The sequence below is a fragment of the Polyangium fumosum genome, from assembly GCF_005144585.1.
Lineage (GTDB): Bacteria > Myxococcota_A > Polyangia > Polyangiales > Polyangiaceae > Polyangium > Polyangium fumosum.
Map to the genome: position 1 here is coordinate 1 of NZ_SSMQ01000015.1, position 115,343 is coordinate 115,343.

General features: G+C 69.1%; 88 protein-coding genes and 2 tRNA genes (1 of these 90 running past the window's edge). 48 read left to right on the forward strand and 42 right to left on the reverse strand.

Annotated features, from left to right (window positions below; genetic code table 11):
* Positions 1 to 147: 147 nt before the first annotated feature.
* Positions 148 to 801, reverse strand: a complete 654-nt coding sequence (locus tag E8A74_RS16230; RefSeq protein WP_136929927.1) for a hypothetical protein — start codon at positions 799 to 801, stop codon at positions 148 to 150.
* A gap of 45 nt (positions 802 to 846) precedes the next feature.
* Positions 847 to 2,409: a proline--tRNA ligase gene (proS, locus tag E8A74_RS16235; RefSeq protein ID WP_136929928.1), complete on the reverse strand. Its 1,563-nt coding sequence runs from the start codon at positions 2,407 to 2,409 to the stop codon at positions 847 to 849.
* 117 nt (positions 2,410 to 2,526) lie between these two features.
* Here proS and E8A74_RS16240 point away from each other — a divergent pair, with 117 nt between their 5' ends.
* The 7 genes from E8A74_RS16240 (at position 2,527) to E8A74_RS52305 (ending at position 11,889) form a co-directional block, all read left to right on the forward strand.
* Positions 2,527 to 3,402 carry a cyanophycinase gene (locus tag E8A74_RS16240; protein ID WP_136929929.1) on the forward strand — a complete coding sequence of 292 codons (876 nt, stop codon included), beginning with the start codon at positions 2,527 to 2,529 and terminating at the stop codon, positions 3,400 to 3,402.
* Entirely contained in the window at positions 3,399 to 6,068 is a 2,670-nt protein-coding gene (cphA, locus tag E8A74_RS16245; protein ID WP_136929930.1) for a cyanophycin synthetase, read from the forward strand. Before E8A74_RS16240 ends, cphA begins: the two co-directional genes overlap by 4 nt.
* Before the next feature lie 2 nt (positions 6,069 to 6,070).
* Positions 6,071 to 6,964 carry an isoaspartyl peptidase/L-asparaginase gene (locus tag E8A74_RS16250; protein WP_136929931.1) on the forward strand — a complete coding sequence of 298 codons (894 nt, stop codon included), beginning with the start codon at positions 6,071 to 6,073 and terminating at the stop codon, positions 6,962 to 6,964.
* Positions 6,965 to 7,125: 161 nt separating this feature from the next.
* Positions 7,126 to 7,899 (forward strand): hypothetical protein, encoded by a 774-nt coding sequence (locus E8A74_RS16255; RefSeq protein ID WP_136929932.1) that lies wholly within the window; start codon positions 7,126 to 7,128, stop codon positions 7,897 to 7,899.
* Positions 7,896 to 8,567, forward strand: coding sequence for a hypothetical protein (locus E8A74_RS16260; RefSeq protein WP_136929933.1), 672 nt, complete (start codon positions 7,896 to 7,898; stop codon positions 8,565 to 8,567). The genes E8A74_RS16255 and E8A74_RS16260 overlap by 4 nt, the downstream gene beginning before the upstream one ends.
* Positions 8,564 to 10,735: a hypothetical protein gene (locus E8A74_RS54760; RefSeq protein ID WP_232379587.1), complete on the forward strand. Its 2,172-nt coding sequence runs from the start codon at positions 8,564 to 8,566 to the stop codon at positions 10,733 to 10,735. The genes E8A74_RS16260 and E8A74_RS54760 overlap by 4 nt, the downstream gene beginning before the upstream one ends.
* Positions 10,736 to 10,992: 257 nt before the next feature.
* Complete coding sequence (locus tag E8A74_RS52305) at positions 10,993 to 11,889, forward strand: hypothetical protein (protein WP_170229163.1); 897 nt, start codon at positions 10,993 to 10,995, stop codon at positions 11,887 to 11,889.
* Between the two features lie 298 nt (positions 11,890 to 12,187).
* Here E8A74_RS52305 and E8A74_RS16275 read toward each other — a convergent pair whose 3' ends face one another.
* Complete coding sequence (locus tag E8A74_RS16275; protein ID WP_136929934.1) at positions 12,188 to 13,345, reverse strand: ferritin-like domain-containing protein; 1,158 nt, start codon at positions 13,343 to 13,345, stop codon at positions 12,188 to 12,190.
* Positions 13,346 to 13,483: 138 nt separating this feature from the next.
* Positions 13,484 to 14,791, reverse strand: a complete 1,308-nt coding sequence (locus tag E8A74_RS16280) for a hypothetical protein (protein ID WP_136929935.1) — start codon at positions 14,789 to 14,791, stop codon at positions 13,484 to 13,486.
* Positions 14,792 to 14,953: 162 nt separating this feature from the next.
* Between E8A74_RS16280 and E8A74_RS16285 the strand changes: the two genes are divergently transcribed.
* Complete coding sequence (locus E8A74_RS16285; protein ID WP_136929936.1) at positions 14,954 to 16,429, forward strand: vWA domain-containing protein; 1,476 nt, start codon at positions 14,954 to 14,956, stop codon at positions 16,427 to 16,429.
* Complete coding sequence (locus tag E8A74_RS16290; protein WP_136929937.1) at positions 16,426 to 16,689, forward strand: hypothetical protein; 264 nt, start codon at positions 16,426 to 16,428, stop codon at positions 16,687 to 16,689. The genes E8A74_RS16285 and E8A74_RS16290 overlap by 4 nt, the downstream gene beginning before the upstream one ends.
* A 1-nt stretch (position 16,690) precedes the next feature.
* Here E8A74_RS16290 and E8A74_RS16295 read toward each other — a convergent pair whose 3' ends face one another.
* A complete protein-coding gene (locus E8A74_RS16295; protein WP_136929938.1) occupies positions 16,691 to 18,001 on the reverse strand; it encodes an MFS transporter in 1,311 nt (436 codons plus the stop codon).
* Between the two features lie 92 nt (positions 18,002 to 18,093).
* On the opposite strand from E8A74_RS16295, the gene E8A74_RS16300 reads away from it, so the two are divergent.
* The gene (locus E8A74_RS16300) at positions 18,094 to 19,602 is read left to right on the forward strand and encodes a phytoene desaturase family protein (RefSeq protein ID WP_136929939.1); all 1,509 of its coding nucleotides are present in this window, start codon (positions 18,094 to 18,096) and stop codon (positions 19,600 to 19,602) included.
* Between the two features lie 337 nt (positions 19,603 to 19,939).
* On the opposite strand, the gene E8A74_RS16305 is transcribed toward E8A74_RS16300, so the two are convergent.
* The 4 genes from E8A74_RS16305 to E8A74_RS16320 all read right to left on the reverse strand — a co-directional run bounded on the left by E8A74_RS16305 (position 19,940) and on the right by E8A74_RS16320 (position 27,496).
* Positions 19,940 to 20,992: a hypothetical protein gene (locus tag E8A74_RS16305; RefSeq protein ID WP_136929940.1), complete on the reverse strand. Its 1,053-nt coding sequence runs from the start codon at positions 20,990 to 20,992 to the stop codon at positions 19,940 to 19,942.
* Entirely contained in the window at positions 20,961 to 22,262 is a 1,302-nt protein-coding gene (locus tag E8A74_RS16310) for a PP2C family protein-serine/threonine phosphatase (RefSeq protein ID WP_232379588.1), read from the reverse strand. Before E8A74_RS16310 ends, E8A74_RS16305 begins: the two co-directional genes overlap by 32 nt.
* Positions 22,263 to 22,490: 228 nt before the next feature.
* Positions 22,491 to 26,564 (reverse strand): serine/threonine-protein kinase, encoded by a 4,074-nt coding sequence (locus E8A74_RS16315; RefSeq protein ID WP_232379589.1) that lies wholly within the window; start codon positions 26,562 to 26,564, stop codon positions 22,491 to 22,493.
* A gap of 89 nt (positions 26,565 to 26,653) precedes the next feature.
* Entirely contained in the window at positions 26,654 to 27,496 is an 843-nt protein-coding gene (locus E8A74_RS16320; protein ID WP_136929942.1) for a hypothetical protein, read from the reverse strand.
* Between the two features lie 351 nt (positions 27,497 to 27,847).
* Between E8A74_RS16320 and E8A74_RS16325 the strand changes: the two genes are divergently transcribed.
* Positions 27,848 to 29,245 carry a serine/threonine-protein kinase gene (locus E8A74_RS16325; protein WP_232379590.1) on the forward strand — a complete coding sequence of 466 codons (1,398 nt, stop codon included), beginning with the start codon at positions 27,848 to 27,850 and terminating at the stop codon, positions 29,243 to 29,245.
* A 670-nt stretch (positions 29,246 to 29,915) separates the two neighbouring features.
* Positions 29,916 to 34,838 carry a metallophosphoesterase gene (locus tag E8A74_RS16330; protein WP_136929944.1) on the forward strand — a complete coding sequence of 1,641 codons (4,923 nt, stop codon included), beginning with the start codon at positions 29,916 to 29,918 and terminating at the stop codon, positions 34,836 to 34,838.
* On the opposite strand, the gene E8A74_RS16335 is transcribed toward E8A74_RS16330, so the two are convergent.
* Complete coding sequence (locus E8A74_RS16335) at positions 34,839 to 36,443, reverse strand: DUF1565 domain-containing protein (RefSeq protein ID WP_136929945.1); 1,605 nt, start codon at positions 36,441 to 36,443, stop codon at positions 34,839 to 34,841.
* Between the two features lie 133 nt (positions 36,444 to 36,576).
* Here E8A74_RS16335 and E8A74_RS16340 point away from each other — a divergent pair, with 133 nt between their 5' ends.
* A complete protein-coding gene (locus E8A74_RS16340) occupies positions 36,577 to 37,842 on the forward strand; it encodes a cytochrome P450 (protein ID WP_136929946.1) in 1,266 nt (421 codons plus the stop codon).
* Between the two features lie 9 nt (positions 37,843 to 37,851).
* Here the strand turns inward: E8A74_RS16340 and E8A74_RS16345 are convergent, their stop codons facing one another.
* The gene (locus tag E8A74_RS16345) at positions 37,852 to 38,754 is read right to left on the reverse strand and encodes a class D beta-lactamase (RefSeq protein ID WP_170229165.1); all 903 of its coding nucleotides are present in this window, start codon (positions 38,752 to 38,754) and stop codon (positions 37,852 to 37,854) included.
* A gap of 105 nt (positions 38,755 to 38,859) precedes the next feature.
* On the opposite strand from E8A74_RS16345, the gene E8A74_RS16350 reads away from it, so the two are divergent.
* The 5 genes from E8A74_RS16350 to E8A74_RS16370 are packed head-to-tail and all read left to right on the forward strand — an operon-like array spanning position 38,860 to position 41,948.
* Complete coding sequence (locus E8A74_RS16350) at positions 38,860 to 39,891, forward strand: FAD-dependent oxidoreductase (protein ID WP_136929948.1); 1,032 nt, start codon at positions 38,860 to 38,862, stop codon at positions 39,889 to 39,891.
* A complete protein-coding gene (gene thiS, locus E8A74_RS16355) occupies positions 39,869 to 40,066 on the forward strand; it encodes a sulfur carrier protein ThiS (protein WP_136929949.1) in 198 nt (65 codons plus the stop codon). Before E8A74_RS16350 ends, thiS begins: the two co-directional genes overlap by 23 nt.
* Positions 40,067 to 40,068: 2 nt before the next feature.
* Positions 40,069 to 40,854 (forward strand): thiazole synthase, encoded by a 786-nt coding sequence (locus E8A74_RS16360; protein ID WP_136929950.1) that lies wholly within the window; start codon positions 40,069 to 40,071, stop codon positions 40,852 to 40,854.
* Positions 40,855 to 40,869: 15 nt separating this feature from the next.
* Entirely contained in the window at positions 40,870 to 41,508 is a 639-nt protein-coding gene (locus E8A74_RS16365; protein ID WP_136929951.1) for a thiamine phosphate synthase, read from the forward strand.
* Complete coding sequence (locus E8A74_RS16370) at positions 41,505 to 41,948, forward strand: AtaL-like protein (RefSeq protein WP_170229166.1); 444 nt, start codon at positions 41,505 to 41,507, stop codon at positions 41,946 to 41,948. The genes E8A74_RS16365 and E8A74_RS16370 overlap by 4 nt, the downstream gene beginning before the upstream one ends.
* 3 nt (positions 41,949 to 41,951) lie before the next feature.
* Here E8A74_RS16370 and E8A74_RS16375 read toward each other — a convergent pair whose 3' ends face one another.
* Positions 41,952 to 42,881, reverse strand: coding sequence for an MBL fold metallo-hydrolase (locus tag E8A74_RS16375; RefSeq protein WP_136969586.1), 930 nt, complete (start codon positions 42,879 to 42,881; stop codon positions 41,952 to 41,954).
* Between the two features lie 504 nt (positions 42,882 to 43,385).
* Between E8A74_RS16375 and E8A74_RS16380 the strand changes: the two genes are divergently transcribed.
* Complete coding sequence (locus tag E8A74_RS16380; RefSeq protein ID WP_232379591.1) at positions 43,386 to 44,177, forward strand: VOC family protein; 792 nt, start codon at positions 43,386 to 43,388, stop codon at positions 44,175 to 44,177.
* 353 nt (positions 44,178 to 44,530) lie between these two features.
* Here E8A74_RS16380 and E8A74_RS16385 read toward each other — a convergent pair whose 3' ends face one another.
* Positions 44,531 to 45,985 (reverse strand): serine/threonine-protein kinase, encoded by a 1,455-nt coding sequence (locus tag E8A74_RS16385; protein ID WP_170229167.1) that lies wholly within the window; start codon positions 45,983 to 45,985, stop codon positions 44,531 to 44,533.
* A 182-nt stretch (positions 45,986 to 46,167) separates the two neighbouring features.
* On the opposite strand from E8A74_RS16385, the gene E8A74_RS16390 reads away from it, so the two are divergent.
* Together E8A74_RS16390 and E8A74_RS16395 are read left to right on the forward strand one after the other, a co-directional pair.
* Positions 46,168 to 46,992, forward strand: a complete 825-nt coding sequence (locus E8A74_RS16390; protein ID WP_136929955.1) for a hypothetical protein — start codon at positions 46,168 to 46,170, stop codon at positions 46,990 to 46,992.
* Positions 46,993 to 47,084: 92 nt separating this feature from the next.
* Positions 47,085 to 47,876, forward strand: coding sequence for a class I SAM-dependent methyltransferase (locus E8A74_RS16395; protein WP_136929956.1), 792 nt, complete (start codon positions 47,085 to 47,087; stop codon positions 47,874 to 47,876).
* A 314-nt stretch (positions 47,877 to 48,190) separates the two neighbouring features.
* Here the strand turns inward: E8A74_RS16395 and E8A74_RS16400 are convergent, their stop codons facing one another.
* From E8A74_RS16400 to E8A74_RS16435, 7 genes are all read right to left on the reverse strand, one after another.
* Positions 48,191 to 50,371, reverse strand: a complete 2,181-nt coding sequence (locus tag E8A74_RS16400) for a molybdopterin-dependent oxidoreductase (protein WP_136929957.1) — start codon at positions 50,369 to 50,371, stop codon at positions 48,191 to 48,193.
* A 66-nt stretch (positions 50,372 to 50,437) separates the two neighbouring features.
* Positions 50,438 to 51,226: a hypothetical protein gene (locus tag E8A74_RS16405; RefSeq protein WP_136929958.1), complete on the reverse strand. Its 789-nt coding sequence runs from the start codon at positions 51,224 to 51,226 to the stop codon at positions 50,438 to 50,440.
* Between the two features lie 77 nt (positions 51,227 to 51,303).
* Positions 51,304 to 52,368, reverse strand: a complete 1,065-nt coding sequence (locus tag E8A74_RS16410) for a HEPN domain-containing protein (RefSeq protein WP_136929959.1) — start codon at positions 52,366 to 52,368, stop codon at positions 51,304 to 51,306.
* A gap of 9 nt (positions 52,369 to 52,377) precedes the next feature.
* The gene (locus E8A74_RS16415; RefSeq protein WP_136929960.1) at positions 52,378 to 53,664 is read right to left on the reverse strand and encodes a DUF262 domain-containing protein; all 1,287 of its coding nucleotides are present in this window, start codon (positions 53,662 to 53,664) and stop codon (positions 52,378 to 52,380) included.
* Positions 53,665 to 55,185: 1,521 nt separating this feature from the next.
* Positions 55,186 to 57,186 (reverse strand): transketolase, encoded by a 2,001-nt coding sequence (gene tkt / locus E8A74_RS16425; protein ID WP_136929962.1) that lies wholly within the window; start codon positions 57,184 to 57,186, stop codon positions 55,186 to 55,188.
* Positions 57,187 to 57,584: 398 nt separating this feature from the next.
* The gene (locus E8A74_RS16430; protein ID WP_232379592.1) at positions 57,585 to 58,532 is read right to left on the reverse strand and encodes a type 1 glutamine amidotransferase family protein; all 948 of its coding nucleotides are present in this window, start codon (positions 58,530 to 58,532) and stop codon (positions 57,585 to 57,587) included.
* Positions 58,533 to 58,654: 122 nt separating this feature from the next.
* Positions 58,655 to 60,322 (reverse strand): zinc metalloprotease, encoded by a 1,668-nt coding sequence (locus tag E8A74_RS16435; RefSeq protein WP_136929963.1) that lies wholly within the window; start codon positions 60,320 to 60,322, stop codon positions 58,655 to 58,657.
* 117 nt (positions 60,323 to 60,439) lie between these two features.
* Between E8A74_RS16435 and murJ the strand changes: the two genes are divergently transcribed.
* From murJ to E8A74_RS16455, 4 genes are all read left to right on the forward strand, one after another.
* Positions 60,440 to 62,095, forward strand: a complete 1,656-nt coding sequence (murJ, locus tag E8A74_RS16440; RefSeq protein WP_136929964.1) for a murein biosynthesis integral membrane protein MurJ — start codon at positions 60,440 to 60,442, stop codon at positions 62,093 to 62,095.
* 56 nt (positions 62,096 to 62,151) lie between these two features.
* Entirely contained in the window at positions 62,152 to 62,718 is a 567-nt protein-coding gene (locus E8A74_RS16445) for a protein-tyrosine phosphatase family protein (protein WP_170229168.1), read from the forward strand.
* A 126-nt stretch (positions 62,719 to 62,844) separates the two neighbouring features.
* The gene (locus E8A74_RS16450; RefSeq protein WP_136929966.1) at positions 62,845 to 63,267 is read left to right on the forward strand and encodes a DUF2231 domain-containing protein; all 423 of its coding nucleotides are present in this window, start codon (positions 62,845 to 62,847) and stop codon (positions 63,265 to 63,267) included.
* 418 nt (positions 63,268 to 63,685) lie between these two features.
* Positions 63,686 to 65,242 carry a L,D-transpeptidase gene (locus tag E8A74_RS16455; protein WP_232379593.1) on the forward strand — a complete coding sequence of 519 codons (1,557 nt, stop codon included), beginning with the start codon at positions 63,686 to 63,688 and terminating at the stop codon, positions 65,240 to 65,242.
* 31 nt (positions 65,243 to 65,273) lie between these two features.
* Here the strand turns inward: E8A74_RS16455 and E8A74_RS16460 are convergent, their stop codons facing one another.
* The 11 genes from E8A74_RS16460 to E8A74_RS16510 all read right to left on the reverse strand — a co-directional run bounded on the left by E8A74_RS16460 (position 65,274) and on the right by E8A74_RS16510 (position 75,873).
* Positions 65,274 to 66,014 carry a hypothetical protein gene (locus tag E8A74_RS16460; RefSeq protein ID WP_136929968.1) on the reverse strand — a complete coding sequence of 247 codons (741 nt, stop codon included), beginning with the start codon at positions 66,012 to 66,014 and terminating at the stop codon, positions 65,274 to 65,276.
* A gap of 118 nt (positions 66,015 to 66,132) precedes the next feature.
* Positions 66,133 to 66,209, reverse strand: a tRNA-Met gene (locus E8A74_RS16465).
* A gap of 195 nt (positions 66,210 to 66,404) precedes the next feature.
* Entirely contained in the window at positions 66,405 to 67,730 is a 1,326-nt protein-coding gene (locus E8A74_RS16470; RefSeq protein ID WP_136929969.1) for an energy transducer TonB, read from the reverse strand.
* 39 nt (positions 67,731 to 67,769) lie between these two features.
* A complete protein-coding gene (locus E8A74_RS16475) occupies positions 67,770 to 68,543 on the reverse strand; it encodes a TatD family hydrolase (protein ID WP_136929970.1) in 774 nt (257 codons plus the stop codon).
* Positions 68,544 to 68,568: 25 nt separating this feature from the next.
* Positions 68,569 to 70,848, reverse strand: a complete 2,280-nt coding sequence (locus E8A74_RS16480) for a PrkA family serine protein kinase (protein ID WP_136929971.1) — start codon at positions 70,846 to 70,848, stop codon at positions 68,569 to 68,571.
* A 96-nt stretch (positions 70,849 to 70,944) separates the two neighbouring features.
* On the reverse strand, positions 70,945 to 71,460 hold the full coding sequence (locus E8A74_RS16485) for a hypothetical protein (RefSeq protein ID WP_136929972.1): 516 nt from the start codon (positions 71,458 to 71,460) through the stop codon (positions 70,945 to 70,947).
* A 116-nt stretch (positions 71,461 to 71,576) separates the two neighbouring features.
* Positions 71,577 to 72,815, reverse strand: a complete 1,239-nt coding sequence (locus E8A74_RS16490; RefSeq protein ID WP_136929973.1) for a serine/threonine protein kinase — start codon at positions 72,813 to 72,815, stop codon at positions 71,577 to 71,579.
* 18 nt (positions 72,816 to 72,833) lie between these two features.
* Positions 72,834 to 73,601 (reverse strand): zinc ribbon domain-containing protein, encoded by a 768-nt coding sequence (locus tag E8A74_RS16495; RefSeq protein WP_136929974.1) that lies wholly within the window; start codon positions 73,599 to 73,601, stop codon positions 72,834 to 72,836.
* Positions 73,602 to 73,630: 29 nt separating this feature from the next.
* A tRNA-Ile gene (locus tag E8A74_RS16500) sits at positions 73,631 to 73,704 on the reverse strand.
* Between the two features lie 166 nt (positions 73,705 to 73,870).
* The gene (locus tag E8A74_RS16505) at positions 73,871 to 74,878 is read right to left on the reverse strand and encodes a formylglycine-generating enzyme family protein (protein ID WP_136929975.1); all 1,008 of its coding nucleotides are present in this window, start codon (positions 74,876 to 74,878) and stop codon (positions 73,871 to 73,873) included.
* Positions 74,875 to 75,873: a formylglycine-generating enzyme family protein gene (locus E8A74_RS16510; RefSeq protein WP_136929976.1), complete on the reverse strand. Its 999-nt coding sequence runs from the start codon at positions 75,871 to 75,873 to the stop codon at positions 74,875 to 74,877. Before E8A74_RS16510 ends, E8A74_RS16505 begins: the two co-directional genes overlap by 4 nt.
* Positions 75,874 to 76,097: 224 nt before the next feature.
* Between E8A74_RS16510 and uvrA the strand changes: the two genes are divergently transcribed.
* On the forward strand, positions 76,098 to 78,986 hold the full coding sequence (gene uvrA / locus E8A74_RS16515; RefSeq protein ID WP_136929977.1) for an excinuclease ABC subunit UvrA: 2,889 nt from the start codon (positions 76,098 to 76,100) through the stop codon (positions 78,984 to 78,986).
* A gap of 130 nt (positions 78,987 to 79,116) precedes the next feature.
* On the opposite strand, the gene E8A74_RS16520 is transcribed toward uvrA, so the two are convergent.
* Positions 79,117 to 79,479 (reverse strand): TraR/DksA family transcriptional regulator, encoded by a 363-nt coding sequence (locus E8A74_RS16520; RefSeq protein ID WP_136929978.1) that lies wholly within the window; start codon positions 79,477 to 79,479, stop codon positions 79,117 to 79,119.
* Positions 79,480 to 79,706: 227 nt separating this feature from the next.
* Here E8A74_RS16520 and E8A74_RS16525 point away from each other — a divergent pair, with 227 nt between their 5' ends.
* Together E8A74_RS16525 and E8A74_RS16530 are read left to right on the forward strand one after the other, a co-directional pair.
* Complete coding sequence (locus tag E8A74_RS16525) at positions 79,707 to 80,660, forward strand: NUDIX hydrolase (protein ID WP_136929979.1); 954 nt, start codon at positions 79,707 to 79,709, stop codon at positions 80,658 to 80,660.
* 58 nt (positions 80,661 to 80,718) lie between these two features.
* The gene (locus E8A74_RS16530) at positions 80,719 to 81,330 is read left to right on the forward strand and encodes a response regulator (RefSeq protein WP_136929980.1); all 612 of its coding nucleotides are present in this window, start codon (positions 80,719 to 80,721) and stop codon (positions 81,328 to 81,330) included.
* A gap of 10 nt (positions 81,331 to 81,340) precedes the next feature.
* Here the strand turns inward: E8A74_RS16530 and E8A74_RS16535 are convergent, their stop codons facing one another.
* Positions 81,341 to 83,281 (reverse strand): N-acetylmuramoyl-L-alanine amidase, encoded by a 1,941-nt coding sequence (locus E8A74_RS16535; protein ID WP_232379594.1) that lies wholly within the window; start codon positions 83,279 to 83,281, stop codon positions 81,341 to 81,343.
* Between E8A74_RS16535 and E8A74_RS16540 the strand changes: the two genes are divergently transcribed.
* From E8A74_RS16540 to E8A74_RS16550, 3 genes are all read left to right on the forward strand, one after another.
* On the forward strand, positions 83,268 to 83,783 hold the full coding sequence (locus E8A74_RS16540; RefSeq protein ID WP_232379595.1) for a YbjN domain-containing protein: 516 nt from the start codon (positions 83,268 to 83,270) through the stop codon (positions 83,781 to 83,783). The genes E8A74_RS16535 and E8A74_RS16540 overlap by 14 nt on opposite strands.
* A gap of 78 nt (positions 83,784 to 83,861) precedes the next feature.
* Positions 83,862 to 85,094: a hypothetical protein gene (locus E8A74_RS16545; RefSeq protein ID WP_136929981.1), complete on the forward strand. Its 1,233-nt coding sequence runs from the start codon at positions 83,862 to 83,864 to the stop codon at positions 85,092 to 85,094.
* 95 nt (positions 85,095 to 85,189) lie between these two features.
* Positions 85,190 to 86,515, forward strand: coding sequence for a PEGA domain-containing protein (locus E8A74_RS16550; protein ID WP_170229169.1), 1,326 nt, complete (start codon positions 85,190 to 85,192; stop codon positions 86,513 to 86,515).
* On the opposite strand, the gene E8A74_RS16555 is transcribed toward E8A74_RS16550, so the two are convergent.
* Together E8A74_RS16555 and E8A74_RS16560 are read right to left on the reverse strand one after the other, a co-directional pair.
* On the reverse strand, positions 86,485 to 87,789 hold the full coding sequence (locus E8A74_RS16555) for a sigma 54-interacting transcriptional regulator (protein WP_232379596.1): 1,305 nt from the start codon (positions 87,787 to 87,789) through the stop codon (positions 86,485 to 86,487). The two genes, E8A74_RS16550 and E8A74_RS16555, sit on opposite strands and share 31 nt — an antisense overlap.
* A 55-nt stretch (positions 87,790 to 87,844) precedes the next feature.
* The gene (locus E8A74_RS16560; RefSeq protein WP_136929984.1) at positions 87,845 to 88,597 is read right to left on the reverse strand and encodes a hypothetical protein; all 753 of its coding nucleotides are present in this window, start codon (positions 88,595 to 88,597) and stop codon (positions 87,845 to 87,847) included.
* 187 nt (positions 88,598 to 88,784) lie between these two features.
* Here E8A74_RS16560 and E8A74_RS16565 point away from each other — a divergent pair, with 187 nt between their 5' ends.
* Together E8A74_RS16565 and E8A74_RS16570 are read left to right on the forward strand one after the other, a co-directional pair.
* Positions 88,785 to 89,939, forward strand: a complete 1,155-nt coding sequence (locus E8A74_RS16565; protein WP_232379597.1) for a Stp1/IreP family PP2C-type Ser/Thr phosphatase — start codon at positions 88,785 to 88,787, stop codon at positions 89,937 to 89,939.
* Positions 89,939 to 91,081 (forward strand): S8 family serine peptidase, encoded by a 1,143-nt coding sequence (locus E8A74_RS16570; protein WP_136929985.1) that lies wholly within the window; start codon positions 89,939 to 89,941, stop codon positions 91,079 to 91,081. The genes E8A74_RS16565 and E8A74_RS16570 overlap by 1 nt, the downstream gene beginning before the upstream one ends.
* 6 nt (positions 91,082 to 91,087) lie before the next feature.
* Here E8A74_RS16570 and E8A74_RS16575 read toward each other — a convergent pair whose 3' ends face one another.
* Positions 91,088 to 92,317 carry a M48 family metalloprotease gene (locus E8A74_RS16575; RefSeq protein WP_136930065.1) on the reverse strand — a complete coding sequence of 410 codons (1,230 nt, stop codon included), beginning with the start codon at positions 92,315 to 92,317 and terminating at the stop codon, positions 91,088 to 91,090.
* A gap of 300 nt (positions 92,318 to 92,617) precedes the next feature.
* On the opposite strand from E8A74_RS16575, the gene E8A74_RS53940 reads away from it, so the two are divergent.
* Entirely contained in the window at positions 92,618 to 93,412 is a 795-nt protein-coding gene (locus E8A74_RS53940) for a hypothetical protein (RefSeq protein ID WP_211365382.1), read from the forward strand.
* Between the two features lie 81 nt (positions 93,413 to 93,493).
* On the opposite strand, the gene E8A74_RS16585 is transcribed toward E8A74_RS53940, so the two are convergent.
* Entirely contained in the window at positions 93,494 to 94,429 is a 936-nt protein-coding gene (locus E8A74_RS16585) for a M15 family metallopeptidase (RefSeq protein WP_170229170.1), read from the reverse strand.
* Between the two features lie 250 nt (positions 94,430 to 94,679).
* Here E8A74_RS16585 and E8A74_RS16590 point away from each other — a divergent pair, with 250 nt between their 5' ends.
* Positions 94,680 to 95,351, forward strand: coding sequence for a phosphoribosylanthranilate isomerase (locus E8A74_RS16590; RefSeq protein ID WP_136929987.1), 672 nt, complete (start codon positions 94,680 to 94,682; stop codon positions 95,349 to 95,351).
* 3 nt (positions 95,352 to 95,354) lie between these two features.
* Here E8A74_RS16590 and E8A74_RS16595 read toward each other — a convergent pair whose 3' ends face one another.
* Together E8A74_RS16595 and E8A74_RS16600 are read right to left on the reverse strand one after the other, a co-directional pair.
* A complete protein-coding gene (locus E8A74_RS16595; RefSeq protein ID WP_136929988.1) occupies positions 95,355 to 96,833 on the reverse strand; it encodes a hypothetical protein in 1,479 nt (492 codons plus the stop codon).
* A gap of 166 nt (positions 96,834 to 96,999) precedes the next feature.
* Positions 97,000 to 97,698, reverse strand: a complete 699-nt coding sequence (locus E8A74_RS16600) for a glutathione S-transferase N-terminal domain-containing protein (protein WP_136929989.1) — start codon at positions 97,696 to 97,698, stop codon at positions 97,000 to 97,002.
* A gap of 74 nt (positions 97,699 to 97,772) precedes the next feature.
* Here E8A74_RS16600 and E8A74_RS16605 point away from each other — a divergent pair, with 74 nt between their 5' ends.
* The 3 genes from E8A74_RS16605 to E8A74_RS16615 all read left to right on the forward strand — a co-directional run bounded on the left by E8A74_RS16605 (position 97,773) and on the right by E8A74_RS16615 (position 103,296).
* Positions 97,773 to 100,016 (forward strand): prolyl oligopeptidase family serine peptidase, encoded by a 2,244-nt coding sequence (locus tag E8A74_RS16605; protein WP_211365374.1) that lies wholly within the window; start codon positions 97,773 to 97,775, stop codon positions 100,014 to 100,016.
* Positions 100,017 to 100,360: 344 nt separating this feature from the next.
* On the forward strand, positions 100,361 to 102,400 hold the full coding sequence (locus tag E8A74_RS16610; protein WP_136929990.1) for a DUF4365 domain-containing protein: 2,040 nt from the start codon (positions 100,361 to 100,363) through the stop codon (positions 102,398 to 102,400).
* Positions 102,397 to 103,296, forward strand: coding sequence for a nucleotidyl transferase AbiEii/AbiGii toxin family protein (locus E8A74_RS16615; RefSeq protein ID WP_136929991.1), 900 nt, complete (start codon positions 102,397 to 102,399; stop codon positions 103,294 to 103,296). The genes E8A74_RS16610 and E8A74_RS16615 overlap by 4 nt, the downstream gene beginning before the upstream one ends.
* Before the next feature lie 7 nt (positions 103,297 to 103,303).
* Here E8A74_RS16615 and E8A74_RS16620 read toward each other — a convergent pair whose 3' ends face one another.
* A complete protein-coding gene (locus E8A74_RS16620) occupies positions 103,304 to 104,176 on the reverse strand; it encodes a hypothetical protein (protein ID WP_136929992.1) in 873 nt (290 codons plus the stop codon).
* Positions 104,177 to 104,244: 68 nt separating this feature from the next.
* On the opposite strand from E8A74_RS16620, the gene E8A74_RS16625 reads away from it, so the two are divergent.
* Both E8A74_RS16625 and E8A74_RS16630 read left to right on the forward strand, forming a co-directional pair.
* Positions 104,245 to 104,982 (forward strand): hypothetical protein, encoded by a 738-nt coding sequence (locus E8A74_RS16625; protein WP_136929993.1) that lies wholly within the window; start codon positions 104,245 to 104,247, stop codon positions 104,980 to 104,982.
* Positions 104,983 to 105,070: 88 nt separating this feature from the next.
* Complete coding sequence (locus E8A74_RS16630) at positions 105,071 to 105,661, forward strand: hypothetical protein (protein ID WP_136929994.1); 591 nt, start codon at positions 105,071 to 105,073, stop codon at positions 105,659 to 105,661.
* Positions 105,662 to 106,027: 366 nt separating this feature from the next.
* Here E8A74_RS16630 and E8A74_RS16635 read toward each other — a convergent pair whose 3' ends face one another.
* On the reverse strand, positions 106,028 to 107,425 hold the full coding sequence (locus E8A74_RS16635; RefSeq protein WP_136929995.1) for a serine/threonine-protein kinase: 1,398 nt from the start codon (positions 107,423 to 107,425) through the stop codon (positions 106,028 to 106,030).
* A 331-nt stretch (positions 107,426 to 107,756) separates the two neighbouring features.
* Here E8A74_RS16635 and E8A74_RS16640 point away from each other — a divergent pair, with 331 nt between their 5' ends.
* The 5 genes from E8A74_RS16640 (at position 107,757) to E8A74_RS16660 (ending at position 111,756) form a co-directional block, all read left to right on the forward strand.
* Positions 107,757 to 107,957: a hypothetical protein gene (locus tag E8A74_RS16640; protein ID WP_136929996.1), complete on the forward strand. Its 201-nt coding sequence runs from the start codon at positions 107,757 to 107,759 to the stop codon at positions 107,955 to 107,957.
* Between the two features lie 18 nt (positions 107,958 to 107,975).
* On the forward strand, positions 107,976 to 109,055 hold the full coding sequence (locus E8A74_RS16645) for a hypothetical protein (protein WP_136929997.1): 1,080 nt from the start codon (positions 107,976 to 107,978) through the stop codon (positions 109,053 to 109,055).
* A 5-nt stretch (positions 109,056 to 109,060) separates the two neighbouring features.
* Complete coding sequence (locus tag E8A74_RS16650; protein ID WP_136929998.1) at positions 109,061 to 109,456, forward strand: hypothetical protein; 396 nt, start codon at positions 109,061 to 109,063, stop codon at positions 109,454 to 109,456.
* 126 nt (positions 109,457 to 109,582) lie between these two features.
* Positions 109,583 to 111,001 (forward strand): AAA family ATPase, encoded by a 1,419-nt coding sequence (locus tag E8A74_RS16655; RefSeq protein ID WP_170229171.1) that lies wholly within the window; start codon positions 109,583 to 109,585, stop codon positions 110,999 to 111,001.
* Positions 110,998 to 111,756, forward strand: coding sequence for an HNH endonuclease family protein (locus E8A74_RS16660; RefSeq protein WP_136930000.1), 759 nt, complete (start codon positions 110,998 to 111,000; stop codon positions 111,754 to 111,756). Before E8A74_RS16655 ends, E8A74_RS16660 begins: the two co-directional genes overlap by 4 nt.
* Here the strand turns inward: E8A74_RS16660 and E8A74_RS16665 are convergent.
* Positions 111,734 to 112,471 carry a prolipoprotein diacylglyceryl transferase family protein gene (locus E8A74_RS16665; protein ID WP_136930001.1) on the reverse strand — a complete coding sequence of 246 codons (738 nt, stop codon included), beginning with the start codon at positions 112,469 to 112,471 and terminating at the stop codon, positions 111,734 to 111,736. The two genes, E8A74_RS16660 and E8A74_RS16665, sit on opposite strands and share 23 nt — an antisense overlap.
* A gap of 24 nt (positions 112,472 to 112,495) precedes the next feature.
* Between E8A74_RS16665 and E8A74_RS52310 the strand changes: the two genes are divergently transcribed.
* The 3 genes in view from E8A74_RS52310 to E8A74_RS54770 are tightly spaced (at most 13 nt apart) and all read left to right on the forward strand, a layout consistent with a single transcriptional unit that may run on beyond the window.
* Entirely contained in the window at positions 112,496 to 113,230 is a 735-nt protein-coding gene (locus E8A74_RS52310) for a CPBP family intramembrane glutamic endopeptidase (RefSeq protein WP_170229172.1), read from the forward strand.
* Positions 113,231 to 113,243: 13 nt separating this feature from the next.
* Complete coding sequence (locus E8A74_RS16680; protein ID WP_232379598.1) at positions 113,244 to 114,665, forward strand: serine/threonine-protein kinase; 1,422 nt, start codon at positions 113,244 to 113,246, stop codon at positions 114,663 to 114,665.
* Positions 114,666 to 114,677: 12 nt separating this feature from the next.
* A protein-coding gene (locus E8A74_RS54770) for a putative metal-binding motif-containing protein (RefSeq protein ID WP_136930004.1) crosses the window boundary here: on the forward strand, positions 114,678 to 115,343 show its 5' portion. 621 nt of this gene lie beyond the right edge of the window; 666 of the gene's 1,287 nt are visible here — the first part of the coding sequence; the start codon lies at positions 114,678 to 114,680; its stop codon lies beyond the right edge, outside the window.

Genomic DNA, 115,343 nt, shown 5'->3' on the forward strand with positions numbered 1-115,343 from the left:
TGTCGACCTGGCTTCTTCGTCGGCCTGTTTGAAAAACTGCGCGGAGCGCAGTTTTTCAACCCTGGGTCCAGCCCCTGGCTGGTCCGGGGTCGAGGGGGCGGACAGCCCCCCGCGGGGTCCGGGGCAGCGCCCCGGCGCCACGGCCCCTTAGGCCTTCGGCTTGCGCTGCGGCTTCGCGGGTGCGGACGCCGGCTCCGGCGGTGGCGTGGGCGAGCTGCTCCTGTAGGGCAGCGTCGTCCGCAGCACCTCGCGTGGGATGTGCGGCGTCGGCACGTGTGGGCCGGACTGAATTTCCTTCTCGATCGCGTTCAGCGTCTCGGATCCGAGCCTGCGTGCGGGCTCGACGCTGATGTCTGGTGACGTGTCCCGGCCGCGCCGTGACTTGCGGCTCGACGTGACCTGCGTCGCCTCGCCGCTTCGCGCGACCTTCTCGGCTGCGCGGTTGATCATCGGCTCGATTGCGCGGAGGCCGATTCGTAGCGCGTTCGTCACCCGCCGCGCCTCCGTCCCGCCGCGGACGACCAGACAAAGCACGGCTCGGTTTGCTGCGACGCCGACGTGGCAGTCGAGCGAGAGCGTCCCGGCGCGCGACACGAGCTCTCCGTGCGCGAGCTTGACCAGCACGACCCGATCGGTCCCTGCGACGACGTCTGCGGCCGCGGAGAGCGTCTTTCGCGCCCCCTCGGGGATCTCCCGCGGCCCTCCCTTCGTGACGAGATCGCCACGACGGGAGAGCACGAACGCATAGATCGCGTCCGCGTCGACCCGGACACGCTCCACGACGTCATCGAGTTGGGACATGGCCCCCGAGTCTACCAGGGGCCAGCACGCCCGCGTCGGACAACCTCAGTACGACTTTGCGAACACCACCCGCTGCCGGCTCGGCTTGCCGGAGACGATGCAGCGCCCCTCTTCCTGCAGATCCTTCGCGTCGGCCACGCCGTCGATGCCCGAGAGCGGGATGCAGCGGATCGTCACCTTGAACTTGTCCTTGAGATGCGCCTCGACCTCGGGCTCGCCCGACCAGTGCGCGAGCGCGAACCCGCCGTGGATCTCGGGTTTGTCCTCGTTCTTCGCCGTGAAGAACTTCTCGAAGTCCTTCATGTCGTCGATGCGCTTCGTGTTCGCGGCGCGGTGCTGCTTCGCCTTCGCGAGCAGGCCGCTCTGGATGTCGGCGAGGATCTCGGGGATCTTCGTGACGAGCTCGGCGCGCCCGAGCGTCGCCTTGTCCTTCGTCCCGCGATCGCGGCGCGCCACCATCACCACGTTGCCGTCGACGTCGCGCGGGCCGATCTCGATGCGGATCGGCGCGCCCTTCTTGATCCACTCCCACTGCTTGTCGCCGCCGCGGATGTCGCGCTTGTCGACCTCGACCTCGATCGGCCGCCCGCCGTAGCTCGTGCTCCGCAGCTCCGCTGCGACCGCGTCGACGTACTCCATCACCTTCGCCTTCGTGTCGTCGCCGCGCAGCACGGGCAGGATCACCACGTGTGCAGGCGCGAGCCGCGGCGGCAGGATGAGCCCGTCGTCATCCGCGTGCGTCATGAGCAGACCGCCGATGAGCCGCGTCGACACGCCCCACGACGTCGTCCACGCGTACTCCTCCGTCTCCTTCGCCGTCTGGAACTTGATCCCGCTCGCCTTGGCGAAGTTCTGCCCCAGGAAGTGCGACGTCCCGGCCTGCAGCGCCTTGCGGTCCTGCATCATCGCCTCGATCGCGAAGGTATCGACCGCGCCCGGGAACCGCTCGCTCGCCGTCTTCGGCCCCTTGATCACGGGCATCGCCATAAACTCTTCGGCGAACGTCGTGTACACGTCGAGCATCTGCATCGTCTCGGCGCGCGCCTCCTCCTCGGTCGCGTGCGCCGTGTGCCCCTCTTGCCAGAGGAACTCCGTCGTCCGCAAAAAGAGCCGCGTCCGCAGCTCCCAGCGCACCACGTTCGCCCACTGGTTGATGAGCAGCGGCAGATCCCGGTAGCTCTGCACCCAGCTCGCGAACGCCGCGCCGATGATCGTCTCCGACGTCGGCCGCACGATGAGCGGCTCCTCGAGCTTCGCCTCGGGATCCGGCACGAGCCCGCCCTCGGGCCCGGCGACGAGGCGGTGGTGCGTCACGATCGCGCACTCCTTGGCGAACCCCTCGACGTGCTCGGCCTCTTTTTCGAGGAACGACTTCGGGATGAAGAGCGGGAAGTACGCGTTCTTGTGGCCCGTGGCCTTGAACATCCGGTCGAGCTCGCGCTGGATGTTCTCCCACAGCGCGTAGCCCCACGGCTTGATCACCATGCAGCCGCGTACCGGCGAGCTCTCGGCGAGATCGGCGGCACGCACGACCTGCTGGTACCACTCGGCGTAGTCCTCGGCGCGGGTCGGGGTGATGGCAGTCTTCGGGGCGTCATTCTTGGCCACAGCGCGTTCCTCCGCGGCCGCCTCTATCACTTTTCCGGCGAGAGGGCGAACAAGCGAACACGCGCCGCCCCCAAACCCCTCTCCGAAAAACGGGAACCGTGATAACCGTGGCGCGCCTTGGCCCACGACAAGCCCGAAGCGAGCGCGCCTGACGCGCACGGAAAAGACGGCCATCTCCAGCGCGGACCCCTCATCGCCATCGGCGGCGCGGAGGACAAAGTCGGCGCGCGGAATGTCCTGCGTGAAGTCGTCCGTCACGCCGGCGGCCCGAAACAAGCCCGGATCGCCGTCTTCCCCACGGCCTCCAGCATCCCCACCGAGCTCGCGGGGACGTACGAGGCGATCTTCCGCGAACTCGGCGCCGACGTGCACGTCGTGCGCATCGAGTCGCGCAGTGACGGCGAGGATCCGCGGATCCTCGCCCTCGTCAAAGAGATGACCGCGGTCTTCTTCACGGGCGGCGATCAAGGGCGCATCGTGACGATGCTCGGCGGCACCGAGCTCGCTCGCACGATCCGCCGCGCGCACCGGAGCGGCTGCGTGGTCGCCGGCACGTCGGCGGGCGCGAGCGTCCTCTGCGACCACATGATCGCGCAGGGCAAGAAGGGCTACGCGCCGCGCCGCGAGCTCGTCATGCTCGCGCCGGGCCTCGGCCTCACGCGCAAGCTCGTCATCGACCAGCACTTCGCGCAGCGCCACCGCATCGGCCGGCTCTTCTCCGCGGTCGCGATGAACCCCTTCCTGATCGGCGTCGGCATCGACGAGGACACGGCGATCGTCCTGCGCTCCGACAAGAAGATGGACGTCATCGGCCGTGGCACGGTCACGATCATCGACGGCTCCAAGATCCAGCACACCGACATCCACGAGGTCCCGCGAAACTCGTCCGCGGCGCTGCTCGGGTTGTCTGTCCACGTCCTCACGCAGGGTTGCGGCTACGACATCGATGGCCGTCAGCCCTCGTGGCCATCCCGCAGCAAGGAGGCAACGTGAAACTGCTCGAAACACGCGTCTACCGCGGCCCCAACCTCTACGGCTATCGCCCCGTCATTCGCCTGACCCTCGACCTCGAGGAGCTCGAGCAGTACCCGAGCAACAAGATCCCCGGCTTCGTGGATCGGCTGCTCGCCGACGTCCCCACGCTGCACGAGCACGGCTGCTCCTACGGCGAGCCCGGCGGCTTCATCCGCAGGCTGCAGGACGGCACGTGGTTCGGGCACATCACCGAGCACATCGCGCTCGAGCTCCAGTGCCTCGCGGGCACGCCCGTCACGTACGGCAAGACGCGCACCGCGCACCGCGAGGGCGTCTACCACGTCGTCTACAGTTTTGAGGAGGAGTCGGTCGGGCGAAAGGCCGGCGAGCTCGCGCTCCGTTACTTGCAAGGGCTCTTGCCCGCGCACTTCCCCGATCACCTCCCGGCGCTCGCCGACCTGAACGCCGAGATCGAGAACCTCGCGCGGCTCGCGGAGCGCATGGCGCTTGGCCCGTCGACGCGCAGCCTCGTCGACGAGGCGAAGCGCCGCGGCATCCCGACGATGCGCCTCAACAAGCACAGCCTCGTGCAGTTCGGCTGGGGCACGCACCAGAAGCGCATCCAGGCCACGGTCACGAGCGAGACGCGGCACATCGCCGTGGAGATCGCGCAGGACAAGGAGCTCACGAACTCGCTGCTCGAACGCGCGGGCCTGCCCGCGCCGCAGCAGGAGCGCGTCTACTCCGAAGACGAAGCCGTCGAGGCGGCCGAGCGCATCGGCTACCCCGTCGTCGTCAAGCCCATGGATCTCTCGCACGGCCGCGGCGTCGCGTTGAACCTCACGACGCCCGAGGCCGTACGCGACGCGTACGCCAAGGCGTACGACCTTTCGAGCTACGTCCTCGTCGAGACCTTCCAGCCCGGCAAGGATCACCGCGTGCTCGTGGTGAACGGCGAGGTCGTCGCCGTCTCCGAGCGCGTGCCGGGCCATGTCGTCGGCGACGGCAAGAGCACGATCAAGGAGCTCGTCGACGTCGTGAACACCGACCCGCGCCGCGGCGTCGGCCACGAAAAAGTCCTCACGCGGATCGAGATCGACGATCAGGCCAATCGCCTCATGGGCCTGGCCGGCGTCACGCTGGAGACCGTGCTCCCCGCGGGCCAGGTTTTCGCGCTGCGCTCGACGGGCAACCTCTCCACGGGCGGCACCGCGATCGATCGCACCGACGTGATCCATCCGGACAACATCGACATCAGCGTGCGCGCCGCGAAGGTCGTGGGCCTCGACGTCGCGGGCATCGATCTCATCTGCCCGGACATCTCGAAGAGCGTGCGCGAGCACGGCGGCGTCATCGTCGAGATCAACGCCGCGCCCGGCTTCCGCATGCACGTCTCGCCGACCGTGGGCACGCCGCGCAACGTCGCTTCGCCCGTGCTCGAGATGCTCTTCCCGAATGGCGCGCCTGCGCGCATCCCGCTCGCGGCGATCACGGGCACGAACGGCAAGACCACGACGAGCCGCATGGTCGCGCACATCCTCAAGATGAGCGGCAAGCGCACGGGCCTCACCACGACGGACGGCATCTACATCGACGGCGAGCGCATCCTGAAGGGCGACATGACGGGCCCGTGGAGCGCGCGCGTCGTGCTCACGGATCCGACCGTGGAGGCCGCGGTCCTGGAGACGGCGCGCGGCGGCGTTCTTCGCGAAGGGCTCGGCTGGGATCGCTGCGACGTCGGCGCGGTGCTCAACGTCTCGGCCGATCACCTCGGCCTCGCGGGCATCGACACGGTCGAGGACCTCGCCTTCGTGAAGCGGCTCGTCGTGGAGGTCGTGCGCGACGGCGGCACGAGCGTGCTCAACGCGGACGACGAGCTCGTGCGCGAGATGGCGGACAAGGCAGGCGGCCGCGTCATGTGGTTCTCGCGCTCGCCTTCGAACGAGACCGTCCGCAAGCATGTGCGCGCGGGTGGCCGCGCAGCGGTGCTCGAACAAGGCGTCAACGGCGACATGATCACGATCTACGACGGCGACCGGCACGTCCCGGTCACGTGGACACACCTCGTCCCGGCCACGTTCGAGGGCAAGGCGAAGTTCAACGTCGAGAACGCGCTCGCGGCGGCGGCCATCGCCTTCTCGATGGGCATCTCGCTCGAGCACATCCGCCAGGGTTTGCGCACCTTCACGACCTCGTTCTTCCAGGCGCCCGGCCGCTGCAACGTCTTCGACGAGCACCCGTTCCGCGTGATCGTCGACTACGGCCACAACGCGGCGGCGATGTCGAAGATGGCCGAGCTCGTCCTCGGCCTGCGCCGCGAGCGCTCGATCGGCGTGCTCATGGCCGCGGGCGATCGACGTGACGACGACATCCGCGCGATCGGCCGCGAAGCGGCGCGCGCGTTCGACGTGGTCATCGCGAAGGAGGACGCGTCGCGCAGGGGCCGCAAGCCCGGCGAGATCGCGTCGCTGCTCGCGGAGGGCGCGCGCGAGGCGGGCAAGAGCGAGGAGCAGATCCTGAAGAAGCTCGACGAGAAGGAGGCCGTGGACACGGCGCTCTCGATGGCGCGGCCCGGCGACCTCGTGGTGGTGTTCGCGGACGACGTCACGGCCTGCTGGAAGCAGGTCATTTACTGGGGCAAGGAGCGCACGTCGCACCTGCCTGCCCTGCCGGACGAGGCCTGAACGTGAAATACGCCATTCTGACGCACGGAGGCGCGGCCTCGCCGCACGTCCATTCGGACGGCTGCGTGAAGGCCGCGGAGTCGGCGCGTTCGGTGCTGGAGCGCGGCGGCGACGCGCTCGAAGCGGCGCTCGCGGCGACGGTGATGCTGGAGGACGACCCGCGCTTCAATGCGGGGACGGGCTCGAACCTGCGCTTCGATGGGAAAACCATCGAAATGGACGCGTCCGTGATGACGAGCGACGCGAGGTTTGGCGCGGTCGCCTGCATTCAGCGGGTGAAGAACCCGATCCTCGTGGCGGCGAAGGTGATGGAGACGCCGCATTTGCTGGTCGTGGGGGACGGCGCCACGCAATTCGCGCGGGCGCATCGATTCCCGGAGTACGATCCGCTCACGGAGAAGGCGCAGGCCAAGCACGCGCGGGCGATGGCGGAGCTCCGGGGCCAAGGCGACGGCGATTATGCGGCGGACGCGGCGCCGTGGCTCACGATCGATTGGAAGTCGCTCTGGAACTTCGGCGGCGAGGCGCCCTTCCAGGACACGGTGGGCGCGGTCGTGCGAGACAGCCAGGGAAGGTTCGCGGCGACGGCGTCGACGGGCGGGACGGTGTACATGCTGAAGGGCCGCGTGGGCGACTCGCCGCTCATGGGCTGCGGCGTGTACGCGGGCCCGGCGGGCGCAGTGGCGGCGACGGGCGTGGGCGAGGAGATCGTGCGGCGATTCCTCTCGAAGACGGTCTACGACTGGCTCGAAGAAGGCATTCCTGCGGCGCGCGCGGCGCAACGGGGGATTGCGAAGTTCCCCGAGATCGTGGACGTGGGCTTGCTCGTGGCCTCACGCGACGGGCAGGCGATTGCTTCCAATCGCAACATGGCGAGCGCGCTGCTCGTGGGATAGGCCGGCGCCGCCCCGGACCCCCACGGGGCCCGGCGCGGCGAGGGTCGGCGAAGGGATCCGAGCCCGGACAGACAAGGTCCGAGCAGTTCGTGTTTTGTCTTGCCGGACCCGTTCGTCCTCCTGCTAGATAGGCCACAGCTCATCGCAGGAGGGGTTTCCAGATGAGACGAGGGGATCTTCTCGTCGCGGCGCTCGTCGTCGCGGCGCCGGGCGTCGTGTTGCCTGGGTGCTTGGGGTCGTTCGGGGAGGACAAAGGGCAGGGTCGCATTTGCGCGTCGCCAGCGGAAGGCGGCGAGTTTTGCGTCTCGTCGCGTGAGGGGCCCGCGAGCGCGTGGAGCCAAGCGGCGGCGCGCGGGTCGCTCCCTCTTCAGATGTGGGCCGAGCGGCCGGAGGGGATGACACTCGACGCGCTGGTGGCGAGCCCTGGCGATATGGAGCGGTGGATCGGGGATATCGATCGCTCTCTTGGGTATGTGCGCGATGAGCGGCGGAGCGCAGAGTCCTACAAGGCGAGCATGGATGGCCGGCTCCGGAACTTGCTTGGATCGGCCCGTATCCAGCAAACGGAGCGGCTGGAACAAGCGCCTATCGACGCCGTGGGAGGCTTCGAGGCGGCGCTCGTGGCGAAGGCGAACAGCGAAAAGGACCCGCTCGTCGCGGAGATCGCCGCGGAGAAGCTGGCCATGGGCGCCGTGCAGGGGGTCCTCGACAAGGTGACGCTCGATGTCGGGCCGCTCGCGGCGGACTATGCGGATCTCGTGGCGGACTTCGGGGCGTATCGGGAGACGGAGTCCGGGGAGGTGGATACGTATACAAAGCTCGCGGGAAGGCGTCGATGGCGACCGCGACTGAGCTCGACCCGATCGAGGCGAGCATCCTTCAAGTGGCGCACGATGCAAGCGCGACGCCCCAAGAGATGGTGCTGCGGGCGATGAAGCTCTCGGCGAAGATCACCCAATTCGAGATCACGTCGCAAGAGGCGCTCGCTCCGCACGCGGATTTCATGACGACGCATGGCACGGCCAATCCAGACATGGCCTCCAGCGCGCAGCGATCGATCCACGCGATGCTTGGGTATGTCGATCGGCGTATTGCCCGGAGCGACCGGGCGGCGATGTCGCTTCTCTTCGGAATCACGATGCGAAGGCAAGCGCTGTCATTGCTCGACGAGAGCCAAGACGTGCGGGCGCAGGTCGCGGAAGCGAAGATCGCGAAGGCGGAGGCGACGTTCCAGGAGAGCGCGGAGGCGCAGGTGCTCGCGTTCGAGAAGGTGACGCCTCAAAATGGGAACCTCTCGCTCCCGTATCTCGCGAAGCGGTACGACGACGTCACGGCCTTCTTGCAGATGCGCCCGCTCTGCGAGTTGCCTTCGTCGTCCTGGCGCGAGGCCGGCTGCGCGGCGATGCGCCCGCATTTCAAGGCGGCGGCGACGTACCGCGCGACGACGTTGCCGGGGCTCGTGCAGACCGGGCTTTCGACGATGAAGGCGCAAGGGGTAGGAGGCGCGCTCCTCGATGCGGCGGCGGCGAAGCTCGCGGCGGGGGATGTGAAGGGGGCTGCCGTTTTGCACGATGCCGCATTGCGTGGCGCGGAGGGGACATGAATCGATTGCTTGTTTGCTGGATCGTGGCGTTCGTCCTTCTCGTGCCTGCGCATGCGCGGGCAGGCACACCGTACAGCGTGCACTGGGAGATGCTCCAGGAGAGCAACTCTTGCGAGGATGCCCGGCTGAACATGCCCGGCGGTGCGTATTTCCACGCGAACCGGATGCCGCTCGCGACGTTCGAGGTTCCGGGGGCCTACACTTCGATCCCCAATGGCCCGAAGAGCAACGTGGCGGAGGCGCCGTTCGACTCCGTGCTCCTCCGCATGGGGACGAACGAATTCACCTTCGGCATCCAGAACGCCAAGGGCAACGATACCTGCGTCCACCAGCAGAACTTCGTGACGCTCGTCTCGATCCCGCTCGGGATCCAAAAGCCTCTCTTCAACGTTCGACGTGATGGGACCGCCTTTCGCGGCAGCACGCAGGTCGGGCTCGCGCTTTCGGAGATCAATCCGCCGCTCGCGCGGGACATCGCGGTCCTGGAGGTCGAGATCGCGGCGGAGCGGAAATGGCTTATCGAGAATGCATCGAAGGCCGCGAACCTCGCCGAGAGGCTCGATTTGCTCCAGCAGCTCGACACGGAATTGCACGATCTCGTGTCCCGGCCGCTCGACGAGATCAGCGAGGCGGATCTCGATGCGATCCTGGAGCGGTATGGGGACGTGGTCGATGAGGCCACGCGGGCCGCGCTTTCGCAGCTTCTTTCCGACCTGAAGAAGAGCGTTCAGGATTTGAAGGACGAGCTTGCGAGCTTGCTCGAACATTTCGGCGCGCAGGCGGACGCGGTGGCGGATCTGGTGACGGGCGAGGCGCGGGCGGCCGGGTTTTCGCCGGATGATCCTTGGGAGTATTCGCTGACGTCGTCCGAGGTGCCGTGGGTGGAGGTGCCCGACGTCTCGGGCACTGCGGGGGCGTTCGAGCCGGGGCAGGATCCTTATGCGGCGTATGCGGATGCGGTGATCGAGGCGCTTTCGCAGGACGTCGAGGGCGGCAAGGTGGTCCTGCGCGGGGACTTCGTGACGAATGTGCGGGCGTGGCGGTCGAATACGGCGGCGATCGAGAAGGCGCTGGCCGCGCGGGTGAGTGTTTCGCAGGTGGAGACGAGCGCGTTCTTGCAGGCGCAGATTCGCGTCACGGAGTACGTGCGGCAGTACATGGATGCGTCGGATTGGTTCCTGGATTCGCCGATCCCGCCGGATGTCCGGGCGCAGGTGGATGGCGTTCTGAAGAATGCTTTCGCCGAGATGGCGGAGCAGATGAAGGAGAGCCTCAATGGTTGGGAGGCGATCGCGCTCGGGCCGGAGAAGGGCTCCTTCATGGAGACGGTACGGGCATTTGCCGGGGCGATGTCGACGGTCGGGGAGGGGGCGGCTGCGTATGCGGAGGTCATGCAGACGCTGGTGCATGCGTCGTCGCGGATTGCGATCGGGTTCGTGCCGTATGCGGGGCCGGCGCTCGATCTCTGCGAGGCGGTGACGGGCAAGTTGTTCTGTTTGCCCGGAGGAACGGATCTGTCCACGGAGGAGCGGGTCGGCTCGGCGGTGGGCTTCGGGTTCGGGCAGATCACGAAGGCCTGGGCGGGGATCAAGGCGGCCGGGGTCAAGCCGGGGGCCAAGATCGTCGCGGCGGGGGTGCTGAACCTGGGGGAGGAGTTTGCCCAGGCGTTGCGGGGGAGTAGGATCGAGCAGTGGAAGGGTCTACGTCATGCGGTAACGAACGAGTCGATGAACGAGTTCGAGAAGAAGGCCGGTCTCTTCTTGATGAAGGACAAGGGGCACGGCATGCTCGGAGTCGGGGACGGTGGGGTTAGGAAGGTGCTGAAGATCCCCAAGCATTCGGATCCACACAAGAACAATGGCATGGCCGCAGACTTCCTTTCTCTCACGAGCGACGGAAAGCTGGTCCTCAGCGAGGCCAAGGGAATTGTATCCGATACCGGAGCCGTCGACGTGAACAGGGCGGCGGACCAGTTGAGCAACGCAATGGAGCACGCAGCCAAGCTCAACCTCGCCAATGACGTGGAACGCGTGCAGATCATCATTCCAAAGGGGGCAAAAGTCAAGGGCGACTGGAGCGTGAAGGATGGTTACCTGCGAACAGGCAAAGGGGAACCGGTAACCGTGCCGGGCAAGCCAAACTTCTTCGTTCGGGTGGTGGAGATATGAGTGGCGTGACGTTTCACGCGTGGTGCGACGCGTCGGTGAAAGTGGATGCATTCACAGCGGCGATTCGACGGCTCCTAGGGGATGATGCTCGCTGCACACCGCGGCCGCCGACACCGGGCGATGGCCGTTGGACGGGGTGGACCGACGCGCCCGTGACGGAGGTCGTCGAGCTCCTTAGAACGAAGTTCACTGCCAAATCAGGAGCCGTGCTATCGGGTACGGGGCACGGTTCATCGGGCGAGAAGTTTTGGCTGCGCATGGAGTGCTACGGTGCCGACTACAGCAGCGGAACGTGGAGACCCGAGGTATTGCTCGGCGGAGACTTGCCAGGATTTCCGGACCTCGAAGGGGAAGACAGGGATCACTACGAGGTCGTCTTCCCCGGCGGAGAGCGCTCATGGCCCGGCGAGGCTGCATACGCCGCCTTGTATCAGCAAGCCATCTGCGAGCACGCCTTGCTCTGCATCTGCGCGCCGGACGAAAGCAAGCGAGTGACGGCAGGGGGCATGTCCTCCGGACGCTGGTATGCCCCCCTCGAGATCGCTGGGACGTACCACCTCGATGGCAACGTCGCGCGGGATCTCGTTCTCTCGTGGATGTACATCCATGAAGGGGAACGGATCGAGCACGTCGCGGGTCTGCCCATGGATACGCTCGCGGCGCGCATCGAGGCGGCGCCCAAGGGAACGCGCATCGGCGTCGCGACGAACGCCAAGCACCGCACCGAGCACATCATTATCGACAGGGAGGCGACGAGCACGAAGCTCGGTTGGCCCCTGCATCCGGGGGCGCTTCGTCGGGGCCCGCGGAAGAGGCTGCCGACGGACGTGGAGTTGAGCCGCGAAGACGTCCTCGCGGCACTCCAGACGCCGCCGGCCGTGCTTCTTGAAGCGCTGGAGGCTTCGGCGGTCCCCGACCAGGACTGGCTCGACGCAGAGGCCATTGCGCGCGCGATGATCGACGCCGAAAAAAAAGGCGAGGCTACGAGCGAGATTTATTGGCCCGACGGGACGCACGTGCAGTTCCTCAAGCACCACGCCCCCTACCACGTCCGCCGCCTCCCGAACGGCGGCGTCCTCCTCGCCACGCACCCCTACCGCACCCTCTGGCAGCTCTGGGCGGATGCCCTTCTCCTCCTGGGAATCCGGACCTGACGCAGGCAGCCAGTCCATCGACCCCAAGCCCGGTCCGTCGACCCCCAAGCCCGGTCCGTCGACCCCCAAGCCCGGTCCGTCGACTCCCAAGCCCGGTCCGTCGACCCCCAAGCCCGGTCCGTCGACCCCCAAGCCCGGTCCGTCGACTCCCAAGCCCGGTCCGTCGACTCCCAAGCCCGGTCCGTCGACTCCCAAGCCCGGTCCGTCGACTCCCAAGCCCGGTCGGTACGGTCAGGCAAATCACGCGCTGCCCCAAAAACGCGGGGGATCAACGGCGAACCAGGGGGGCACGTTTCCATCACGCGGGAAGTGGCGCTCGCCAAGGCCCCCTCGACCCCGGCGCTGCGCTCCGGAGCAACACCCCCGCCGCGGGCCCCACCACCTCCTCCATCGCCCGCGCCGTCGCCTCCACGAGCGCCGCGCCTGCGAGCCGCCCGTGCCGCGCGAGCCGCGGATCCCCCGCGCCGTCCGCATCCACCACGCCCGCGTGCCCGAGGCCCGCAAAAACCTCCTCCACCGCCGCCCGCACCCGCTCGCCGCCCACGCGAATCGCCCACGCCACCGTGCGCCACGCGAGCTCCGCGTGCCGCGCCTCGTCCGCTGCGATGCCGGCGAGCACCTCGGCGACCGCGGGATCCTCGGCCTTCATGCATTGCTCTGCCGCGAGCACCGCGGCGATCGTCTCGCCGATGCACCCCTCTTTTGCGGTGCGCGCCGCGATCGACGCGAGATCCGCCACGACCTCCGCCGCGCCTCCAAAGGGGAACGCCCCTGGCGCCACGGGCTCGCCTGCATACGCGCTCGCCAATGCAAAGCAGAGACGCGCGTGCCGCACCTCGTCGAGCGCCGCGTGGTGCGCCTCTTCCAGAAGCTCCGCCGGCGCGCCCACGGCGAGCAGTTCCAGCGCGAAGCGCCCGAATGAGGCCACGGACGCGTGCTCGAAGAGCGCGTCGCGCGTCCATTCCGCCGCGAGCGCCGCGCGAAGGTCGGGCTCGATGCCCGAAACGTCCGGTCCGATCGGTTTCTTCGCGCCCCACCCGCCGTCCCCGCGGCCCCGGAGCGCGAGCGCCGTGCGGGCCACGTCGTCGACGAGGTACGGCCGCCCCTCACAATAGGGAATGAACTCGGTGGCGTAGCAGCATTGGCCGTTCTTCAGCGTCCCGTCGCTTTTCACCGTGTGGTTCGCGAAGAACGCTGCATCGAGCCGCGTCTTCGCGTCGTCCCGCGACGGGCACACGAGCGGATCGACGCTCCCGCCGCCACCACCGCCACTGCCGCCTGCGCCTGCGTCCTCCGGCGGCCAGTCGAGGCATCGCTCGGCGACCACGGGCTCGGAGTTGTCAGGGCAACTCGTGCTGAAGAAGCATCCAGAGACGGCGGCGCCCGCGGCCGGGAGCGCGAGCAGGGCAAAAAGACGATGGGCGAGCGAGCGGCGGAAGACATGCGCAGGATTCATCGAGGCCTCCGTAGGGGGGTTCCCATGCGTGCCGGGGCCGAATGCACGGCACGTGCCCTCCGCATGCGCGCCCGAATTCGAGGCGCCGCCGCCCGCCGCCCCCTGACAATCACGTCACGGCCGTGGCCCAGCCGCCCGTTATCCGCGGGCCGATAGGAAGGCCTGCGCCGTCTTCCGTGCCAAACCCAGGTTCTGCTCCCACGAGGCGTTGATGTCCTGCGGCCCGATCCTTCCATAACCCCGCCACGCGGCCGGCTCCGCCTCCGGCGACGCTTCCCGCGCCGGCCCCTCCGGCGACGCCGCCACGGCCTCGCCCAGCGCCTCGCGCACCGGCCTTCCTCCCTCGGAGAGACACCATTGCACGACCCGCCACCCGAGCTCCGCGTGCCGCGCCTCGTCCGCCGCAATCACGCCGAGCGCCGCGCCGATGCCCGGCGCCTTCGCTCCCCTCGCCTGCCTCCGCGCCCGCTCGGCCGCGGCGCCCTCGCCGAGGCAGCCGTCTTCCCAGGACTCGACGCATAGACGCTGAAGCTCCCGCGCTCGATCGAGCCCCGACCGCCGCGGCGGCGGGAGCAACTCGGGCGCGAGCGTCCTCGATGCGAGATCCCCTGCGATCGAAGCACAAAGCTCCGTGTGCCGGACCTCGTCGGCCGCCGCGGCGAGCGCCCGGTCCACGAGGTCCCGCGGCGCGCCCACGGCCGCGAGATCCCGCGCCAATGCGAGGAACGCCGGGATCGAGGCGCATTCCCCCCGCGCGTCGTCCTGCCAGGCCGAGACGAGCGCGGACCGCGTCGGCTCGTCGATCCGCCCGCCGCGCTCGCGCCCGCGGCGCGGGGCTCCGGCGACGCCCGGCAAAACGTAGCGACCGTCCACGCGCAAAGGCCGCCCGATGATACACAGGCCGGGCTCGCCGTACATGGGCGGGAAGTGGGCTCCCGCGGTGATCGTGAATTCCGGTTTTCTCTCGTCGCCCGGCCAGGGAATCGTGCCGCGGAAGCCGAGGTCGACGATCCCGCCGCCGATGGCGCCGAGGCCCACGTGGATCCCGTGGCCGCCCGGGTGCAGGTCGGAGAGCGCCGTGCGATACGTCCAGCCCACCTCGGCGTTCGCGCCGATCCCGGGATTCCGAAGGTCCGCTCCGCCGTGGAGGCCCGCGGCGAACCGGCCCGCGGACGAGAAGTTGAGCCAGGAGGCCTGCGCGAACGCGCCGACGGCGCCGCGGGGCCCGGAGAAGCAGCTCACGTTGCCGGCGAAGACGAGCGAATACCGGACGTCGAGGCCGAGGCCGAAGTTGAGCTTGTCGCCGAAGCTCAGGGACAACATGAGCCCGGGCGAAACCCAGTGGATGTTATCGTCGGCGCGCGCCTCGCCGGGGGCCAAGAGGATGGCGGCAGCGCCGAGCGCGCAAAGCGTGGGACCAAGACGAGAAGAAGACAAGGAACCCATGAGGACCTCCAGGGCTCATGGTAACGGAAGTCGCTCACCTTTCCCAGTGGGCCGGACGTTTGCACCCTTGACGCAGCCGGGGACGCGCGATTCCATGGAAGGCCTCGACGCCGGGGAATCTCCCCCTGCGCCGAAAAACCCTTGCCTTGGATTGGAATCACCATGCAACGACGACGAATGTCTTCCACGGACACGATCCCTCGCTCGCTTTGTCCCCTCGCCTTCGTGCTCGCGCTCATGCCTGTCGGGTGCGGTAGTTCTTCGACCGGGGCTGAGTTCCTCGGGGCCACGCCGGGGGGTGCCCAGGACATGGGGCTCGCGCGCAGCATCATCGCGTCCGGCGGCGTGCCGACGCTCGACGATTTCACCCCCGAGGGCCTCTACTCCGAACACGACCTCGCCCTCGCGGCCCCCGCGCCCTGCGCAAAACCGCTCTGCATCAACACGGCCGCGGGCCTCGATGTCGGCCTCGACGACGACAAGCGCGACCTCTTCGTCCAGCTCGGCATGCAATCGAACATCCGCGAGGACGAATTCGTCCGCAAGCCGTTGAACCTCGGCATCGTGATCGACACGAGCGGCTCGATGGACGGAAACCTCTCGCACGTGCGCGAGGCGCTGCACACGCTCGTCGACAACCTCCGGCCCGACGATCGCGTGGCGATCGTGGAGTTCGCTGCGAGCGCGAACACGATCCAGGCATCGACGCCCGTCTCCGACAAGGAATCGCTGCACGAGGCGATCGACGAGCTCACGACCGGCGGCTCGACCTCGATGGAGGAGGGCATGATGCTCGGGTATGCCGTGATCGACGAGCACGTGCAGCCCGGCACGCTCTCGCGGCTGATGGTGTTCACCGACGCGATGCCGAACGTCGGCGCGACCGACGCCACGAGCTTCCAGTCGATGGTCAAGGCGGCCTCGGCCCTCGACATCGGCTTCACGTTCTTCGGCTTCGGCGCGAACTTCGACGCCTCGTTCGTCGACCAGATCGGCCACCTGCGCGGCGGAAATTATCGATTCGTGGGCGCCGAGGACGTGAAGCCGATCTTCGAGGAGGAGCTCGATTTCCTGGTGACGCCCATTGCGTACGATCTCCGCGTCTCCACGGCGGCGGCTGAGGGGACCGAGGTCTCCACGGTCTACGGCGTGCCGCAGCTCGGCGAGCACGGCAGCGGCGAGCTCTTCGACGTGACCACGGTGTTCCTGAGCAAACGCAAAGGGGGCATCGTGCTGCGGCTCGACGGGACGAACCTGGAGCCGCTCGTCTCGGGCGAGGCGATCGAGGCCGGCACGGTGGCGATCGAATACACGACGCCCGAAGGCGCCGTCGAAAAGGACACGCTGCAAATGCGCTTGCCCTTCCAGACGCTCCCGGGGCCGGCGGACGCGCTCTTGCCGACCCCGCACATCGCGCGGACGCTCGCCGTGACGAACGAATACCTCGTGATGAAGCGGCTCTGCGGGGATTTCCACGCCAATAGCCTCGACCCCGTGGACGGGGCCGCGCGGCTCGAACAGGCGATCACGCGGCTCACGAGCGCCGACGCGGCCCTCGCCGACGAGAACCTGAAGCGGGAGATCACCCTGCTCCAGAAGCTCGGGCAAAACCTCGGCCTCGCCGCGGGGACGCCATGAACACGCGCATGGGAAAACGGCTCTTCGGCGCGCTCGTGCTCGCGTGTCTGGCCATGGCCGGCTGCTCCGACGAGGGGCAAAGGTCCTGCCCGAGCGATTTTACGTGCGCGGATCTCGTGACGAACACGTGCGGCGAGGACGGCGCTTGCGGGAGCTCGCAGAGCTGCGCGTCCGCGAAGAAGCTCGAACAGGCGGGTGATCGGGGCGCGTGCGAGGCCGCGTGGTGCTCGCTCGGCGAGTCGTACAAGGAATGCGACTGATTCAAGCCTTCCGCGGGCGGAACGTCGGGAACAGGCACACCGCCGAGAACACCGCGAGGGCGACGAAGACGTAAAACAGTTTGTCCCACCCGTAGCGCTCGCTCACGCCACGCGTGACGTGCTCCTGAAGGATCGCCCCGATCGATCCGATTCCATTCACCACGCCCGCCGCGGTCGCCGCCGCGTACTTCCCGCCTGCGTCCTGCGCCGCGGCGCCGCTGATGAGCGAGTCCGGCCCGAAGAGCATCGCGCCGACGAACGCCATCACGACGAAATTGGTGGCGGTGCCCGTGGAGCCGAGCCGCGCATACAAGAAGAGCGCGACGGCGAGGAGCACGAGCCACGCCGCGGCGAACCAGGAGCGCGGAATGCGGCGATATCGATCGGAGAGCGCCCCCATCCCGATCGTGCCGAGCACGCCGCCGACCTCGAACGAAATGGACATGTACCCGGCGCCCGTCTTCGAATAATGCAGCGCCGTCGTGAGGTAAAACGGCAGCCAGAACAGGATGCTGTACCGGATGAGCTTCATCCCGAAGTACGAGGCGCCATACGACCAGACCGTGAGGCTTCGGAGCACGCGGCTCCGCTCCGCCCGCTCCGTCTCCGCCACCACAGCCGCCTCCGCCATCGCCGCGGCGCCGGCGCCCGCGACCGGGACCACGACCGCGTCCGGACCCGGCTTCAGGAACAGGAGCACGAGCACGCCGACGAGCGCGACGAGGACAGCCGGGCCCCAAAAGCTCGCGCGCCAGCCATAGAGGCTCAACATGAACGTGGCAAACCAGGTCGCGACGATCCCGCCGACCTGATAACACGTCGCCCACACGCCCATCACGCGGCCGCGATTCTCGGGCGTCGTCCACTCGGCCATCGCCTTCGCATTGCCCGGCCAGCCCGACGATTGCGCGAAGCCGTTCACCAGGAACGCGACGAGGAACGCGAGCCCCACGCTCGACGCGCTGAACGCGAAACACGCGGCCGCCGAGACGAGCATGCCCACGCCCACGAGCCGCCGCGCCCCCACACGATCGCCGAGCAAGCCGTTCACGGTCTGGCCAACCATGTACGCCGCGAGGTACGCCGTCTCGACGTTGCGCAGGACGTCCTTGCCGAGGCTCTCCATGATGGGCGCCTTCGCGACGCTGATCCCTTTGCGCCCCAAGTAATACGTCGCGTAAGACACCCACGTGAGGACCCACGCGGTCCACCGTCCTCGACGCGTCGCTGCGTCCTCGGCGCGCTCGCCGGACGGCGGGACTCGCTCGATCACGACCGGCGGCGCGTAGGGGTCGAGAGGGCCTTGGCTCATCGTTTGCCGAGGGTACGCGCGGCGGCGCCTCGGCCGCTACCAGATCACGACCGGACAACCTCGTCCTGACTCACCGTGCTACACAAAACTCCATGATCACCCCCGACGCGATCGTGATCGGCGCAGGTCCCAACGGGCTCGTGGCCGCCAACTACCTCGCCCAGGCCGGGTGGTCCGTGCTCGTGCTGGAAGCCCAAAAGCGGCCCGGCGGCGCCGTCTGGACCGAGGAGAGCACCCTGCCCGGGTTCCTGCACGACGTGGGCGCCGCGTTCTTCCCGTTCGGCCCGACGAGCCCCGCCCTGCTCCCGCTCGATCTGCCCGACGCCGGGCTCGTCTGGCGCCACGCGCCCCTCGACAGCGCCCACCCCGCCAAGGACGGGACGTGCGCGGCCATCGGGCGCGACCTCGAAGCGAGCAAGCGGAGCCTCGGCGAGGACGGTGCCGCCTGGGAAAAACTCGCGCGCTGGCACGCGCGGACCCAGGACAGGCTGCTCGACGCGTTGCTCTCCACCCTGCCCGCCGTGGGGCCGATGCTGCGCTTCGGGCCGGCAAACCTGCTCAAGCTCGCGGCCGTGGCCGCGTCGAGTGGTCGCGGGTACGCGGAAGGGACGTTCCGGACCGAACCCGCGCGCCGCATCCTGCCCGCGCTCGCGCTGCACACGGACGTCGGCCCGGACGATCCCTTCGGCGCGATCGTGGGCTTCATGCTGGGCATGCTCGCGTCGAGTGGAGGCTTCGCCATCCCCGAAGGCGGCGCGGCTTCGATCACGCGGGCCTTGCTGAAGCGGCTCGCGGAGCTCGGCGGCGTCGTGCGGACGGGCACACGCGTGAAGCGGATCGTGGTGCGCGAGGGGCGCGCCGCTGCCGTGATCACGGAGCAAGGCGAGGAGTTCGAGGCCGATCGCGCGATCATCGCCGACACCTCGGCGCCGGCGCTGTACCTGCGCCTGCTCGATCCGGCCCTCGTGCCCACGCCGCTCGCCGAGTCGATGCGCAACTTCAAGTACGGCTTCGGCACGTTCAAGATGGACTGGGCGCTCTCGGGCCCGGTGCCATGGTCGAGCGAGGACGCCGCGCGCGCAGCCGTGGTGCACACAGGCGACAGCCTCGACGATCTCGCGCGCTTCACGGCCGAGGTGCGCCGCGGCGAGCTGCCGCGGGATCCCTACCTCGTCATCGGCCAGCAGACGCTCGCCGATCCCACACGCGCGCCCGCAGGCAAGCACACGCTGTGGGCTTACTCGCGTGTCCCTTCGACGTTGCCGGGCGGCTGGAAGGCGGCAGCGCCCTCGTTCGCCGATCGCATCGAGGCACGGATCGAGGAGCTCGCACCAGGCTTCAAGCAGCGCATCCTCGCGCGAGTCATCATGACGCCACCCGATCTCGAAGCGATGGACGAGAACCTCGTCGGCGGGGATCTCGGCGGCGGCTCGGCGCAGATCCAGCACCAGCTCTTCTTCCGCCCCGTCTTCCCCTACTTCCGGTATCGCACGCCCATCCGCGCGCTCTACCTCGGCTCCTCGTACACGCACCCAGGCGCCGGCGTGCACGGCGCCTGCGGCAAGAATGCGGCAGAGGCGGCGCTCCGAGACGAGGGGTAACGTCGCGCCGGGGCGCTGCCCCGGACCCCGCGGGGGGCTGTCCGCCCCCTCGACCCCGGACCAGGCACGGCCTGGACCGAGGGTGGAAGAACTGCGCGATGCGCAGTTCTTCCAACGGGCCGGTGGCAAGACCACGGAGGTGGGTCTCAAGCTGGCGACGGGCACGTTGCCGGTTGAACCGTCGCCGGTCTTGCCACTGGCTGTTCGATGAACTGCGCGATGCGCAGTTCATCGACCCCGGGTCCAGCGCCTCGCTGGTCCGGGTCCAGGGGTGGACAACCCCTGGTGGGGCCTGGGGCAACGCCCCAGCTCCGCGCCCTCGCGAAAAGACCCATGCTCAGTCCTGCCGGGAGCTGCGCTTCCAGTACGCGACGAGCGCTGGGAGCACGGTCGACGACATCTGCGCGAGGTGCGCGATGTGATCGTCCTCCTTGAACCCGCGATAGCCTGCGATGTGCAGGTCCCCCCGCTGCGCCTCGCTGCGTTGTTCGAGCCAGCGCTCGGTCGACATGACGGCGCGCCCGAGGGGAAACGCTGGGCGATCGGGCCAGCCGATCGTACGGGATCGTTCGATCCCGAGGGCGCGGAGGATCGCGTCCGAGGTCTCGGTCGTGGTTGCGTACCGGAACTCGCCGATCTCCGAGTGCGTCATGACGAAGAGCTTCTCGCCGGCCGCCGCCTTGTCCGCGAAACGCACGAACGGCGCGATCCGCTCCATGTCGACCTCGCGGCTGCCCTTGTTCACGAAGTTCGAGTGGAGCGCGTCGCAGAGCAGCACGGCCGACACGCGGGAGAACGCCTCGTCTCGCGCGAGGATCCGGCCGATCGCCCCGTATCCGGCGCTCCACGCGGCGAGCGCGAGCCGCCCGAGGCGCGCCCCGCGGAGCCCGCGCGCGGAGGCCGTCTCGACGACCCGCGCCACGTCGAAATCGAGCATCCCGGGCGGCCCGTACCGCGTGTCGTAGGCGCCCGAGCCCACGCCGACGTTCACCACGAGCACGAGCGCGGAGAGCCCCGCTGCGGCCACGCTCTCCGCGACGAGCTCGGCGTTGCCGTGGAAATGAATCAAGAGGTCGAACGTGCCATCGGCCGACGCGAACGACCACGGGACGAACAGCGCGCCCGCGGAAACGAGCGTGTAGCCCTCGCGCGAGAGATGCTGATCGGCGCGCGTTCGTGGCTCCACGCGTGCCTCCGGCGTGACCTCGGGCGGGGCCGGGGGCTTGGCCGAGGGGAGCGCGGGGAGGTGCACCGCAGCGGTGAGCGCGGGCGCGCTGACATCGCGCACGGCCACGAACGCCATCACGCCGAGAAAGAGCGCGCCTGTCGCGACGAGCGCGAGCCGGCCGACGATCGTCTCAGTTCGCTTGTTCAGCCGGAGGGGCTTCACGCAGCGATCGAATGTACTCCGCCGGCTTCTTCACGCAGACCAGGATCGCCGTAATGTTGTCGTGCCCGCCCTTCTCGTTGGCGCGGGTGATGAGCTGGTCGATGGCCTGCTGCGGGTGCTTGGTCGCGACCAGGATCTGCCGCAGTTCCTCGTCGGGCACCATCTTCGAGAGCCCATCGGAGCAGAGCAGGTACGCATCGTCGGGGCGCGGGCGGCCGATGATGAGATCGATCTCCACGGAGGGCTGCGTGCCCACCGCGCGATTCAGGCGGTGAGCAAACGCGGGGCCGGTGAAGCCGAGCGCGGCCATCGTGTGGTCCGTGGTGATCTGCTCGAGCTTCCCCTCGCGCAGCCGATAGCAGCGGCTGTCCCCCACGTGCCCGAGGTAGAGGCGCTGCTTGTTCAGGGAGAAGCGCGCGGCCACCACCGTCGTGCCCATGCCCTTCAGCATCGGGTCCCCGGCGGCCTTCTCGAAGACGGCCTTGTTCGCCATCTGGATGCTGCGCGCGAGCTCGCTGCCCCGCCGCGGCACGTTCTCGTAGGCCGGGCCCTCGAACGTCTGCGCCTTGAAGGCCTTCTCGATCACCTCGACCGTCAGCGCGCTTGCGATCTCGCCGCCCGCATACCCACCCATGCCGTCGGCCACCACGAAGAGGCCGTGCTCGTCGACGACGACGTAGCTGTCTTCGTTGTTCTTGCGCTTCTGCCCCTTGTCCGTTTGCCCCGCGGCGCTCACGAGGATGAACGGCGAGGCGCGCGTCGGCTCGTCGTCGGCCGCGTCGTCGTCCACGACGATGGGCTTCGCGGGCGCGTCCGGGTGCTCCTCTTCCTCGCGCTCGTCGTCGTTCGTGAGGTCCGAGAGCCGCGGCATTTTCGGGCTCAACGTGATGACCGTCAGCTCGCTGTCATCCTCGTCCTCGTTCGGCTCCGCGATCTTGGGCAGCAGTTTGTCCGAGGACGTTCGCTCCGGCGCAGGCTTGCTCGAACGCTCGGGCGCGGGCTTGCTCGAACGCTCCGACGCGGGCTTGCTCGTGCGCTCCGGCGCGGGTTTGCTCGCGCGCTCCGGCACGGGCTTGCTCGTGCGCTCCGGCGCGGGGCTGCTCACGCGAACGCCTGCCGTCGCTTCGGGCGCGTCGCCCGGCTTGACCCCTTCCCCTTTGCCCTCGCCTTTGCCGCCCGAGGGCAGGGCTTTGGGCCGCGCGAGCAGGAAACCGGCGGCTCCGACGAGGACGACACCGAGGACGAGTGCGATCGCGGTCCAAAGCTGCATGGGCGGAGATCCCCGGGCGGCGCGCGACGTACCGGACGCCCCCTCGGTTTTTCTACTACGACCGCCCGGAGGTTGTGTGGAAAAACCGGCCCCCGCAGAGCCTAGAAGTGGTCTCATAAACCGTTGGGAGCGCCCCGAAGCTAGGGAGGGCGAAGCGAGGAATCCTACGCGGATTTCGAGCGAGGCCGACCGACGATTCGGGGCGCGAGTAGGTTTATGAGACCACTTCTAGTCCCGCATCGCCTCGGCGAGGTGCCGCGCCAGCCGCTTGCCAATCACGTTCGGGATTTGCCGCGACAAGGCGAGCGCGCGTTCGAGGTGACGCGCCGCCTCACGCCACCTCCCCCGCCGCAACGCCGACAAGCCTCGCGCCTCGACCACCTCGATGCGCTCCTGGCCAATCGAGTACCGCTCCGAGCGGGCCTCCAGGGCCTCCCACGCCTCCTCGCCCGCGTCCTCGGCCGCGAGCTCGATCATCGAGCAAAGCACGTCGTCCGAAGGGACCGTGAGCGGCGCAGACGTCCCGCCGCGGGCCCGCGCGGCGAGCGCGCGCGCGTTCTCGATGTCGCCCCGGTAGAGCAGCATCCGCGCCTGGAGCAGGATGCTGGCCGTGCGGGGCTCACCGCCCATGGGCCGCTCGTCGATGGCGCGCGCCTGGGCCACGTGGGGCTCGGCCGCTTCGAGCTCGGCCATCAGGTACAGGCATTCCCCCAGGTTGAAGTGGCCTGTCCACTCGATGTAGTCCTGCCCGAGCTCGCGGCCGAGCGAGATGACCCTTTCGAGGTCCGAGATCATCCGCTGCCGCTCGCCCTGGAACCCGCGCAAGACGCCGCGCGTGTTGATCGACGCCGCGAGGTGGAGCGCGTCGCCGTGCGTGTCGCACAAGGTGACGGCCCGATCGAGCGCGCGCTCGGCCTCCGCGTGCCGGCCGATGCCCTGCTCCAGGTAGCCCAGCATGAGCAGCGCGATCACCTGCGTCTCGTACCCCGCCTCGCCGAGCGCCGCCGCCTCGGTCGCCGCGCGCGTGAGCGCGTCGAGCGCCTCTTCCTTGAGCGAGAATCGATAATGCGAACGCCCGATCCCGAGCAGGATCCGCGCCGAAAGCAGCGGCGTCGCCCGGCCCGCGACGAGCGCCTGCGCCTCGTGCACCTTGTCGCGCGAGGCCGCGTGCTCGCCCATCCAATCGAGCGCCGTCGCCTCGTCGAGCAGGATCTCGACAATCTCCATCGCGTCGCCCGCCGCGCTCGCCGCCGCGCGCGCCTCGGCGAAGTCCGCGAGCGCGTCGTGGTAACGGCCGACGCGATAGCGCATGAGCCCGCGGCCCCGGTACGCCCCGCCGCGCCGCGTGCCCGTGCTCGCCTGCTGCTCCAGCGCCAGCGTGTAAAAGCGCTCGGCGTCGACGTACGTGTGCCTCGCCCGCGCCGCCTCGGCGAGGGCCATGTAGGCCGTCTCCGCCACGTCGCAGAGCCCCGCGCGGGCCGCGTGGTAGGCGAGCTGCGGCAGCCGTTGCTCCTCGGGCGGGCCCTCGGGCGGCCCCGGGGTGTCGCGGTAGTACTCGGCGCACGTCAGGTGGATCTTGCGGCGCAGCGCCTCGGGCACGCCGCGGGCGATCGTCTCGCGGACGAGCGCGTGCCGGAAGCCGACGCGGCCGTGGCGCTGCCGGCGGAGGACGCCCGTGTTGAGCAGCCGCTCGATGCCGATCCGCGCGTCGAGCGGGAACTCGCTCGACTCGCCGCTTTGATCGAGGCGGCGCAGGATCCCGCGGAGAATGCCTGAAATCTCCTCCGGCGTGACCTCGGCCCCGACGGTCGCCACGAGCCTGGCGTGCGCCCGCTCCGCCGGCGAGAGCGCGTCGATCTCGCGGTGCGCGAGCCACTCGATGAGCGGCAGATCGGGCACCCGATCGAGCTCGTCCGTCGCCACGTAAAACCCGCGGCCGCCCTCGTGCCGGCGCACGATCCCGGCGCCCTTGAGCCCCCGCACGAGCTCGACGAGCAGGAGCGGGATCCCCTGCGTCCGCTCCACGAGCCTCCGCACCGCGAGCTCCGGCACGTTTTCCGCCGGCGCCAGCAGCGCGCGCACCAGCGAGGCCGCGCTTTGTGGATCGAGCGGCCCGAGATCAAAGACGTCCCGGTGCGCGGCGCGCTCGGCCCAGGACGGGTGGTTCTCCTTGAACACCGGACGGCCGAGGGCGCACACGAAGATCGGCGCCCGCGCCTCGGCGAGCGTCGCGTGCTCCAGGATGCCGAGCGTCGCTTCGTCCGCGAACTGCGCGTCATCGAGCACCACGCAAAGCGGCGTCCGCTCCGCGCGCCGCCGGAGCGCTTCGCCGCCGGCCACGCGCAAGGTCGCCCCGAGCGCGAACGGCGCGGCTTCGAGGGCGCGCAGGCCCGGGAAGTCCGTGGTCTCATCGCCGCGCGGCGGCCCCACCCAGCCGAGGGCGAGGGCGAGCGCGGCCTCCGCCTCGGGGCTCGACGCCGGACCAAGGCGCTCGCGCAGCGCGGCCTTGCGCCCCTCCGCGGGCATCGACGCGGGCAGGCCGAGCGCCGCAGAGAGCAGGTCGCGCACGCTGTCGCCGCCGCCGACGATCGGCTCGGGCGCGCGCAGATCCACCACCGCCCCGAGCGGCACGAGCGTGCGCATGCGCTCGACCAGGAGCCTGCGCAGGTGGCTCTTTCCGTGCCCCGGATCCCCGACGATCACCGCGACCGACGGCACGCCCTCCCGGACCGAGCGCAGCGCCGCGAGCGCGAGCGTCTCCAGCAGGTCGTCCCGACCGACGAGCGGCGGCCCCACGTGCCCGAGCCGCGTCGTCGGATCCTCCGCGCCGGAGAGCTCGCTCTCCTCGACGGCCTTCGCCCCGAACAGGGAGAGCAGCTCCGAGAGATCGGCCTCCGTCAGCACGCCGCGCGCCGCGGGCGAGAGCAGGATCGGCGCCGTCGACGCGGGCAGCGGCGCTTGCCCGATCCGGGCGAGATGCGGCGAGAGCAGCCGCTTCGATCCGTCGGGCCGCGTCGTCACGGACACGTTCGCGAGATCGATCCACACGCGCTCGCAGATCCCGCGCGCGACGAGATCCTGGGCCGCGCGGATCGCCAGGCGCACCGGGTTTTCGTCCGCCTCGTGCCCGAACGCCACCGCGTACCGGCCGCTCGACGCGCGCATCACGTGCCCGCCGATCGGCTCGATGCGCCCCTGCAGCGCGATCGGATCGAGCTGCGACGTGAAATGCAGCAAGGCCACCGTCCGCCGCTCGCTCGCCGATGCGTCGGACGACCTCGGCCCCGCGCCCGCCGACGAGGCCCGATCCACGGCCTGGGGTTTTCCGCTCCCCTTCGTCGCGGGGTCCCCGGGGCTCCCCGGGGCCTTCCCCGCCTCGGGCTCCGTCCCGAGGGGGATCGCCGCGAGCGCCTCGTCGAGCTCCCTCGCGTTCGTGTATCGCGCCGCCGGATCCTTCTCCAGGCACCGGAGCACAATGTCCTCCAGCGCCGTCGGGATCGGCGCCCCGGCCGCACGTTCGAGCCGCGCAGGCCTGCGGGACAGGTGCCCCTCCCGCACCGCCGCGGGCGGGCCCCAGAAGGGCGGCGGACCGGCGAGCATCTCGTACAGGATCACGCCCACCGCATACACGTCGGCGCGCGCGTCGAGCTCGGCGCGGCCCTCGCATTGCTCGGGCGCCATGTACTCGATCGTGCCGACCATGGCGCCCTCCTCGGGCGGGGTCGTGCGCGCCGGCATCACACCTTCGCGCCGGGCGAGCCCCAGATCGAGCACGGTCGCGCGGCCGGGCGGCTCCGTGACGAGGATGTTTTCGGGTTTGATGTCGCGGTGGACCAGGCCCTCGTCGTGCACGGCGCGCAGCGACGTGAGCAGGGCGCGCGTGATCGCGCAGGCCTCCGCCGGGGGCAGCGCCCCCCCGCGGGCCACGAGGATCTCCGCGAGCGTCCTCGCCTCGACGAGCTCCATCACGATGTAGGGTGAACCCGAGGCGAGCACGCCTGCGTCGAGCACCTCGGGCACGTGCGGCTGGCCCACGAGGCGCAGCGCCACGAGCTCGTGCGCCAGCCGTTGCGCGGCGCCGGCCCGATCGTCTCGGGCCAGCTTGATCGCCACGCGGCGCCCGACATTCGGCGGCGCCGTCGACACGGCCGCATAGACCATGCCAAACCCGCCCCGGCCGAGCATACGCTCGGTGCGGTATCCGCGAAACGCGGGCAGCGGCGCCTCGGGCTCGGACGATATCTCGGGCGCCGTATCCCCTTCCAGCGAGCGACCGTGCTCCGAGCACCCGGAGGCCCCCACCCGCCTCCCGCACGAAGCACAACGCGATCCCTTCCGTCCTTGTCGGACGGCCGCGTCATGCTCCGGCGGCGGCGGTGGCGTGGTCATCTCTACGGTAGGAAAACCGTGATCACATACTCGGTTTTCCCCCCGGAAGGAACCCCAGATTCGGGTGCGGCGCAGCCTGGATGGTACAGGTTTTCGCCGAGCGGCTCGCATTGCTCCGCGCAGGGCCCCATGATTTCCATGATGCCGCAGTCCGCGTCGGTCCTTCCCGGGAGGCCAGCCGCGCAATCACGCGACGTCCTCCGGGCCCGGACCACGTTCCCCGGGTTGTAACAGGTGCGCAGATAAGGCTGCGGAAGGAAAAGGTTTCCCCAGAACGCCCCCTCCTCGTAGATGAATTCCTGGACCTCCTCGTCCGCCGGCTCCGCAAACGCGTCCGCGGATCCCTGCATCGAGATCTCGACGGCCCGACCGTACCGATTCGTGCGCGCGCCGAGGCACGCCGAGACCCACTGCTGACCCGCCTCGTCGAGCGGCGCCTGCTCCCACGACGGGGCGAGCCCCGCGATACCTCGGTACGATTCGTTGTGGACGACGCCGTGCAGGTCCGTCCAGGAGAACACGAACGCCTGCTCCGGCCCCAGCGCGCAGCCCACGGCATAGGAAAGGAACATCCGCGCGAGCCGCCCCCGCACCGAGGGGGACTCGATAGCCGCCCGCGCCCCCGGCACCATCGCGTCGACCGAAAGCGGCGCCTTGGCGAAGTCCCCACCCGCCGTCAGCGCCTCGGGAACGAGCGCGTTGAGAATGTTTATCCCCGAGGCCGCCTCCCCCACGGCCTCGGCGTTGTCCACCTCTTCTTCTCCCGGCGCCCCCACGCAACCGAGGACCGGCATGACTGCCACGAGCATGAACGGAAAAAACGCGACCATTGATTTCCGAGACATGTACCCCCCCGTCTCAGAGATTCCCCTCACGATAGCGCGAAACACGGAGCTGGCACAGGACACGACGAACTTGGAGTACGGGCGTCCTGCGAACGGGAAACCCTCGACAACGGCATCGGGAATCGCCCTGATGGACGTCTAGGGTCCGGGGATCGGGGGCGGCCCCATCAGGCCCGTGCGTACCCTGATTCGATCACGCAACGCAGCGATCCCGCGGCCTTCCGGAGAGCGCGGAGAGCGCGGAAATCGGTTGCCGAAGCGGCGCATTTCAGGTCATACCCGTGGCGTGGGATCGCGATCGTACCGGGGGAGGGCAAGATGGGTCGATCAGGGCTTCTCGGGGGAAGCGTGGTGAGCAACGGCGAGGATCACGATGTTCCCCTTGCCGTCGGGACGTCCGTGGGTGGGTACGTCATCGACCGGCTCGTCGCGCGTGGTGGGTGTGGCTCGGTGTATCGCGCGCATCCGGCGGGGCGCGCCGAGCCCGTGGCGATCAAGGTCCTGCATCCGACGCTCGCGCCGCTGCCCAAGATGATCGAGCGGTTCGTCCGGGAGGTCGAACTGCTCCGGCGCATCCGTCATCCGAACATCGTCGAGATCAAGGAAGTCGGCGCGCTCGCCTGCGGCACGCCGTTCTTCGTGATGGAGTATTTGCCCGGCGTCACGCTCGACGTCTTGCTCTCGATGCGCGGCCGCCTCGGCCCGGAAGAGGCGCTCGAGATCCTCGAGCCTGTTTGCGCGGCGCTCGGCGCGGCGCACGCGGCGGGCATCGTTCATCGCGACGTCAAGGCGAGCAACGTGATGGCGACGGGCGGGCTCGGCGGCGTGAAGCTCCTCGATTTCGGCATCGCGAAGCTCGTCGATCCGGGCACGTCGAGCGCGGGCCTGACCTCGGTGAATCGGCAGATCGGCACGCTCACGATCATGGCGCCCGAGCAGCTCCTCTGCGCGCCGGTCGACGCGCGCACGGACGTCTACGCGCTCGGCGCGCTCCTCTATCGGCTGCTCACGGGCCGTTTGCCGTTCGAGTCCTCGTTCCCCGGCGAGCTCGTGCGCAAGCACCTGGAAGAGCCCGCGCCGCGCCCGAGCGAGCGTGTCCCCGTCTCGCGCGAGATCGACGCGGTCGTGCTGAAGTGCCTGGAAAAACGGCCCGAGCGCCGATACGAATCGGTGCATGCGCTCGTGCGGGCGCTGCGCCACGCGACTTCGGCGGGCACGTTGCGCTCGTCTTCGCACCAGCTCCCGCGCTTCGCGGTGGGCATCTTCCTCGAGATCCGGCTCCGCGCGGACGCCGAGGACGCGCCGGATCTTTTTGCGGCCGAGATCGAGCGGATCCTGGCGAGCGCCGAGGATCGGATGCGCAGCGCGGGCTTCGCGCTCTGCACGAGCACGAGCGCGGAGGTGCTCGGGTTGCGGCTGCTCCCGCGGGATCCTGCGCGCTGGCAGGACGAGCGGCAGGCCGCGCTCGATTTCGCGCTCGACCTGCATACGGCGCTCGCGTCGCGCTCGGGATCGGATCCGCGCGTGCACGTGAATGTCTCGGCGCATGCGGGTGAGGTCGTGGTGCGCGAGCGAATGGACGCGGATCCGGAGATCGTCGGCGGACCGCTCGCGCGCACGGGTGATTGGGCCTCGTCGGAGGAGACGGCGAATCTATGCGCGACGTGGGAGCTGCTCGACGGCCTCGGCGGCTTCGAAGCGGCGCCCGGCCCCGATCCGCTCGTCCTCGTCAGCCGCAGCGCGGCCTGAAAACCGAGGGGCGCCCTGCCCCTCGGCGATTCGATTCCCGCACATTTCAATCCCACCCATTGCGACTCCTGCGACGACTATTCGGCGCAATGACGACACGCACCATTCCATTCTATGCCACACACAGAATAACCAAGACAAACCAATGTTACAAGGTTTTACAAGAAACACGTTTTACAAGACAATCAATTTTAAATGATGACCACGCCATAATGCACACCAACGCGCCGCGTTAAAATTCGCGACGCTCCATGACGCAAACATCGACAAAAAGGCCCCAAAAACACCCGGAGGCTCGGAAAAGGGCCCGGGGACCCGGAGCGCCCCGCGGAGGCCGCTCGCCGATAAGGAAAAAACGGCCCCAAAGTACTGGTAGCAAGATGTTTGAGTGATAACAGTCAGCCAGTTCCACCGTCAGCGTAAGCATGTTGCGCAAATAGTGAGGAATCCATCAGTTTGTCGCACCAAACGAGTCCCCAAGGACTGGCAGCACGACGTTGCCGTTCCAACACATGCATCATTTAGTAAATTAAAACACAATAAAAGCAACGCGTAGTGATCCCATCAGTTTGTCGCAACAAACCACCCCCTCGCACCCCCGCCGCCGTTGCCGGACGCGAGGAGCGGGGGATACGATGGGCGCCGGTCGACACCCCCCGGGAGCCCCTACATGGCCGGACTCGGCTGGCTGCACCTCAGCGATCTTCACGTCGGAGCCGCCCGAACCCTCTGGCAGCGGCCCCGCTACCGCGAGGAGATGGAGCGGGACCTCGGCTGGCTCCACGAACGAGTCGGCTCGTTCGACCTCCTCCTCGTGACCGGCGACCTCGCCTCGACCGGCACCGAGACCGAATACGAGATCGTCACGGAGGGGCTCGCCTCGCTCCAGGATTTCCTGGCCGGACTCGGCTCGCGCCCCGCCCTGCTCGCGGTCCCCGGCAACAAGGACCTCGTTCGCACCACGGCGAGCGCGGCCCCCGACCCGGCCACCTGGGCGGCAGACCCCAAGACACGCGAGGCCTTCTTCGAGGACGCGACGCATCGAAGCCGACATGTGGTCACGGCCGCGTTCGCCCCCTTCCGTCGGTGGATGGCCGGGTGGCACAAACGACCGGCCTCGGTCGACGTCGCCGCAAAGGAGGGCCTCCTGCCGGGCGACTTCGCGGCGACCGTGACGAAAGACGGCCATCGCTTCGGCATCGCAGGCATCAATACGGCCTTTCTGGAGCTCGCCGGGAGCGCCTTTGGCGCTCTCGACGTGGATCCGCGGCAGATCGAAGCGGCCGCGGGGGACCTCGACGCCTGGGCCCGCGCGCACGACGCCTGCCTCCTGCTCACGCACCATCCGCCGTCCGGGCTCTCCCCGCGCGCGCTCGCGCGATTCTCGACCGATCTCGCGCCGCTCGGCCGATTCGCGCTCCACCTCGCGGGCAGCCTCAGCGGCGGCGCGCCCCTGGTGGACGACGCCCCTCACGCGCCTCTCTTTTCCACGTTTCCCTTCTCCAGCGGCGTCAGCGCCGACCGACGCCACGGGTATGCCGCCGGCCGCCTCGACCTCGACACCGGCACGATTGCACTCTGGCCCCGCCTCCTCGGCTTCTCCCCGAGCATGGATCCCCACTTCCAGGGCCCCGTCTCCACACGCCCGGACGAGCCCCTCCGTGTGTTCGTCCGTCAGGGTCCCGCCGAAGTGGCGAAATCGGACGACCTTGCCGACGACGAAGCCCTCGAATTGCCGTTCCCCGCAGAACACGCCCCCGAGCTCGAAGCCAAGCCCGCGGCCAAGCCCGCGCCCGAGCCGCTCGAATCAAAAAAAGCGGAAGCCGGCCCCCCGCCGCCCCCTCGCCCACCGCCCATCGCCGCGTCCGTCGCCGCCTTCGCCCCCTCCCCCGTCCCCGGCCGCGCCCCCGGAGGCGCTCGCAGCCTCGCTCCCGCCCCCGCTCCCGCGTCCGCCCCCGCGCCCGCCTCCGCTCCCGCTTCCGCCGACCTCCCCTCCGAATTCACCCTCCTCCGCTCCTTGCCCATCGACCGCGGCCCGCTCGCCCGCGTCCGCTTCTCGCCCGCCGGAGGCGCCTTCGCCGCCATTTCGTTCTGGGGCAAGATCCACGTCTGGGACGCGGACACGCAATCGAACCGCTGGGTCGCGCGCGCCGGCTCCGACGCGATGGACCTCTGCTTCTCGCACGACGGCCGCCGCCTGGCCACGCGCGCCGGGACAAACCTCTCCGTATGGGATGCCTCGAACGGCGAATGCCTCCACACCCTGCACGAGGTCTCCGGCACGAGCCTCGCCTGGTCCCCGGAGAACATCCTCGCCGTGGGCCAGCCCGACGGCAAGGTCCTCTTCCTCGACGCGGACGAGCTCTCCCCCCTCGGCCACCTCGATCACGGCTTCTGCCCCGAAGGCATCTTCGCCCTCGCCTTCTCGCCCGACGGTGAATTCCTCGTCTCCGGCGGCAAGGGCGACGGGTTCGTCGCCATTTCGACCATCCCGGCCGGCATGTTGCCGCAAAACGGATTCACCCGCGCCGCGCATTTCCATCGCGGATCCGTCCTCGATTTCGCGTTCCGACCCGGCGCGCCGCACGTCGCCTCCTCCGCCGACGACGGCACCATTGCGGTCTGGAGCCTCGTCGACGGCGCCTTCCTCGCCAAGCTCGAAGGCCATCCCACCGCCGTCACGAGCCTCTCCTTCTCGCACGACGGGCGGCTCCTCGCCTCCCGCTCCCGCGACGGCCTCGTCCTCCTCTGGCGCACCGATACCTGGGAGCCCGCGGCTCGCTTGCGATCCTCCACGAATTACCTGGCCGGCGCCGCCTTCTCCCCCACCGAGCCCACCATCGCCATTCCCTCGCCGACCGGCAACCTCGCCCTTTTCTCCGTCGACATCGACGCCCTCCGCGGCCGCGCCCCCTCCTCCACCACGCTCCACACCACCACCGCCAAAGTCGTCCTCCTCGGCGAGGGCCGCGCTGGGAAAAGCTGCCTCGCCCTCCGCCTCGCCGAGGACCGTTACGAGGAGCAACCTTCCACCCACGGCATGCGCTTCTGGCCCATCGCGGGCGCGCGCCTCCCCCGCGACACGCCTGCCCCGAAAAACCACCGCCGCGAGCTCGTCGTATGGGATCTCGGCGGCCAGGACGAATATCGACTCGTCCACCCCCTCTTCTTGCGGGATACCTCCCTCGCCGTGCTCGTCTTCGAACCCGGCCGCGGCAAGGCCGCCGAAAACGAAATCGTCTCCTGGAACGATCACCTCGGCGATGCCGACGAAAACGACGGCGCCCCCCGCCGCTTGCTCGTCGGCACCAAGCTCGACGATGCCGAGCGCGCGCCCGAGGATCGCGCCGGCAGCGAGCGCCTCCGCACCCGCACCGGCGCCCTCGCGTACGTGCCCACGAGCGCCCGCACGGGCCGCGGCATCTCCGAATTGAAGAGCGCGATCCTCGGCGCCATCGATTGGTCCTCGCTCGGCCCGACGAGCCGCCCCGTCCTCTTCGAGCGCATTCGCGCGCACGTCGAGCGCGCCCGCAAGGCCGGCCGCGCCGTGCTCACGCTCCTCGAGCTCCAGGCGAGCGTGGCCCAGGACGAGACCAACACCGAGCTCGATGTCGCCATCCCCGCCGTCGCCTCCCAGCTCGCCCGCCAGGGCCTCGTCGCCGACATTCGTTTGTCCGATGGAACCCGCGCGCTCGTCCTCGAAGTCGAGCAGATCTCCCGGTATGCCGGCTCCTTGATCCTGCTCGCGCGCGACAATCCGCACGGCGTCCCCGCCCTCGCCATCGCCACGCTCTTCGGCCCCGCCGCGCGATTCCCGCGCATCCCGCCCGGCGAGCGCCTGCGCAAAGATCAGGAGCTCGGCGTCCTCGACGGCGTCATCGCGCTCCTCCTCGAACAGGGCACGTGTTTCCTCCACGAGGGTTTGCTCGTCTTCCCCGCCCTCTTCCCGGCCGCCGCGCCCGCCGCGGATCCGGCCGATCCCGCGGCCTCCCCTCTCCCGGCCGCCATTCGTTACGAAATGAGCCGTCCCGCCTCGGAGGTCTATGCCTCCGCCGTCACGGCCCTCGCCCTCGGCCGCCGCTTCGGCCCCGCGCGCCTCGGCCCCGGCCGCGCCGATTTTGGCCTCCCCGGGGAAGGTCTGTCGCGGCTCTCCATGGCCCTTGCGCCGGGCGGAAAGGCGCGCGGTGGGCTCGAAGTCGCCTTCTCCTCGGACACGCCCGACGAGGTCCGGCGCCTCTTCGCGGGGTTCTTGGAAGATCACATGAAGCAGCGCGGCGTCCATTTCGTCGAGCGCGTCTCCGTCCGCTGCCCGTGCGGGTACGTCTTGCCCGAGGACACCGTCAAGAGCCGCCTCGTCGGCGGCCATTCCGACATCGGCTGCCCCGAATGCGACGCCCGCACCCCGCTCGTCCCGCGGGCCGAAGGGAACGACGCGCTCGCCGCGCCCATCTTCGCGCTGCGCCGCGAGGTCGAACGCCGCCGCGAAGAAAGCGTCGAGGCCGCGCGGATGGCCATGGCCGTCGCGCGCGTCACCTCGGACAAACCTCCCGCGCCCCTTCGCATCCTGCACCTCAGCGACTTGCACCTCCACGAGGGCGACGATCCCGAGGTCCTGCTCCAACCCTTGCTCACGGATCTGCGCGACCGCGTGGAGGGGCTCGCCCTCGAAAAACTCGATTTCGTGGTCGTCTCCGGCGACCTCTCGAACCGCGCGAGCCCCGGCGAGCTTGCCTGCGCGCGCCATTTCCTCTCGCGCCTCGCCGAGGCCATGGGCCTCACCGCCGAGCGCTGCATCGTCGTGCCCGGCAACCACGACCTCGACTGGGACACCGAGGTCTACGATTTCAAAAAGCGGCGCGCCGTCGATCCGAAGCGCCTCGCGCCCGGCAGCTTCGTCGAGCAGGAGAACGGCTACCTCGTGCGCGACGACGCGCGGTACCCCGAGCGATTCGGTCCTTTCTCCCGCCACCTCTACCACCCGCTTTGCCTGCGCGAGTACCCGATGACCCCGGAGGAGCAAGGGATCGCCCTGCTCTTCCCCGCCGAGCGGATCCAGTTCCTCACCCTGAACTCGGCCTTCGAGATCGACGAATACCACCGCGACCGCTCGGCCATTCATCCCGGCGCGCTCTCGCGCGCCCTCGCCGAGGCGGAGCGGCAGGTCGAAGAGGCGCGGAAGCGCGGGGATCTCGACCCAAACGCCACCGTCCTGCGGCTCGCCGTCTTCCACCACCCGGTCACGGGCAATGAAAAGATGGCCGACGATGCCTTCCTCGAACGATTGCGCCGCGCCGACGTCCGGGCCGTCCTGCATGGGCACGTCCACGAGGATCGCGCGGATCTCGTGGGATACCTGCACCCCACGCGAAAGATCCACGTCGTCGGCGCGGGCAGCTTCGGCGCGCCGGCGGACCACCGCCCCGCGTCCGTGCCGCGGCTCTACAACCTGATCACGATCCCGCGGGATCTCGGGCGGATGCGCGTGGACATGCGCTCCTTGCGCAAGGACGAGGGCATCTGGGAGCCCTGGGCCACATGGCCGGGCGAAAAGCCCGGCGAGAGGCGCGCCTATTACGAAGTGCGGTGGGGCTGATCAGAGCTCGTCCGCGCCGATGTCGACCGGGCCGTTTTTCCTGCCATCCCCGTCAAAGTCCACCTCGCCCACGTCGAGCGCCCCGTTCCCCTTGTCTTTCGCGGGAGATCCCGGCGCAAGGTGCAGATCGCCGCTGCCCGGATCCACGAGCTTCGGGTCCACGGTGAGCGAATTCGCGCCGGCCGAGGCCCCGTCGAGATCGCCGCCGAAGTAGACGTTGAAATCGAACACGTTCCCCGTGTTGCCGCTGCCCCCGACGGCGACCACGCTCGTGCCCATCGTCGCGACCACGACGTTGTTCTGGTACACATTGCCCTGGTTGCGGTTCTGCAGCAGGATCGCCGCGTCCGCCCAGCCATCCCGCGAGCAATCGAAGAGCGTGTTGTTCACGACCACGTTGTTCTTCGCCGCTCCGCCCCCGCCGCCATTGCCGCTGCTGTACCCCCCGGTCGCGATGCACGTGACGTCGTTCGCATAAAGGAAATTGTTTCGCACCACGATGCCCTGCGTCGACTTGCCGAACCACTCGCTCGCGAGTTCCACGCCGAGGTCACAACCGTGCGCGGTGTTCCGTTCGAGGACGAGATCCGCCCCGCCGTCCACGTAAAAGCAGCCCGCGGCCTTCTCGTTGCCATAAGCAGGATTGCCGTAGCTCGTGACGTCGTGCGCGAGGTTGCCGGCGATGAGGCCTTTGCGGACGCGGTTCACGTCGTCCGCGTCGATCTCGTCGTCCTGGGAGCAGGCGCCGCAGACGTCGCTCTCGAAGCCGATGAAATCGAACGCGATGTTGTTCACGTGATGGACGTGGTTCTCACGCACCTCGAAATCACGCACGTTCCCGTTGACCACGAGCGCCTCGCTCCAGCCGAGGACGAGGTCGTGAAGCTCGTTGCCGACGAGCGAGATTCGCTCGGCTGGCGTCGTCTTGGTCCCGTACACGCCGATGCCGTGCGCGCCCGCGCCGTCGCCTCCATTCTCGGCCTGGATGTCGTGGATCACGTTGTCGCGGATCACGACGTCGTGCGAGGCGCCGCGCACCCAGATGCCCGCGGGAAAGCCGCCCTTGCCCGTGAGGTTCCGGATCTCGAACCCCTCGACCACGATGTGCCCCCGATCGACCACCGAAAAGAGCGCCGGCTCGCCTGCGCCCCCGAGGCCTGTTCCATCGAGGATCGGCCGCTCGCCGCAGGCCGCGCGGACCGTGATCGGAGCCCCGGGCGTGCCCGAGCGCGGGAACGCGACGAGCTCGTTGTACGTGCCCTGGCGGACGACCACGGTATCGCCGGCTTGAGCGACGTCCACGGCGTGCGAGATGTGCTGGAACGGTTTGTCCGCCGTCCCCGGGTCGTCGTCGTTGCCCGTATTCGAGACGAAATAGGTCCCCGCCGCTGGATCACATGCGTTGCCGCCGCCGCTTCCGCCCCCGCCGCCGCTTCCACCCTCGCCCCCGCTTCCGCCCCCGCCCCCACTTCCGCCCCCGCTTCCGCCCTCGCCCCCGCTTCCGCCCCCGCCTCCGCCTCCGCTTCCACTCGCGCCCGTTCCATTCGACGAGCACGCGAGGAGCCCGATCCCGAGGACCGCCACCACGAACATTCGCTGCATCATGCCACCCTACCTTTCCGCATTACGCGCGCGGCAGCATACGCATTTTCTGGACCGGCGTCGCTCCCTCGTGGTTCAGTGCCTCTGCGTACAGCAAGCCGCGCGCGGCGATACGCCACGCGCCACGGAGGCATTCATGTCCGAATCCCGCGTGACGGGTCGAGGAGGGTCGCCCTGCGGCAAGGAGCATTTCCCCCTCGCCTCGCCCATGCTCGACGATCCTCGCCCCTTTTATACGCGCGCTCGCCGCGACGAGCCCGTGTTCTTCAGTGATTCGCTCGGCCTCTGGGTCGTGACACGGTACGAGGACGTCTGCGCCGTCGCCAAAGACGCCGCTCGCTTTTCGTCGCTCGATTCGATCACGCCCAAAGCCGCGACCACGCCTCCCCCGCCCGAACTCCTCGCCGAGCTCGTGAAGGGGTTTCCGCTCCTCCCGAGCCTCGTGGACAGCGATCCTCCCGTGCACACGCGCGGCCGCGCCCTCGTCACGAAGGCCCTCTCGCTCCGCCGCCTCGCCGCCTTCGAGCCGATCCTCCGCGACATCGCCACGCGCCTCGTGGACGGGTTCGTCGCGAAGGGCCACGTGGAGCTCGTGCACGCATTCGCCATCGCATTGCCCGGCCGTTTCATCGTCGACCTCCTCGGCCTCCCCCGCGAGCACCTCGATCAGGTCGACCGCTGGACCACGAACAGCACCGCCATATTCGCCGGACACGATCCGCTCCCCGTGCTCCTCGAACACGCCCGGGGCTTCGTCGCCTTCCAGCATTACCTCGCCGACGCGATCGAGGACCGCCGGAAGACCCCCCGCGACGATGCCCTCTCCGACATCGTCACCGGCGCGGCGGCCCTCGATCCGCCGTTCGGCGTGGCCGAGCTCGTCAACATGCTCCTCCAGATCCTCTTCGCGGGTTACGAGACCACGGCCGGCCTCATCGCGGCCGCGGCGCTCGAGCTCGCCCGGGATCCCGCGCTTTTTGCCGCCGCACGGAACGATCCCGGGATCCTCCCCTCGATCGTCGAGGAGGTCTTGCGGGTCGCCTCGCCTATTCACGCGATGTACCGCACGGCGCTCGAAGACGTCGAGGTCGGCGGCGTGCGCATCAAAAAAGGCGAGCGCCTGCAGATCGCCTACATCTCGGCGAACCACGACGAGCGCCGCTTCGAGGATCCGCTCCGGTTCGACATCCGCCGGACCGCGCCGCACCTCGCGTTCGGGCACGGCCTTCATTATTGCATCGGCGCGCCGCTCGCGCGCCTCGAAGGCCGCATCGCGCTGGAGGTCCTGACCCAGCGCCTGCCGGGCCTGCGCCTCGTCCCGGATCAGACGTTTTCCTATTTCCCGAGCGCCACGGCCCGCCGCCTCGAATCGCTGGAGCTCGCCTGGGATCCGCCGGGTTGAGCCGGTTCGTCAGAGCATCCCTTCGCCCTTCAGGATCTCGTAGCTGATCTTCGCGGCCTCCGGGCCGATCTTCTTCTCCTCGCTCGATCGAATGCGGCACACGAACACCCACGTGCGGCCTTGTTTCTCCACCGCGCCGACGAACCAGCCGATCGCGCCGAGCGGCCCCGGCGGGCCATCGTCCGGGAGATAACTCCCCGTCTTTCCGCTGAACACCACGCCCGCCGGAATCTGATCGACGAACGGAAGCCGATCGCGCACGTTCTCGATGGCGTCCCCGCGCAATTCGAGGGTCTTTTTCACGACGGTCATGGCGCGCGGCGAGACCGGCAGCTTGTTCTCGTAGAGGGCCGTGAGGAAACGCCGCTCCTCGCGCGGCGAGATCTTGAGCACGTCGTTCAGCCAGAACATCGTCACGTCGCCCGAGGGATCGGCATTGCCGTACTGGAAGGCCGAGAGATACGCGCGATACCGCGGCTCGCCGACCTGCTCGGCGATGCGCTGGAAGTACCAGACCGTCGAATGCCACATCGCAGTTGCGAGGGAATGATCCCGGTTCCACGTGGCGCGCCATCGCTCCTTGCCGTCCCAGCGAAACACGGTGTTCTCGTCCTGCACCACGCCCGTGTCGACCGCGATGAGCGCGTTCGGGATCTTGAACGTCGAGGCCGGCGAGGTGCGTACGTCGCACTCCTCGCCGCCGTACTCGACCGTCTCCCCGGTGCCAAGCTCGACCATGGTGAAGCAGCCGACGAGCCCGGCGAAACGGGACGCGGCCCCCGGGGGCGTCCGGGGGACACCGGGATCCGGGACCGTCGCCGCGCCGTGCGTGCAGCCAGCGACGAGGAGGAGGAGAAACGGCGCGACGAACGGCCGCGCGGACCGGGCGAGAGGACACGAACGTACGGTCATGACGCTCGTACGCCCGTGCCCACCGGCGCATTTCCGGCGCAGGTACTTTTTCGCGGGTGTTTCGATGGTTGACATGGAGCGACCGTCGCGGCTAGGAGAAGCCCGATGGTCGATTCCGGACGGCTCGACGTCGCCGTGCTGGGCGCCGGCGTGATGGGGCTCGTCGCCGCCGTCACGCTCGTGCGTGCAGGGCTCCGGGTCGCGGTCCACGAGCGCGCCGCCGATAGCACGGCGAGCGCCGCGTGGCGCTCCGGCGGCATGCTCGCGCCCGACTGCGAGGCCGAAATTGCCGAGCCGCTCGTGGTCGCCCTCGGCCGGCGATCACTCGCGCTCTGGCCCTCGCTCGTCCCGGGCGTCGAGACGAACGGCACCCTCGTCGTCGCCCCGCCGCGCGAGCCGGGCGTGCTCACGCGATTCGAGCGCCTGACCCCCCATCACCAAGCCCTCGACGAAGAAGCCCTCGGCGCGCTCGAGCCCGCCCTCGCCGGCCGCTACCGGCGTGGCCTCTTCTTCCCGAACGAAGGCCACCTCGACCCGCGGCGCACGCTGCGCGCGCTGCAAGCGTGGCTCTGCGAGGCCGGCGTGCCCCTCGAATTCGGTTTTTCCGGGGATCCCGAGGCGCTCCGGGCCGATCGTATCGTCGACGCGCGTGGGCTCGGCGCGCGGGATCGACTGCCGACCTTGCGCGGCGTCCAAGGCGAAATGGCCCTCGTCCGGAGCCGGGACGTCGTGCTCTCGCGCCCCGTGCGCCTGCTCCACCATCGCCACCCGCTGTACGTGGTGCCGCGCGAGGGAGGCGTGTTCATGATCGGCGCGACGACGATCGAATCGGCGTCGCCCGACCCGAGCGAGGAGACACGCGTGACGTTGCGCTCCGCCGGCGAGCTGCTCACGCAGGCCTATGCGCTCCACCCCGCGTTCGCCGAGGCGGAGATCCTGGAGCTCAACGCGGGGCTCCGGCCCGCCTTCCCCGACAACAACCCGCGGATCGAGGTCTTCGGGCGCACGATCACCGTCAATGGATTGTATCGGCACGGCTGGCTCGTCGCGCCGGCGCTCGCGGCGCGGATCGTCGACGTTCTCCTCGGAAAAGTCCCCCCGAACGAGGTCATGCATGCGGATCCGTCTGAATGGTGAAGAGATCGATACGACGGCGAAGGATCTCGCCGCGCTGATCGAGGACCGAGGATTCGACGTCTCCGGGGTCGCGACCGCGCTCAATGGCGAGTTCGTGCCGCGGGCCCTCCGGGCCGAGACGCGCCTCGCCGAGGGCGACGCCGTCGAGGTGCTCCGGCCCATGCAGGGAGGATGAGCATGGTCGATTTTTATGGGCGCACGTTCGAAAGCAGGCTCCTCCTCGGGACGGCGCGGTATCCCTCGCCCGAGGCGCTCGGCCAGGCGGTGGCGCGCTCGGGCGCGCAGATCGTGACCGTCTCCTTGCGGCGCGAATCCGCGGCCGGCGCGAAGGCAGGCCAGGCGTTCTGGGAGCTCGTCAAAGCCCTCGGCGTGACCATCCTGCCGAACACGGCCGGCTGCCATTCCGCGCGCGAGGCCGTGACGACGGCGCGCATGGCGCGCGAGGTCTTCGGGACGCCGTGGATCAAGCTCGAAGTCATCGGCGACGACGTCACGCTCCAGCCCGATCCATTCGCGCTCGTGGACGCCACGCGCGCGCTCGTCGCGGAGGGGTTCGAGGTATTTCCTTACATGACGGAGGATCTCGTGCTCGCCGAGAAGCTCGTCGAGGCCGGCTGCCGCGTGCTCATGCCGTGGGGCGCGCCGATCGGGACGGGCCGGGGGCTCAACAATCCGTACGCGCTCCGCCTCCTGCGAAGACATTTCCCCGGGATCACGCTGGTCGTGGACGCCGGGATCGGCGCGCCAAGCCACGCGGCGGCGGCGATGGAAATGGGCTACGACGCCCTTTTGCTCAACACGGCCGTGGCGACCGCGGGAAATCCGCCGGCCATGGCGGAGGCGTTCGCCGAGGCCATTCGCGCCGGGCGGCGGGCGCACGAAGCGGGCCTCATGGAGCCGACCGATCTCGCGACGGCGTCGACGCCGACATTCGGCGCGCCGTTCTCGCCTTTCGCCGGCTGATTCGAGGAGCGAACGATGCTCGTGCTGGATCGTTTTTATCTCATCGTCGACAGCGCCCGGTGGCTCGATCGCCTGCTCCCGCTGGGGCTGCGTTTCGTGCAATTGCGCGTAAAAGGGCTCGACGCAGCGGCGCGGCGGGCGGAGATCGCGGCGTCCCTCGCGAAATGCCAGGCGCACGGGGCGACGCTCGTGGTGAACGATTTTTGGCAGGACGCGATCGACCTCGGCGCGGAATGGGTGCACCTCGGGCAGGAGGATCTCGCGGAGGCCGACGTCGCGGCGATCCGGCGGGCCGGCCTCAAGCTCGGCATCTCGACGCACAGCCACGAGGAGATCGACACGGCGCTCGTGGTGGATCCCGATTACGTGGCCCTCGGCCCGGTGTATCCGACGACGCTCAAAGTGATGCCGTGGGCGCCGCAGGGGCTCGATCGGATCGGCGAGTGGAAGCGCATCGCGCGGCGGCCGCTCGTCGCGATCGGCGGCATCACGCTGGAGCGCGCGGAGGGCGTGGCGCGGGCGGGCGCGGATTCGATCGCGGTGATCTCCGACGTCCTCTCGCACCCGGATCCCGAGGCCCGCTGCAAAGCATGGCTCGACGCGCGGGCGACGTGGCCCCGCGCCTCGCAAGGAAGGGAGGAGTTCGGATCATGAAAGAGCTCAGCTACGAGGTCGCGGTGAACGAGCCGGGTGCGCTGCAGCTTTCGCGGGCCGAGGTCTGGCGCGGGCTCGAAATCAAGGCGGAGAACCCGCTGCCGTTCATCCCGGGGATCCAGCGATGTGAGGTCCTGGAGAGAGGCGACGGCTGGCTCTCGCGCGAGATCGATCTCGAAGGCCAGCCCATCCGGGAGCGCGTCACGTTCGAGCCCGAGAGGCGCGTGCATTTCGAGCGGGTCGCGGGCGCGCCGGGGTGGGTCGACAACGTGATCGACGAGCGGCCCGACGGCTCCCTCGTGCTCCGCTTCGTGTTCGGCGTGCCGGACGAGGACGAGGCGAAGGCACGAGCTCGCGAGCCCGCCTATCGGAATGCGCTGGCCACGACGCTCGCGACGGTGCGGCGCATGGTAACGGAAGGGACGATCCCCCGGCGCTGACGTTCACCCGCGTCGCTTCGACGCCACGTACGCGAGCCCCTGCGCATTGAGCGCGAGATCCAGCTCCAAGAGCTCGTGATCGCGGGCGTCGAGCGCAAGCCCCACTTCCTCGGCCGCGCGCTCCATCTCCTTGTCGAGCGCCTTCCGGATCATGGCCTCGGCCTCGGCCGGCGCGAGCGGCACGGCGGCCTCGACGAGCGACGCCGAAAGATCGATCCATCGATGAAGCTGCGCGGCCACGACGTCGAGATCCTCGATCTCGCCGAAATGCGTCAGCGCCGCGCGCCGCGCCCCCGACGTTCGCACCACCTCGATGCTCGCGTGCGCCGCCTCCGCGTCGAAGTCGGTCGGGCTCGTGGAGGGGAACGCGAAGCGCCGGCCGCGCTGGAGGTGCGGATACACGAGGCCAAACGTATCGCCGGTGAACACGGCCTCCCGGGCAGGATCGAGCACGATGAAATGGTGGTTCGCGTGCCCGCGTGTATGCACGAACGAGAGCGTCGCGCCGCCGAGCAAGACGCTCTCCCGATCCTCGAGCGACCGCACGCGCGCCGCGTCGATCGGCAGGATCGTCCCATAAAGCTCGGCGAACCGCGCCGCCCCGTAGACAGCCTCGGCGCTCTTGACGAGCTTCGACGGATCAACGAGGTGGCGCGCCGCGCGCGGATGCGCGAGCACGGTCGCATTCGGCAGCGCCGCAAGCAGCGCCGAAGCGCCGCCCGCATGATCGAGGTGGACGTGCGTGACGATGACCCAGCGCACAGCCTCCCGCGCAATCCCCTCCCGATCGAGCGCCGCGAGCAGCCGAGGAACCGCATGCGTGGTGTTCGTCTCCACGAAGGCCGCCTCGTCGCCCTCCACACGGAGATACGCGGCAGCAAAGCCGGGCCCGAGGTAATCGCAGTCGATCGTGACAAGGCGCGAGGAGCTCATGCCCGGCAGCCTAGCAGCGTCGCGCCGGGGCGCCGCCCCGGTCCCCGCGGGGGGCTGTCCGCCCCCTCGACCCCGGACCAGCGAGGCGCTGGACCCAGGGTTGAAAAACTGCGCGGTGCGCAGTTTTTCAAACAGGCCGACGAAGGAGCCAGGTCGCCAGTTGAACCCGCAGCGCGGCTGTCTCGGTGGGCAGGGTCGTTGCCGGTCTTGACCGGGCCTGTTCGATGAACTCCGCATCGCGCAGTTCATCGATTTGGGGTCCAGCGCCTCGCTGGTCCGGGTGCAGGGGCGGAGAGCCCCTGCTGGGGCCTGGGGCAAAGCCCCAGCAAGGCGGGCTGGCCAACTGGCACAGTGCCAACGAAATGACTCCGACAAACCCGCGGGCAAACTCGCGCCGCTTTTCTCGTTGACGCCTCACGAGCGCCTCGTGTACTGCAATCCCAGCGCGCGAGGGGGGTTCTCCCTTCCTCGAACAAGAACACGCGATAGGGAGGAAAGAGACCGATGAGCAACGTCGACCGACACGACGCCGGGACACCCACGTGGTTCGACCTGATGACGCCGGACCTCGCCGGGGCGCAGAAGTTTTATGGGGAGCTCTTTGGCTGGACCTTTCTCCAGGGTACGGCCGAGACGATGTACTATACGATGTGCCAAAAGAATGGCCGGAATGCCGCGGGCATGGGCAAGCGCCCCGACGACGCGCCCTACCCGACGTCCTGGAGCGTCTATTTCGACAGCAAGGACGTCGACGCCACGGCGGCCAAGGTCCGCGAGTTCGGCGGGCAGTTGATGATGGAGCCGATGGACGTGATGGATCAGGGTCGCATGCTCGTCTGCGTCGACCCGACGGGCGCCGTCTTCGGCTACTGGCAGGGCCGCAAGCACAACGGCGCGCAGATCATCGACGAGCACGGCGCGATGACCTGGTGCGAGGTGAACACGCGCGAGAGTGAGAAGGCCGCGGCCTTCTACAGCAAGGTCCTCGACGTCGAGGCCCGGAAGATGGGGATGGAGATGCCCGACATGACGTACTACACGCTCCACAAGGGCGAGAAGGCCGTCTCCGGCATCATGCAGATGAACGCGCAATGGCCGGACGCGATCCCGCCGCACTGGATGCCGTATTTCGCCGTCGACGACGCCGAGGCCGCGTGTGAGAAGATCAAGTCGCTCGGCGGGCAGGTGATGCACGGGCCCTTCGATTCCCCGTACGGCCTCATCGCCGTGGTCACCGACCCTTACGGCGCGACCTTCTCCATCATCAAGCTCTCCGAAGCCGCCATGGCGGCCTGATCCCCTCCGCCCCGGGGCGCCGCCCCGGTCCCCGCGGGGGGCTGTCCGCCCCCTCGACCCCGGACCAGCCAGGGGCTGGACCCAAGGTTGAAAAACTGCGCTCCGCGCAGTTTTTCAAACAGGCCGACGAGGAACCCAGGTCGCCAGCCGAACCCGCAGCGCGGCGGTCTCGGTCGGCAACGTCGCTGCTGGTCTTGACCGGGCCTGTTCGATGAGCTGCGCATCGCGCAGCTCATCGAGCTTGGGTCCAGCCCCTGGCTGGTCCGGGTGCAGGGGCGGATAGCCCCTGCTGGGGCCTGGGGCGACGCCCCAGCTCGGCGCCTCCGAGATGAGACGCCCGCTGCACCGACCTGCTACCGCGCCTGCCCCACCTTCTGATTCGAGGGCTCCTGCGCGTCCGCGCTCGCGCCGGCCGCGCAAACACACGTCAGGCACCCGCCGAACGTCACCACGATCAGCCCCAGGACGACGACGAGCGCGATCGTCGACGGGTGCATCTTGCCCTTGTTCGGATCCACCGGCGCCATGGGCTGCATCGGCTGCGCCCCATACGCCGTCCCGTAAGGCGGCTGCGCCTGCGGGCCATAGCCCGGCGGCGTCGCCCCCTGCGGGCCATACCCTTGCGCCTGCGCGTGGTAGCCCGGCGGCGTCGCCCCCTGCGCGCCATACCCTTGCTGCGGCTGCGGGCCATACCCCGACGGCGTCGCCCCCTGCGCGCCATACCCCGGCGGCGTCGGGCCTTGCACGCCGTAGCCCGAATGCGCGGGCCCCAGCGTTGGGCCCGTCGTATACCCCGTCCCCGCGATCGTCGGGGCCACGCCGCCTTGCAGGGCCGCTGCCGAGCCCGGCGGCGCGGTCGGGCTGCCCGTCTGCGGCGCCGGCCCGGCCGGCGGCAGCGCGACGCCCGTGATCCGACCAATCCGCTCGGCCGACAGGCGCGCCCGCGCCGGGGCGAATGGGACGAGCGCCGCCGCGAGCTCGCCGACGCTCGCGAACCTCCGCGCGGCGTCCTTTTCGAGGCAACGCTGGATCACCGCTTCGAGCGCGGGCGGCGCGTCCGGACGTAGCTTTCGCAAGGGCTCCGGCGGGCTCGACAGAATGGCGGCGTAAATCTCCGGCACCGTCGAGCCCTGGAATGCGAGGCGGCCGGTCACGAGCTCCTGCAGGATGACCCCGAGCGCCCAGATGTCGGTCCGCGCATCCACGTGCTTCGACGAACGGAGCTGCTCCGGCGCCATGTACCCGGGCGTGCCGAGCACGCTCTGCGTCTGCGTCATCTGCTGCGCCTCGGGCGACGAACCAACGAGCGCCGCCTTGGAGATGCCGAAATCGAGCACCTTCACGCAGGCCGAGCCGTCCGCGCGCCGCGTCAGATACAGGTTCGCGGGCTTCAGGTCGCGATGCACGATCCCCGCGACGTGGGCCTCGGCGAGCGCCTCGCACGCTTGCAGGAGATACTCGACGGCGTCCTCGATCTCGAGCGACCCCTGGCGCTTGACGAGCTTCGAGAGGTCCGACCCTTCGAGATACTCCATCACCATGTACGGCTCGCCCGAGTCGAGCGTGCCGACGTCGAGCACGCGCGCCACGTGCTCGCTCTGGATGCGGCTCGCGCTCCGGGCCTCGTTGGCGAAGCGGGCGACGAGCTCCTTGTGCTTCAGGGCCTCGGGTTGCAGGACCTTGATGGCCACGGTGCGGCCGAGGTGCAGGTGGTACGCGGCGAGCACGACGCCCATACCGCCCTCCCCGAGCACCCGCTCGATCCGGAACTTTCCCGAGAGGACATCACCGGGGCTCGGCGTGCTCATCGGGCCTCGGACGAGCGATTCAGGCAAACGGTCGCGATCATCGCGTGCATTCTTCCATGCAAGGGGCCCCGGAGCCAAGCGCCTTCGCGCGGCCCGCGCCCCGCCGCGGGGCTTGTGCCACGCCGAGGCCCCATGCGATCCTCGCTTCCATGCTCTTCCAAAGGCCCCTCCCCCGACTTCTCTTGACGCTCCCCACCCTCGCCGCGACGTTCGTCCTCGGCCTCGCCGCATGCAGTGACGAACCCGGCGAGACGCCGCCCCCGCCGAAGTACACGCTCGACAACGTCTGCGCCAAAGTCGCCCCTCAGCTCTGCGAGGTGCGCAAGTCGTGCTGCGAAAAAGGCGAGGGCTACGACGAGGCCGCGTGTATCACGTACGAGACCGAGGTTTGCGCGCAGAACATCGCCGACGTCGAGGCGGGCCTCATGACCTTCGACGCGAACAGCGTCGACGCCTGCGTCGCGGCCCTGAAGCCCTACGCCGAGAAGTGTTACCTGACGATCCCCGACTACTACAACGCGCCCGAGGACCTCGAGCCGTGCTCGAAGGTCTTCGCGGGCAAGCTGACGGAGAACTCGACCTGCGAGCGCGACGCGCAATGCGCGTCCTCGGTCGAAAAGCGGGAGATCGTCGCCTGCGACGACGACACGAAGAAATGCACCGCGACGCGCTTCCTGCCGCTCGACGCCGCCTGCAAGGTCAGCGCCGACACGAAGGAGCTCTGTGATCAGGGGCTCTACTGCGATTTCGACCTCCTGGCGATGGAGGGCCTGTGCCAGCCGGCGAAGAAGCTCGGCGCGGCATGCACGCCGAGCCCGATCCAGCTCTCCTGTGGCCTCAATGCCTATTGCGACGCGATGACGAAGGTCTGCACCGAGGCGAAGGTCGAGGGCTCCACCTGCCAGAGTCCCCTCGAATGCCAGTCGTTGAAATGCGAGGCGGGGGCCTGCGGCCCGATCGCGCCCTTCTTCGAAGGCGAGCAATGCAAAGGGAGCAGCGCGCCCTGATCCCGCCCCCCGTTCCCTGAACCGAAAATCCCGCCGATCGGATCGAAAACCACGCCCTGCCAGCGGCCCTCGACCGGAGCTACGGTCAGCCCATGGCAAACGAACCCAACAAAGCCGTCGAAGATCGCGGAGCGCACACGATGGAGCGGCTCCTCCGCGACGCAGGCATCTCCACGGGCATGCGTGTCCTCGACGTCGGCTGCGGACGAGGCGACGTCTCCCTCATGGCCGCACACCTGGTCGGCCAAAGCGGCCTCATCATCGGCCTCGACCACGACGAACGAGCCACGTCGACCGCCACCGAGCGCGCACACGACCTCAAGCTCGAAAACGTAAAATTCGTCCGAGGAGACCTCCACGCCCCTCCCCTCGTCGACGCGCCCTACGACGCAATCATCGGGCGGCGCGTCCTGATGTACCAGCCCGATCGCATCGCCGCCCTTCGCCCCCTCGTCGAAGCACTCCGGCCCGGAGGCCTCGTCGCATTCCAAGAAGTCGACGCGACCCTGCTTCCCGCATCCACGAAACCACACCCCCTTCACGAGCAGATCACGCGCTGGATCTGGCAAACCGTCGAGCGAGAGGGAGCAACAACCACCATGGGATTCGAGCTCCCCCTCGTACTCGAAGCCGCCGGGCTCAAAGTCGAGGGACAACGCGCCGAAGCCATCCTCCAAACCAGGCACCACCGTCACATCACCGCCTGGATCGTACGAGCCATGCTCCCCCGAATCGTCGAGCGCGGCGTCGCATCAGAAGCAGACATCGACATCGAAACGCTGGACACGCGTCTCGCCGAGGAGCTCCGCCACACGAACGGCGTATTCATCAGTGACATGAGCTTCAGCGTCTGGGCACGGAAGCCGTCGCGCGGGGCGGCGTAGCGCTGGGGCGTTGCCCCAGGCCCCACCAGGGGCTCTCCGCCCCTGGACCCGGACCAGCCAGGGGCTGGACCCAAGCTCGATGAACTGCGCGATGCGCAGTTCATCGAGCAGGCCCGGTCAAGACCGGCAACGACCCTGCCCACCAAGACAGCCGCGCTGCGGGTTCGGCGGGCACCCCGGCTTCTTCGTCGGCCTGTTTGAAAAACTGCGCACCGCGCAGTTTTTCAACCCTGGGTCCAGCGCCTCGCTGGTCCGGGGTCGAGGGGGCGGACAGCCCCCCGCGGGGACCGGGGCAGCGCCCCGGCGACGGCGCTTCACACAGGAGTCCCCGCGTCCGCCGCCTCCACCGTCACCGGCACCCCATTCAGAATGGCCGTCCCCGTCAGCGGCTCGACGTGCAGGTCGTCGGTGATTGCATTCGCGTTTGCGCCTGGCACGCCCGCGGCGACGCGCATCGTGTCGGCTGCTGCGGCGTGCCCGTGCCCGTGGGGTAGGCTCACGACGCCCGGCATGACGTCCTCGGTCACGGCCATGGCCACGACGACCTCGCCCACGCGGCTGCGGACGCGCACGCGTGTGCCCGAGGTGAGGCCGAGCCGCGCGGCGTCCTTGGGGTGCACGAGCAGCATCGAGCGGTCGGGGCCCTTCACGAGCGAGGGCACGTTGTGCATCCAGGAGTTGTTGTTCCGCATGTGCCGCCGCCCGATGAGCACGAGGCCTGCGGCGGCGGCCTCGTCCAGGAATCGCTCCAGGCGCGGGACGTCGGCGAGGATCTCGGGCGGGGCGAGGCGTACCTTTCCGGTCTTCGTGCGCACGCGCTCTCGGAACATGGGCCGGAGCGGGCCGAGATCGATTCCGTGTTCGGCCTTTTTTAGTTTTTCGAGGTTGAGCCCCTTCGAGGACGGGAGGAAACGATCGCCGTAGGGGCCCGTCCGGAGCAGGACGTCGAGCAGGCCGTCGGCGCCGAGTTTGTTGAGGAGACCAACGAGGCGCTCGGCGGCGGCGCCGAGGGGCGACGGTGACAGGCGTTTTCCGAGCAGGCTCGCCGCGAGATCCACGAGGATCTCCACGTCGTCTTTCGTGTCCGGCGGGGGCTCGATCACGGGCGCCGACCATTTTGCCGTGTTGCGGACCGCGAGCGTGTGGAAGAGCAAATCGTAATGGCTGCGCTCGAGCGCGTACCGCGGCGGCAGGATCAGGTGCGCGTGGCGGGTCGTCTCGTTCAGGTAGATGTCGACGGCGACCATGAAATCGAGGTTCGACAGGGCTCTCCCGATCCGCTCGCCATTCGGGACCGAAAGGACCGGGTTGCCCGCGACAACCACGAATCCGCGGATCTGGCCGGGGCCGGGGGTCTCCATTTCTTCGGCCATCGTGGTGGCGGGCAGGTTCCCGCCGACCTCGGGCAAGCCGCGGACGCGCGAGCGGAAGCGGCCGTGGCCGCCCATACCGAGGATCCGCGCGATCCGCACGACGTCGGCCGCGGGCGTCGCGAACATGGCGCCGCCGGGGCGATCGAAATGGCCGGTGACGATGTTCAGGGCGTCGACGAGGAAACTCGACAGCGGGCCAAAGGCGCTCGTGGAGAGGCCCATGCGGCCATACGCGACGGCGCGCGGGGTCCGGGCGAATTCGCGGGCGATGCGGCGCACGTCGGCGGCCGGGATGCCCGTGGGGCCTTCGATCCGCTCGGGCGCGAAGCGCGCGGCGATCGCACGGAGCTCGGCGACGCCGTCGGCGAGGTCGGTGAGGGCGCCGTTGTCGTAGAGGTTCTCCGCGAAGATGACATGGAGCATGCCGAGGAGGAGGGCCGCGTCGGAGCCGGGGCGAATGAAATGGTGCTCGTCGGCATACGCGGCGGTCTCGGTCTTGCGCGGGTCGAAGAGAATGAACTTGCCGCCCCGCTCGCGGACGCCGGCGAGCCTGTTCCGGACGTCGCCGAGGGTCATGATGCTGCCGCCGGAGGCCGCGGGGTTCGCGCCGAAGACGAGGAAATAGTCCGTCCGGTCGATGTCGGGGAGGGTCAGGCTCGTGGCCTCGCCGAACATCTGGAGGGCGGCGTAAATGCGGGGATTGGCGTCCTGGGAGTTCGAATCGAAGCGGTTCTTCGTGCCGAGCGCCATTCCGAGCAAATTCGCGCCGAGGATCGCGCCGTGCCCGTGGGCCGTGGGATTGCCGAGGTACATGGCGACGGAATCGGGGCCGTGCGCGCGCTGGAGGGCGGCGAGGCGCTCGCCTGCCTCGGCGAGGGCCTCGTCCCAGCCCACGCGGACGAAGCCTTGGGCCGTGCGGCGCAGGGGGAAGCGGAGGCGGTCGGGGTCCTCCTGGAGCTCCCGCATGGCCGGGCCCTTGGGGCAGATGTGGCCGCGGGAGAAGACGTCGTCCCGGTCGCCGCGGATCTCGACGACGCGGTTGTCCTCCACGGCGACGCGCATGCCGCACATGGCCTCGCAGACGTTGCACGTGCGGAAATGAATGGTCGGTGGATGCGCCATCGAAGCCTCCCCGCGAGAACCATCCCCCTTGACAGGAGGACTCAATCCTGCCTCATCTCACCCGTCTCAGCCACCTGGCGGCGCGGGCGCCGGCTCCGCCGCGTCGAGCTCATCGTCTGCGTCGCTTTCGCTGCGCTCCGGAGCGATCGCTGGGAATCGCCGGGCTGCCGCGGAATCGTGTCGTGACAGGTAGCGGCCGAGGTGGAACACCTCGGCATACGTGCGGTGCCAGGCGGTGTAGGCGCGCCGGCGGAGGTCACGCGGGGAGCCTTTCGGCGGGTCGTCGCCGCCGTCGAGGATCTGGAGCAGCTCGGTCGCCTCGGCCTCGGCGGTCTGGAGGTCAGCCTCCGTGATCGGGGTCTTTCCGTTGACGCCAGCCCAATGGCTTCGGAAGAGCGAGACGAGGCGCAGGGTGTCATCCGCGTCGTCGCGGATACCGCGTCCCCGCTGGATATCGGAGAGGACCGTGCTCGCCTCCTTGTTCGTCCGGAATGCCGGCTTCGCCCAGCCGAAGAGCGTCTCGTCGTGGCTCCGCACCTTGGCGACGAGCTCACCGCGCCGCGCCTTCTGGTCGCTGGTCCATGGGGTCTCGACGGCCAGGTCGGCGGCGTAAAAGACGAGCTGGTTTGGTTCGAGCGCCGCAAAGTCGGCGGCACGATCGGTTGCGCGCGAAGCGGATAGCTCGCTCTGGAGGAGCGGAAGGAGCGGCTCGAACTCGCGCCGCAAGATGCCCGTGAGCCGAGCCGCACGCTCGCGAGAGATGCGCGGGCGAAGGAGGATGTCGTCCGGGAGCGAGAGGAGCGCGGGCCTCTTCGCCTCGAAGAGCTCGTTCATCTTGGTAGCTTGGGGATCCATGGCGAGCCTCCTAGGCTGATTCCCCGCAGCCATACCACGCTTACCGTCACGAAGCCAAGGGGCGATGGCCTACATGCTCACGGCCACACGACGGCATCCCTACCATGAAGGAGATATAGCTGCGTTCCTTTCGTAACTCTAAAATCAACACGGAGGCCGACACTTTTGGCCGTTGAATCAACCTCCACGCTATGCAAGTCTTGACCATCCACCTGGATGCCCTTCACCTGGCCCCAACGATCTACACGGCCATCGCGCACCCCGAAGATTGGTTGTTCCACGGACACTCTGCATCCTGGCTTGGCTACGACTACCGCATCCCCGCTCTTTCGGAACGGACCTTCGAGAATGTCACCAAGGTTCACGGAAGCGCCGGATTTCTTGACGTAGCGCCTATTGAGATACTCGCCCACAACCACTGTATGCAGTGAAATACAATATGACTTCATGAACGCCAGAAGCTCTCGCATGTCGTCTGGTCCGAGCAGGCTACCTGAGCCGCTCCCTGCATGCGCAACCTGATTTCGATACTCCACGAGATCTTCGAGACGCACATCGATAGTTGTCAGCGGAACGGGATCTCCAGGCGTCACACCTTGCATAGCAGAGTACCAGTTCACCAACGCGTCAATGCATCTCACCGACTCGTTGATCTTCTCGATCCCGAGCGAGCTGAAAGCGGATTGGACAACGCTGGCTCGAAAATTATGTTCATGATAGACGACCGCATCTCGATTTAGCCTATAAGGCGACTGGCCAGAAAGGCAAAGATGGAGATTTGCAACAACACTGGCCTCGGTTAGTCCTGCATACCGCCTACCCTCTCCAAGGCGCCCCCGAGCGAGCAATTCGGCCGATTGCTTGAGATGCTTGTAACGCAGCCCTTCATGAAGATCCGTATAGCTGGTAACAGATGCCTCAAGTTCGGCAAAAGCCCAACCGAGTTCTTCCACAAACTTCTCGAAGGCTGAGTAGAGCGCCACGATGAACGCAGCACCGTCAAGCCGTCTTCGAATGTTCAAATGGCGCCGAACATCCGGATCGGCATGACTAGCGAGCAGCACATTTACCTTGTCGATCGAGTATACGAACGCTTCCAAATCGCCAAGGATAGCCAGGACCTCATCGAGAGTCGAGCGCATCGTTCGACCTCATGCAGATAGCTTGGCGAGCGCGGCGTCGAACGCTTCCTTCATTCGCACATTGCGTTCCTGGGTTTGTGCACTATTAGTGCTGCGCCCCGCGAACAGCTTCTTGTGCATAGCGTACATGGTTCCAAGTTGCGTGAGCAGTTCTTGCCGCCCCTGAACGAGCGACTTGCGCTTGTTCCCCTGTGCATACTGACTCGCAACAAACATGAGGGGGTCGTAGACAATTTTGGTCGGCCGGCCCTGGTGCTTCCCACTCGGGCCGAGCCTACAGAAAGCGGTCGCCCCGAGAACAGAGAACAGGAACTCAACCGTCCGTTCGAACATTGTTCGATATGATTCAAGAAGGCTTACCGAAAACTTGTTACCTGCACTCAAGAACCAATCGAGCAGCGCGGATATTTTATTCAGACCACCCGGAAACGAATCGATCTGGCGGTAGGCGAAGAATCGCAAAACCAGCTCAACATCGTCCATTCGTTCAAACATTCGACGACCTACATTGGTAGAATCATCACGCTCTTCCACGTCCTCGTCTTCTGTCACGGTCGAACTGGACTCGCCCGGGATGCCCCACATGGCTCGGAAGGTGGCATTTCTGGAGAGGTCGAGGCAAAGCTGGTTCAGGGGACCGGGGTAGACAGCGTTTCGAGCCTCCTGCGAGCTCAGCGCAACTCCCCCCGAATTGAGCCTCTCAAATACCATCTTCTTGAGCTGTGCGGCCTGCTCTTCATCTGGCGCCGTTTCTTTGAGGAGGATAATGGCTGAGATGTACCGCCGATCGATGCCAACACGGACCTTACTGGGTAGCGTTGAATAAGTCCTATCGTTCAACTCTGGCCAATATTGAAGTCCACAAAGAACGAGTTTATCAGCGTAAAATTCACTAAGCGCAGTCAACCGCTGCCTGCCGTCCATCACCTCAAACCGTGCAAAGTCCCGCTCGAAAAGAAAAACGGGAGGCACAGGTACATTCATTAAGAACGACTCGATCAACCTCGATTTTCGTTCGTCACTCCAACGGTGTCGCCGTTGATATTCTGGATCGAGCTTGTACCTAAGCTCGCGCTCGGAGCCATCCTTCAGGTCAACGGTCTCCTCTAGCATCGAAAGGATGCCTGCCAACGGGTAGCGAGCTGATTCAGTAACTATGCGAACTTCACCTTTGACATAACGACTGTTGAGGTCCTCGTCGGTGGCCGCCGACAGATCATCGATTGGCTTAAACACAATCTTCTCATTCGGCAATAGACCAGCAAGCGCCCGACCTTTTGCTTCTTTAGAACTCATGACGGCTCCTCCAACCGAACGTAGAAATCGAGTTCCTCAATCGGTGTCCGCAGAGTGCGCTTAAACTGATCCGCCTGACGCTTTCCCCGAGACGATAGACCCGCAGAGCGTACGGTCAAGATGCGTAGCTTACAGCGGGCTCCGTGCAGCGCATCAAGCATAATGTCCTTCGGCCGTGCCCTGCGGTCGTGAATGCCTCCAAATCGAATCATCATCCGAGCTCCCGGCGTGCAAGCCCCTGCCACATTGGTCCATACAGCCGCAAGTTGTTCAGCGAAGTCCATCGCCGACCCATGGGATAGCTGGCTGGGCTGCCGATAGGTGGTCGTCGGTGGACCGCCCATGAACCAATATCGAAGCCACTGATCGGGAACATAGGTCCGCATACCGAAATAGGGCGGAGACGTCACCACGACCGAGAACCTATTTCCGAGGGTGGCCAGCTTTAGCGTCCTACTGTCCTCGCAATACACACGAAACGGGACGCCTACGGGTGTGGATGCGAAGTAATGGCGTGCCTTCCGACGAACAAGCTCCAAGCTATCGACATAAATGGGGCTTAGGATATTTTTGGTCCAAAACCGGACGGCATAGTCTGGCTTTGCCGCATAGGTCCGTGGCATTTGATTTGACAAGTAGCCAGGGGCTCCCTTGTTCCGCGGCCCATGCAAAATGCCGAGAATCAGAGCTCGCAATGCCTTACGCCCGGGCGAGCGACAATCATTAAGGAGCGCAGAGCGCAAACGACAAAGCTCGGTGAGCGTCTTGGGGTGATAACAGAGTGACCAGAAGTCTCCCTCGGGTATGGTGGCGGCTGTGTCGCATGCGAGTATTTCCGCGCATGCCGTTTCGACCTCATCAGCCGATACATTCACCAACTTCCCTTCGGCGATCGCGGTTGCAACGGGATTGCTGTCCACGCCGACCGAACGCAGTCCGAGGAGGCGAGCTGCGTAGTTCGTGCTTCCCCGACCACAAAATGGATCCAAGACCCACGCGTCGGAGGCAACCCCCGCGAGCTGTTTCACAGGAACCGACAAGGGAAACATCGTGAAATAAGGGCAGATCGCGTTTAGCCTCTCCTGCTCGAGGGAGGATTCACGAACTCGGAACACCAAAAACCACCTCTTGGGAAGCTAGGAAACGCGAGGTGATCCGTGCTGTCAAGGCGTCAGGCAAGGCAAGCACGTAGTCCAACGGAAGGCAGCTAACTGACCGGACGCGCCAGCTCCGCTACCCCCGGGCCCGATGCCGGTTCACTAACAGGTATTTAACGAGCTGCCATGATCCACGGATCGTAGCCGCACCCATCCGCGGATCCCTTCCCCCAGCGTCCCCCGCTCCGTACCGCTCGCGCGGGAACCCCTCCGCCCCGCCCCTCGCTCCCGCCCCCCTCCCCCGTTACACCCTCACGAGAACGATCACTCGCGCCAGCTCCCCCACGAGCCTCCCCGCACGCCCCCTCGGCCCCTCCACCTCCCGCGGAAGGGCCAAACCACGACGCGTCGCTCTCCCAGCCTCTCAGCCCCGCCGCATCGCGCGAATCTTCCCCGCGACGACGTCCGCCGTGAACCCAAACGCCTTGGCGAGGTCCTTGTCCGGCGCGGAGGCGCCGAAGTCGTCGCGGCCGATGACGAGCCCACGCTCGCCGGCGAGCGCGCGCCAGGGCATCGTCGAGCCCGCCTCGATGACCACGCGCGGCGTGCCGGGGGGCAGGACCTCCTCGCGGTAGGCTTGATCCTGCCGCTGGAATTGCTCCAGGCAGGGCATCGAGACGACACGCACGCGGTCGCCTTCGGCTTCGAGGATCTTCTTCGCGTCCATCGCGAGCGAGACCTCCGAGCCCGTCGCGATCACCACGACGGCCGGCGGGCTCTTCGCAGCATCCGCGAGGATGTAGCCGCCGCGGAGCATGAGCTTCGGATCAAACCCCTCGGGCCGCGGGAGCTCGGGGAGCTTCTGCCGGGAGAGCGCGAGCGCCGTGGGGCCGGAGCGGCGCAGGAGCGCGTGCGCCCAGGCGGCCGCGCATTCGAGGCTGTCGGCGGGCCGGACGACGTCGACGTTCGGGATGAGGCGGAGCGACCAGAGGGTCTCGATCGGCTGGTGCGTGGGGCCGTCTTCGCCGAGGAAGATGCTGTCGTGCGTGAAGACGAAGACGCTGTGCAGCTCGGAGAGGGCCGCCATGCGGATCGCCGGGCGCATGTAGTCGGCGAAGACGAGGAACGTGGAGCCGAAGGGAATGAAGCCCCCCGCGAGCGCGCAGCCGTTGACGAAGGCGCCCATCGCGTGTTCGCGGATGCCGAAGTGGATGTTGCGGCCAGAGAAGTCGCCCTTCTGGATCGCCGACGAGCCCTCGATGTACGTCTTCGTGGAGGGGTTCAGGTCCGCCGAGCCGCCGACGAGCGAAGGCACGAGGGCAGCGGCGCGTTGCTCGATGGTGCCGGCGCTCTGGCGCGTGGCGGCGTCCTTGCGAGGCGCAGCCTTGACGAGCTCGTCGAAGAGGTTTTCGGGGACCTCGCGGCGAATGAGGCGGCGGTAGAGGGACGCAGCTTCAGCGTCCTTTTGCTCCAGGGCGCGCATGGCCTCGTTCCAGGCCTCGTGCGCCTTCTGGCCTTCGGCGGCGCGGGCCGCGAAGATCGCGCGGACGTCGTCCGGGATGAGGAAGGTGGGCTCGGTGGGCCAGCCGATCGCCTTCTTGGTGGCCTCGACCTCCTTGGCGCCAAGCGGCTCGCCATGGGCCTTGGAGCTGCCCGCCTTGCCCGGCGAGCCGTACGCGATGACCGTGCGCGCAACGATGAGCGAGGGGCGCGCAGGCTCCGCGACGGCCGCGTCGAGGGCAGCGCGGATCTGCGCGTGGTCGTGGCCGTCGATCTTCTGGACGAACCAGCCGTACGCCTCGTACCGCTTGCCGACGTCTTCGCTGAAAGCGAGGTCGGTCTTGCCGTCGATGGTGATGTGGTTGTCGTCGTAGAAGAAGACGAGGTTCGAGAGGCCAAGGTGGCCAGCAAGGCTCGAAGCCTCCGCCGAGACGCCCTCCATGAGGTCGCCGTCGGAGGCGATGCCGAAGACACGCGCCGTGGCGACGTCCCCCTTCCCGCGGAAGCGAGCCTCCATCATCTTGAGCGCGGCGGCCATGCCGACGGCCGTGGAGATGCCCTGGCCGAGAGGGCCGGTGGTGACCTCGATGCCGGGCGTGAGGTGCACCTCGGGATGGCCAGGCGTGCGCGAGCCGAGCTGGCGGAAGTGCTTCAGCTCGTCGAGGGAGAGGTCATAACCCGCGAGGTGGAGCAGGCCGTAAAGGAGCATCGACGCGTGGCCCGCCGAGAGGACGAAGCGGTCACGATCAGGCCAGCTCGGGTCCTTGGGGTCGTAACGCAGGTGTCGCGTGAAGATCTCAAACGCGATCGAGGCAAGGCCCATCGGCGCACCCGGGTGGCCCGAGTTCGCCTTCTCGACGGCGTCGACCGCGAGCATCTGGATCGTGTGGACGGCCTTCTTCACTGTCGAGTCGTCGATGTGCATCGGTTCCTCCGCGCGCGTCTCTAGGCGAGATCACGCCAGAAGGAAAGCGGACGAGCAGGTGGAGCGCGATGTCGACCACGACGTAACGCCGGGGTTTCACCCCGGACCCCGACCAGGGGTTGTCCACCCCTGGACCCGGACCAGGCACGGCCTGGACCGGGGGTTGAAAAACTGCGCGATGCGCAGTTTTTCAAACGGGCCGACGAAGAAGCCGGGGTGCCCGCCGAACCCGCAGCGCGGCGGTCTCGGTTGGCAACGCCGCTGCGGGTCTTGACCGGGCCTGTTCGATGAACTGCGCATCGCGCAGTTCATCGAGCCTGGGTCCAGCCCCTGGCTGGTCCGGGGTGCAGGGGGCGGACAGCCCCCGCTGGGGCTTGGGGCAACGCCCCAATCTCCCCTCAGGCCGACGCAGCTTGCGCCGGACGGTCCTGGATGGGCGGGGAGGCGAAGATGTCGGCTTGGCTTTCGCTCGGCGGGGGCAGCTCCACGTAGCCGCGGAATTGGGCGAGCATGTTGAAGCGGCGGGCCATCCAGCCGGGGATCACGAGGGCGTAGGTGCGGGCGAGACGGCGCGGGTCGTCGAGGGTGCGCAGCATCGCTTGGTAGGTGAGTTCGCCGTAGGCGGCTTTGAAGGCGGCGGCTTGTTCGGGGCGGGAGACCCAGTTCATGACGCCGGGACGGTCGGCTTCGGGGTGGAACTGGACGGACTCGATGCCGGCGGTCACGTCGAGGCCGAGGATGGCGCGGCCTTTGGACATGCCGTCGCGGCTCTCGCGGGCGAGGAGGGAGCCGCCGAGGGATTCGAGCAGGCGCTCGTCGAGGTCGACGGCTTCCCAGCTTCGGTGTTCGAAGGCGAAGAGACGGTCGCCGAAGGGGCGGAGGAGCGGGTGGGCTTGTCCTTCGGGGGTCGTGTAGATGGGCATCACGCCGAACTTGCGCTCGGTGCGGGGCACGACGGCGGCCAGGCGGAAGTGCCGCACGACCATCTCGAACGAGTAACAGATGGCGAAGAGCGCGCTCTGCTCCTCGCCGCCGCGGATGGCGGACTCGGCTACGTGGTCGAGGAAGCCCGAGTAGTCCGTGACCCACGGCATGCCGTCGCCGTCGTAGGGGGATCCGGGGCCTCCCGTGGAGATGTAGAGGTCGTAGTCGCGGGGGACGGGGTTTTGGGTGTCGCGCGGCGAGCATTCGCCGAGCACGCACTCGAGGTTCGGGTTCTGGCGGCGTACGCGGTCGAAGAACGTCGACACGATGCCACGCAGGCACCGCATCGCCTGGTTGACATGGCCGTTGTTCATGTCGACCAGGCAGATCCGCAAGGGGAGCTGTCGCGGCTCTCCGCTCACGTCACCAACCTCCATCCGGGGAAATTGCAAAACGACCCATCACGCGCGTGACCTCTGCATCTTCCCCCGGCGCCGCGATGGTCGTAGCACGAAGCCCGAGCGCCGAAAAGACAGCATTTCTGTCACTTTCCACGCAGAGTCCAAGCGACCGCTCGCACGACCGGATCTTCGGATTGCGCTGCAATTGCAGCGGATTGGCGCGCCTCGGACGGGGCAAACCGAGCGAGCGAGCGGAGCGCGGAGACGCGTAGATCGGTGCTCGTGGTCTCCCGGGTCGCCAGGGTCTCGGCGAGCTTGACGGCGCGGGTGCGCTCGTCGCCTTGGGAGACGCGGACGTAGGCGCCGAGCGCGCGGGCGCGGAAGAGCTCGGAGGCCTTGTCGTCGAGGACGAGGGCGCGGAGCGTGCTCGGCGCGGAGGCGCCGGCGATGCGGAGCGCGAGGGCCTCGTAGTCGCCTTTGCCGTGCGCGCACCAGACCGCGCCGAGGACACGCTCGAGGGGCGTGGGGTTCGCCGGGAAGGGCTTGTTCGGGCGGCGCGTGGCGGCGAGGGCGAAGGGCGGCGAGGGCGGGAGCGGCGGGGCGAACTTGCCGCCGATGGGCGCCGGATCCGCGGGCGCAGGTTGGCCGCCTTCTTCGAGGATGCCGCGGTAGAGGGCGCTGCCGTGAAGGACGCGCTTTTGCGCCTCGGTGAGGGCGAGCGCGCCGTAGGCGATCGGGAACATCGTGTTCGAGACGTCCGGGCAGTTGTCGGGGTTCGACTGCATGACGGACGTCGGGCACTCGACGGTGTCGCTGAGCGGATCGGTCTCCTCGACGGAGAACTCGGTCGTGTGGAAGAGGCCCGCGAGGTGGCCGACCTCGTGGCGGAGGACGCTGGCGTCGTACTCCGGGTTGCCCGAGGGCATGTAGGCGACGCCGCTCATGGTGGTGCCTTGGAGCACGGGGCTGCCGGGGATGCCGCCTGCGACGCCGATGGCCTGGCCGAACTCGGAGCCGAAGCTGCCGATGACGAAGAGGTTCAAGGCCGGCCCGTGGGCGAGGCCCGCCGAGGAGGCGAGGAGGCTTCGGTACTCGTTGTACGTGCCGACGTTCGTGAAGCTCGCGTCGAGCGGGAGGAAGGTGACGTTGCCGAGGCCGAGGCCGGCGTAGTCGACGAACATCTCGCTGAGGACCTGGTTCACGTAGTTCTGCGTGGTCGAGTTCGGCGCGAGGAAGACGTTCACGTCGACGACGCCGCCGTGGAAGAGGCCGTCCTTCGTGCGGCGGATCCACACGTCGACGTGCGCGCTCTCGAGCGAGCCGTCGTCGTCGCCGAGCGCGATGCGCCACTGGCCTTGCTGCATGGGCCAGGCGTTCGAGGCGTCGGACTGCGGGTTCGCGCCGCCGACCCAGCCGTAGCTCGCGAAGGCGGGGGTGTTCTTGCCGGCCATCGCGTAGTTGAAGATGACCGGGTCGCCCGTGGGAGGGCGGAGCCGGCTGATGCCCACGACGTCGTTCAGGTTCGCCGCGCCGACCGTGACCGTGAGGCCGAGGGCGCGGTCGGGGACCTCGAAGGGCTGGAGCATGTTGAGCGCGACGTCGCCGAGGTCGATGTGCTCGAGCGACTGGAGCTCACTCGGCCCCGCCCCCACGCCCGAGCCGCCCGCGCCGATGCCGCCGGAGCCGCCCGCGCCGCCCACGCCGGGGCCCGCGGTCCAGGTCTCGCCGCCTTCCCCGCCGGTGCCGGGGGTCTCGGTGCGGGTCGTCGCGCCGCACGCGGCGAGCGTGACGAGCGCGATCGTGCTGAGCATGGAGGACCGGAAAACGCCGGCGGACGAGGAGCGGAGGCGAGCCGAGAGCCCACGGAAGGCGGTAGGTGCAAGCATCTCGAGATTCTAGCTCGCGCCGCATTGGGGTAGAAGCGGCGCGTGCAGAGCGTCGAGACAGCGGCGACGGGGACGAAAGCCCCCGAAGGAGCACCTCCGAGGGCAGGAGGCGCGCGATCGGCGGCGCTCGTCACGGCGGGCATCGTGCTGTCACGGCTCGTGGGGCTCGTGCGGCAGCGCGTCATGGCCCACTACTTCGGGACATCGGCTTGGGCGGACATGATCGCCGCGGCGTTCCGCGTCGGGAACATCACGCAGAACCTGATGGGCGAAGGGACGTTGTCGGCGACGTTCATCCCGCTCTACGCGCGGCTGCGCGGCGAAGGCAAGAGCGAGGAGGCGGCGCGGTTCGCGCGGTCGGCGCTCGGGCTTTTGCTCGTGGTGGTGGTGGCGGCGTCGGCGCTCGGCGTCTTGTTCGCGCCTTGGCTGTCGTGGCTCGTGGCGGCGGGGTTCGACGAGGAGAAGCTCGCGGGGACGGCGACGATCGTGCGCATCGTCTTCCCGATGACGGGCCTGCTCGTGTTGTCGGCGTGGGGGCTCGGGGTGCTGAACGCGCACCGGCGCTTCTTCTTGCCGTACGCGGCGCCGGTGGTGTGGAGCCTCGCGCAGATCGCGGCGCTCGTCGTCGCGGGGACGTTCCTCGGGCAGCGGGGCGGCGCGCTCGCGACGGCGCTCGCGTGGGGCGCGTTCGCGGGGGCGTTCTTGCAGGTCGTGGTGCTCTTGCCGGCGGCAACGCGAGCGCTGCGGGGGCTTGGGGGCGCAGCTCCGCTTGCCGGAGCGAAGCCCCCAAACGTCGACCACAGCATTGCGCCGCGCTTCGACGCGAAGGATCCACACGTGCGGGAGGCGGCGGCGCGGCTGCCCGGCGCGCTCGTGGGTCGGGGGATCATCCAGATTTCGGGCCTCGTGGACACGTTGCTCGTGAGCTTTCTGGGCACGGGCGCGAACGCGACGTTCGGCTACGCGCAGACGATCTATCTGCTGCCGATGAGCGTGCTCGGGACGGGCGAGGCGGCAGCGGCGCTGCCCGAGCTGTCCCGCGACACGGCGGAGGCGGACGTGGCGAAGCGGAACGCGGCCGTGCGCGCGCGGCTCGGCGCGTCGCTCGCGCGCATCGCCGTGCTGACGGTGCCCGCGACGCTCGTGTTCGTGCTGCTCGGCGGGGACCTCGTGGCGCTGCTGCTCCAGACAGGGACGTTCGATCAGGCGGCAACCGCGCGGGTCAAGCCGTTGCTCGCGGCGTACGGGTTCGCGCTGCTCGGGAACGCAGCGGGGCGCGTGCTGACGACGACGGCGTATGCGCTCGGCGATACACGGACGCCGGCGCGGTTCGCGGTGCTGCGGGTCGTCGTGAGCACGGCGCTCGCGCTCGTGTTGATGCGGCCGCTCGGCGTGCTCGGCGTGGTGCTCGGCGCGGTGATCGCGGGCTGGGTGGAGACGTGCGCGATGGGGATCCGGCTGTCCCAGGCAATCGGAGGGCTCGGGCTGGAAGCGATTCGCGGCGGGCGGATCGCGCTGCTCGGTGGGCTCTCCGTGGGCGCAGGTGTCCTCGTGCGCTCGGTTCTGCCCGCGTCGCTCGAGGGGACGGCGATCGGCGCGATGCTCTCGCTCGGGACGTTCGGAGCCGCGTTCGTGGTGCTCTGCCCGCTGCTCGGGCTCTTCGATGTGCGCTCGCTGCTGCGACGAGCGCGGCGCTGACGCCGGGGCGTCGAAACGCGATGGCGGCGCGGCGCCGATCGCTGCAAGAACGCAGGGTGACGCCCGGCAAGATCCTGCACCCCGCGCTCCTCCATCCCTACCGCGCCGCGTTTTACGTGTTCCTCGCCGCGCGTCGCACCCTGGTGGGGCTGTCGCCGGATCGAGGCTGGCGGACGTGGATCACGCCAGAAATCATGATCGGCGGCTTTCTCATGCCGAGCGACATCGCCGAGCTCGAACGGCAAGGCGTGCGCGCCGTGGTGAACGCGACGAGCGAGCTCGTGGAGCCGCTCGGCACGTTGCGCGCCGCAGGCATGGCCTACCTGCAGATCCCCTGCTGGGACATGCAGGTGCCGAGCCTCGAAGACGCCGACCGCGCGCTCACGTTCCTCGCCGAGCACATCCAAGCCGGGCACCGGGTCTACGTGCACTGCGCGAGCGGCGTCGGCCGGAGCGTGGCGCTCGCCGTGTGTTACCTGGCGCTGCACGAGGGCATGAGCGTCGAGGAGGCGATCGCATGGATCCGCGCGCGGAGGCGGGTGGCGATGCGTGAAGGGCAACTTCGCTTCGTAAACGACTACGTATCGACACGCGGGCGCCGAGGGAGCGCGGAGAAGACGTAGTCCGAGGAACGCGTAGACCAAGGAACAAGGAGATCACGGGCGCGGCGCGCGCAAAGCACGCCGCGGTGGCACGGCCCTTCCAATCGAGGTCCGAAGGAGGCGCGAGCGCCCCCACCTGGAGACCCCATGAGAACGATCGCGCCCGCCGGCCGCGGGGACGTGCACACGCTGCTCATCGTGCTCCCGCTCGTCTTCTTCGCGATCTCCCTCAGCTTCGACGTCGTCGCGATGCTCTCAGGCGCGCACGTCTGGGGCGTCGCGGCCGCCATGAACCTCGCAGCAGGGCTCGTGAGCGGCTCCCTGTCGTCCGTCTATTTCGCGCGAGAGCACGACCAGTACCGGCCAGGCTCCCGGGCCCGCGACCTGAGCTTCTTGTTCCTGTGGCTCTCGATCTGCGCGCTCCTCCCGTTCGCCGTGAGCCTCGTCCTGCGCGTCGTGCATCCCGAAGGCGTGACGCCGTCGGCAAGCGTCGCACTCTCGATCATGGCGCTCGGCGTCGCGACACTGGCAGGGTGGCTCGGCGACGAAGCAGCCCGGGAGCGGGTGTAGGAGAGGTGGAGCTCCACGGCGTCTCGCCGGGGTTTCACCCCGGGCCCGACCAGGGGTTGTCCACCCCTGGACCCGGACCAGCGCCAGCGCTGGACCTTAGGTGGAAGAACTGCGCTCCGCGCAGTTCTTCCAACAGCCAGGGGAGATGCCCATCGCAACGTCGGCGCTGCGGTCTCGATGGGCAAGCACGTCGCCGGTCTTGACCCGGCCTGTGCGATGAACTGCGCATCGCGCAGTTCATCGTCCTGGGTCCAGCGCCTCGCTGGTCCGGGTCCAGGGGCGGACAGCCCCTGGTGGGGCCTGGGGCAACGCCCCAGCTCCACGCCCCCAGCCAAAAACCACGAGACTTGGCCCATCGACGCGAGGTCTGGCATGCGTCGCTTCGATGCAAGACGATCGCCCTGGCTCGAACCGGCCCATGCGCCTCGGGCTTCCGCTCCTTTGCGTGCTTGCGCTTGTGCCCCTCGGCTGCAAGGGCGGCAATGCTCCTGCGCTTGCGAAGGGCGAGCCGACGGAGGAGCCTCCGCCCGAGGTGCCTTCGCCGCCGGCCGATGGGCCGAAGCTCATCGTCTTGCAGAGCGGCACCGTGGTGTATGACCGGCCCTCGACGAAGGGGCGTCCGCTCGGGGAGCTTGGCGCGGGGGCTGCCGTCGCGCGCTCCTCGGAGCCGTTTGCGCGAAAGGAATGCCCAGGCGGCTGGTACGTCGTGCGGCCGCGTGGCTTCGTGTGCGCGGGGGAGGCTGCGACGACGGATCCGTCCCTCGCCGTTGCGCTGCCGCCCGGCCCGGATCTCTCGCGCGCCCTGCCTTACCGCTACGGCCGCGCCCGGACCGAAGGCGTGCCGCTCTACACGCGCTTGCCGATGCCGGCCGAACAGACGACCGAGGAGCCTGATCTGAAGCGCTACCTCAACAAGCGTGGTTCGCTCGACGCTGAGATGCTCGGCGCGGCCGCGAACGACGTGCCTGTGGATCCGCGCGGCGTGCCCCAGGGCCCGCCTGTGCTCATGCCCGGGGTCGACGGCGCGGATGCGGCTGGCAAGCGCACGGTAGGCTCGTTCTTCGCGTTTCCGGCGTCCGCGGTGGCGCCGCTCGCGCCGCTCGCGTCCCGCGTGGCGGACCTGAAGAGCGGCGTCTTGCGCAAGGGCAGCGGCGTGGCGCTGGCGGGGTCGTTCGTGGCGTCGGTCGCGTCGAACGCGGGGGAGGGCCGGCGCTTCGGTGTGACGCCCTCGGGGCAGGTCGTCCCGATCGACAGGCTGAAGCCGGCGCTCGGGACGACGTGGCATGGGCTCGACGTGGAGAAGGTCGGGCTGCCTGTCGCCTTCGTGCACAAGTCTGGCGTGACGGCGTGGAAGCTACGCAAGGGCGAGGCCGAGCCGGACGAGGACGAGGAGCTCGAGCGGCGCATGGCCGTTCCGCTCAGCGGGAAGTTCCGGACGGTGAACGGCGTGCGCTTCGAGCAGTCGCGCGAGGGCTACTGGCTGCGTGCGCAGGACCTCGTGGTGATCGTCCGCCGGACGAAGTTCCCGGATTTCGCGAAGGGCGATCAAAAGTGGCTGGACGTGAGCCTGGCCAACCAGACGCTCACGGCCTACGAGGGCCAGAAGCCGGTGTACGCGACGCTGATCTCGTCGGGACGCGACGTGCTGAAGGAAGCGGCCGAGAGCGCGTCGACGGCGCGCGGGACGTTCCGGATTCGTAAAAAATGGGTCACCACGGCGCTCGACAGCCGCGAGGTGCACGGCGACTTCGAGGTCGCCGACGCGCCCTGGGTGATGGAGTTCGAACCGGGATACGCGCTCGCGGGCACGTATTGGGGCGATGGGCTGGGGGAAGCGCAAACTTTCCATGCTGTCGCGCTCTCGCCCGTCGACGCGCGCAGGCTCTTTCACTGGTCCGGGCCGGAGCTGCCAGAGGGTTGGCACGGCGTGACCGACGCGATGGGCGAAGGGACGATGGTCGTCGTTCGGCCGTAGCGCTCCGGGGGCTCCGCGCGGACAAGCCGAGCTACGCCCCGAAGCCCGGAAGCGGGAGCAGGACTGTCCCGCAGCGTGACAGGCTACCGAGCAGGCTGTGCGTTCCCTGCTCGCAGGTGGTCTGCGCGGATCGCGATTGCCCCCGGCCGTGACACCGCGGCCTGCGCGCCGCGCTGCGTCTCGCGTCGCCCCGTGCGTCTCTGCGACGCTCCCGACGAAGCCACCCCGAAGGCTCGATTCTCCCGAACAACACACGCGAAACGAGCATTCCTTCACGCAAAGTCGCGTGCGTCACGTGGGGGCCGAGCGAGCGCGCGGGAGGCGCGGAGGGCTCGGCACGACCCTTGCCGACGAGCACGCACGTCACCGCGCCCTTCGCTCGCAAGAGAGGCGACGGCGGAGGAAACGCGTGGTCCGACGACCGGATCGCGTTCAATCCCGCGGCGGCAGAGGGACGAACCATGGCTTCCAAGACGACGACGACGCGCACGAAGAGCGCAGCCAAGCGCGGAGCGACAACCACGGCGCGCAAAGCCTCCGCTGCGACCAAGGGCGCGGCGAAGAGGACGACGAAGAGCGCCGGCAAGCGGGCCGCGGCGACGAAGGCGACCACGCGAACGGAAACGGCCGGACGCGCGACGACGCGCAAGGCCGCCCCTGCGAAGCGCACGGCTGCGAAGAAGACGACGCGCAGCGCCGCCGGACAACGCACGACGGCGTCCAAGGCGGCTCCGGCGCGGGCGCCCCGGAAGAGCGCCTCGACATCGCGCAAGTCGGCGACGGGAAGCCAGGCCCGCACAAGCGGCCCCCGCAAGGCGGGCGCTCGCTCGGGTGCGAGTCAAACTCGACGCGGGAGCGCTGCGGCTCCTGTGTCGTCGAGCGGTTGAAGCTGGTGCCGAAGGAGGGAATCGAACCCCCGACCCGGCGCGTATGAAACGCCTGCTCTAGCCAACTGAGCTACTTCGGCGGAAGCGGCGCGGACTATGTCGAGGGACGACGGGCCTGTCAAGCGGGCAATCCGTCGAGGGGGTCTTTCTCGCGAAGAGCGTGGGCAAACCCACGCGCGAAGCCGGTGAAGAGGAGGCCGAGGGCGCTTGTCCTTCGGCCCGCCAGTCCGCCTCGTGAAGCGTCCTGAGAGCTTAAAGGAATGTGTGTCCGCGCGTCAGGGGCGCGCAGGATCCGGGGGGCGCACCGCGGGGTTCTTCGCGACGAAGGGCATCGACCAGGCGAACGTGGGCCCGAGCTCGCGCGGGAGCGGCTCGAAGGGAGCGCCGCGCAGGACCGCCTGCCGGCAGTTCTCATCGAACTCGGGGATGCCGCTCGGCCGCGCCACACGCGCGCTCGCGACGCTGCCGTCGGCGCGGATGACGAACGCCACCACGACCGTGCCGCCACGCCCCTCCGCGATCGCCCAGCGTGGGAACGCGTCCTTCCAGAGCGGATGGATCCGCGCGAGCACGCGACGCACGTAGTCCATGCGGCGCTTGTCGAGCGCGCTCGCGTCGAGGCCTGGGCCCTGGCCCGTGCCGAGCGGATCGGCGACGGAGCCGCGGCCCGCGCTGCCACCCGATCCCGGCGCCGTGGGCCCGTTTTGCCCACCGGTCCCGTCCCCCGGTGCGCCGCCCGCGGTGCTCGCGTGCACGATCGACTGGAGCGCGAGCGCGGCCTCTTGCTCGCTGTCGACGCGGTCTGAGGGTCGTCCCTCGTGATCCGCGGGCACAGACGGCGTCCCCGCCGTCACCCAGGGGCGCGCGAGCGGCACCTCGGCGCTCGCGCGCGCGTCCTTGCCAGGCGCCCCATCCCGCGCGCCGATCCCCTCGGAAGGCGCCGCCACGCCCTCCTCCGCGCCGCCGACGGGCCGCGCCGCCTCGATGCCGTCGGGCGGGAGCGCCGCGGCGCCGAGCGCGCCTCCACGCCGCGTGGCGCGCCCGGCGCGGGAGCCGCCCGAGGACGGATCGTGCACGGCGTACGTGCGTCGCTCGGGTCGACTGCCGGAGCGACCACTCGCGAGGAAGGTGAGCTCCATCGGTTCACGGCTCGCGCGTCGATCCTCGCGGGACGCGCGCTCCTCGCCCGCGTCGATGCGTTGCACCTGCGTGCGATCGATCCGCGACGGGACCTCCGTGACGAGCGCGCGATCGTCCTGCCGATCGGCGAGGTTCGTCGCGCGCGCCGAAGCCGTGTCCGTGCCGCCGCGACCCCGCTCGCCCGTATCCGGGCGCGGCTCGGCCTCCCCTCCCCCGCGTGGAACGGGGACCGCCGGCAGCTCGACGAGCTCGCCGGCGATCGACCCTTCGCTCAACGTCGGCAGCTCGATCTCCACGACTTCATCGCGGAGCGGCGCGTGCAGCCCTCGGAGCGCGAGGCCACCTGGCTCCGCACGAGAAGCACGCGCGAGCAGGGCGCCGCCGGTCGCGAGCAGGGCGAGGTGCACCACGAGCGAGAAAAAACTCGCGGAGACGAGCCTTGCTCTGTCGATGCTCCGCACGCCTCCAGTATGCCTCGTCTCGGCGCTCTTGCGGGCGCTTCAGGCGAGGCCGAAGCGACGGCGCGCGTTCTCCGTCGTGCGCGTCGAAAGGGCGTCGAAGCTCTCGCCACGGAGCTCGGCGACGCGCCGCGCCGTGTGCACGACATACGCAGGCTCGCAGCGCTTGCCGCGCAGCGGGATGGGCGCGAGGTACGGGCTGTCCGTCTCGACGAGGATCCGATCGGGCGGCGCCCACGCGGCGACCTCGTGGATCGCGCGCGCATTTTTGAACGTCACGATCCCCGAGAACGAGAGGTCGAAGCCGAGCGCGAGCGCCCGCTCGGCGAAGGGTCGATCCTCGGAGAAGCAGTGGATGATGCCGCCGACCTCACGCGCGCCTTCCTCTTCGAGCACCGTGATCGTGTCCTCGGCCGCCTCGCGCGTGTGCACGACGATGGGCTTCTGGACGCGCCGCGCGAGGGCGATCATGCGCCGGAAGACCTCCCTTTGCGTCTCGCGCGGCGAGTGCATGTAGTGGTAGTCGAGCCCGACCTCGCCCACGGCCCGGACACGCGGTTCCCGGGCGAGGCGCTCGAGCTCGTCTTCCATTGCGCCGTCGAGGACACGCGCGTCGTGCGGGTGCAGGCCGACGGAGGCCCACACGTCAGGGCGCCGCGCGGCGAGGCCCGCGGCGAAGCGCGCCGGACCGAGGTCCTCGCCGACGCCGATCACGACGAACGCCTCGACGCCGGCCTCGCGCGCTCGCTCGAGGACGGCGTCTTCGCCTTCGGGAAAGTAGTTGGGATCGAGGTGGCAGTGGGTGTCGATCAACATCGTTCGAGAACCAACGACGCGCCCGTCAGGTGACGAGCTCGGAGAACCGCGCGCGGAGGAGCGCGCTGCCCGCGTCGAGGGCGCAGCTCTCGCAATACCCCATCGCGACGAGCCGATCGAGCGCGGCGAGCGCGTTCTTGCGTTGCTCGTCGCGCAGGCCGCCGAAGAGGGGCTCGTCGCGTACGCCCTGCGCGGCGTGGTTCGCGCGATCGCGCAAGATGGCCACGAGGTCCCGGCAGAGCAGCGCCACGGACTTGCGGCGCTCGGTGAACACGGCCTCGCGGAGCTTGCGGATCTGCTGCGGGAAGACCACGGCGTTGACGACACGCTCGCCGGGGTGATCGATGGCCCAGGCCGCGATCATCGCGATGAGCCCGCGGCGGTGATCGTCGTGCTTGCCGCGCACGCCGAGCAGGCCCTCGATCTCGCGCATCATGCGCTCGTCGGCGCCCTCGAAATCGCCCGTGTGCGGGTTTCGGATCTTCTCGCCCTTCACCCACGCGCCGACGTGCTGCACGTACCGATCGAAGAGCTCACCGTAGCGCGTCTCGTCGACGAGCCCGCTCGCCGATCGCATCTCCTCCTCGAGCGTGTCGAGCAGCCGCGCGCGCACGACGTCGCGGAAGAGCTTGTGGTCGTGGTAGCCGCCCGCGAGCGGGCGCTCCTTGAGCCAGTCGTACTCCGAGGTCCGCTTGCAGAGCTCGTCGAGCTCGGTGAGGACGGCGAACGGCGAGAGGCAGCCGTGATCGCGGTTCTGCGCGGCGTCGAGGAGGAGCGAGCGGATCTCGCGCGGCGAGACGCCCGAGCGCCCCTCGAAGTCGACGGTGGCGTCGGTCTCCTGGTAGAGCGGGCGGATGTTCGCGCGGAGCAGCTTCTGCGAGTCACCGTCGAGCCGCTCCGGCGGCGTCCCCGTCGCGTACGCTTCCATCTTCTCGGCCGCCGTCAGCGACGAGACGATCGGCGCGAGCGCCTCGGGATACCGCTTCGCCTCCGGCTGCCGCATGCGCGTGAGCACGGCGAACTGCGCCGCCACGCGCGTCGCGTGCGGCGCGACGTGGCGCGTGACGAAGGGCGCGATCTGCGCGTCGTAGATGCGTTGCTCGTCGAGGTAGCTCCGCAGGTAGGGCGCGCGGAGCAGCTCGAAACGACCACGGAAGCTCGGGAACTCGGGGTGCTCGCGGAAGGCGTTCAGGTGAATGTCGTTCGCGCTGCCGATCATGACCACGTTCGTCTGGATCGTCTGCTGCGGCAAGCTCACCTCGCCCGTCTCCAGCGTGAGCTGGAGGTAGCGGAACGCGTCGAGCGGCCGCTTCAGCAGATCGCTGAACTCGAGCACGCCGCCCGAGGCCTCGACGAGATCCCCGTGCGCCTCGAAGAGCGTCCGCGCCTGGAGCGCCGTGGGCAGCGCGGCGAGCGAACGATCGGCCGTGATTTGCCGTTCGCCCGCGTCGACGCTGAGCTCGGGGCCGATGGTGACCGCGCCCGTGCGGTACCGCCGCGAGATGAACCAGCGCTCGACCTGGACATGGCGCAGCACATCGGCGAGCGAGCCCTCGTAGGAGACGAGGAGCGCCTCCACGATCTGCTGATTCTTGTGCGAGAGTTTGCCGCTCATGAGCCAGTCGGGCGGCGCGTCTCCGATCCCGGCTTCCTCGTAGAGCTTCTTCAAGAGCTCGCGACGCTCCGGCACAGGGATCAAGAAAAGCGGATGATCGCGCAGCTCGCTCACGAGGCGCGCGTCGATCTGCGTGTCTTCGAGGTGCGCGAAGCTGCCGCCGATCGGCGCCGCGGCTCCCTCGCCGCCGAAGCCGATCGCGCCGCGTGTCGTCTTGCGGCTCGGGAACACCCAGTGAAAGCGGTAGAGCGCGCCCTCGTCGAGCGTCGAGTAATGCTCGAGCGCGCGCAGGACGCAGCCGGCGATCGTGCTCTTGGCCGACCCATTCGGGCCGTGCATCAGGACGAGCCGATTCGCCCTCCCCTCCTGCACGAAGTTCGAGAGCGCGCGGTAAATCTCGCCCTGCAGCTCCTCGTGCCCGATGAGCGCCGCGTCGCGCCCGTGGTACGGCGCCCGGCGCGCGCTCGTCGCCGACGAACGGAGCGGCTCGGGCTCCCAGGGCAGATCGAAGAGGCGGTAACGCGTGCACTCGCCCCAGGGACGCTTGACTGGGTACGTCCCGAAGTGGTCGAACATGTCGCGCACGTACCGGGCTGAATCACGCCCGTGACGCGCTGGATCCGATGCGAAGAGCTCCAGGTACTCCTGGAAAGAAAGCAAGCGCCGTCCCGTTTGGAAGCGGCGCTGCATCGAAGTGACCAGGTTGGAAAGCTCGGCCAGTGCGAGCTCGGACCTTCGGCTTGCCCGGGCGTCGGACTCTTTCACCCGGGGAGTTTAGCCCCCGGCTTACTTCACGTCGACGTCGACCTCGAGGTCCACCTTCTCCATCACGCAGTTCGCCGCGCTGCAGACGCTCATCGAGAGCGTGCCGGCGATCTTCGCCTTGCCCGTCCGGGACGCCACGAACGGCACCTTGAACGATCCCTTCTTCTCGTCGAACGTCCCGTCCTCTTTCTTGAGCAAGGGCTTCGGATACTTCACGCCCTCGGGCGCGGGATCGACGAGCTTGAACTTGTACGGGTACTGATCGTTCATGTGATACGCGCCCTTCGGCACGATCGTGATCTCGAGCGTCCCTTCCTTGCCCGCCGCGTACGGGCCCGTCGCCTTCATCTCGACCGCGTAGGTCTCGCTCTCGGCCTTGGGGCCCTTGGCGACGGCCGCGACGTTCGTCTCTTCGCCACGCTGCGTGGCGGCTTCACTCCGGCCACATCCGGAGGCGAGCACGAACGAGAGGCCCGAGAGGGCTACGAGGCACGCGAGGGTGGAGAGAGGACGGCGGCGCATCGAAGGCGTGTTCATGAGGGCTCGGAATACCACGGCGGTTTGCTCCTGACCACGGACGTAGGGTCGATGGAAACACCCGAACAGCACGGGTTCGACGGAAGGGCCGCCCAAGCCATGCACGAGCTCGGTGTTCAGCGCGCGCCGAGCACGACGATCAGCAAGGCGACGAGGACGACGAACACGATGGCGGGAAAAAGCCAGCGTGGTCGTGTGGTCGGGACCGAGACGGCGTCCTCCGGAAAGGCGCCTTGCTCCGTCGCCGCGGCCGCGCCCGCGAAGGCCGCATCCATCGCGCTCAGATCCCCCGCTGTACCTTGCTCCTCTTCGAGTCGCGCGAGCAGCCCGGGGAGGCCCGCGCGAATGCGCTCGCCGAGCTCGGCCTGCGTCGTCCGCGCCCACGCCGCGTGGCTGCCCTCGAGCCCGTACGCATGGCCGATCCGATCCGCCAGCGCGCCGACCGTGGGGATGCGGTCTTCAGGCTCCTTCGTGAACGCATGATCCATCACCGCGTCGAGCGTGCGCGGGACGCCGTGCGCGCGGCCCACCTCGCTCGGCGGGCGGTGCGGCCGCGTCATGATGCTGAGCAGGATCTGCGGGCCGGATTTGCCCTCGTACGGGACCTTGCCCGTGAGGCACTCGTAGGTGATCGCCGCGAGCGACCAGACGTCGGCGCGGTGATCGAGCGACGGGAGCCCCTGCGCTTGCTCGGGCGACATGTAGAAGGGCGAGCCGATCGTCGTGCCGACCGCGGTGATCTTCTTCGCGCCCACGGAGTTGTCGCGGACGCTGCCGAAGTCGAGGAGTTTGACCTCGTCGCCGCCGCAGAGAAAGACGTTGTCCGGCTTGAGATCACGGTGGACGATCTTGCGCTCGTGCGCGCTCGCGAGGCCGAGCGCGACCTGCGAGACGAACCGCACGACACGCTCGGGCGGCAGCACCTTTTCGCGCTGCATGAGCACGCGGAGCTCCTCGCCTTCGAGGTACTCCATCACGATCACGTAGTTGTTCTCGTCGTGCTCGAACGCGTCGACACGCACGACGTGCTCGTGCGGCAGGACCGCGCTCACCTCGAACTCGCGCTTGAAGCGCTCGATCGCCACCGGATCCTGCGCGACCTCCTCGTGCAGGATCTTCAGCGCGACCGAGCTCTTCTCCTCGCGGTCGAGCGCCTGGTAGACGCGGCCCATGCCGCCCTCGGCGATGACACGCCAGATCTGGTAGCGCCCGCCGCACACTGCGCCGCCGACGCGGGGATCCTTCGGATCCGGCTTCGGCGAGACCTCATCGGTCCCCGCGAGCTTCTGCCCTTCGAGCGGGCAGAAGTCCGCGTCATCTTCGTAGAGGCGATGGCAGGTGGTGCAGGCTTTCACGCGCCGCAGATGGAGCGATCAGGCGCGTGACGAAGTCGAGCTGCCCTCGGCGGCGTCGCCCTCCGGGACCCTCACCGGCGCGGGCGTGTAGTAGAGGATGCGGCGGCAGTGCGGGCACTGCTCGAACTCGGCCTGACGCAGCATCTTCTGGAACATCATCGGCGGGATGGTCAGGTGGCAGCCGAGGCACGTGCCGTCGTGCGTGGCCGCGATCGGGTGCGGGCGGCGCGTGCGCACGGACTCGTAACGACGGTAGAGCGTCGTCGGCAGCTTCTTCACCGCGAGCTCACGCTCCTTCACCCGCGTCGCGCGTTGCGACTCGGCGTCGTCGAGCTGCCGCGTCGTCCCCTCTACCGTGCCTTCGATCTGCTGCACGATGTTGCGGTGCTTGGCGTCGGTCACGTCGATCGACTTCTTCGCCGCTTCGGTCGCGGTGTTCAGGCGCTCGATCTCTTCCTCGCGGTCGCGGTGCAGCTTGCGCAGCTCCTCGATCTCGCGTTGCGCCGCGTTGCTCTCGCGCTCGTTCCTCGACCGCGCGAGCTTCTCGCGCGACCGCTCGATCTGCTGCGTCATCTGGCGCAGCTCGACGCTGAGCTCGCTCCGCGTCTTCTCCATCTGCGAGAGCATCTCTCGGTCCGAACGGAGGCGGTCCTCGAGAACCTTCGCCTCCGCCCGCATCCCCTCCAGGCTTCCCCGCTGCTTGCCGATCTGCTCCTCCAGCCTCCGCAGATCGTCGTCGATGGTCGCGAGCTCTTCGAGGGGTGCGATCTGGTCGCGGATACTCACGTGGATGCTCTGCTCCTTGCGAAAAGGGATAGGCCCACCTGGACTCGAACCAGGAACAGCCCGGTTATGAGCCGGGGGCTCTGACCGATTGAGCTATGGGCCCGTGTTCGCCGAATCGCCCGGAGGCGACCCGGGGGACAAGCTAGTCCAACATCGAGACCGTTGGAAGGGGCGCGCCGCGTCATCGTTCACTTTGGGCTTGCTCCCCGGAAAGAGCCGTGCGGGCCCCGCGCGCGCGTCGGGGCGCCCGACCCCGAAGCATCGAACTTTCAAGGACTTTCCGGCGCAGGCTTCGAACGCTCGGGGACGTTCCGCGGCGGAAGGTTCATCCGGCCGAGCCGCGGCCGCTTGCCAGCGGGCAGAGAACCTGCCCGCCCCCCGTCCTTCGGGTCGCCGCAGCACCGGAAGCCGACCTGGTAGAAGCTGAACCACTCGTTGTGCGTCGACGTGATCGGCCGGCAACGCGCGCGGATCGGCCCCCAGTAGCCGCCCTTCAAGGACGAGCGGTACGGCGCTTCGAGGCGCTTGCCCTGGGGGTTGTCGACCCACTCGTCGACGTTGCCCGTCATGTCGTGCACGCCGAAGGGGCTGACGCAGCGGTGCAGCTCGCCTGACGCGACGCGACGATCGAGCCTGTCGACCTCGGCCGAGACGCGGGCCGGATCCGAGAAGGCGTCGAAGTCCGGCGGCTCGACGGGCTTGTCGATGTTGCAGGCCTCGGCGTCACGCTCGGCGCCGTACGGATACGGCCACATCCCCGGGCCCTCGCACGCGAACTCCCACTCCTCGACCGTGCAGAGGCGCTTGCCCTCGACCTCGCACGCGCGCCGCGCCTCGTTCCAGTCGGCCATGACCGCGGGCTTGACGCCTTCCATGTTGGGGTACTCGTAGACGTCGACGCAGAAACGCCGGCGTTCGAGCCGGCCCTCGCAGAGGACCTCGGGGCCGAAGCGCTCGCACACGTCCTTCACGTCTTCGCGATACTTGAGGCATCGATGCCCGACGAACGGGCAGTAGATGCCGTCGACGAGGACCATGCCCGGTCCACACGCGGTCGCACTCTCCGGGCTCACCTGCACGTACGAAGGCGGCGGCGGTTTTTCCTTCGGCAGAGGCGCGGGCGGCGGCGGAGGCGGCGGCGCTTCGATCGAGGCGGCGGCGGAGGCAGACGGCTGCGTCTCGTGTCGCTCGGCCGCGCGCGGCGAGAGGAGGAGCGCCGCGAGCGCGAGCGAACCCGCGAGCACGAGCGGAAAGACGACGGCCTCGCGTGATCTCACCCGTCCTCGTGCGCCGCGCGATCCCCGGGCGAGGCAGGCTCGCGATCCCGATCGAGGAACGGCCTCGGCGGCGGGGTCTCGACACCGTCGATCGTGTCCCCGCAGCAGCGGAAGCCCACCTGGTAAAACGCGAACTTCGGGCCGTGTGTCTTCGTCGTGAGCCGACAGGTGTTGCGCACCGGGCCCCAGTAGCCGCCGTTCAGCGTCGAGGGCTGGTTCGTCTCGGGATCGTCGGCGAGGTTGTCCGTCCACTCGTCGACGTTGCCGGACAGGTCGTACGCGCCGAACGCGCTGATGCACGCGGGGTGCGAGCCGATCGGATCGGCCTGCCAGAGCCGCGCGATCTCGGCCTCGCGGGTGCGCTCGTCGACCATCGCGTTCACGTCGAAAGGGATGGAGGCGCGATCGACGTTGCACGGGCTCGGCTGGCGCACGAAGCCCCAGGGATACGGCAGCCGCTTCGGCCCCTCACACGCGAGGATCCATTCCGAGCGGCGGCACAGCCGTTTGCCCACCGACTGACAAAGCTCTTTGGCCTCGAACCAGTTCACGTAAACACGCGGGCTCTCGCCGACGCGGTTCGGCCACTCGTGACGATCGATGCAGTACCTGCGCGGATCTGGCTCGCCGCGGCACGGCACCCCGCGGACGTACTCGGCGCAGCCGTGGCCGAGCTCGCTCGATCGACGCGCGCAGCGGTACGCGAGCTTGGGGCAGAAGTCGCCTTCGACGAGCGCCATGTCGGACGGGCAAGCAGCGCGTACGGCCGGGTCCTGGGAGAAACGATCGGCCGGCGTGGACAGGGGCGCCGCGGGTCCCGCGGGTTCGTCGGGGACGCGGGGGATCCGTGCTTCGGGGGAAGGCGCCGCGGGCGCGGGCGCGGCGCGCGTGGCCGAGCGGAAGGACACGGCCGAGGTACGCGCGAACAAAGCGAGTCCGCCGACCACGACGCCGACGCCCACCGAGATCATCACGCTCTTCGTCGTCGTACCCACGCGCTCCGCAGGGCTTCTCGATCGTCGCCCGTCATGCAAATAGAACCGAGGAACCGCGTGGGGGAAAAATTTCGAGCGAGCAGGCGCGGCGCATCCATCGCGTGCCGGTGAAACGAGGGGGTGCCTACGGAGGGGGTTGGTCCTCGTGCGTAGGTCGGAGAGCTTGGAAGCCTTGGACAACACGGGAGCCCGAGCACGATGAGCGTGCTAGGTGTCGCGGGTCCATGGATCGCCTGGTCATTCGCGGCGCTCGCCAGCACAACCTCAAGGACGTCAGCCTCTCCCTCCCGCGAGATCGCCTGGTCGTCATCACCGGCCCGAGCGGCTCGGGGAAGTCGTCGCTCGCGTTCGACACGATCTACGCCGAGGGACAGAGGCGGTACGTCGAGTCCCTCTCGGCATACGCGCGCCAGTTCCTCGAACAACTCGCCAAGCCAGACGTCGAGTCGATCGAGGGGCTCTCGCCCGCGATCGCCATCGAGCAACGCGCGCTCGCGAAGAGCCCACGCTCCACGGTCGGGACCGTCACGGAAATCTCGGACTACCTGCGCCTGCTCTTCGCGCGCGTGGGCACGCCGCACTGCCCGAGCTGTGGCGCGCGCATCGAGGCGCAGACGGTGCAGCAGATCGTCGACCGCATCCTCGGCCTCGGCGAAGGCGCGCGCGTCACCGTGCTCGCCCCGATCGCCCGCGCCCGCCGCGGCGAGCTCAAGCTGGAGCTCGATCGCCTCCGCCGCGAAGGGTTCGTTCGCGCGCGGATCGATGGAGAGGTCGTCGACCTCGGCGACGAGATCGTCCTCGATCGGACGAAGGCGCACGACCTCGACGTGGTGATCGACCGCATCGTGGTGAAGGAAGGCGTGAAGGGTCGGGTCACGGACTCGGTCGAGCTCGCGCTGAAGCTCGGCGAAGGGCGGCTGCTCGCGGATCCATCGACCGAACGATCCCGCGCGGAGCCGATCTGGATGAGCGAGCGCTTCGCCTGCATCGCCTGCGGCATCTCGCTGCCGCCGATCGAGCCGCGCATGTTCTCGTTCAACGGGCCGCACGGCGCCTGCCCCGCGTGTGACGGCATCGGGTTCCGCACGCGGATCGATCCGGAGCGCGTCGTGCCGGATCCGAAGCGCACGCTGCGCGAGGGGGCGATCGTCGCGTGGGGGCGGCGCGGCTCGCTCGCGCTCTCGACGGAGACCGAGCGGGCGGTGAGCTCGCTCGGCGTGAACCCGGACGTGGCGTTCCGCGATCTCTCGGAGGCCGATCGCAAGGCGCTCCTCTTCGGAGCGGAGGCGACCGCGGCGAAGGGGCGGAAGAAGGCGAAGGAGGGCTACGAGGGGATCGTGCCGCGGCTCGAGCGGCAGCTCGAGCAGGGCGAGGGCGTGCTCTCCGGCGAGGACGACGACGATCTCGACGACGACATCGCCGGCTCCGAGGACATCGGCCGGTACGCCGTCACGCGCGTGTGTGACGTCTGCAAGGGCAAGCGCCTGCGGGCCGAGGCGCTCGCGGTGAAGCTCGCGGACAAGAACATCGCGGACATTGGCACGATGGCCCTGCGCACGGTGCGCTCGTTCCTGGAGACGATCGCGCACAAGGACGGGCCGCTGCAGCCGCGGGAGCGGGCGATCGCCGAGCCGCTCTTGCGGGCGGTGATCGCGCGGCTCGGCTTCCTCATCGACGTGGGCATCGACTACCTCACGCTCGATCGATCCGCGCAGACGCTCTCCGGCGGCGAGGGACAACGCATCCGGCTGGCGACGCAGATCGGCGCGGCGCTCGTGGGCGTGCTGTACGTGCTCGACGAGCCGAGCGTCGGCCTGCACGCGAGGGACAACGCGCGGCTGCTCGAAGCGCTGCGCAGGCTCGTGGATCTCGGCAACAGCGTGGTCGTGGTCGAGCACGACAGGGACGCGATCCTCGCGGCCGATCACGTGGTCGACATGGGCCCGGGGGCCGGCGTGCACGGCGGCAAGGTCGTGGCCGAGGGGACGCCGGCCGAGATCGCGAAGAACCCGGCGTCGGTCACCGGGCCCTGGCTCTCGGGTGACAAACACCTGCCGATCCCGACGAAACGACGCAAGGGCGACGGGCGCGTGATCAAGCTCGTCGGCGCGCGCGCGCACAACCTCACCGGCGTGAACGTCGAGGTCCCCGTCGGCGTGCTCTGCGCGGTCACGGGCGTCTCCGGCTCGGGCAAGTCGAGCCTCATCGTGGACACGCTCCTGCCCGCGGCGCGCGCCGCGCTCTACCGCACGAGCGCGCCGATCGGCGAGTGCGACGGCATCGAGGGCCTCTCGCACATCGACAAGGTCATCTCCATCGATCAGGCGCCCATCGGCCGGACGCCTCGGTCGAACCCGGCCACGTACACCGGCGTCTTCAGCTTGCTCCGCGAGATCTACGCGGGGTTGCCCGAGTCACGCGCGCGCGGCTACAAGGCCGGGCGCTTCTCGTTCAACGTGAAGGGCGGGCGCTGCGAGGCGTGTCAAGGCGATGGCGTTCTCCGCGTCGAGATGCACTTCCTGCCGGACGTGTTCGTCACGTGCGAGACCTGCGGCGGCAAACGGTACAACCGCGAGACGCTGGAGGTGCTCTACCGCGGCATGTCGATCGCCGACGCGCTCGAGCTCACGGTGGATCAGGCGATCGACCAGTTCGAGGCGATCCCGCGCGTGCGGGAGCGGCTCCTCGCCCTCGCGCGCGTGGGGCTCGGCTACATCCGGCTCGGACAACCGGCGACGACGATCTCCGGCGGCGAGGCGCAGCGCGTCAAGCTCGCCCGCGAGCTCGCGCGCAAGGCCACGGGGCGCACGCTGTATGTCCTCGACGAACCCACGACGGGCCTGCATTTCTCGGACATCGAGGTGCTCATCGGGGCGCTGTCGAGCCTGCGGGACGCGGGGAACACGGTCGTGGTGATCGAGCACAACCTCGACGTGGTCGCGTGCAGCGACTGGGTGATCGACATGGGGCCGGAGGGGGGCGAGCGCGGCGGGTTCGTCGTGGCGTGCGGACCACCAGAGCACGTGGCCGGCGTCCCGGAATCGCATACCGGGCGTTACCTGCGCGAGGTCCTCGAGGTCGGGCGCAAGCGGCCGGGAAAACGCGCCAAATAACCCGGGACGTCCCGACGAGAGACAGCAGCGACGAACCCGGGGAGCGCCCCGCCCGCGCGGGGCGCGTAGGGGTTGGGCTTGACCCAACCCCTGGAACAAGAGGGTTGGCTCAGCCAACCCCCTGGCACAATCAACCGAAATCCTTTTCGGCGCGCTCCTGATCCTCTTTGCAGCGGATGCAGAGGCTCGTCTCGGGGCGGGCTTCGAGGCGCTTCTGCGCGATCTCTTCCTCGCACTCCTCGCACTGACCGAACGTCCCGTCCTCGATCTTGATCAGAGCCTTCTCGATCTTGTCGAGGAACGACTTTTCCCGGCCGCGGAGCCGGAATGTGAAGGATTGCAGATACTCGCTCGAAGCGAGATCCATCTCATCGGGGAGATCACTCGCGTCGAGGGCCATGTCCTCACTCAGCGTCTGCTTTGCTTTCTTGACGATCTCGTCCCGCTTCGCCTCGAGCAAAGCCTTGAACTTCTTGAGCTGGGCCTTGTTCATTGTGCAATTCCCTCGACGTGTCGCCCTCTCGGTGCCCCCCGCTTCATGCAATCCGGGCACCTCGACGAAGTACGGCCAAAGACGGACGAATGCCGTCCATTTCCGGCCCTCCCGTGAAGGAGGGCGCGGAAGGCTAGGCGACGGATTCCCTGACGTCAACCACGGTCGAGACCGGCCGAGATGCAGGTTTGACGACTTCCTCTCGACGTGGGACAAAACCTTCCACCTTGCTGGAATTCGACATCAACCGAAAAACGAGTGAACCCCGTGATGCCGCCACCGTCATCGTCGTGCGCGACGGTGCGCAGGGGCTCGAGGTCTTCTGTGTGCGCCGGCACGCGAAGTCCGCATTCATGGGCGGGGCGCTCGTCTTTCCAGGGGGAAAGGTCGATCCGTCGGACCTCGATCCGGGCTGGGAAACCGCCGCGACCGCCGCGGACGCGCGGGTCCTTGGGATGGCCACCGAGCGGTCACACGCCCTCGGGCTTTGCGTCGCGGCATGCCGGGAGACGCTCGAAGAGGGGCGGATCCTGCCGGTGACGCCCGGCGTGGCGGGCGCGGAGCTCGACGCCCTCGCGGCCGAGCTCGCCGCCGGGACACGGCTGCTCGACGCGCTCGTCCGGCGCGGCATGCGCCTCGCGCTGGATACCCTCGTCCCGTTTGCGCGCTGGGTGACGCCCGTGGCGGAGTCGCGTCGGTTTGATGCTCGTTTCTTCCTGCTCCCTTTGCCCGAGGGACAGGAGGGACGGCACGACGATCACGAGACCACGATGAGCTTGTGGGCGCGCCCGTCGGATGTCCTCGACGCCGCGGCGGAAGGGCGTTTCTTTCTCGCGCCGCCGACGTCGCGCTCCCTGGAATTGCTCGCGGGCGAGCGAGACGTGCACGGTGCGCTCGCCCTCGCTCGGCGGCAAACGCTCCTGCCGATCTGCCCCGAGTTCGTCCCGGGCGACGGCGACGCTCCGCCTTTCATCGCTTTGCCCGGTGATCCTGCACACTCCGTGCGGGAGCGGCGGCTGGACGGACCCAGCCGGTACGTCCTGCGTGAAGGCCGTTTTGCTGCCGAGGACGCACCCGAGTTCGGCAAAGGATTCGCTTCTCCCGTTGTGCCGGGGGTCGAGACGAGCCTCGACGAGCGGGACGTTGCGACTTCGGTGGACGATGGGGGTTCGGGGACTTAGCTCCCTTTTGTGGGAGCGAAGCCCCCGAGCGTGGACTGGGCCGAGGAGGCCGGAAGTCATGGAAGCCAAAGAAAACACGACGCCGACCACGACCACGACGACGACGACGAATCAGCCGGAGCTGTTCACCGCGAGCGACGTGGCGCGGTTTTGCCAGGTGGACCTGAAGACCATCCACAACTGGGCGGACAAGGGGGAAATCCGGCATTTCCGGACGCCGGGCAGGCACCTGCGCTTTCGGAGGCTCGACGTCCTCGATTTCCTGCGGAAGTACGGCTACCCGATCCCCGAGGTGCTCCGCCTCGGCAAGCCCAAGGTCGTGGCCGTCGACGACGATCCGCAGGTGCTCGCCTCGCTCCGCAAGGCGCTGAGCAAGCGCTTCGAGCTGACCACGTTCCAGGACCCGTTCGACGCGCTCGTGGCCGTCGGCAGCATCCAGCCCGACGCCATGGTCTTCGACGTGCGGATGTCCGGGCTCGACGGCGTGAAATGCCTCGAACGGCTGCGGTCGATCGACACGACCTCCCACATCCGCTGCATCGTCTACTCGGACGCCGAGGAGATGAAGAAAAACGCGACGGAGGCCGGGGCCTACGACTTCATCAAGAAGGGCGAGGCCGCGGAGCTGCGCGACTCGCTGGAGCGGCTGATGGGCCTCGAAAGGGAGTGACGCGGGCGGATCACTTGCCTTCGCGGTAGGCGCGGATCGCGTTCGCCACGGCATCGGCGAGCTTCTGCCGATAGTCGGCCGTGGCGAGGCGGGCCTCGTCGTCCGGGTTCGAGATGAACGACGTCTCGAACAAGACCGCGGGCATGTCCGCGCCGACGAGCACGAAGAAGCCCGCGGTCTTCGTGCCCTGATCCTTCGTGTCGGGCCAGCGCACGCCGAGCGACGCGAGCGCGGAGCGCTGGACCAAATCGGCGACGTGGCGCGACCGGGCCATGAGGTCGCCGACGTCGAGGTTCGACGCGATGAGCGCCATCTCCTCGTCGATGGAGCGCGCGTCGCCCTCTTCGCCGGTCTTGCGCGGGCGGGAGGCGTTTTCCCGGGCGGCGACGCGCATGGCGAGGCCCTCGGGATCCCGCACGCGATCGAGCGAGAACGTCATGGGCCCCCGCGCCTGCCCGTTCTCGGACGCGTTGCAGTGGACGGAGACGAAGAGGTCCGCGTGGAACGCATTGGCCCGCGCGGTGCGGAGGTCGAGCGGGACGTACGTGTCGTCGTCGCGCGTGAGCATGGTCTCGACGCCGAGCTCGCGGGAGACGATGGTCGCGGCGCGGTGCGCGATGTCCAGCGTGACGTCCTTCTCCTTGAGGCCCGTGGGACCGACGGCGCCGGTGTCGTTGCCGCCGTGGCCGGGATCGAGGACGACGCGGCGCACCTCGCGTTTGCCCGATGCGTCCTGTTCGTCCTTCCGAACCGGCGGGCGTGTGCTCACGTCGACGACGATGCGGAACGGGTCGGGCAGGTAGAAGACGCGGCGATAGAGCGAGGCGGCAAGATCGAGCACGACGCGGGTGCCGCCGCCCTCCTGCGCGCCGAGACGGACGCGACGCACGACGCCGCCGACCTCGGTCTCGCGCCGGACGCCCTTGGCGCTCGCGCGGGCGATGTCGACGAACACACGCGCGTCCTTGCCCGCGGCCGCGTCCGCGCCAAGCGTGCCGACCTGGAACGTGGTCGGTCCACTCAGGTGGATGACCACGCGGCCGCCCTTCTCGGAGCCGAAGGGCTCGAGCGAGACGATCTTCACCGGCTCCTTCGCCGCGGTCGCGTCCCGCGGGGTCACGACGACCTGCCCCTCGAGCGCGGCCTGCGCCGCGGAAGCGGAGGAAGGGGGCGCGGACTCGGGGGAGACGGCGCCGGACGGCGGCGGGGAGGCGGCGAAGGCCGACGGGGACGGCGCGCCGCGCGAGGCGGCTTCCGAGGCGAAGTCGCCCTCCCGTTCGAGGGCGCGGAGCGCGCCTCCGCGGGGGCGATAGGCGGACGCCATCGCGAGAGCGCGCTCGAGCGCGACGTGGCATGGCGTGCGCGGGGCGAGGACGGCCTGGCGGCGCGAGGCGAGGTAGGTCTCGCGGTAGGAGATGGCGGCGTCGCGGGCGAGCTCGCCGGCGAGCAGGGCGCGGCGGCGATCGGCCTCGCAGCCCTGGAGGGTGCCGGCGGCGGCGCTCGCGGAGGCGGCGTAGAGCTCGAGGGCCTCGCGGGCGTCGGCCTCGGCCTGGTCGAGGCGGAAGGAGCGGGCGCGGAGGTCGCCCGCGAGCATGGCGAGGGCGGCGCCGCGCTCGGTGCGGCCGGCGCGCGAGGAGGCGATGGCGACGGCGTCGGCGAGGGCCACGACCTCCGCGCGGGGAGGGAGCGTCGCGGCGGGGTCGAGGAGGGCCTGGGCGCGCTGTTCGTCGCTCGGGGGCGGCGCGGGTGGACTCGACGCACCCGCGCTGCAGCCGAGGAGCGGCGCCCCGAACGCAAAAAGGATCGCCGCGGCGCGGAGGGCGGAGATACGATGGCAGCGCTGCACCGCGGTACGCCGGTGGACCGCGAACGACGGGGCAGCGACCGCGGCGATCCCCCTCGTCGCGGGGCCCGAGCACATCTTCCGGAGGATCCCCGTGTCCGACTCCACGCCCACCTCGATCCCTATCTACGCCGACCGGCTCTCCGGCGAGAACTTTGCCGACGCGACTGCGATGGTCAACGCGTATCTCCGACGCTACGTCGCGAAATACCTCCCGGCGAGCGACGCGGGTCACGAGGGGCACGTGCTCGACGACGGCGGATACGCCCACGTGCAACGCGGCGCGGTCACGATCGGGATCAACGTCCTCGAGCGACAGGGCGTCCTGATGATCTTCGCGCCCATCATGGCGGTGCCGGCGCGGGGGCGGGAGGGCTTCTACCGGAAGCTGCTCGAGCTCTCGTTCGTGCGCACGAGCGACGCGGCGTTCGCGATCGACGCGGCGCGCGACGACGTGGTGGTGCGGTGCCTGCGGCGCCTGTCCGCGCTCGACTACGAGGAGTTCGAGGACATCGTGACGACCGTGGGGGACGTGGCGGACGAGTGGCAGAACAAGCTCGTCGACGAGTTCGGGGGGAACGAAAAGGCTGCCTCCGCGTTCGGCGACTGACGCGCTGCGCCCTGCCTCCACGATCGACGCCGCTGCGTTGCCGCTCGCACGCGACGGATGATACGTTCTCGTCTGGTCATGCCTGTCCAAGAACCCCAAGCGAAGCCGCCCGTCCCCACGCCGGACGAGCTGGATCGGCTCGCCTTGCAGTACAAGCCGTCCTGGGAGCAAGACGATCCGCCCGCGGCCGCCGCGCCCGCGATCGCGGCACGTCCGGTCGTGGCCCCGCCGCCCGAGCCGGCACGCGCGGTCGAACCGCCTGCGCTGCCGGTGGCGAACGGCGCCGCAAAGGCCAATGGCGCATCCGCGCCGCTCGCGAACGGCACCGCGAAGGCCGAGAGCCCGAAGGTCGACGCGCCGAAGGTCGACGCGCCGAAGGTCGACGCACCGAAGGTCGACACGCCGAAGGCCGACGCACCGAAGGCCGACGCACCGAAGGCCGACGCACCGAAGGCCGACGCACCGAAGGTCGATGCGGCCAAAGCGGAGGAAGCAAAAGCCGACGCGCCGAACGTCGATGCGGTCCAAGCGGAGGAAGCGAAGGTCGACGCGCCGAACGTCGACGAAGCGAAGGTCGACGCGCCGAAGGCTGAAGACGCAAACGCGCCGAAGCTCGAAGAAGCGCAGGCTGACGAAGCGAAGGCCGACGAAACGAAGACCGACGAGACGCAGCCGGCCGCGGAGCAGGCTGACGACGATGCGCCCGCGATCGCAGCAGCACCTCCCGCGGCAGCGCCGCCCGTGGACGACGCGAGCCTCGCGCGCATGGACGCCGCGATGGCCGACGAGCCGCCCGAGATCCCCGTGAGCGGCCCGCCCAAGGGGATTTTCGTGAAGGTCGCGGTCGCGCTCATCGGGCTCGGCGGTCTCGCGTTCGCCGCGAAGGGCTTGCTCGGTGGCTCGGACAAACCCACCCCGCCGCCGGTCACGACGAACGCGGCCGAGGCGCCGAAGCCCGCGCCGAGCCCGACGCAAACCGCAGCGCCCGCGCCGACGGAGACGGTGGAAGCGCGCCCCGTGGAGACCGCCGCCGCGCCGCCCACGCCGGAGCCCCCTGCCCCGACGCCCACGCTAGCCGCGACGACAGCACCCACGAGCGAGCCCGCCGCTGCTGCGACGACGCCGAAGACCGAGCCGCCGAAGGTCGAACCGCCGAAGGTCGAGCCGCCGAAGCCTGTCGAGACGGCTACCGCCACCGCGAAAAAACCCGCTGCGTCTGCACCGACGACGGCAAAAACTGCGGCGCCCAAGCCCCCCGCGACGACACCCCCGAAGCCCGGCGGCGGCATCATCCGCGAGACGCCGTTCTGAGCGCGCGCTAATCGCTTGCCCGTGCCCTCCTCGGGGTGCGAAGAATGCCGACACGAAGACCGCATCGCTGCGCACCGCGATGCACCGAGGGTTCGATGAAGACACGCGCTTGCGCCACCGCCTTGTTCCTTTCGCTCACGGTCCCTGCCCTCCTCGGCGAGGCCGGGATCGCCCCCGACCTCATGGAAGCACGTGCCTTCGCCCAGGCGGACGCCGTGACCGAGGTCGCTCGACAACGCTACGAAGAGGGCGTGAAGGCGTTCGACGCCGGTCGCTTCGAGGACGCGCGCTCCGCGTTCCTGCAAGCCTACGCGCTGAAGCGCCACCCCGCCGTGCTGCTCAACCTCGGCCAGAGCGAGCTGCGCTCGAACCACCCCGAGGACGCAGGCATGCACCTGCAGCAGTTCCTCCGCGACATGCCCTCGGCCTCGCCCGATCAGAAGACCGTCGCCGAGAAGGGCATCAACGACGCGAAGAAGAAGACCGGGCACATCGTGGTGATCGTCGACGCGAACGGCGCCGATGTGTCCGTCGACGGCACGAGCTACGGCAAGTCGCCGCTGCTCAACGTGATCTTCGTCAAGCCGGGCGCGCACACGGTCACGGCGACGTACGGCGGCAAGACCGCCACCACGAAGGTCGACGCGAAACAAGGCTCGGCCACCGCGGCGAACCTCGTGCTCGGCGTCGGTGGTGCAGCTTCGCCTCCGCCTCCGCCGCCGCCCCCGCCGCCTCCGCCGCCTCCGCCGGCCGCGTCGCCCACGCCCGCGCCCGCGCAGACGTCGCCGACGCCCGCCGCGAACCCGTACGGCACGCCTTCGAGCGCGCCACCCGCGGGCCCCGCGGGCGCGAGCTCCGGCCTCCCGCCGGTCGACGCGCCCGTGCTCACGCCGCAGGGTCCGGACGGCAGCGGCGACACGACGACGGGCACGCGAGAGCCGTTCCTGAAGTGGTACACGCACAAGCCGCTCGCGTGGGTCGGCTCGGGCGTCGCGGTGATCGGCCTCGGCCTCGGCATCGGCTTCTCGATCGGCGCGAGCGTCGCGAGCGGCAAGGCCGACCAGCACGCCGCCGAGATCCGCACGTTCGCGTCGACCGATCCGAGCACGAACTTCGGCAAGAACCCGCCCTGCGGATCGACCGAGACGTCCGGCAGCGATCTGCCGAACTACGAGCAGGCCTGCGGCGTGCTGCGCAAGGATCTCTCCGACTACGACACGAACGTCGCCGTCGCCACGACGGGCTGGGTGCTCTTCGGCGTCGGCGCGATCGGCACGGGCGTCTACGCGCTGCTCGACTGGTACCTGCCGAAGAAGAGCTCGACCTCGACGACCGCGTCGAACGACGGCCCGCGTATCCTCGCGGTCTCGCCGAGCGTCTCGTCGACGTATCAAGGGCTCGGCGTCGTCGGCACGTTCTGAGACGACGTCGCCGCGTCTCCCGCGGCGCGCAGCAGATCCCGCATCGTCGATCGCGGGACCGACGCGCGCCGCGCCGCTTCGCTCGTATTCCTCCCTGCCTCCTCGAAGATCCGTCGCGCGTCGTCGGGACGAAGTTTGACCCGGCGTCCGCCTCGCTCCGCGAGCACCGAGGTCACGTGCTCGGCCAGGATCACGCCCGGCGTGCGTAACGCCGCCTGCACGATCACGTTCCGCAGCTCGCGCACGTTGCCCGGCCAGCTCGAAGCGCGCAGCGCCGCGAGCGCGCCGGGCGCGAACTCGCGCGGGCCGATCTCCGAGGTCGCGAGCAGGTGCATGCAGATCGCCGCGATGTCCTCCGTGCGCTCGCGCAGCGCTGGCACGCGCACGAGGCACACCGCGAGCCGCTCGTACAGATCTGCCCGGAAGCGCCGCGCCGCCACCATCTGCTCGAGCGGCTCGCACGTCGCCACCACGAGCCGCACATCGACGGGCATGGCCGCCTCCGCCCCGAGCGGCCGCACGAGCCCCTCCTCCACCACGCGCAGGAGCTTCGCTTGCACGTCGAGCGGCAGCGCCGCGATCTCGTCGAGGAACAACGTGCCTTGATGCGCCTCCCGGAACGCGCCTCGCCGATCGCGGAGCGCGCCCGTGAACGCGCCGCGCTGGTGGCCGAAGAGCTCCGACTCCGCGAGCTCGCGCGAGATCGTCGCTGCGTTCAGCACGACGAACGGTTTGTCCTTGCGCGCGCTCTCGTCATGCAGCGCGCGCGCCACGAGGTCCTTGCCCGTCCCCGACTCGCCGCGGATCATCACGGGCAGCTTGAGCGGCGCGAGCCTGCGCACCGCGCCGCCGAGCCTCCGCATCGGCGCGCTCCGCCCCACGAGGTGCGCGAGCGGCGCGCCCCGATGCGCCTCGACCGCGAGCGTGCTGCCCTCGACGCGCACGACGGCGCGGCCTAGCTCGACCGCGCTCCCCGTCGAGAGAAACGCCCGCGCCACGCGTGTCCCCGCGACCCGCATCCCGTTGCGGGATCCGAGATCGACCGCCTCGATCACGCTGCCTCGATGCACGAGCGCCGCGTGGCGCGCGCTCACCGTGCGCTCGACGAGCCGCACGTCCACGCCCTCGCCCGAGCCGAGCACGATCTCCTCGCCGGGACCGAGCCGCGCCGCGCGCTCCTGCCCGCCGTCGTCCACCCAGATCCATGCGGCGCCGAGCGCCGCCTCGCCCCCGCCGATCTCCACCGTCGCGTCTCGCGCACGTTCGTCCTTCACGAACGCTCCATCGACACGACAGGGGTCGTGGTTGCGTAAAAACGTCGCGCTCGCTTCAGAACGCCGCGGCGACCGTGGCCGGCGTGCGCACCTTTCCGCCGCGGAGCGGGTCGAACGTGACGCGCAAACCCACCTGGAAAAACCCGTAGACGCTCGGCGACGTCCCCGCATCCGGGCGCAGCCGGTACGAGCCGACCGTCCCTTCGAGAAACGGCCCGAAGCCAAAGACCGGGTGCGGGTAGAACGTGCCGCCCAGCGTGATCCGCGCGAAATCGATGCCCTGCGAGCGGCCGATGCCAAACGCCGGGGCCGCGCCGGTCTCGGGCGCTTCGATGAGCGACGTGCGGAAGCCCACGCCGTAGCTCGCCCAGGGATCAAACGCGATGCCCTGCGCCAGGTGGTAGACGAGGCGCATCCCCACGCCGAGCGTGCTGCCCGAGCACCCCGCGCAGGCCGCGCCGCCGCCGAGCATGCCGTAGCTTCCATCGAGCTCGAAGGACACGTGCCGGCTCAGGCCGAAGCCGAGCCCGAGCGAGACCCCGGGCCCGCCGGACACGAGATCACTCGCTGTCACACCCGAGGCGATGCTGCCGAGGGGCACGACGTAGCTGCCTCCCAGGGACAGGAGGAAGGCCCCTTTGCGCCAGTCGGGCGCGTAGGCCCTCGGGGTCCCGGCGCCCGGCTCCGGCGGCTCCTCGACCTCGGCGGGCTCTTCCCGGGCCGGATCGGGCGTCTGCGCGAGGGCGGGCAAGGGGGCCACGACGAGCGCGGCGGCGACGAACGCGCGAAAGGAGCGGGGGAGCGTCACGGCAGGGCTCTAGAACGACCACGGCCCGCGCGCAAAGCGCAAAGCGCACGGCCCTCGGGAACCTTGTTCGACCGCCGCGTATGAGCGCGCCCACGACGGAGGGGGGGGACGGAGGGGGGCCCCCCGCGGGAGACGACACGAGGAACTAGCCGAGGACCAGGGATCGGCCGCTATAATCGCGTGCCGCATGTCCAAGACCCAGCCGCGCCACGCCCTTCGCCTCGTGGCAGCGGGCATGACCGACGTAGGCCGCCAGCGCAGGCACAACGAAGACAACGTGCTCGTGGCGCAAAGCCTCGACCTCTTCGTGGTGGCCGACGGCATGGGCGGACATTCCACGGGGCACGTCGCGAGCGCCCTCACCGCGACGTCGATGCAGAACTTCTTCGAGGCGACGGAGCAAGGGGTTCTCCCCTTGCCCACGCCGAACGACGAGGCCGATCTGCCGCGCCACGCCGAACGACTCGCGCAGGCCGTTCGCAAGGCCAACCGCGACGTCTACGAGATCTCGTCGACGCACAAAGAGCACCGCGGCATGGGCTCGACGATCGTCGCGATCCACTACGACGGCGGCGAGAGCCTGCACATCGCGCACGTCGGCGACAGCCGCTGCTACCGCATCCGCGACGGCGGGATCGAGCAGCTCACGCGCGACCACTCGCTCATCAACGACGCGCTCGCGCTCAAGCCCGACCTCACCGAGGAGGAGCTCGCGCGCTTGCCGAAGAACGTGATCACGCGCGCGCTCGGCATGAAGGACGCGGTGAAGGTCGACGTGCAGACCGTGAAGATCGAGCCGGGCGACATGTTCCTGCTCTGCTCGGATGGTCTAAGTGGTATGATCTCCAACGATCAGATCCTCGAGGTCTTTGATCTGACGGGGGATCTCTCGGAGGCCTGCGAGCTGCTCATCGCGATGGCGAACGAGGCGGGCGGCGTCGACAACATCTCGGCGCTGCTCGTCCGCGCCGACGACACGCCGCCGCCCTCCGAGGCGCACATCTCCGCGATGGAGGTCGACGCGCCGGAGCTCGCCGTCGAGGAGGTCGCCGCGTCGATCCCGTTCTCGCAGCGGTACCGCGACATCCAGGACATGCGCTCGTACCGCCCGCCCCCCGGCGATCCCATCGACGAGGTGGTCGTCGGGACCGAGCTCGACGGGCTGCGCGAGGTGATGACGCCGGATGATCTCGCCATGCTCGCGGCCGGCGGCGACGTCGAGACCGAGGGCCCGCGCTCGATCGACGAGATCCGCGTGGCGCGCTGCAGGCGCTGCGATCACGAGCTCTACGTCGGCAACACCTTCTGCACCGAGTGCGGCACGAAGATCGAAAGCGATTGATGCCCGAGAGCGGCCCCTCGAGCACACGCACGCGCGTCCTGCCGATCGCCGAGCGCCTCGACGCGGACACGAAGTACGCGGGGCGCGGCGTCACGATCGCGTTCCTCGACTCGGGCTTTTACGCGCACCCCGATCTTACGACACCGTACAATCGCATCGCCGCGTACCATGACCTCTTCGCGCCGCGCGCGGGGCTCGAAGCGCTCGAGCGCTCGGACGTCTCGTCGTGGCACGGCATGATGACGAGCGTCGTCGCCGCGGGGAACGGCGCGCTCTCGGCGGGGCAGTTCCGCGGCCTCGCCTGGGAGGCGAACGTCGTGCTCGTGAAGGTCGGCTCCGCGCACCGCATCGTGCACGACGACATCCGCCGCGGCCTCGACTGGGTCCTCGCGAACCGCGAGCGCTACGGCATCCGCGTCCTCAACATCTCGTGCGGCGGCGACTACGAAGAATCGTTCCTCACCGATCCGCTCTCGCGCGCGGCCGACGAAGCTTCGCGCCAAGGCATCGTCGTCGTCGCGGCGGCCGGCAACGCGGGGCACCTCGCCGATCATCAGGTCCTGCCGCCGGCCAGCGCGCCGAGCGTCCTCGCGGTCGGCGGGCTCGACGACGGCGGCGCGGGGCAGCGGTCGCAGCACTACCACTCGTCGTATGGGCTCACGATCGACGGCCTGCAGAAGCCCGAGCTCATCGCGCCGGCGATCTGGGTCGCCGCGCCGATCCTCCCCGGCACGACCACGGCGGCCGAGGCGCGCCTCCTCAAGCGGCTTGACGAAGCCTCGGACGACAAGCTCTTCGCTCTGCTCGACGCGCACGCCGGCGCGGACGCCGATCTCGACGCGATCGCGGGCCGCCGCGAGCCGTACCTCGTGCGCCAGATCGTCGCCGCGAAGCTCCGCGATCGGAGGGTCCTCTCGGGCCACTACAAGCACGTCGACGGCACGAGCTTCGCGGCGCCGATCGTGGCGAGCGTGGTCGCGCAGATGCTCGAAGCGAACCCCGCGCTGCGCCCGCACCAGGTGCGGCGCATCCTCATGACGACGGCGCGTGGCACGCCCGGGATCGCGCTCGAACGGCAGGGCTGGGGTGTGGTGCAGCCGCGCGCCGCCGTGGAAGCGGCGCGCGGCATGGGCGCGGGCTAGCGCTCGTTACTGGCCGAAGAGACCACCGAACGGGTTCGGCGCCCCGCCCGTCATGCGCCACGAGTTCGCCGTCTGCTGCACGATCGGCAGGCGCACCATCGGGTGCGGGTGCGTGCGCTCGAAGTTGAAGACGATCGTCGCGGGCGTGAGCTGATCGAGGTTCGCGAAGAACTGCAGCGTGAGCACCGCGCCGCCCTCGGTCATGCGGTAGCCGTTCTGGCGACGCGCGCCTGCGGAGAGGAGGTTGTTCGTCCCGGCCACGTCGGCGGCGATCTCGTTCGGCTGGTTGAACGCGGGGAGCGTGCGCGAGAGCAGCCTGCCGAGATCGGCGGGGTTCACGCCGCGGCTGCCGCCCTGGTTCGCCGTGCAGCCGAGGTGGCCGAGGTGGTGGTGACCGAGCTCGTGGCCGAGCACGAAGCCGACCTGCTCGTCGAAGAGCTGGTGCTGGCGCTGCACCTTGCGCGCGTCGATCTGCTGCACCGGATCCACGAAGCCGAGGGGCGGCCTCACCATGGCGCCCTTCTGCGCGAGCAGCCGCAGGTACTCGTCGAGCTTGCGCGTGCCGAAGATCTCGTCGTTCGCCTTGTACTGCGCGATGTGCGCCTCGATCTCGAGCAGGCCGTCGGTGATGGCCATGAGCGGCAGCCCCTGATCGTCACACGCCGCGAACGCGTTCACCTCGCCGGGCGTGGGATCGGCGACGAACGGGATGTCGCGCACGATGGACTGCTTGTTCGCGGGCAGCGCGGCGATGAGCTCGCCCATCACGACGCCGGCCTGGCTGCGCAGCCAGTTGATGTCGACGAGGTTGATCGGATCGTTCAGCGGCGTGGTCGGGATCCCGCCGGTCGTCGGCGTCCCCGTCGTCGGCGTCCCCGTCGTCGGCGTCCCCGTCGTGGGGAACGGCCAGGGAAAACCGGGGAATGGGCTCGTGGGCTGGGGCGCGGGTTGCTGCGGCGTCGTCGTCGGCGTCGTCTGCGGCGGCTGCTGGGGATACCCTTGCTGCGGGTAGCCCTGCTGCGGGTAGCCCTGCTGCGGGTAGCCCTGCTGCGGGTAGCCCTGCTGCGGGTAGCCTTGTTGCGGCGGGTACTGCCCCGCCGGGGGCTGCGCCTGGCCGTAGGTCGGCTGCCGGGATTCGCGGCAACCTGCGACGAGCGCCGAGGACAGGGCGAGCGCCGAGGCGCAGAGCGTCAGGAACGGAAGGGGGCCGCGGGGTCGCGACGCGAACGAAGGCATACGCACGAGCATAATCCATGGACGGTCCTGCGCCGTTCCTCGCGCAACGCTCCGTTCGCGGAAATGGTGCCTCCCGCGAATCGCTCCCTGCCGTGAGCCTGCCCTCTCCTCGCCTTGCTCATATCCCACCTCCAGCTACACTGGTCCCGAGAGTCCTCACCGAGGCGTCGCCCGAAGGCGCGCATGGGCGAGGGCGAAACGAAACCGTGAACGGCGGACGGTGCCGGCACCGAGGGGCGAGGTGTGCGCTCGTCGGACGGCGCCGTCCGCCGTGAGCAGGGGATTGGGGGGAGGTCCATCATGACGAACCGATGGAACGTGATTTGGGTGATCTTCGGCGGCTTGGCGGCGACGGGCGTTGGCTGCGATGCGAACGATCCGGTCGACGAGGGCGCGGTGCGCAGCACGAGCGACGAGGTGGGCGAGGCCTGGGGGGCGCCCATTGGCGATGTCCCCCTGCCGCCCGGGCCGGGGTGCCGGGGGTTCCATTGCGCCTCCGCGCTCCCGCCGGGGCGTTGCCTTTACGACAGGGACTGCGCGCTCGCGTGCGTGTTCCCCGCGGACGCCTGTGATGCGGGGATCGGCGGGTGCCTGGGCTATTGCCTCGCGAACGACCAATGCATCAGCGACCTGTCCTGCGCGGGCGGCCAGCGCTGTCTCGATTGTGCGCTCTCGACGTACAGCGCGGCTTGTGTCGAGATCTGCGAGCCCATCCCGCCGCCGCCGCCGCCGCCCCCGGTCTTGCCGCCGCCGCCTCCGCCTCCGGTCGAGCCGCCGCCCCCGGTGATCGTGGAGCCGCCGCCGCCTCCGGTCGAGCCGCCGCCGGTGGTCGTGGAGCCGCCGGTGGTCGTGGAGCCGCCGGTGCAGGAGCCTCCGGTGCAGGAGCCTCCGGTGCAGGAGCCTCCGGTGCAGGAACCTCCGGTGCAGCAGCCTCCCGTGCAGGAACCCCCGGTGCAGGCGCCTCCGCCGCCTCCGCCGCCGAAGGACGATTGCCCCCTCGACAAGCCGCCGAAGGGCGGCACCGGGCAGCAGAGCCAACTGCCGACGTCGCCTCCGCCTCCGGCGGGCGGCTCGGACCTCCAGGTCCCGCGCTGATTCCACGAAATGAAAAAGGGCGCGGGGGTTTCGTCCCCGCGCCCTTTTTTTGATCGCCGTCCCCCGTGAATCCGCCGTGCCTCAGTGCGCGTGGTCCGAGCAGGCCTCGTGCTCGAGCTCCGGCTGCGCCTCGACGGCGTCGATCGGCAGCGGCACGAAGAACTCCGGATCGTTCGGGTCACGCGAGAATGCCTCGGCCTCGCCGTCCTTCCCGTCGTACATGATGGCCGCGCCGCACGTCGCGCCCTTCTCGAAGCCGCCCGCGGGCGACTTCTTCATGCGCGCCTCCGTCTGCGGGCCCCACGCGCCGTCGACCGAAATCGTGTCGTTCGGGTTGTTTCGGTTCCACAGCCGCTGGAAGGCCTTCACGTCGAGGCCCTTGTAGCTCACCGCGCCCGCGCCCGCGTAATCGAAATGCACCGCGTCGCTCGACCCGAGCCACTTGAAGCCCTTGTTCGTCAGGACGGTCTTCCACGAGCTGTATTCGCTCACGTCGAGCGCGAGGCCCGTCTCGTGATTGCTGGCGCCGGGCTTCGCGGCGAGGCTGATGCTGCAGCGGCCCGTCTGGTACCAGTTGTACAGCATGTATTGCTGCGCCACGGTCCGGAGCGCCGAATTGATCGTCATCGTCTTGCCCGTGTTTTCCTTGAGCGCCGCCAGGAGCCGGTCGGCCGCGGGCTTCTCCAGGTACGCGAACGTCGCGCTGCCGAACGTCACGTTCGACGTCTTCGTGAGCGGCACGTACGCGTCGGGGTTCAGGCAACGCGCCTCGGCGATGATCTGGAGCGAGAGCCCCTTCACGCTCGAGGTCGAGCAGCTCGAAGCCGCCGCCTGCGCGACGGTGCTGCCGGCCACGGCTTCATCGGCGGTATCGATCGGCTCGGGGGATTCCACCCCAGCGGCCTCACCGCCGAGCTCCTCGGGGGGAGCTTCGGCAATGCAGCCCGCAAAGACGGGCGTGGCGACAAGGGCAGCGGCGAGGGCAAGAACACGGAATTGGGTCGGGCGAGCGTCCATGCCAGCCTCTCCAGCACGAGGCGTGCCGGACGCGCGCGAGGCCTTGGGTCCTCCAATCATCTCGAATGGGCGCGAAAACGTGGTGGATCGACGATGCACCAGGTGGAAAAAGGATCCACGCTCCGGCCTGCGCCTCCGCGCCGTCGCAATCGCGCGCGCTCTCGGCGTTCGAAAAAAACTTCACACCGGCGGAGCTTCCGCGTAGAGGTGGGCCGGCGGGCCTGGAAGGCTGAAGGCTCGCCATCTCGCGATGCTCCCCCTCCCCTTGCCATTCCCGCGCGTAAAGATTTGCTGCATCGCCTCCGAGGAAGAGGCGTGGATGGCCATTCGCGCGGGCGCCTCTGCCCTCGGCCTCGTCGGTCCGGTCCCGAGCGGGCCGGGCGCGATCACCGAGGAGCAGATCACGGCCATCGCCACGCGCGTCCCGCCCGGCGTCGCCACCTTCCTCCTCACGAGCCACCAGGACGCCGGCGCCATCATCGAGCAGCAGAAGCGCTGCCGCACGAGCGTCGTGCAGATCCTCGATCGGCTGGTCTCGGGCACGTACGAGGAGCTGCGCGCGGCCATGCCCGGCATCGGCATCGTCCAGGCCGTGCACGTGATGGGCGACGAGGCCATCGACGAGGCGATCAGCCTCGAAGGCAAGGTCGACGCGGTCCTGCTCGATTCGGGCAACCCGAACCTGCCCGTGAAAGAGCTCGGCGGCACCGGGCGCACGCACGATTGGCAGATCAGCGCGCGGCTCTGCGAGCGCGTGCGGCTGCCGGTCTACCTCGCGGGCGGGCTCCGATCGGACAACCTCGCGACCGCGATCCGCACCGTGCGGCCCTTCGGCGTGGACCTCTGCAACGGCGTGCGCACGGACGGCAAGCTCGACCCGGCCAAGCTCGAAGGCTTCTTCGCGGCCCTGCGCGCCGGCTGAACGTCAGTCGTCGGCGCCCGGGTTCTTGATCCGCCGCACGAGCCCGCGCACCGTGTTCATGCCGAGCAGGCGCGTGAACAGGACGAAGCCGACGACGGCCGAGAGCACGGTCAGCCACAAGGGCACGTGGAACAGGAGCTTGCTCCACGTCGCCCACGCCTCGCTCCCCACGAGATCCCGAAACGCGAAATCGAACGAGGGGAGCGTCTCCCGCTCGAAGATCCCGATCACGAGCCCGACCGGCGTGAGGACGAGGGTCAAGAACGCGAGCACCTGGTTCAAGAGATCGGCGCGTTTGTCCGAAAGGTACTCGTCGATCTCCGTGATCTCGCCCTTCACCTCCTCGAAGAGGCCGCCGACGTCGAGCGCGCTGCGCAGGCCGCAGTAGAAGCGGTCGTGCCGCTCCTCCGAGCTGATGTGGCCGAAGCTGAACTTCGCCGTGTACTGCAAGAGCGCGAGCCTGAGGCGCCCGAAGATGCGGCCGTCGGGGCGGTTCGACATGCTCGCGCATGCCGACGAGAGCTCCAGCAAGAAGAGCCGCTCGTGCTCGATGAGCACCCACTTGTAGATGTAGCGCTCGAGCATCGTGGACTCGAACTGCGAGAGCAGGCCCTTCGCGTCGATCGGCCAGATCATCCAGGTCACGCCGACGGGCGAGAACACGCAGAGCTCGCGCGCCGAGGGCTCCCACATCGCCGGGTGCCCTTCGATGCGGCGATCGGCCGCGGACGGGTCGATCGGCTGATCGCTGCCGTGCGCGAGCCGCAGCCGATGCCGCGCCGCCGCGTCGGGCAGGCCCTCCGTGTAGATCACGTTCACGCTCATCGGGTTCGGCCAGCTCCCGATCGGCGCGTCGAGCATCACGTCGGGGATGAAGAGCTTCAGCCAGTGCCGGATCGTCGTGTCCTCGAGCCCGACCTCCTCGCCCATCGCGACGAGCGGGTTCGGCTTCATCTCGCCGTCCTTGCCTGCCTTCTTGCGCGGCATGCTCTCCGGCAAGAGGTGCGTCATGCCGCGGCGCACCACGGCCGCGTAGAGGTCCTGGAACGCCGTCAACGTGGGCGACGTCGGCTTGATGCCGACCACGACGAACACGTACCCCGTCTCGATCACGAAGAGCCGCGGCGGCGTGGTGATCTTGCACGGCATCCCGCCGTTCTTGTCCTTGCGTGGCTCCTTCGACCCGGGCGCGGCGTCGGGTTTGTCCGCTTCCTGCCTGCCCGCCTCGGCCTCGGGCCTCGCCTTCTTCGGCGCGCGCTCGAAGATCCACGTCGCGCGTGGATCGAAGAGGTTCGCGAGCTTGCCCGTGGGCTCGTAGGCGCGCAGCAGCCGCCCGTCGCGCACGTGGATGTTGAGGTGCGGCAGGAGCGCGGGATCGTCGATCTTCTTCGGCTTGAAATCGCCCCGCGCGAGGAGCTTCCTCTCGTAGGCCTCGAGGTCGAACGAGCCCTGAAGCCCGTCCGGGTGGCGGTACGAGACCACGAGGTAGAGCGTCGACTTCGGCCCGATCGGAGCTTCCTTCGCCTGCGGCTCCGCGGGCGCCTTGGACTCCCTCGGCTCCTTCCGCTCTTTGGGCTCCTTCGATGGCCTTGGGCCCGGCTCGGGCGCGATGGAGGGGGCCGTCGCGCGGGCCGGAACCTCGGCGTCGTCAGCGGACTTCGTACGTCCTCCGCAGGTAGTCCACGATGTCGGCCGATTCGAACATGTCCACGCCCGTGTTCGGGTCATGGAGGAAGGGCACCTGCATCTTGCCGGACCGCGCGAGGAATGCCTGGCGGCTCGGGCTGCCCTTCGCCACGTTGTGCAGCCGGTACGGGATCTCCAGCGTGGAGAGCACTTCCCGCGTGATGCGGCAGAACGGCGAGGCCTCGAAGCTCCAGAGCTCGAGCGGTTTTTCGGGCGCGCTCGAGGGGCGCGCGAAGCCGCCGAACCCCGGCCGCCACGCCGACGCCAGCATCGCCGTCGCGTTCGTGATCGGGCCGAGGCGCAGGGAGATCGGCACCTCGCCGTCGCCGTAGACACGGAAGAGGTAGGCGATGATGTCGTTCGACTCGTACATCGCGACGCCCGTGTTCGGATCGACGAGGAAGGGGAACTGGTGCTTGCCGCCGCGTTCCTTGACGATCGGGCGGAAGCGGCTCCCGCCGCGCGGGCACGGGTAGATCATCGCCTCGAGGTCGAGGATGCTGAGGGCCTCGCGCACCTTGCGGCAGTACGGGCACCCTTCGAACTCGTAAAGCTCCAGCAATTTGTCCGGACGCTCGCCGAGGTGTCCGGAACGCAAGCCCCCGCCGAGGCGCGCCAGCGTGGCGGCGAGCGAGGTCACGACGTCGAGGGTTCGATTCATGGACTCCTGGTTACGTGATTCCGGGGCAGAATTGAAGTGCCGAGGGCGCATGCGCGGTCCAAGCTGCGGGCGCCGTGCGCTCTGCGAAACGACCGACGACCCTCCTGCTCCTGCCCTCCCTGCTCGTATCCATGGCCTGCACTGGAAACCCCCCTCCGCCCGCCGCCCCCCACCCGAACCAGCCCGAAGCCCCGCTCGCGCCGCCTGCGAGCGCCGCCGCCGCGCCTGCGCCCGCGCGTCGCGCGCCGGACGTGCCCACGCGGCGCGAGGACGTCGTCGAGACGCTGCACGGCAAGGACATCCACGACCCGTACCGCTGGCTCGAAGACGGCGACAGCGACGAGGTGAAGGCCTGGCAAGCCGCGCAGAACGAGCGCACGGCGAAGGCCTTGTCCTCGCTGCCGGGCCGCGCGGCGCTCACGCACCGCATCGAGTCGCTCTTGCGGATCGGGTCCGTCGGCACGCCCGCCGTGTACGGCTCGAAGAAAGGCCCAAAAGGCCGTTATTTCTCGACGCGCCAGGCGCCGTCCGAGGATCAGCCGGTGCTGTACGTGCGCGACGGCGTGGACGGCGCGGATCGCAAGCTCGTCGACCCGAACACGCGGGGCTCGGACGGGCTCGTCTCGCTCGATTTCTGGGTGCCTTCGCAGGACGGCAAGAAGCTCGCGTACGGGCTTTCGTCGGGCGGCGACGAGCAGAGCACGCTCTACGTGATGGACGTCGAGACCGGCAAGGACCTGCCCGAGACCGAGGTCATCCCGCGCGCGCGGTACGCATCGGTCGCGTGGCTGCCCGACGGCAAATCGTTTTATTACACGCGGTACCCGAAGAAGGGCGACGTGCCCGCGGGGGAAGAGCATTACCACCGCAAGGTCTACCTCCACCAGCTCGGCCGCTCGTGGGAGAAGGACCCGCTCGTCTTCGGCGAGGACCGCGCGATGACGGACTCGCCGAGCGTCGCGATCTCGCCGAATGGCCGCTGGCTCGTGGCGAGCGTGCACATGGGCTGGAGCCGGGTCGAGGCGTACCTGCTCGATCGAACGGCCGGGCCGAAGGCCACGTTCGTGCCGATCGCGGTGCCGAAGGAGAGCGCGATCTACGACGTCGACGTGTACGACGACTTTATGCTCGTCCGGACGAACGACGGCGCGCCGACGTACGAGCTTTATCGTGTCGACCCGAAAAAGCCTGCGCGCGAGCACTGGCAGAAGATCCTGCCGGCGACGAAGGACGTCCTGCAGGCGGTGACCTCGATCGGCGGGCAGCTCTTCGCGACGTACATCGTCGACGCGCACTCGGTGGTGAAGCGCTTCTCGGCGACGGGCGAGCCGAAGGGCGAGATCACGCTGCCGACGATTGGCACGACGGGCGGCGCGAGCGGCGAGTGGGACGGGCACGAGGCGTTCCTCGGCTTCACCTCGTTCGCGGTGCCGAGCACGGTGCTACGTTTTGATCTGACGACGGAGAAGGTGAACACCTGGGCCGAGATCAAGCCGCCGGTGGACGCGTCGGAGTTCGTGGTGACGCAGGAGAAGGCGCGATCGAAGGACGGGACGATGGTGCCGTACTTCCTCGTGCACAAGAAGGGCGTGGCGCGGGACGGCAAGGCGCCGGCGGTGCTGACGGGGTATGGCGGGTTCAACATCGCGCAGATGCCGGCGTTCGCGGGGTCGCGCTACGTGATGCTGGAGCAGGGCGGCGTGGTGGCGGTGGCGAACCTGCGCGGCGGCGGCGAATACGGCGAGGCGTGGCACCGCGCGGGGATGCTGGGCGCGAAGCAAAATGTGTTCGACGATCTGTATGCGGTCGCGGAGGAGCTGATTGCCGATCGGGTGACGTCGTCGGATCGGCTCGCGGTGATGGGCGGCTCGAACGGCGGATTGCTCGTCGGGGCGGCGATCACACAGCGGCCGGATCTCTTCCGCGCGGCGGTGTGCGCGGTGCCGCTGCTCGACATGATCCGCTACCACAAGTTCTTGATCGCCAAGCTCTGGATCCCCGAGTACGGCTCGGCCGAGGACGCGGCGCAATTCGAGTGGCTGCGGGCGTATTCGCCGTATCACAACGTCAAGGCGGGGACGCCCTACCCCGCCGTGCTCTTCGCGACGGCGGAGGGCGACAGCCGCGTGGATCCGCTGCATGCGCGGAAGATGGCGGCGCTCCTGCAGGCGGAGGCGGGCGGGGACAAGCCGATCTTGTTACGTGTCGAGGGGAAGGCCGGGCACGGCGCGGGGAAGCCGATTTCCAAGCGGATCGAGGAGGCGACGGACGTGTATTCGTTCCTCTTCTGGCAGCTCGGGATGACGCCGCCGGGCTGACGGTTCCCTGCGGGACGGGGGGGCGGCACCTACATCTCGGTACAACGTAAGTTCACCTTGGTGCGTGGTCGGCGAGGCCCCCGAGGGGATCGGACCCCGCGGGGGGCGTGGTCGGCGAGGCCCGGACGGGGTCGGATTAGGGCCGGGGTCTCGTCGACCAGGCAGGCGACGGGGTCCGATCAGGGCGGGGGTCTCGCCGGCGAGGCAGGCGACGGGGTCGGACCAGGACGGGGGTCTCGTCGACCAGGTAGGCGGCGGGATCGGACCAGGGCCGGGGTCTCGGCGACCAGGCAACGGGCGGAGTCGGACCTCGCGGGCGGCGTGGTGGTAGAGTGGGCGGGCCGATGGGAACAGGGAAACGCAGGCGGTTCGGAGAGCAGGACCAGCTTGGGCTGCTGGCGGAGGACCAGTTCTTCACGCGGCTGACCGAGGTCGGCTGGCCCCGCCTGGAGCCGCGGAAGGACCTCGGCGAGGACGTGCTCGTCCAGATCTACGACGAGGGCGTGTCGACCGGGCTCTCGTTTTACGTGCAGGTGAAGGGCTCCCGGGATGTCGAGCGACGGAAGGGGAAGCGGCAAGCCGAGGTGATCAAGTACCCGGTGGAGGTGAAGGACCTCGAGCACTGGGAGGTGCAGACGCCGCTGGTGTTGCTGGTCGTGTGGGATGTGGGGACGCAGCAGGGGTACTGGGAGACGGTACCGCGGCTCGTCAAGACGCTGGACAAGAAAGGGAAAGGGTGGCGGAAGAAGGGGGAGGTGACGGTGGAGGTGCCGGTCGCCCAGAGGATGGATGATGTCGGAGTTCATCATCTCAGGCGCGAAGTCGCCAATTATTGGGTGCCTCTTGTCGCTGGGAAAGGACCATTCCGCCTCACGCTCTCCTTTCCAAAGACGGAGCAGGGCATGGAGATGCTCCGCCGGTTCAAGCATGGGCTGGATCGCGGCGAGCGTATCGTCTTCGAGGGTGAAGCGATTCCGGGCGTCATCACGCCTGAATGGCATCAACGGCTGTACGGTGACGATGGGGTCACTCAACAGCTCGTAATCGAACCCAAGGGGAGAGACGAGCTAACTCCACCCGTGAGCGTCGAGATCCAATCAGGCGCGGGTATTGCTGTCATTCCTTATGTAGAGCTCCTCGCGACGACACGCGGACGTAAGCTGCTACGACTCAGCAACGAGCATCAAGAAATTCCGTGGCAATTCGTCGTCTCGACTGATGAGCACGATGAACTTACGCTCAAGTTCACACAGAAGCATTTCGGACGAACTGTACAGGAGGCCAAGGAGGCCACAGCCTTCCTGCTCGCCGCTTCGAGCCCCGGTGGGCGCATTCGTATACGCGACTTTCGAAGCAAAGAAATCATTTTCCAACGCGAGATCCCGACTATCCGAGGTTTCTACGACGTCGCGAAGGAACGACAATCGATCCTGGACAAGCTGTCGTTCATCGAGCCATGGATCGAAAAGTTCGGCCCCCTCAATCTGCGCGATGGCGTCAGAGATGCCGACGCGAAGGCGATAGGCTTCCTGTATGATATTCGCCGTGACGGGAAGACCCGGCGAGTTACTACGCTCTCAGGCACCGTTACGCCCGACTCACGCGAGCTACCTACTGACGTAGACTTCGACATTGTTATTAACGTCAGCAAGTATGATGTAAACTTTTTCGACCTGACCATCCCTGTGGGGCGGGTCAAGGAAACAGTGCAGGACAAGGCGCGTTTCGTTCCCCACTTCAACCAGGCCATCGCGGAGGCCAAAAAGATCGGGCAACCCGTCCCCGTGCAGATCGACGACCTGCCCGTTATTGTCGAGTGCCTCGACTGGCCCCCGCCCCACGACCGCCTTTACGACATCGCCTCGATCCAGTCTGGCTACTTCACCCTCGCCCAGGCGCTCGAAGCGGGCTTCACCTCCGCTGATCAGCTCCAGATCGAGGAGCGCGTCGAGTCGTACGCCGGTGGCAAGGTCTTCCGCCTCGTCCAGTTCCCTCCGACGAACGAACACGAAGACCTCGTCGTCACCTGGCTCCTCACCGACAAAAAAGCCGTCTTCTCACACGATACAGCCCTCGCGCTGCACGAGCTCTCGGACATCCTCCCCGCCCGCCAGCACATCACGCTCCCGCCTGGATACGAGATGCCCGAAGGGGTCGAGCTCGGCCCACGCGTCGCCGTCTACGACGGGGTCGTGGACCCCTCCGAGATCACCTGGATGGGCCCGACCCCGTTCACCAAGCCGCTCCGCACGCTCCGCGATTGTATCGAGAAGCATCTGTCGCCGGACTTGATCGACCAGGCTATCGAAGATGCCCTCACGCGTGGGCTCATCAGCCGAACCGAAGCGCAGAGCCTTCAGGCGATGCGCGTGAAGTCCGCATGAGCGCAAAGTTCAAGTCCGCGGATGCGTTCAAGCACTCCCTCGAAGCCCGCATCCGCAAGGAAGCTGCAGCGCGAGGCTTCGAGATCCAACCCTTCCGGCAACGCTGCATCTTCGACAGGTTCCTCGCGCGCTTGATCGGTCACTTCGGCGAGCGCGCCATCCTGAAGGGAGGCGTCGCCCTCGCGCTCCTCGTTCCACGCGCGCGCTTCACACGGGACGTCGACCTGACCCTGCACGGCCGCCCCGACAACCTGCTCGACGAGGTGCAGGCCGCAGGACGCATGGATATGGGCGACTTCCTGGTCTTCGAGGCGCTGCCGCACGCCACGCATCCCACCATCGAGGGGGAGGGCATCGTCTACGAGGGCCTTCGGTTTCAGATCCACACGAGGCTCGTGGGGAAGCGGTACGGGGATCCGTTTGGCCTCGACGTGGCCTTCGGGGATCACATGCACGTGCCGCCCGAGGTGCGCACCGGCGACGACTTCTTCCACTTCGCCGGCCTGCCCCCGACCACGATCCGCGCCTACGCCCGCGAGGTGCACCTCGCCGAAAAAGTGCACGCGTACACGCTGCCTCGCCCGCGGGAAAACTCACGCGTCAAGGACCTCCCCGACATGGCCCTGCTCGCCACGACGGGCCCCTTCGACGGCGCGACGCTCCGGCGCACCCTCGCGGCGACCTTCACGTTCCGCGCCGTGCATCCCATCCCTGCCGTGTTGCCCGCGCCGCCCCCGAGCTGGAGCGCCCCCTACGCCGACATGGCCCGCGAAAATGCGCTCCCCTGGCCGACGCTCGAAGCCGTCTTCCACCAAGCACGCGCCTTCCTCGATCCGATCCTCGCCGGCCACGACGGGACCTGGGATCCCGTCGCGTGGACCTGGCGATCGAGCTGAACGTCGCTCAATGCGGAACCGGCTCTGTCGGCCCGACGTCGTGCGCAAAAAAGAGCCGCTCGTCCCCATACCTCGAAGCAACGAACGTGCTGTCGAGCCAAAGCTCGCCCATCGGCTGCGTCGGCTGATCGATCTTCGCCGCGACGTGCACGTCGAAGAGCTTGATCCCCGCGGGCAGCCGGCCGAGCGAGAGCCGGAAGTCCGACGTGTCCGGGCAGGCGCGTTTCGCCTCTTCCGTCGGGTGGAACTCGACGCGGTCGGGGACGACGGGATTGTCCGCAGACGCGCCGTCCGTGTGCATGCCCGCGAGGTGGTGGAGCGGAAGGTAAACGCTGTAAAGCCGCGTGCCGCCGAGCGACTTCGCGGCCTTCTGGAACGCGCTCTGCACGAGCTTCGAATCGAACTCCTTCGCCGGCACGGTGGAGTTGCAATAGACGCTGGAGAAGCAGCGCAAGTCACCCTTCTCGCGATGGTCGTTCGGCAGCGTGAGCAGGTTCAGCGAGGGCTTGCCGGTCACGAAAAACTTCAGCGCGATCGAGGGCGCGAAGCTGCCGCCGCCCTTCGCGTCCGAGAAGCGTAGGAGCGCGGCGCCGCCCTTCGCGAAGACGCCCGTGTACGGGTGCGACGCCGTGATCTTCAGGGTCACGCGCGCGCATGCGCCGTACGTGTGCACGAGCTTCGGGCGATCCGGCGGGAGCTCGTCGCCCGGCAGCTCGAACGAGCCGCGGTTGAAGGCCGTGCTGAAAAGCTTGCGCCGCCCCCACGGGCCCGGGACGCTCGTGGGGAGCGCGTCGTCCGGGTACGGATCGGAGCTCACGCGGGCCCACAAGGCGTCGAGCTTCTCCTCGGCGCGGAGCGCCGAACCATCGGGCAAGGACATGACCCGCGAGCCTATCGTAGGCCCGTCCCGCTTGCCATTTCCTTCGGCGTCATGCTTCCTTCCTCCCGATGACGCGGATCCCGAAACGCCTGTCGCCCCTGCTCCTCGCGCTCGTCGCCCTCGGCTGCAAGGGCGGCGCGCAAGAGAACCAGGCCAAGGATCAGGCCCCGCCCGCCGCGTCGACGACGAACCCCAAAGAGAAGAAGGCCCCGCGCGTATACCCGGCGGCCGAGGCGTTCGCGTTGAAGCCCCTCGCCGTGGGGCAGTGGATCCGGATCGCGCTGGAGTTCAGGGGCCAGCCGCCGGGCCAGGTCTTCGTGCGCATCGTGGGGAAAGAGGGCGACGCGTTCTGGTACGAGGTCGAGGCGAACATGCCGACCTACACGTCGCTCTTCCAGTTCCTGGTGGAGGGCGCCGCCGAGAAGGGCTTCGACAAGAACGCCGTGCGCAAGCTGCGCCGCCAGGAAGTAAATCGCCCCGTGCTGGAGGAGTCCGGGCCGCCCGACGTGCTCCGTGACGTCGCCGAGCAGGTCGAGGCCTACGCCGCGCTCCTGAACCCGCCCGACTTCACGAAGGCCGAGCGCAAGGACGTGAAGGTGACGGCCGGGCTGTTCCAGGGCAGCTTCGTGTACGAGACCGAGTACACCGTCCGCGGCGACAAGCAGAAGGAGCGGGTCTTCCGTCACCCCGCCGTGCCCATCACCGGGTTCGTCCGGGCCGAGAGCACGCAGCCCGGCGGCCCGGCCTACACGACAGAGCTGCTCGAAATGCACGAGACCGGCGCCCGAGCCGTCATGGGCCTGTAAGGTCCCGAGGGCCCGCGCGTTCCCCGGCCGAGGCCAACCCTGCTGGTGAGCCAGATCCAGCGCGCCGAACGTCCACCGTGGAGACTGCATGAAACGCAAGCCCCGCCGCGCCACACGGATTGTCGCCCTCGCCCTGGCCTCGATCGCCACGCCCATCCTCGCCTTCGGCTGCGGCGGCAGCGTGCCCTCGCCCCACGAAGGCGCCCCCGGAGCACGATCCGACGACCCCGCGGCCGCCCTCGATCAGGCCGAGCGCGAGGTGCAGCTCGCCCTCGGCCTGTCCCCCGCCCGGCCCGCGCAAGCGACGGCGCAGCAGCCCCTCGAGGCAACGCAGGCGCAGTCTCCCCAGCAGTACGCCACGCCGCCGCCCCCCACGCCCACGCCCGCCCTGCCCGCGCCCACAGCCACCATGCCCGCACCAGCCCCAGCCGAGGCCGAGAGGAAGGCCGAAGCCGATGCCAAGCGCGCCGAGGCCGGGGCCCCCGCCGCGGACGAGGCCACGCCCGTCTCGTCAGACCCATGCATGACCGCATGCCGCGCCCTCGAATCCATGGGCCGCGCCGCCACGCACCTCTGCGACCTCACCGGCGACGGCGATACGCGCTGCGCAAACGCAAAGGACCGGGTGCGCAGAGCCGAGGACCTCGTCCGCCAGCGGTGCCCCGGCTGCGCAGGTTGAGCGTGGCTCCGTGATGGTTTGAGGCGCAACGACTCGGAGCTGGGGCGTTGCCCCAGGCCCCAGCAGGGGCTGTCCGCCCCTGCACCCGGACCAGCCAGGGGCTGGACCCAAGCTCGATGAACTGCGCGGTGCGCAGCTCATCGAACAGGCCCGGTCAAGACCAGCAACGACCCTGCCCACCAAGACCGCCGCGCTGCGGGTTTGGCTGGCACCCCGGCTTCTTCGTCGGCCCGTTTGAAAAACTGCGCGGAGCGCAGTTTTTCAACCCTCGGTCCAGGCCGTGCCTGGTCCGGGGTCGAGGGGGCGGACAGCCCCCCGCGGGGTCCGGGGCAGCGCCCCGGCGCGACGACGCTCCACGATGGGATCCTACCGCGCCATCATGACGACCAGGAACGCCACGAGCGCCACGAGCGCGAGGCCGGCGACGGCGTAGACGGCGCGCCGAGGCTTCGGCGCTGCTTCTGCGAGCGCGGCGTCTTGCGAACCCGACTCGGCGAGCGGCGCGTCGGGGACCTCCTCGGACTTCTTGCGGAGGTAGTCGTCCCAGAGCACGACGGGCACGGCGCCTGACGAGGATGCCGCCTCTTCTGCGGCTGCTGCGATGAGCCCGGCGGGGATCGAATCGGCGTGCGTTACGTCTTGCTCGTCGGGCGGCGCGGAGTCGCGCCCGAGGATGGGCAGGCCGTGAGCGCCGGAGGGGGGCATGCTGATCGGCGCGGGGCGCACGGTGTCGCGCATGTCGAGCGGCACTGCGTACGCCGAGGTCGTGTCGTCGATCATCGGCGGCGGCGCGAACTCGGTTGAGGTCACCTCGTCGGCGATGGCGTTTATGCCGGTCATGACGGGCAAGGGCGGTGGGGCGGGCACGATCGACGGCGGCGGCGCCACCTTCATCGCGGCAGCGGGGGTCAGGCCGGGCCGGTCGTCGCCGAGCAGCGGCGTGAGGGCTTCGAGCAGCTCGTCGGCGGTGTTCCATCGCTTGTCGACGTCGCGCTGGAGACAGCGGTCGACGACGGCGGCGATGCGCGGGTCGGCGTCGGGCATCAGGTCCGACAAACCGCGGATGCGGCCGGAGAGCACCTCGGCTGCGGCGCCGTAGGGGGTGAGGCCTTGGAACACGCGGCGACCGCTCAGCAGCTCGGCGAGGACCACGCCGACGGACCAGAGGTCGGTGCGGTGATCGACGGTCTTCAGCCCGCGGACTTGCTCGGGGCTCATGTAGGCGGGCGACCCCATCGTCTTGCCGGTGGCCGTGAAGTCTGCGCCTTGCTGGAGTGTCTTGCTGACGCCGAAGTCGAGGATCTTGAGCACGGGGGCCTCGCCGCCGGGCTCCTCGTGGAGGAACAGGTTCGAGGGCTTGAGGTCGCGGTGCATCACGCGTGCTGCGTGCGCGGCCTTGAGGCCTCGCGCGGTCTCTGCTGCGATGCGCAGCGCGACGGCGGGGACGATCTTGCGCTCGCGCACGAGCTTCTCGCCCACCGTCTCGCCGCTCAGCATCTCCATCACCAGGAACGGGTCGCCTGCGTCGGTTTGTCCGACGTCGTAGATCTCGACCACGTTGCGGTGGACGATGCGGCCGCAGGCGCGGGCTTCGCGGAGGAGCCGGAGGCGCGCGTCCTCGGAGGCGTCGAGCCCGCGGAGGAGCTTCAGCGCGACCTCGCGCTCGGTCAGCTCGTTGATCGCTGCCCATACGACGCCCATCCCACCCTCCCCGAGGGGGCGCACGAGGCGGTATTTTCCACCGATCCTGGTGCCGGCTTTCATCAACGTTTCGCTCGCGTCGGAAAGGTTACGCTCACCGCCCGCGCGAGCCTAGAACAACCCGCCCCGAGCATCTGTTCGTCGCTGGCAAATTCACTCACCACCTGGCGCGATTCCCTTACCACCTCGCTCGATTCCCTTGCTACCAAGCTCGATTCCCGCACCCCCTGCCCCCTCTTCCTCTCCTCGCGGGCGCGGGGTGATTTGCGCGGGTTCTCCCGTCTCCCGTGACGGAGAGAGGTTGGGGGGGAGGGCCGAAATCGTCTATAAGCAGAGAGGGTGCAACCTGGGCCCGCGCACCCGCGCTTGGCTTTGGCCCGACGAGGGGTTGTCGATGAAGGCTTCTTTTTTGCGGATGGCGTCGCGCCTGAGCTTCTTCGCGCTCGTGGGCGCCGGGTTCGGCGCGCGTGACATGTGCCTGGGCAACGACGGACCTCCGCCGCCTCCGCCCCCCGCGCCCGGCGACGCAGGCGAGGACGGGGCCATGACCAAGCGGCCGGCGCTTCCTCTGCAGGAGGGCGCGCGCGCCATCTGAGGCGCGCCGAGGCGTCGCATGGAAGCGGAAGGGCGGCTTCATCGGTGGTTCGGTTCGGCGTTCGCCATCCCGGCGCCGCCGCTCGACGCCCCGCTCGCGGGCCTCGATCACCTGCGCCGCCTCGGCCTGCGCTTGCTCGGCCCGTTCCTCTCGCGCTCGCTGCTCATCGATCGCGAGCGCCGCGTCGCCGTGCTCGGCTCGGTCCTCATCGTGGGAGCGTTTCTCCTGGCCTCGTCGTGGCCCGTGGTGATGCTCGTGCTCGGGCCGCTCGTCTGGGGCATCCCGCACGTGCTCGCGGACGTGCGTTACCTCGTGGCGCGGCCGGGCCTGCATCGGCGGCCGCTCGTGCTCGCGGCGATCGGCGTGGGCATCCTCGCCGCGGGCCTCGGCTTCGGGGTGCGCGGGGGCCTCGCCGGCGCGGCGCTCGCGCTCTGCGTGGCGCGGACGTCGTGGTCGCGCAGGTTGATCGGGCTCTCGGTCGTGGGCGCGCTCTTCCTCGTCGCGCAGCGCGCGGGGTGGTTCGCCGACCTCGCCTTCGCGCACCTGCACAACCTCGTCGCCGTCGTGATCTGGTGGGCCTGGCGGCCACGAAAATCGCGCCTGCACCTCGTGCCTATCGCGCTCTTCGCGGCGGGCACGGCGGCGCTGCTGCTCGGCGCGGCAGCGCCCTTGCTCGCGTGGAGCGGCGGCGCGGAGGCGCCCTGGACCGGGCTCGGGATGCGGTACCTCTCGTGGACGCTCAGCCCCCAGCCGACGGGCCCGCTCGCGGTGCGGTTCGTAGTGCTCTACGCGTTCGCGCAGGCGACGCACTACATCGTCTGGTTAAGGCTCATGCCCGAGGACGATCGTCCGAGCAAGACGCCGCGCTCCTACCGGCAGAGCTTCCGCGCGCTCGCGGGGGACATCGGCGGCACGCTCCTCTGGCTCTCGGCGATCGGCGCGCTCGCGCTCATCGTGTGGGCGTTCTTCGGCCCGGGCGTCGCGCGGGATGGCTACCTGCGGTTCGCGTTCTTCCACGGCCACCTCGAGCTCGCCGCGGGCGCGTTGCTCTGGGCCGAGGGCTTCCGCCCCGCGTCCTCGAACCAAGCCTCCGCCTGACGCGGATGTCGACCGGGGAGGCGCTCGCCCGGTACGTGGTGGCGTTCGTCCTGACGCAGGCGATCGAGGTGCCGATCTACAGGCGCGCGCTCGGCGTGCGCCCGCTCGTCGCGTTCGGCGCGAGCGCGATCACGCATCCGGTCGTGTGGTTCGTCCTGCCCGCCGTGTGGCGAGCGCTGTACGTGGCCGCGATCCACGCCGATCGGCGGTTCGTGCTGGGGGAGCTTGGGTACTACCTCGGCTACGGCGTGCTCGCGGAAGGGTTCGCCGTGGTGGTGGAGGCGGCGTACTTCTGGAAGGCAGGGATCACGGCGCGGAGGGCGTTCGGGGGGGCGCTCGCGGCGAACGCGGTGAGCTCGCTGCTTGGGCAAGTGCTGCGGGCGGTGACGGGGTGGCCTTGAGCAGCCACCACGGGGGAGGGTGCACGATCGGATCGCCCGGCGGCCAGGGGTTGACACGAAGCCCGGGGCGGGATGTTGCTAGCGGCGAAGGCTGCCCGAGCCCATGACTCCGGGAGACGGGGACCCATGCACATCCGGAAGATCCTCATCGAGAACATCCGCTGCTTCGACCGGGTCGAGCTCGACCTGACGCGGCCGGATGGGTCGCTGGCCGGCTGGACGGTGCTGGCGGGACGGAACGGGACGGGGAAGTCGACGTTGCTCAAGGCGATCGCGCTGGCGGTGGCGGGGCCGGAGGTCGCGAGGAGCCTGCAGAAGAGCTTTGTCGACTGGGTCCGAACCAGCCAACGCAAGGCGCAGATCACGACGGAGCTAGAGTGCAGCGTTGGTGATTGGATCGGCGACGACGAGGCGTGGCGCGAAGAACGCACGCATTTCTGGACGGGGCTCTCGTGGGAGACGTCTTCGGGAGACGGCGAGCCTTTCCTCTGGACGCCACAAGACGTCGTCCTTCTTGTCCCATCCCTGTCCGAGTACCCACCCGATCCACATCAATACCGCGGTCCCTGGCACAACAACCCCTCTGGATGGTTCATCGCGGCCTACGGCCCCCTCCGCCGACTCGGCTTTCGCGACGACTACAAGCAGCCGGGGCCCCAGATGCAGGCAGGGCTTGCGAGTCTCTTCGACGAGGACGTCACGCTGGCGGAGTCGATCCACTGGCTGAAGGACATCCACGCGATCCGGCTCGACCTGCAAGATCGCGCAAGCAGGACGAGCGAAGCGGAGGCCAAAACGTTGCTCGATGACGCGCGCAAGCACGCGCTGGTTTACGAGAACGTCCTTTCGCTGCTCAATGACGGTCTTCTCCCTCCTGGCTCCTCCGTGGTCTCCCTCGACATGCAGCGCGGGCTGCTGGTGAAGCAAGACGGCGTCACCCTCGCGCTCCGCAGCCTCAGCGATGGGTACCGAGCGGCGCTCGCCCTCGTCTTCGACATCGTCCGGCAGATGTATCGTTGCTTCGGCGAAAGGCTTGAAATCTCTCGCCGCGAGGTCGACGGCAAGCACGTGGTTCAGGTCGAGCACCAAGGAATCGTCCTCATCGACGAGGTCGACGCGCACCTCCACGTCTCGTGGCAGCAGCGGATCGGGTTCTGGCTCAAGGAGCACTTCCCGAACGTTCAGTTCATCGTCACGACGCACAGCCCCTTCGTCTGCCAAGCGGCCGATCCCAAAGGCCTCATCCGTTTGCCCACGCCCGGCTCCGGCGAGCGTGTGGAGCATGTGTCCGACGATCTTTACAACACCGCGGTGTACGGCGACGTGGACGACGCCGTCATGACGGCGCTCTTCGGCCTGGAGCGGGCCCACTCGGATCACGCCGAGGCGCTGCGCAGCCGCGTGGCGAAGCTCCAGGCGAAAATGATGCGCGGCCACGCAACTCCGGACGAGAAGGAGGAGATGTACCGCTTGTCGGCGCGTCTGCCGAAGACGGGGAGTGCCCTCGTCCAGCAGACGCTACGCAAGCTGGGAGATCCGGGGTGAGAAAGCTGCGAAGGGAGCCGCTGAGCGAGCACGCGACGCGGGTCCTGTGGAAACAAACCGTCAAGGTCGTGGAGGCAGGTCGCTCGGCACCCTCGCGGAGCAAGCTCGCGAAGGCTCGAAAGGACGAGGCCAGGCGACTCTGGAAACAGAAGGCCGAAGGGACGTTCGACGAGATCCGGGCGACGCTGAAGGCGATCGCGTCCGGCGTCGAGCGCTGCATGTACTGCGAGAGCAACGAGGGCACGGACATCGAGCACTTCTGGCCGCAGAAGCGGGCTCCCTGCCGCGCCTTCGACTGGACCAACTACCTGCTCGCTTGCAGCGCCTGCAACAGCAACCACAAGCGGGACCGTTTTCCGCGCAGGCACGGCGAGCCGCTCTTGATCAACCCGACGGAGGACGATCCGCTGGACCACATCGTCCTGACGCCGACGGGCAAGTACGTGCCCCTCACGGACAAGGGAGAGAACAGCATCCCCGTGTTCGGGCTCGACCGCGGTCCCCTGGAACGAAGCCGTGTCATCGCCTGGGCCGCCGTCGATGGCTTGATCGTGCGTTACGCGAACGCCTGCGCGCGAGACGATTTCGCGTCGGCGCTGGAGACGCAACGCGCCCTGTGCGAGTACCCCCAGGTGAGCGTCTTCGCTGCGATCCTGCGCGTCGCCGCAGGCATGGGCGCGGAGGAGTTCCTCTCCCCCGAGTGCCGCAGAGCCCTGGCCGCTTACCCTGAAATCAAGAACTGGCTCGACGGATAAGCGCCTCCCTCCGCCCCCTCCCCCACACCAGCAACACGACGCCGATCGGGATCATCACCCCGAGGCAAACCCCCTGCGCCGCGGTGAGCCCGTGCCACCGGGGATCCGGCCGGCTGCCAACGTCTTCCGCGCGCAAAAAATCCAGCCCGAATCGCAAGGCGCCATAAGCCAGCGCGAGCGCGCCGGTCACGACGCCCGGCCGCGACGCGCGGCGCGTCACGAGCACGACGAGCACGACGAGCAGCGGCGTCGCCATCCCTTCGAGCAAGCCGAGGTCGAAGCGCGCGCCGCCCGGGTACTGCACGGCGAGGAAGGACGACGAGAGCCGGCCCGGATGATCGTGCGCGAAGGCGCACGCCGCGCGCGCAAAGATCCATCCGAACGGAAAGGCGTACGTGGTCGCGTCCGCCGCGACGAGCACGGGCATCCGGAGCGCCCGCGCGAGGCCCACGAGGCCCACGATCGCGCCCAGGCAACCGCCCGCCGACGAGAGCGTCCCGCCTCCGCCCACGAGCCTGCCCACGCCGTACGCGCCGCCGATCGCCGCCGCCACCGTGCCGATCGCGAGCGCCTCGATCGCCCCCTTCGAGCCGAGCGCGAGCGCGCGCGCGCGCCGCACGAGGACGAGGTGGTTCACGATCACGGAGAGCGTGAGCAAGAGGCCGAACGCGTGAAGGCCGAACGGCAAGGCGGGAAACGTGAACCAGGGAATCACGCGGGGCTGCTACGATGCCACGGCATGCGCGAGGAAGGCACGAGCCCGCGAGCGTCCTCCATCCCGCGCGCGATCCTCGTCTTCGCCGTGGCCTGCGCGCTCCTCGCGCTCCTCCGGTTCGAAGGCATGGCGCTCGGCGGCGTGCTCGTCCGGCCGATCGCGCCGCTGCTCGATCCGCGCATGCACAGGCACGCCGGCTGGGTCCTCTCCCACGTGGTGTTGCTCTTTGCCGTGCCGCTCGTCCTCGCGTGGATCGGGCTCAAGGAGAAGCCAGAAAAACTCGGGCTCGGGATCGGGGATGCGCGGCGCTGGGGGAGGGTGACGCTCGGGCTCCTGCCCCTCGTGGTGATCAGCGCCGCGATCCTCTCCCGCGTGCCCGGGGTCGCCGCGCACTACCGAGCCCACACCGCGGGGATCTCCGGGATCGAAGGGTGGATCGGGTGGATCGGCATGTGGGGCGCCGCGTTCTTCGCCTGGGAGTTCTTCTTCCGGGGCCTGCTCGTCGTGGGCCTCGCGCAAGACCTCGGCGGGCCGGCCGCCGTCGCGCTGCACCTCGTGCCTTTCACCCTCGTCCACGTGGGCAAGCCCGCTCTGGAGGTCCTCCTGACCGTTCCGGGGGGTCTCGTTTTTGGCGCCCTCGCCTTCCGGGGTCGCTCGATGCTCGGGCCCTTCCTGCTTCACTGGGCGCTCGGCGCGAGCCTGGATCTGTTCGTCGCTCGAAGCGTATCCGCCCTTCCCTCGCTCGCCTCTGGCGGCTAAAACCGTCGAACGCGTGCCCGAGCCCCAACCCTCCCAGCCCGATCTCGAGCTGCCCAGGATCATCGGGCGTTACGAGGTCTTACGCCTCGTCGGCGAAGGCGCGATGGGCCGCGTGCTCTGCGCCCACGATCCGGTGCTCGGTCGCGACGTCGCGGTGAAGCTCCTGCGCTCCGATCTGCTGATCCCGCGTGACGTGCGGGAGGGGCTGCTCGCCCGCATGCGGCACGAGGCCCGCGCCGCCGCGCGTGTCGCGCACCCGAACCTCGTGACGCTGCACGACATGGGCGAGGACGGGCAGCTCGGGCTCTACCTCGTGTTCGAGTACGTCGAAGGCCCGACGCTCAAGCAACGCCTGAAGGCCGGCGTGATGCCAGCCGGCGAGGCCTCGCGGCTCGCGCGCGAGCTCGGCAGCGCGCTGACGTTCGCCCACGGCGAGGGCATCCTCCACCGCGACATCAAGCCCGAGAACATCATCCTCTCGCGCACCGGCGGGAAGATCGCCGACTTCGGCATCGCCAAGATCCCCGACTCGACGCTCACGCACGCAGGCGGGCTCATGGGCACGCCCGCCTACAGCGCGCCCGAGACGTTCGGCGGGAAAAATTTCTCCCCGGCGAGTGATCAGTTCTCGCTCGCCGCGTCGCTGTACGAAGCGATCTGCGGCGAGCGCGCGTTCCCCGGCGACGACGCCGTCGAGGTCGCAGGGCGGATCGCTCGGGATCCGCCGAGCCGCTTCGCCGCGCGCCGCGGCCTGCCCGCCGCCGTGGACGACGTCTTCGCCGTGGCGATGGCGAAGGCCCCGCACGATCGCTTCGAGAGCTGCGCGGCGTTCGGCGAGGCCCTCGCCGAGGCGCTCGCGCCCGCCGTGGAGCCGCCGCCGCCGCGCGCGACCGCGCCGAGCGCGCCGAGCCGCGCGACGGCCGCGTCCATCCACCACGAGGCGCCACACGTCGCAGCGGACGTGCTGCCGTCCGAGCGCAAGCGCGGGCAAGTGCTGCTCGGCATGGCCGTCGTCACGCTCACGGCCCTCTTGCTCGTGCGCCTGGCGCTCCACGACAAGGGCGAGGGCACGAACGATCGCGCCCTGCCCTCGGCGAGCGCGTCGGCCGACGTCCTGCCGCCCGCCTCGGCGGACAAACCTCGCCCGATCGTGTCCACGCCGCGCACCTCGCGCCCGCGCCTCGGGCCGGCGAACTCCGCGAACGACGATCCGGACGACGATCCAAACGACGATCCTCCGGAGGCCGACGCGGGCCCGCCGATCCCGACGGACGCGGGCCTCGACGCGAGCGCGCCTGCGCCTTCCGGGTCGGCCGTACCCTCGGCATCGCCCACGAGCGTCCCGTCGGCGAGCCCCACGAGCGCGCCCTCCGCCCTTCCCTCTTCCCCGGCGTCGGCCCCCTCCCAGGCCGCACCCACGCCGGCCAAACCGTAGAGGTCCTTCGCCATGACCATGCGCCCACGCCGTTCTCTTGCTTCTCTCGCCCGAGCCGCCGCCGCCGCGGCTCTGCTCCTCGGCACGTCGAGCGCCGCCTACGCGGCGCAGTCGCTCACCGTGGGGAACACGGGCCAGCCGGCGACGTTGCCCGGCGACGTCACGAACGACTTCAACGTCCTGACCATCAAGAGCGGCGCCGTGCTGCGCGTGCTCGCGAAGGGCTCGGGGCCCTCGACGGGTCGCCTGCACATCCGCGCCAACCGCATCATCATCGAGTCCGACGCCTTGATCGACGCCACGGGTTCGGGTCACCCCGGCAAGGCGGGCCAGCCCGGCGAGGGCATGGGCGGTGGCCAGGTGAACGGCAACAGCGCGGGCGGCGGCGGCGCCTACTTCGGCGGCGGCGGCGACGGGACGACCCAGGCCCCCGCGTGCGGCGGACCCTTTGGCCTCGGCGGCTCGTCGTACGGCACCCCCGCGACGCTCGACCTCGGCAGCGCGGGCGGCTCGGGCAGCGCGACGCCCGGCATGGGCGCGAGCGGCGGCAACGGCGGCGGCGGCGTCTGGCTGCAAGCCGCGCGCATCGAGATCAACGGGACGATCGCGGCGAACGGCGCGAACGGCAACGTGCTCGCGAACATCGGCGCGGGCGGCGGCGCGGGCGGTCACGTGATC

Coding starts and splice junctions, on each gene's coding strand:
- E8A74_RS16230 (WP_136929927.1), bottom strand. CDS start 801: ATGTCCCAACTCGATGACGTCGTGGAGCGTGTCCGGGTCGACGCGGAC.
- E8A74_RS16255 (WP_136929932.1), top strand. CDS start 7,126: ATGAGACGAGGGGATCTTCTCGTCGCGGCGCTCGTCGTCGCGGCGCCG.
- E8A74_RS16260 (WP_136929933.1), top strand. CDS start 7,896: ATGAAGCTCTCGGCGAAGATCACCCAATTCGAGATCACGTCGCAAGAG.
- E8A74_RS54760 (WP_232379587.1), top strand. CDS start 8,564: ATGAATCGATTGCTTGTTTGCTGGATCGTGGCGTTCGTCCTTCTCGTG.
- E8A74_RS52305 (WP_170229163.1), top strand. CDS start 10,993: ATGGAGTGCTACGGTGCCGACTACAGCAGCGGAACGTGGAGACCCGAG.
- E8A74_RS16275 (WP_136929934.1), bottom strand. CDS start 13,345: ATGAATCCTGCGCATGTCTTCCGCCGCTCGCTCGCCCATCGTCTTTTT.
- E8A74_RS16280 (WP_136929935.1), bottom strand. CDS start 14,791: ATGGGTTCCTTGTCTTCTTCTCGTCTTGGTCCCACGCTTTGCGCGCTC.
- E8A74_RS16285 (WP_136929936.1), top strand. CDS start 14,954: ATGCAACGACGACGAATGTCTTCCACGGACACGATCCCTCGCTCGCTT.
- E8A74_RS16290 (WP_136929937.1), top strand. CDS start 16,426: ATGAACACGCGCATGGGAAAACGGCTCTTCGGCGCGCTCGTGCTCGCG.
- E8A74_RS16295 (WP_136929938.1), bottom strand. CDS start 18,001: ATGAGCCAAGGCCCTCTCGACCCCTACGCGCCGCCGGTCGTGATCGAG.
- E8A74_RS16300 (WP_136929939.1), top strand. CDS start 18,094: ATGATCACCCCCGACGCGATCGTGATCGGCGCAGGTCCCAACGGGCTC.
- E8A74_RS16310 (WP_232379588.1), bottom strand. CDS start 22,262: ATGCAGCTTTGGACCGCGATCGCACTCGTCCTCGGTGTCGTCCTCGTC.
- E8A74_RS16320 (WP_136929942.1), bottom strand. CDS start 27,496: ATGTCTCGGAAATCAATGGTCGCGTTTTTTCCGTTCATGCTCGTGGCA.
- E8A74_RS16330 (WP_136929944.1), top strand. CDS start 29,916: ATGGCCGGACTCGGCTGGCTGCACCTCAGCGATCTTCACGTCGGAGCC.
- E8A74_RS16335 (WP_136929945.1), bottom strand. CDS start 36,443: ATGATGCAGCGAATGTTCGTGGTGGCGGTCCTCGGGATCGGGCTCCTC.
- E8A74_RS16340 (WP_136929946.1), top strand. CDS start 36,577: ATGTCCGAATCCCGCGTGACGGGTCGAGGAGGGTCGCCCTGCGGCAAG.
- E8A74_RS16345 (WP_170229165.1), bottom strand. CDS start 38,754: ATGACCGTACGTTCGTGTCCTCTCGCCCGGTCCGCGCGGCCGTTCGTC.
- E8A74_RS16350 (WP_136929948.1), top strand. CDS start 38,860: ATGGTCGATTCCGGACGGCTCGACGTCGCCGTGCTGGGCGCCGGCGTG.
- thiS (WP_136929949.1), top strand. CDS start 39,869: ATGCGGATCCGTCTGAATGGTGAAGAGATCGATACGACGGCGAAGGAT.
- E8A74_RS16360 (WP_136929950.1), top strand. CDS start 40,069: ATGGTCGATTTTTATGGGCGCACGTTCGAAAGCAGGCTCCTCCTCGGG.
- E8A74_RS16365 (WP_136929951.1), top strand. CDS start 40,870: ATGCTCGTGCTGGATCGTTTTTATCTCATCGTCGACAGCGCCCGGTGG.
- E8A74_RS16370 (WP_170229166.1), top strand. CDS start 41,505: ATGAAAGAGCTCAGCTACGAGGTCGCGGTGAACGAGCCGGGTGCGCTG.
- E8A74_RS16375 (WP_136969586.1), bottom strand. CDS start 42,881: ATGAGCTCCTCGCGCCTTGTCACGATCGACTGCGATTACCTCGGGCCC.
- E8A74_RS16380 (WP_232379591.1), top strand. CDS start 43,386: ATGAGCAACGTCGACCGACACGACGCCGGGACACCCACGTGGTTCGAC.
- E8A74_RS16385 (WP_170229167.1), bottom strand. CDS start 45,985: ATGAGCACGCCGAGCCCCGGTGATGTCCTCTCGGGAAAGTTCCGGATC.
- E8A74_RS16395 (WP_136929956.1), top strand. CDS start 47,085: ATGGCAAACGAACCCAACAAAGCCGTCGAAGATCGCGGAGCGCACACG.
- E8A74_RS16400 (WP_136929957.1), bottom strand. CDS start 50,371: ATGGCGCATCCACCGACCATTCATTTCCGCACGTGCAACGTCTGCGAG.
- E8A74_RS16405 (WP_136929958.1), bottom strand. CDS start 51,226: ATGGATCCCCAAGCTACCAAGATGAACGAGCTCTTCGAGGCGAAGAGG.
- E8A74_RS16410 (WP_136929959.1), bottom strand. CDS start 52,368: ATGCGCTCGACTCTCGATGAGGTCCTGGCTATCCTTGGCGATTTGGAA.
- E8A74_RS16415 (WP_136929960.1), bottom strand. CDS start 53,664: ATGAGTTCTAAAGAAGCAAAAGGTCGGGCGCTTGCTGGTCTATTGCCG.
- tkt (WP_136929962.1), bottom strand. CDS start 57,186: ATGCACATCGACGACTCGACAGTGAAGAAGGCCGTCCACACGATCCAG.
- E8A74_RS16435 (WP_136929963.1), bottom strand. CDS start 60,322: ATGCTCAGCACGATCGCGCTCGTCACGCTCGCCGCGTGCGGCGCGACG.
- E8A74_RS16450 (WP_136929966.1), top strand. CDS start 62,845: ATGAGAACGATCGCGCCCGCCGGCCGCGGGGACGTGCACACGCTGCTC.
- E8A74_RS16455 (WP_232379593.1), top strand. CDS start 63,686: ATGCGCCTCGGGCTTCCGCTCCTTTGCGTGCTTGCGCTTGTGCCCCTC.
- E8A74_RS16475 (WP_136929970.1), bottom strand. CDS start 68,543: ATGTTGATCGACACCCACTGCCACCTCGATCCCAACTACTTTCCCGAA.
- E8A74_RS16480 (WP_136929971.1), bottom strand. CDS start 70,848: ATGCAGCGCCGCTTCCAAACGGGACGGCGCTTGCTTTCTTTCCAGGAG.
- E8A74_RS16485 (WP_136929972.1), bottom strand. CDS start 71,460: ATGAACACGCCTTCGATGCGCCGCCGTCCTCTCTCCACCCTCGCGTGC.
- uvrA (WP_136929977.1), top strand. CDS start 76,098: ATGGATCGCCTGGTCATTCGCGGCGCTCGCCAGCACAACCTCAAGGAC.
- E8A74_RS16520 (WP_136929978.1), bottom strand. CDS start 79,479: ATGAACAAGGCCCAGCTCAAGAAGTTCAAGGCTTTGCTCGAGGCGAAG.
- E8A74_RS16530 (WP_136929980.1), top strand. CDS start 80,719: ATGGAAGCCAAAGAAAACACGACGCCGACCACGACCACGACGACGACG.
- E8A74_RS16545 (WP_136929981.1), top strand. CDS start 83,862: ATGCCTGTCCAAGAACCCCAAGCGAAGCCGCCCGTCCCCACGCCGGAC.
- E8A74_RS16550 (WP_170229169.1), top strand. CDS start 85,190: ATGAAGACACGCGCTTGCGCCACCGCCTTGTTCCTTTCGCTCACGGTC.
- E8A74_RS16565 (WP_232379597.1), top strand. CDS start 88,785: ATGTCCAAGACCCAGCCGCGCCACGCCCTTCGCCTCGTGGCAGCGGGC.
- E8A74_RS16570 (WP_136929985.1), top strand. CDS start 89,939: ATGCCCGAGAGCGGCCCCTCGAGCACACGCACGCGCGTCCTGCCGATC.
- E8A74_RS16575 (WP_136930065.1), bottom strand. CDS start 92,317: ATGCCTTCGTTCGCGTCGCGACCCCGCGGCCCCCTTCCGTTCCTGACG.
- E8A74_RS53940 (WP_211365382.1), top strand. CDS start 92,618: ATGACGAACCGATGGAACGTGATTTGGGTGATCTTCGGCGGCTTGGCG.
- E8A74_RS16585 (WP_170229170.1), bottom strand. CDS start 94,429: ATGGACGCTCGCCCGACCCAATTCCGTGTTCTTGCCCTCGCCGCTGCC.
- E8A74_RS16590 (WP_136929987.1), top strand. CDS start 94,680: ATGCTCCCCCTCCCCTTGCCATTCCCGCGCGTAAAGATTTGCTGCATC.
- E8A74_RS16600 (WP_136929989.1), bottom strand. CDS start 97,698: ATGAATCGAACCCTCGACGTCGTGACCTCGCTCGCCGCCACGCTGGCG.
- E8A74_RS16610 (WP_136929990.1), top strand. CDS start 100,361: ATGGGAACAGGGAAACGCAGGCGGTTCGGAGAGCAGGACCAGCTTGGG.
- E8A74_RS16615 (WP_136929991.1), top strand. CDS start 102,397: ATGAGCGCAAAGTTCAAGTCCGCGGATGCGTTCAAGCACTCCCTCGAA.
- E8A74_RS16620 (WP_136929992.1), bottom strand. CDS start 104,176: ATGTCCTTGCCCGATGGTTCGGCGCTCCGCGCCGAGGAGAAGCTCGAC.
- E8A74_RS16625 (WP_136929993.1), top strand. CDS start 104,245: ATGACGCGGATCCCGAAACGCCTGTCGCCCCTGCTCCTCGCGCTCGTC.
- E8A74_RS16630 (WP_136929994.1), top strand. CDS start 105,071: ATGAAACGCAAGCCCCGCCGCGCCACACGGATTGTCGCCCTCGCCCTG.
- E8A74_RS16635 (WP_136929995.1), bottom strand. CDS start 107,425: ATGAAAGCCGGCACCAGGATCGGTGGAAAATACCGCCTCGTGCGCCCC.
- E8A74_RS16640 (WP_136929996.1), top strand. CDS start 107,757: ATGAAGGCTTCTTTTTTGCGGATGGCGTCGCGCCTGAGCTTCTTCGCG.
- E8A74_RS16645 (WP_136929997.1), top strand. CDS start 107,976: ATGGAAGCGGAAGGGCGGCTTCATCGGTGGTTCGGTTCGGCGTTCGCC.
- E8A74_RS16650 (WP_136929998.1), top strand. CDS start 109,061: ATGTCGACCGGGGAGGCGCTCGCCCGGTACGTGGTGGCGTTCGTCCTG.
- E8A74_RS16655 (WP_170229171.1), top strand. CDS start 109,583: ATGCACATCCGGAAGATCCTCATCGAGAACATCCGCTGCTTCGACCGG.
- E8A74_RS52310 (WP_170229172.1), top strand. CDS start 112,496: ATGCGCGAGGAAGGCACGAGCCCGCGAGCGTCCTCCATCCCGCGCGCG.